The sequence below is a fragment of the Paenibacillus sp. 11B genome (assembly GCF_030487755.1).
In the GTDB taxonomy this organism is placed as follows: Bacteria; Bacillota; Bacilli; order Paenibacillales; family Paenibacillaceae; genus Paenibacillus; species Paenibacillus vandeheii.
This window is the reverse complement of the sequence record NZ_JAUKNS010000001.1, coordinates 1,672,300-1,787,642: the sequence shown is the minus strand read 5'-3', so window position 1 is coordinate 1,787,642 and position 115,343 is coordinate 1,672,300. Positions and strand designations below refer to the sequence as shown.

Below are 115,343 nucleotides of genomic sequence, written 5' to 3'. Positions count from 1 at the left end.
ATTGAAACTCGAAAATCGCCTGTAATTCTCCCTGGCTGATCTCGGGTTGATAAGGAGTATAGGCAGTATAAAACTCGGAACGGGAGATGACATGATTAATGACGGAAGGAACGTGGTGATCATAAATGCCTGCACCCAGGAAACTGGCGTGTGTCTCGAAGTTGGCATTGGCTCCCGCTTGCTTTGACATATGACGTGTGAGTGCATATTCATCCAGTTTGGAGGAAACAGGCAGTTCACCCTGATAGCGAATCTCCTGTGGAATGTCATGGAACAGATCCTCAATTGTTTCCACACCGATGGTTGCCAGCATGGCACTCTGATCCTGCTCGGTCATGGGAATATAGCGGTGCTTGCTCATGCTTGATCAGCTCCTTGAGTAGGTGTCTTTGGCGCACGTGTCCGTTTATGAAAAGGGGTCTTCACGACCTCGGCTTTCAGTTTCTTGTCACGAATCTCAATCTCCAGCGGGGTACCCAGTGCAGCATATTTGCTGTCAATCAAGGCCAGCCCCAGATTGCGTTTTAGCGTAGGGGATTGGGTGCCTGTGGTTACTTCACCAATCTGTACGCCTTCGGCGTATATCGGATAATGGGGGCGGGGAATACCACGCTCCAGCACTTCGATGCCGACCAGCTTGCGGGCAGGCCCATCATTTTTTTGCTGCAACAAGGCTTCATGTCCGATAAACGGCCCGGCATTCAGCTTCACAAACATGCCAACGCCAGCCTCCAGCGGCGAGATGGTTGCAGACAGCTCCTGTCCATACAGGGGAAGCTTGGCTTCAAAGCGCAGCGTATCCCGGGCACCCAGTCCGGTCGGAACGAGTCCGTAACCTTCTCCCGCCTGCATCAATCCGTTCCAGACCACAGCGGCCTGTTCGGCAGGAACATAGAGCTCAAATCCGTCTTCACCCGTATATCCGGTGCGGGATAACAGTAAAGTAACGCCACATACCTTTGCATTCGGTACAAAACGGAAAGGCTCAATCGAAGACACATCAGTGTCTGTCACCTTTGCGAGAATATCCACAGCAAGTGGGCCTTGCAGGGCAAGCAGCGCCGTTTGTTCGGAATCATTAGTCATCGTTACGCCTGGCGACATGTGCTGCTGCAGCCATGACCAGTCCTTGTCGATGTTGGAGGCATTAACCACCAGCAAATAATGCTGGTCTTTCAGTTTATAGATCAACAGATCATCGACCACGCCGCCATCCGGATAACACATTAACGTGTATTGAGCCTGACCGGGAACGAGTGTTGTTACATCATTGGTCGTCATGTGCTGTAAAAAAGCTTCCGCGTGTTCACCTTGTACGGTGAATTCACCCATGTGGGATACATCAAATAATCCGGCACGTTCTCGTACCGCTTCATGCTCTTTCTGAATTCCGCTGAATTGTACCGGGAGCTCCCAGCCACCAAAATCAATGCATCGTACGCCTTCATACTGCTGATAGAGTGGAAAGAGTGGGGTTCTAAGCAAATCGGACATCCAATCACCTCGTCATGGGCCGTCAACCGGCCGAGTGTCTAACCGTGGATCAATGAATCTGGCATCAACATTTAATTATAAAAGTAAGGTAAGGACGCTATAGGCAGCGCCGCTCTATAACCTGTTTTCGTTTTTTTGGGAAAAAGGAAAAGGACAGGCCAAAGAACCGGCATGCCAGAAGCACGCTGTATTCTTAGGCTCTGTCCTTGGTACCTGAGAGTTACCCCGCCGCATGATGCAGCAGGTTTCCCCTTGGGTGATCCTAACGCCCACACAGGGCGAATAGATGCTCTCCAGAGTTGCGTCCCGTAAAAGTCCTTTTGCCTGAGAGATTCACCTCCCGCTTGTCGGTGGTTTACTCCTTCGGCGTTACCGCATGTACACCCTGATTCGGGTGTCAAGGGTAATCTCTCCCTTTACATTCATCCGCGGGTAATGCATAGACCAACAAACATATTTACTACTCTCATTAAAGCCTGAATCGACTATTGATGTCAAGAACGATATCATAGAAATCAACAAAAAATCCGAATGATATTTCAATATGATTCTGTAATGTTCGTATATTTTTAAAGAGCACGCTTACTTTTCTAATATTCACCATTATATGTAGAGAGAGCCCAATGGAGTTACAGGCATATAAGGAAGAAAGTCAAATAAATTGTAAGGTATCTTGACATTTGAATCTAAAATATCATACGCTATGTTTTGGGAAAAAGGTTAAGGTCAAAGAAGCGCATGCACTCATTAATGAAAAGCGAGGCGGATATCGATGAGCGAATTAAAAAGTGATTTCCTGTACAGTGAAGAGCACGAATGGGTGCAGACCGTAGGGGAGGATACCGTACGTATTGGCATTACCGAATTCGCGCAGCATCAGCTGGGTGACATTGTGTTTGTAGAATTGCCTGACCTTGAATCGGATGTAAAGGCGGAAGACAGCATTGGAACAATTGAATCCGTCAAAACCGTTTCGGATTTGTTTTCTCCTGTAAGTGGAACAATTGTTGCTGTAAATGAGGCATTGCAGGATTCCCCGGAGCTAGTTAATAACTCTCCATATGAAGAAGGCTGGATGATCGAAATCCGTGTTGAGGGCGATTTGACAGCAGCACTGTCCACATTGATGAATGCGGATGCGTATCGTAAACATACGGAATAAAACTAGGGTTGCATTTTCCGCTGGAGACTGAATTTCAGCCTCAGGCCAAATGCCGTTTAACTTAAAAAGAATGAATCGATTGATTATAGATCCGGATGGTAATCCTGCTAATCCGGAGAATACTTAGGCGCAATTGTCTCACCTGTAACGGGCTGAGCAATTGCGCTTTTTGCCGTTGTTATTAGAGTATTTCAGATTATTTGAATGAAATGAATAACACCCTAACGTGTTTCATCATCAATCCTGAATGAGATAGAAACTGCTCATTAAAATTGAATAAATTTACAATTTTATTTGTCATTAAAATGGGGTAATTCGTGGGTATGATACAGGAAAGGGAATAACAGGTTCCATTCCTTATACAAGGTTCAAAATGGGACAATCCTTCAAATTTAAATCTTGTCATCAACGTTCATGACGGAAGTAGGTTTTCATTTCGTTGTAGAAGATACCGTTTTCATTTACGATATGGTTGTGAAATTAAGATTTATTACAGATTTGTACCTTCGTTCGTCTGGATCATCGTGTCAAAATTCAGTGGAATTAAGGTTTAATATGTTGAGGAGGTTTTTAGTATGAGTTCAGTGGACGCAAAGTCCGGAAAAAGCGGAGGAATACGGGTCGGCGTTCAGAAGTTTGGACGTTTCCTGAGTGGTATGGTTATGCCGAACATGGGTGCATTTATCGCCTGGGGTTTAATTACGGCATTGTTCATTCCAAAAGGATGGTTCCCTAACGCAGATTTTGCATTGTTGGTTGATCCAATGATCAAATATTTGCTGCCGTTACTTATCGGTTACACAGGCGGTACGATGGTACACGGCCAACGTGGTGGTGTAGTCGGTGCGATTATGACCATCGGGGTTATTGTCGGCAGTGACATCCCCATGTTTCTTGGTGCCATGATTGCGGGACCGTTGGGAGCCTGGGTCATTAAGAAATTTGACAAGGCTGTCGATGGCAAAATTAAATCCGGGTTTGAGATGCTCGTTAACAACTTCTCCGCTGGTATTATTGGTGGGATTTTGGCCCTTCTAGCGCTTAAAGGTATCGGGCCTTTCGTTGAAGCGATTAGCAAGGTGTTATCGGCTGGGGTAGAAACCTTGATGAATGCTGGTCTTCTCCCGCTGGTCAACTTGATCATTGAGCCAGGAAAAGTATTATTCCTGAACAATGCCATCAACCATGGGATTCTGACACCGATTGGTACGGATCAGGCAAGAGAACTGGGACAATCCGTATTATTCATGCTTGAATCCAATCCGGGACCTGGACTTGGCATTTTGCTGGCCTACTGCTTCTTTGGTCGGGGATCAGCTAAATCTTCCGCTCCAGGTGCTGTAATTATCCATTTCTTTGGCGGGATTCACGAGATTTATTTCCCTTACATTCTGATGAGACCGATACTGATTCTGGCTGCGATGGCTGGTGGTGTAGCGGGTACATTGACTTTTATGCTGACAGGAGCTGGTTTGGTTTCAGCACCGTCACCGGGTAGTATCATTGCTTACTCTTTGTTAACACCTAAGGGTGGATATCTTGGCATGTTTGCAGGGGTAGCCGTAGCTGCGATCATCTCCTTCCTTGTGGCATCTGTGCTGCTCAAAACAGGTAAACAGAAGGATGACGAAGATCTGGATACTGCATCCAGTCGTATGAAAGACATGAAAAATCAGGGCAAAACGGGTAACCTCACCGTTGATAAAGACAATCGGGAAGCTGACCGTGCGGCTGATATTGCTTCTGCGGCAGTAAAAACGGACATAAACAAAATTGTCTTCTCCTGTGATGCAGGAATGGGTTCGAGTGCCATGGGTGCATCGATTCTGCGGAAGAAAATGAAGGCAGCCGGTGTGGATGTCGCTGTAACGAACACGGCGATCAGTGAGATTCCGCAAGATGCCGACATCGTCATCACTCAGAAAACATTGACAGACCGGGCCAAATCCGTGGCTCCAAATGCAGAGCATATTTCCATCGATAACTTCCTGAAGAGTCCTGAATATGAGGCACTGGTGGAGCGCCTCAAATCGGACTCCTGATGAGTAATATTACAAGGAGACAGCGTGAGATCGTGGAGTTCCTGCTGGAGCATCCGCATGAGGTAACTGCTGGCGAAATAGCTGTTGCGGTCAAAGTAAGCACCCGTACTGTGCATCGGGAGCTGCAGATGATTGAACAATGGCTTGAGCCCCTTGGCATGAGATTGGAAAAAAAATCGGGAACCGGGGTTCGAATTGATCCCGGTTCCGATGATTTGGCTGTATTGCGCCAACAACTTGAGCTTAACGAATATGTAGAGTTTACGCCCGAAGAGCGTAAACTCTTCATGCTTTGTATTTTGCTGGATGAGTCCGAGCCTGTGAAGCTGCTTGCGCTGGCCTCAGATCTGAAGGTAACCGTGTCTACGGCGAGCAATGATCTGGACGATCTGGAGCCACGCATTCATCTGGCAGGCTTGAAGCTGGTTCGCAGACGCGGATATGGGGTCAAGATCAATGGAAGCGAGTGGGCTCATCGCATGGCTATTTCTGCGCTCGCTCTTGAATATCTGGATGAATCCGATTTGTTCGGTAGGCAAGCGGAGCAGGGCGTCTCCAAAGTAAACAGTAAACTATTGGAAATGATTGGGCATGAGGATGTACTTACGGTCGAAAATGCGTTGTGGCAGCCAGATATTGAGTGGTTGGAAAATATTCCGGAGCGTCAATACATGAAGCTGCTGATTCAAATGTCTGTAGCGGTTGTGCGTATCCGTAAGGGCTTTGGTATTGGTCTGGGCTCTCAACTGGATAAAAAAGACGTTGGAAATTCGCTGCAAGGCGACAAGGGGAAGGTACCAGAATATTTGGCTTCCCGTTTGTGCGGTGTTCTGTCTGCCCAGCTTGGAATTGATTTTGTGGACGAGGAGCAGGCTTATTTTCACAGACTGCTGATTGAAATCGAGCGATCGATTCATTCCTCACGTCTGCTGCCCATAGACGATCTGGTCTTACTCAATATGGTTCGTTCTCTCACAGATCGAATGCAGGAGAATACCCATTATTCGTTCCATGAGGATCGGCTGCTGCGTGAGGGTCTAATTGCTCACATGGAGCCGGTGCTGGAACGAATGGATGGACGGCAGCTCATCCGTAATCCATTGCTTCAGCAGATCCGCAAGGATTATGAATCATTATTTGAGGATGTAAAGAAAGCGGTGCGAGAGGCTTGGCCCAATACGGATGTGCCGGATGAGGAGATTGGATTTTTGGTGATGCACTTCGGTGCTTCCATTGAACGGCTGCGGGTGCTGAAGCGAGAAATCAGGGCTGTCGTCGTCTGTACCAGCGGAATCGGATCTTCACGAATGTTATCGAGCCGTCTGTCCAAGGAAATTCCCGAAATTCGGATTGTGGACAGCGTGTCATGGTATGAAGCCGCACGTATACCGAAGACGGAATATGATTTGGTTCTCTCTACCGTGGATCTGCCAATGGATAAACATCAATACTACAAGGTGAGCCCACTACTGACGGCAGAAGAAAGTGAACGTTTAAGGCACTTCATCAGGACAACAACGCTTCAACGGGAACATAGTCCCCCACCTGAAGCAGAGTCAAGGGCAACTGGACGATTTACCGATCCGGTTGGGCTTGAAGCCACCCTGATTGAAATTGTACAGATTATCGGCAAGTTTCAGGTGTTCCCACTGGATAATCAAGAGATCGGATTTTTCAAAACGGCCTACGCCATGTGCAGCGTTTTGCATCAATCTGGTGTGTTGAACAATCCAGAAGAGATTGCCAGGCTGCTGGAGGAGCGTGAAGAGGTTGGAAGCCAGAAAATTCCCGGGACTTCCCTCGCGCTGTTTCATACACGCAGTGATGGCATTCACAGTCCTTCAATCACGCTTTTCCAACTGACAGAGCCGCTTCTGCGCACGCCGGAAGACCCGGCAGGTGTCAGCCATGTGCTCTTGATGCTTGGACCGAGACAGTTATCGAAGGAAAGCTTGGAGGTACTGAGTGAGATCAGTGCGCTATTGTTGCAGGAAGAAATGATTGCATTACTTGAAAAAGGCAACCGGGATGACCTTATTCATTACTTGTCCCAAGAACTTGCGGGATTTTACCGCAGCAAAACCGAAATTGGAGGTATTCAAACATGAGTGTGTTAACTAAAGATAAAGTCATCATGAATGCAACGGCTCAGGACAAATACGAAGCGATTCGTATGGCAGGTCAGATTTTGAAAGACGCGGGACATATCACCGCAGAATACATTGACAAAATGCTGGAGCGTGAAGAGATTGTCTCCACGTATGTGGGCAACGGACTGGCGATTCCACACGGCACGAAGGAATCCAAATCATTCATCCTGTCCACAGGTATATCGGTTATTCAGTTCCCGCAAGGTGTTGATTTTGGGGAAGAAAAAGCGTATATGGTGATTGGTATCGCCGCTCAGGGCGGAGAACATATGGAGATCCTGACCAGCATCGCAGTCATCTGTGCTGAGGAAGAGAACATGGAAGCTCTGCGTCATGCTCAAACCGCTGAAGAAGTCATTACTATTTTGGAAAGTGAAATGGAACTATGAAGGCCCTTCACTTCGGAGCAGGGAATATTGGACGTGGTTTCATTGGTTTGATCCTGTCCCGTGCTGGCTACAATGTCGTTTTCTCGGACGTTAACCAGGAGCTGGTTAAGGCTCTAGAGCAGCGTGGAGAGTACACGGTTGAGCTGGCTAACGAGGCCAAGGACCTGGAGACCGTTACCGGTGTGAGTGCAATCGATGGAACGAATCTGGATACCGTCGCTCAAAACGTTGCAGAAGCGGAACTGATCACAACGGCCGTGGGTGTAGGCATTCTGAAACATATTGCTCCCGGTATTGCGAAAGGTCTTACAGCCAGACTGGGAACAGGTGATGTCTTCCAGCCCCTTCACATTATTGCCTGTGAAAATGCAATTGGAGCCAGCACTCAGCTGAAAGAACATGTATATGGTCTGCTTGATGAGCGTACTCGCCTGCTTGCGGATCAGTACGTGTATTTCCCGGATTCAGCCGTAGACCGTATTGTGCCGATTCAGCATCATGAGGATCCATTACATGTACAGGTAGAGCCTTTCTATGAATGGGTCGTTGACCGTTCACAAATGGCCCCTGCTTTCAAACCGGTTGAGGGTGTAATGTATGTGGATGATCTGGAGCCGTATATCGAACGGAAGCTGTTTACCGTAAATACCGGACACTGTATTGCCGCCTATATTGGATATGTAAACGGGTTTGATACAATTCAGAAGGCTATTGCCGATGAAAAAGTCAAATCTATTGTATATGGGGCCTTGCAGGAAACCGGGGCAGTATTGGTGAAGCGTTTTGGATTCAATGCGGATGACCATCAGCTGTACATTGCCAAAATATTGGAACGGTTCGTTAACCCACATCTGACGGATGAGGTAACTCGTGTAGGACGTTCTCCGCTGCGGAAGCTGTCCCCGAATGACCGTCTGGTTCGCCCGGCTCTCCAGGCTTACGAGTACGGAACGGAGACAACACATCTGGCGATGGGAATGGCGGCTGCCTGCAAGTTTAATATTTCCGAAGATCCGGAAGCAGTGGAGCTTCAGACTACGATCCAGCAAAAAGGGATTGAAGCAGCACTCAGCCAGTATACGTCCATGGACGAGAACCATCCTGTACTGAAGCAAGCGGTAGCGCATTATCAACAAATGCAGAAGTAACATTCTTCATTACAGTACAACGTAATATCGACAGAAGAAGAGCCTCACAGGGTTAACTGTGAGGCTCTTTATTTTGCTCTGCCTTCTTTTTATACTTATCCAGACATGCTTCGCATATACAAGACTTCCTGCGTTGTTCTGCCGGAATGGGGTCAAATACCCCTTCGGGGAACACGGCCTGGTTACACCAGCATGCTGAATGAGGGCGGCCTGCTGCATAGGAACAGCCATTGGCTTCACCACATAAAGGACATACAAGGACTTCTGCAGTCACCTTCTTTGTATCCTGCTCAACAGACATATGAGTCTTCCTTCCCCCGTTGAATTTCTTAACCACGAACGATCGATAGGTTTATTAAAGTATATCAACTCCACCCATGATATCAATCCTGTGGTTATTCTTCAGGAGGCAATTCAATCGTCAATCCTTCCACATGCTTGCGACCCATCAGTTTGCGCTTCTTCCGGTTTTCCTTGGTCTCCAGCACAATGTCGAGGTCATAGTCGTCGCCCGGATAAAGTTCCTGTGCAGATATATGCAAAGTCAGGCGTTTCTTGTGAATTTTGACTTTGCGTCCGCGCAGCATGACTCCGATATTCCCGCGACTGTCCTCCACATCGCAGACAATTCCTGACTGGTTCAGATAGGCTGCATAGACGCGATCCCCTTTTCGGAATGCTTTGGCAGGGGATGTGGGTTTTGATGCTCCAGTCCAATTGGACTGGTTTCTAAGGCCAGTTTGTACGGACGGGCTGACAGGTTCGTTGACAGGTTCCAACGTGTTCCTTGTTTTATTTGAATGCTTTTGTTCAGCCATGCTGCTTTTTGGTGATGGTGAAGAATTCACGTCGGGCACAGCTGATGTAAAGTTTGGAGAGACACGTTGCGAGACTCCCTGATCTGAAATGAGCTTGGAGCGCTCAATAATGCGCTGCGGCATCCCCAGCTTCAATGCAATGGAATAGGCATAGCTTTCCCCGGCTTCTCCAATCCGCAATCGATAGAGAGGCTGGAGCGAGACTGTATCAAATTCCATTCGTGCATTCTCAAATCCAGACGTGGCTGCCGCAAAATGTTTGATTTCCCCAAAATGGGTAGTGGCGACAACAGTAGCTCCGCGGCTGTGCAGCTCCTCCAGCATAGCGATCGAGAGTCCCACTCCTTCACCGGGATCGGTACCGGAGGCCATCTCATCAATAAGCACAAGCGTCGATGAATCGGCTTGAGCCAGGATGCCAATCATGTTGCGAATATGTGCAGAAAAGGTGCTGAGTGCTTGCTCCAGGCTCTGCCCATCACCGATATCGACGGCAACCTCATGATACACGGCCATCTCGCCCTCTTCAGCGACAGGGACAAGCAGACCGGATTGCATCATCAGGGTGAGCAGACCTAGTGTCTTGAGGGCAACCGTTTTGCCGCCTGTATTCGGTCCTGTAATGATCAGTGAGGAATACGTGTGACCAATTGCAAAATCAAGAGGTACCATGGATGCGCCCATTAATGGATGGCGTGCTCCTTGAAGCCGAACCCGTCCATTGGCATTGACGCGTACAGTTTGTCCGTCCATGGTCGCCGCATATTTCGCTTTGGCGAATAGAAAATCCAGAACCCCTACCGTTTCCGTATTTAGCGCAATTTCACGATGATAAGACTCTGCCATGGAGGTTAAGTCACCTAGGATTTTCATCTCTTCCCGTGATTCCTCCGCTTGCAGTGAAGCCATCTCCATTTGCAAACCTACTAATTCCGCTGGCTCAATGTATACGGTTTGGCCGCTGCCTGACTCATCCAGCACACTGCCTTTAACGTGTTTGCGGAATTCTTTCTTGATGGGCAGCACCGTTCTTCCACCACGTTGGCTAATGACATTCTCCTGCATAATGGAGCGGTGTTTGCTTATGAGAGAATCCAGCTTGCGCTTCATGCGCTCCTCATTCACCGTCATTTTTTTACGAATACGTATTAGCTCCTTGCTTGCCTGATCCTGAAGGCGACCATTATGGATGCATCGTTCAATCTCGCTCAGCAGGGACTCCATCCATATCATGGATGAAGCGTATCGGCTGACTGTAGGAGCAATCTCGGATTTACCCTCCATGTATTTCATAAGCTGTGCGCAGCTGCGTAGAAATTGGGTGAGATGGCTGAAATCCCGCTCCGTGAACAAATAACCGGTGCCGAGCAGATCCATGATGGTCTCCATGCCGTCCAGTGAAGGGATGGGTACACTTGCGCCGTAACGAATCAAAGCAGCAGCCTCAGCGGTCTCTTCCAGCCGCATTTGAATCAGAGGCGCGTCCACCATGGGCTTCATGTCTCTTGCATAACGTTTGCCCAGATAGGATAGGGCACAGGCTGCAACGTTTTTTTGAATTTGGGAATAACCCAGACTGTTTAGTGTGTTTTCATTCATGCTTGATCTCTCCTTGGTTATAAAATGGAATTTCGGTTTAAGCGATGGAACATATTCCCGGAAAACGCAAAAAGGGCGGAGAATGAACAAACGTCATTCTCCGCCCTTAACGTAGGGGAAAGCAGGGCCCGTTATAGGTCTATACAAAAAAATCCACGCTGAACACAGCGCGGAAATAGACCCGGACACGTACAATCCCGGAGGCGATTTATGATATCCGCTGTTCTTAACTAAGTACAGGGTAATGGCGCATCAAAAAATACACGTATGCCATAAGGCACAAGCGAATCGAAGGCCAAACTCCTGAATATGAAACTTGGTTAGTTAAGAACGCTCACCGACATCAAAATCTCTCCTTTGATTGAGGAATATGCAACCAATATAAACTGGAAATTGCCTTAAAGTCAACCTTCAATAATAAATAGTGGACTTGAATAACAATGGGTTTTAAAATAACAATAGTAAATTAATCCAATGAAAGCGATATTATACATACGTTTTGCATGAGATCGGGAAGTAATTCCGAAAGCGTTCTCGTTCAAATAACGCAAAATGAACACAAAGGAGGATGCTCTTTTTGCCTAAATATCTGCTGCGTTTGCTCTGTTTTACCATGATTCTTGGAGCCCTTCCGGTCATTGTTATTGGTTCAGTCTCCTATTCGATTGCTTCGCGTGACATTGAGCAGAAGGTACGTGAGAGTAATTTGCAGATTCTGCATCAGACCCAAATGCGGGTAGAGCAAGTGCTGCGCAGTCTGCAATTGTCGTCCATCCAATATGTGAATTCTCCATTGGTTTTACAAGCGATGAAAAAACCGTTGGACAGCAGCGAATTCCAGGACATTCGTGATCTGACCTCCGGATTTAATAATTTGCAATCGGTTACAAATATTGATCAGGCCTATCTCGTGAATCTGGATGAAGACTGGGTCGTTTCGATGAGATCCTTTGGAAAGTTGGATGATTTTAGTATTCGGGACCGGATTGGCTCCTATTTGAAATATACTAACAGCCTGTTCTGGGTGACGCAAAATGTGAGTTCAACCAAAGAAAGTAGTGTGCCAGTATCGGCCGGAGTGGGTGAAGCGGCACAAGAACCCGCGCCTACCCTTATTTCATCTGACAATGTGGTCAGCATGGTATTCAAGATTCCGATGATCCCAACGAATGTGAAACCCAAGGGATTTCTGGTTATAGACATAGCTGATACAGAGCTAAGTACATTTCTGAGTCGAAATTCAAATTCAGGAGATATGTACGTCCTTGATCGGGAGCAGAAATATTTTCTAAACGATACACAGCAAGACGGGAAATACGATGCGCTGAATCAGGAAATCCATGAAAAGGTACAAACGACGGGACTCTCGGAGGGCTTCTTCAGTGCAGAAGTAGAAGGAAGTCAGGTGGCGGTTAGCTACAGGCAATCCCCACTTAATGGCTGGTTGTATGTGTCCGTTGTATCGCTGGGTCAGATAACCGCTCAGTCGAAGAAAATTGCATTGGTTACGGGAGTGGCTACACTGGTCATGTTATGTGTGACAGGACTGGTAGCCATCTACGGCAGCCGCAAGATGTATTCTCCGATTTCCAGACTTCTGCAGTTTACGAAAGGACTGGATTCTCCAGTGGCTCCGTCGGGACGCCGTCAGGATGAATTTATATACATCGAAGAGCGATTATCAACCTTATTCAGCTCGGAGAAAACGATGCGTGAGCAGATGAAGGGTCAGCATGTTCATTTGCAGGAATTTTTTATGACCAAACTGCTTACAGGCAAAATATCGGAAGATGACTTCAGATATCAGGGACAGCTCTATGATTTTCCGACATCCTGGTCACGGCTAGGGGTACTCACGCTTCAGATCGATACCCTTGAAGGGACAAGGTATGAAGAGCAGGACCGGGACCTGCTGCTGTTCGCATTAAACAATATGGTCGGTGAGCTGCTGCCTTCGGATATTCGATTTGCCCCTGTCATGATTGATGACGCCCAGGTTACGGTGCTGGCCTCCGTGCTGGAGGATGAAGTACAGCTCAAAGAATGGATGCATTCCCAAGCCGAATTGATTCGTGAGCGGGTCGTAACCTATCTGAATCTGCCCGTAAGTATCGGTATCAGCCGCTCCTATTCTGCAATAGGTGATTCACCAAGAGCTTATCAGGAGAGTCGTGAGGCTCTGCAAGGCAGGGTAAGTCTGGGGAGCCGTATTATTTTGCATTATGAGGATATTCAGCCGCGCGGTCAGACGGAGGCAGCGTTATATACACAGCTCAGGATGATTGAAGACCAGCTGGCTTCTGCACTCAAGCAAGGAGACGAGGAGAAAACGGATGTGTACTTTAAGCGGTATCTCGGATTGCTTGCAGACAAGAAGCTGCACTTCAGCGAGTACCCCGTTATCATGGTTCAGCTGTTGTCCCGTGTGTACCAGCTTGTGCAGGAGCAGGGTGGTAATGTTGCGGAAGTGTTGGGTGAAAAAGCTTCCATGGCTCGATTGTTGAAGTTGTCCACATTGGATGAAATGACGAATTGGTTCCGCAAATGTTTATTCCAACCTGTCATTCGATTCTGGCGCGAACAGGAAGAGTCTCAATATCTGAATATAGCCCGCCGGATGATTCGACTGATTGAGGAGCGTTATGATCGCGATTTGTCACTGGAGGCTTGCGCAGAAGAACTGAATTTTCATCCAGTCTACCTGAGCCGTGTGTTCAAAAAGGAGGCTGGTGTGAATTTTACGGAATACCTGGCCGAATATCGGATGGAAAAAGCCAAAACCTGGCTGCAGACGACCAACCTGAAAATATCGGAGATTGCTGAGAAACTCAATTACACGAACCCCACCGCTTTTATCCGAACCTTTCGTAAAATTACTGGAACCACCCCCGGAAAATACCGGGAGCAGCAGCGATAATAGCCACCTGCTCTGCCTGCCATGGCAGGCAGGTTTTTCTTTGTTTCAGGGTCAGCCTTTTTACTGTGATTGGAGCAGAGTTAAGACAGGAATATCGGAGGTTAAATGGGGTTCATTGAGGGGAGCAGCCCAGGGATATAAACGTCCTAAACCCTTGATACATAAGGGAAAACAAGAAGCTAAAACGAGACGATAGCCAGTTACCCGTTTATCCTCCACAATGAAGACATGAATTCAGGAAGTGATATTTTGTAATCGTTTCCAATGTGGGGAGGAACACACTATGAAAGCCGAAACGGCGGCTCGGACACGGCCCGCTACCCGCAGTGACAAAAACCTGCTGTGGAGGGACATTATCAAAAACCGGTGGCTCTATATTATGTTGATACCGGGCGTGCTCTACTTTGTTATTTTCAAATATATACCCATGTACGGCATTACGATGGCTTTTCAGGATTACACGCCTTACAAGGGCATTCTGGGCAGCGACTGGGTAGGATTCAAGCACTTCCAGCGTTTCTTCGGGGAACCGCAGTTCTGGACCTTGTTCCGGAATACGTTTTTGCTAGCGATTTATAATATGGTGTTCTTCTTTCCACTGCCCATTGTATTGGCACTGATGATGAATGAAGTTCGCCGTGAACGGTTCAAACGATTTGTACAGACGCTGGTATATGTACCGCACTTTGTTTCCTGGGTTGTGGTGGTGGGTGTGTTCTACATGCTGTTCACAACCGAGGGCGGCGCCATTAACGAATTACTTTATAATCTGACGGGACAAAAAGTGGCTTTCCTGCTGGAGCCCGGCTGGTTTCGAACGATGATTGTTGGACAATCCATCTGGAAAGAGGTCGGTTGGGGCACGATTATTTTCCTGGCGGCACTGTCTGGTGTAGATACACAGCTCTATGAGGCTGCACGGATGGATGGTGCCAATCGCTGGCGACAGACGTGGCATATTACGCTGCCTGCCATCCGCAGCACGATTATTATTTTGCTCATTCTGCGTCTGGGCAACTTCCTGGATACAGGCTTTGAACAAATCTTCCTGATGCTGACGCCGACGAACCGGGATGTGGGTGAGGTATTCGATACTTATGTCTACACCAAAGGTCTCACACAGGCACAGTACAGTTATAGTGCTGCTGTCGGTTTGTTCAAGTCGGTGGTTGGACTTGCGCTTGTACTAGGTGCCAACACGATGGCCAAAAAATTCGGGGAGGAAGGCGTCTACTAACGCTTGGCAGCAGACGTTCTTCACCAGACAGGAGTGAACATTAAGATGCAACAGGATAAAACGTGGGGCAACCGGATCTTTGATATCCTCAATCATGGCTTTCTGCTATTAATCGGAATCGTGACCGTTATCCCGTTCATTTATATTTTGGCCGTCTCGTTTACCAGCCCGCATGAAGTGGCCAAAGGAGGATTCATTCTTTTTCCGAAAGAATTTTCCCTCGCCGCTTATCGCTACATCTTCTCTACAGACACATTGATTCGCAGTCTGGGCGTATCGATCTATATCACCGTAATCGGTACGCTGCTTAACCTGTTGTTTACGTCGCTTATGGCGTATCCGCTCTCCAGAAGATACTTGCGTGGCCGTCAGCCGATCTTGCTGGGTGTGCTGTTCACGATGCTGTTCAGCGGTGGGATGATCCCAACCTACTTTGTCGTAAAATCATTACACCTGACCGATACGTTATGGTCTCTGATGCTGCCTACCGCAATTAGTGCGTTCAACCTGATCGTACTTAAAAACTTCTTCCAGGCCATTCCGGACGAACTGGAGGATGCCGCCAAAATCGATGGATGTAACGATGTGGGTGTGTTGTTCCGAATTGTTCTGCCTTTGTCGATGCCGGCAATGGCTACATTCTCACTCTTTTACGCGGTGGCTCACTGGAACAGCTTCTTCAACGCTGTCATTTATATCAACGATAGTGAAAAGTGGCCCGTACAAGTGTGGCTGCGTGAGATTGTCATCCTGGCCCAGAGCCGGATCGGAGATACGAGTATCGAAGAGACCGAGATTCAGCCGCTTACCATTCGAATGGCCGTTATCGTGTTCTCCACGATTCCAATCATGCTGGTCTACCCGTTCCTGCAAAAGCATTTTGCCAAAGGAGTGATGCTGGGCTCGGTAAAAGGTTAAATTGGTATACGTTTGACTATCGGAACTGGATCATGACTGTATATAAAAAGGGGAGGTTTTCGTTTGATGAAAGCAACAATAAAGAAAGCCGCAGCTGTTTTGAGCACACTGGCACTGGTGACAGGTCTGTTGGCAGGGTGTGGATCGGATGAAGGTCAGGCTGCCGAGGGCGGCGTTCAGAACGTGTCCATTGCAATCGTACAGGTGGGAGATGTACCTAGCAAAGGGAATGAGGTCCAGCAAAAGATTGAGGCGTATACCAATACCAAGCTGGACATTCAGTGGATTCCGGCTTCGGCTTACAATGACAAAATTAATGTCATGATTGCATCCGGCGATATGCCCAAAATTTTGAAAGTACAGTATAACCCGACTGTGACGAGTGCAATGCGTAACGACGTATTCTGGGAAGTTGGACCATTGCTGAAGGATTATAAAAATCTGTCTGCACAAAACGAGCGTTTCTTTGACAATATCAAAGTGGAAGGCAAAATCTATGGGGTACCCGGATTCTCTGATATTGCCCGTGCAACGGTCATTTACCGTAAAGATTGGTTCGATAAACTGAATCTCAAGGTACCAACGACACCGGATGAATGGTATGAAACGATTAAGACGCTGGCAACCTCCGATCCGGATGGAGACGGTCTGAATAATACGTTTGGATTGATGCTTTTCAAAAAATATAACGAGGATCAATACTCCTTCACTACACGTCTTGGCGTGAGCTTTGGTGCTCCAAACAAGTGGAAAGTAGAGGATGACGGCAGCTTTACACCTGAATTCATGACACCAGAGTATATGCAGGTGCTGGATTTGCTGAAACGTTTGTACAGTGAGAAGCTGCTGAATCAGGACTTTGCCGTATTTGACTCCACAGAAGCGGAGAAGAAATTTGATACAGGCGTAGCTGGCATCCGTGTTGGTGTTGCCCAGAACGGGAAGAGCCAGCAAGAGCGTCTGTCCAAGAACGACCCGAATGCCGTGGTAGACATTGAAGGTCTGCTCGGTGTGAATGGTGACCGCGTTGCAGGGCAGACGGGTAACTCCGGCATTCTGGCTTTCCCGAAAGCAACGGTGAAATCGGAGGAAGAGCTGAAAAACCTGTTATCTTTCCTGGATAAACTGATGGACCCCGAGATGGCGACGCTGCTGATGCGTGGTATTGAAGATAAACATTACAAGAAGGTTGGCGAAGATCAGGTGGAGATGAGCGACTTCGACGCATTCCAGCGTGAAGTGAAGCCTTATCGTGACAACCTGCCTTACGTCGAAGGATATAATGTGCCGAAGTTGAAAGATACTGAACTGGGTGAGAAGGGTACGGAACTTGCCAAAGAGCTGGCAGAACATGCTGTGCCAAACCCTGCATTAACTTTGTATTCGGCTACGTATGGTGACCGTGGGGCAGATCTGGATCAGATGATTGCAGATGCGCAGACCAAATATATTATGGGCAAAATCGATGAAAATGGCTGGAAACAGGAAATTGAGAATTGGGGCAATGCGGGCGGTACCAAAATTCGTGAGGAATATGCCGAGGACTACAAAAAACAGGCTAAATAAAAAGCCGGAAGCGGAGGAACCCCATGAAAGAAACAATGCAATTCACACCAGTACGGATGGCTGAACAGTTCATGGAAAGTTATCGCAATCATGAGCTGTATCCGACCTGGCATTATGAAAATGGTTGTCTGCTGAAAGCGCTGGAAGAGCTGTATACCCATACCGGTGAACAAAAATATTTCGATTACATCCGTGAACTGATGGATAATTTTATTCAGGAAGATGGCTCAATTCGCTCCTATGCAGTCGAGGAGTATAACCTGGACCAGATTAACCAGGGAAAATCATTGTTCCTGTTGCTGAACAAAACCGGTGAAGAGAAGTACCGTAAAGCCGTAGATTTGCTCATGGTCCAGCTTAAGGGGCAGCCCCGTACGAGTGAAGGTGGATTCTGGCATAAGAAGGTCTATCCGTTCCAGATGTGGCTGGATGGGCTTTATATGGCCACTCCGTTCCTAACACAGTATGGTGCCGCTACAGGCGAAGAGAAGTGGTTTGACAAGGCGGCATTACAGCTGCTGCTGGTGGAGAAGCGTACACGGGATCCACGCAGCGGTCTGATGTACCATGCCTGGGATGAGAGCAAGGAACAGCGCTGGAGTTCGGGAGAAACCGGATGTTCTCCGCATGTATGGAGCCGGGCGATGGGCTGGTATGTGATGGCGGTAGTGGATACACTGGATCATCTGCCTGTAGATCATGAGCAGCGCGGCCAGATTGTGGGGATCTTCGAACGTGTAGCGAATGCGCTTGTACATGTACAGGACCAACAGTCCGGGCTATGGCCTCATCTGCTTGATCAGCCGGGGCGTGAGCGCAACTATCTGGAGGCTTCGGGATCCTCCATGTTTGTTTACGCACTGGCTAAGGGGGTACGGCAGGGTTACCTGAGTGGCAAGTTCAAAGCGATTGCAGAAAAGGGGTATCAGGGTCTGCTGCAGCATCTGCTGCAAACGGATCGCGAAGGCGTATTGTCCCTGACGCAGTGTAACGGAGGAGCAGGTCTGGGCGGTACCCCGTATCGTGACGGGTCATACGAGTATTATGTGACTGAATCCATTCGGATTAATGATCCGAAATCGGTTGCTCCGTTTATTTTGGCAGGAGTGGAGATGGAACTGGCGACACGCTAGTTCTTTTCTTCAGACTCATTTATGATAGCGCATTCATTGTGCGTACCCTGAACAATTTCGTTATCCAAAGGAGAGATGGTTCATGAGTCCAAAAGGTCAGATGTCCCGTTTAGGTGGATTAGTTGTGGTTGGTGCAATGTCCGCTGGACTGCTTGCAGGCTGTGGGGGAGAAAAAGCGCCTGCGGCAGGGGATGGCAAGCTTCCCATTTCGATTTCTTTGATGCAGGTAGGTGATGTGCCGGCCAAGGAGAATGGGATTGAACAAAAGATTGAGGAATATACCAACACGGATGTCAATGTACAGTGGATTCCGCAGTCTGCTTTTGATGATAAAGTGAACGTCATGGTAGCTTCGGGCGAGATGCCAACCATTATGCGGGTGAATTATGTACCCACAACATTTAATGCAGCCAAAACGGGGCTGTTCTGGGAAATTGGACCTTACCTGAAGGATTATAAAAACCTGTCAGCTCAAAACGAGGCTTATTTTGACAATATCAAGATCGAAGGCAAGATTTACGGAGTGCCCAACTTTCGCGATATCGGGCGTACAGCCATGGTGTACCGCAAGGACTGGTTTGACAAGCTGAAGCTGGATGTACCGAAAACGCTGGATGACTGGTACGAAGTGATGCGTTCCATTCGCAAGGATGATCCTGATGGTAACGGCAAGGAAGATACGTATGGAACGGTGCTGTTCAAAAAGTACAACGAAGGTGTATCCTCTCCGCTTACACGAATCGCCGTAAGTATCGGTGGGGTGAACAAATGGGGTGTGGACGACGCGGGCAAACTTACGCCCGAATTCCTGACCACAGAATATGTGGACACGATGAAGCTGTTCAAGCGTCTGTTCAGTGAGGGATTGATCAACAGTGACTTTCCTGCGCTGGACCCTTCCGATGCGGACAAAAAAATTGACTCCGGTCTGGTAGCCATGAAGCTGAACGGTGTTGCCCAGAACGGAAAGTCATTCCAGCAGCGGCTGACACCAAACGTGCCGGATGGCGAGATTGATGTGGCTCCGTTTCAGGGACCGGATGGTATTCGAATTGCCGGGGAACCGGGGAATTATGGCATGCTTGTCATTCCCAAAGCTTCCGTATCGGACGAAGAACAGTTAAAACAGGTGCTGACGTTCCTGGATCAACTGTTGGACGAACCCCTCAGTACGCTCCAGCTGCGGGGTCTTGAGGATGTACACTATACGAAGACTTCGGATGGCAAAACCGAGTTCAAGGACTTCGACGGGTATCAGCGCGAAGTGAAGCCGTATCGTGACAATTTGCTAAGCGTTGAAGGATATAACGTGGCTGAGCTTGTCGATGTACCGATCGGTATGAAGGGCACGAAGATGGCGCGGGAGAATGAGCAGTACGCCATTCCGAATCCGGCGCTGACCCTGTCCTCTGCCATCTATACGGAGCGCGGCCAGGAGCTGGATCAGATGATCTGGGATGCACAGACCAAGTACATTATGGGCAAAATTGATGATGCTGGATGGGAGCAGGAAGTGGAGAACTGGAGAAAATCCGGCGGAGACCAGCTGATTTCCGAATTTGAAGCGTCTTATGCTGAGCTAAACGGAAAGTAGTAATAGTAATTAAAAAAAGAGTGGTCAAATGGAATGGAATCGTTTATTCTATAAGAGTGATTTTTTTACAAAATTAAACAGTGATTACACCTTAAAGAATAAGGCTATGAATCTGCGGATTCGTGGCCTTTTTTTGTGCATTAAGAGGTGAATTAGTTCTTAGGGAGGAGGTTTGTCTTGAAAAAACAATACCTATCGCCTAGATTGACATGGTAGAATATTGATTATTATGACAAATTTAGGTTTTGGTTTGAAAAGAAATACGAGAGTACTGAACAAGCAGCATTAAGCAGAAGTTTGCCCCATATTAAGGTACATAGGAGGAAAGAAAATGAAAAAAGTAATATTAACAGGAGTGGCTGCACTAACTCTACTTTCCGCACAAGCATCTATCGGCCCACAACCCGTAATAGCTGCAATTACCGACGACATCAAGGTTGTACAAAAATTCAAAGACATTACTGGCCATTGGGCAGAGTCCAGTATACTTCAGGCTATTCAGCGAGGCTATGTCGATGGTTTCCCAGATGGGAAATTCCTGCCCAACAATATAGTTACCAGGGCAGAATTTGTGAAAATGACGGTATCTGCTTTAGATCTGGAGGTCGGTTCTATATCCGGGAGCTGGTATATCTCGTACGTCAACGCTGCCCAATCAGCAGGGATCTATAAAGCAGGCGACTTTTCAAATTCGGATTGGACAAAGCCAATGTCTCGGGAGGAAATGTCAAAAGTAGCTGTCCGAGCACTTGGGGTTACCGACGTAGAAGACAAACAATGGATGTACTTGGCCACCAAGAACGGTGTTATCACAGGCACGGCACCAGGTGAAATCTCGCCAGAGGGAACTACAACTCGCGCTCAAGCAATTGCTGTTATTGAACGGGTTTTGTCAATAAAGGATGGCAAGACATTGGTATCTGATAAGTATGCTGTCGCGGCTGCGGAACTGTACTGGCACAAGACCAATATTTTCACTGTTGCAGAAGAAATATTTAATGGTCCGAAAAACTCCAATCACAGATTTGGTATTGAATCATGGAAACAGTCCAACCTTACCGTTTCAGCCCCTAACGGCTCTGTTCAGGGTCGCGTAAACAGTCTGATTGCAATTGATTGGAATGACCCGAAAGACCCTAATCGAAAACTGCTTCCATCCAAAGATAAGTTCTTCTGGCTCTACGGGGGACAAGAAATGAAATTCGCTGACAATGCTGAGTGTTATATCTTGTTACTTGACTCCGAACTGACAGTTAATAAGAATCCACAAGGATATAGAACGAATAGACTTGCCCTTTCTGTTCGAGGATATAATGGAACATCAAGTAAAGAAAGACTTACCGAAGCAATGCCTATTCGCTCAAAGGATTCTAATAAGGAAATATACGGTTTAGTGATTCCAAAAGGTGGATTTTCCCATAATGGATTATTGGAAGTTGGAGTTGAAACAATTACTGCTGGATCTCCTGTCTATCAAAGTAGACTAGCAGTATCCAAGCTTTAATAGGTAAGGATGTGGTCCTTTGAAAACCAGAATTCTTCCCATAGTTTTGCTCTCAGTTTTCATTTTTCAACTTCTGCCACCAAGCTGTTTTCTTAATACCGCAATAGCTGCTGGAGAGGTTACTGAGATTATTGATTATAAGATGAATGGGAACGGATATGTATATGGCGGGCTTCTTTTCTCAGATAAGCCTTCACTATCGACAGAACCAATCATTATTCCTGAAAAAGCTGGAAAAATCATAAAGAAATTAGAGTGGTTGAGCAAGTCTGGCGACGTACTCCGTTCAGTTTCCATACCTTCTGGGAAAATTAAATTTACTGAAACTGATAAGTTAACTGACACATTAAATGGAACGAGGTATAAAGTAAGCTCTATAAATAATACAAATTATGGCGGTGTCTACTATTGGGACAGATGGACAGCTGGCGATTCAGGAAACTTTAACGGAAAATATTGGCGTGCTGGGGGAGGACGAGTATCAGTTACTACGAGTCAACCCAGCCAATACTGTCCAAGCGGAGTTCCAACGGAAAACAAAAACCCTAACACGGGCGTAAGTTTTGGTGCCGATCTACCGAAATTTCCAGGATGTACAGATCCTAACCTAGCAGCTGATATTCCACGTTCCAAGGGTTTTTATATTGTTGCTGATGGAAATTCACTCGATGGAATATGGGTTCAAGATGCTGGGATTTCCAAAATCGATGTAGTAGCATCTAAAATTACTATCGACAAAACGTCTCCAATAGATGATGTACATGGCTCTCAGGGCTACACTGATGCAAGTACCATTGCAGGTCAAGTCGTTGACGTACCAAACTTGAACTTGATTACGATCAGCTTTAAACAAACATTTAACAATGACACTTATAGGAAATACTGGGCGAATCCAGGAGCAAAACAAGTATGGTACTTTTCGAAATTCATAGCCGACTTTGATTCCTACACCTACGTATACAAGGATAAGAAATTGAAAGTTACGTATGCAGATGGAACATCCGGACTCGAGATCAGCGGTAACACTTGCGTAGCTCCAAACGGAACAACTCAGTTAACAGCAACTTTGACAAAGGTAGATGGAAGTGTTTGGCCCCTACAAAGCCATGCCAAGCTCACGTGGTCAAGTTCTAACACATCTACGATGACGGTTAATAGTTCTGGATTAGTAGCAGCGGTTGCCCCAACTGGCACAGCAACGATTACTGCACACTTTGTTGACGCTACCCAAGCGCTTGATGAAAAGGATAGCTTTGAGATGACAGTTGGCTCGGGTGCTTCATGCACCGACAGTGGCGGAGGAGGCAATCAACCCGAAATTCCTGAAGGTAATGGATCGGGACAATGCAGTTGGACGATTGGAAGTCCTTCTCCAGGGACAGTTATGAGGCAAAGTGACATGGACCCAGGTGCCAATGGAGTTATTCGGGCTGACGACAGGGATTCCGAAAAATTCGATGTTCTTAAAGGCATTCCAACAACTGAATCTCTTTATACCAACACGTTAGCTGATGAATATTTGTTCAAACAGGATTGGGGAAAAATGTCTGGAAAGACCACATATGACTGTACTGTTGAAGTTACGTATGCACGTCAATGGACAGTACCCGGTCCTCAAGTATGTACTGAAACTGGTTGTACTCCAGGACCTCCGGTGACAAAAACGGATACTCAGTCCAAAACATATACATTCCAATTATTCAGGGATTACTCGTACTGGCAAATTAATAATTTGGAAGTATACAAGATAAAGCAGGCTGAAATGAGTAACTATGCCTTGCCTGGTGGGAAGGTCACCATGACACCTTCAGGGTATACGCCACCATCACTTGATTCGAGTAATGATGCGGATGTTAATAGTCACGTTAGACCAGCTAATACATCATCAATCACTTTTTCTCCACCACTTCTAACAGGGGGATTGAACTCTCCACCATCTCTTCCGGATCACACATCCACGCTTAAAGGGATGGCTGAAAGCAATACGCCCCAAAGCAAAGTGAGTAATGATATGGTCAATTTTAATGGTCCAACGATCATGAGTTCTTCGGAAACGACGAAGGATGGGCCAATTCCGTCTAATATTCCTAATCCGACTACTATTAACGGTGATGTACTGTATAAGCCTAATAACATGATCAGCAATACGCTCATAAATAAGGCAAATACCACGAGTTCCGGCGAAATTTATTACGATTTGTTGCCGGGCAATGTAAATGGGGGAATCAACAAGGTTTTTCCAATCAACAGCATAAATACGGTCACGGTACATACACCTGTCGTGAACTACGCCTGGGTATCGGATGACCAGCCACATAACCAGAAGACGACTCCGAATATAAACCGGGCAGCGCTCATTCTGGAGCGTCCGTTTATCGTAAGAATCCCGACCTCGGGGCAGCATTTGGATGCTGCAAGTTACCCCGGCTACGGAAACCGGGACTACGCCAAGTATTTTCGTATCAAGCAGGTGCGGTTCCCGTTTGATGTCTATAACGAAGGTCGCAGCCAGTTCATCCCCGCCAAGACGTGGGTAGATATTCCAGTGAATCAGCTGGATACTCCCTTTTATCTTCCGGTTTGGGTGGATGAGGGGGACTATGAAGTCGAGTTCCGCAATATTGCCGAAAATGCACCAGCGAACTTCACTGAACAGCAGGATGCCAATACGAATCTGGCGCATCATGTAGCGTCAGACACGGTACCTGTGGAAGTCATCGGACGGTTGTATGATTTTCGCGTGACCGATATTTCCGACTATAACTGGGAGAATGTATTTCGTAAGCAGATGGGCAGTCCAGAGCCTACAGGAGTCGGCTACTGGACGGGCCTTTACGGTATAGATGGGGACCCCAGAGGGAATTTAGCTCCGTTCATTCTTCCGATTCGTCCAGGCAGTCATCCTGTGCAGGGGTTCAAAAATGTGGCAGTCAAAACAGGATACCATATCAAGTTTGACCTCAAAACAAAGGGTAATATGTGTGCGACTTGTTTTGCTATAACTGAGTAATCAGGAAACGCAAGGACATCCACGGATGTCTAACTTTCTATCCAAGTACAGGAATGAAGAATCCATGTTTTTCCGAAACTGTACCATTAATACTCCTACATGCGTTTTGTTCGGCAGGATACAACGTATGAAGCTAGGTGAAGTCGGCAGAAAGAAGCTATAGCCACCACCATAATGGAAGGTAAGCTTACCGATATGCCGGATGGCTGAAAAATTGTCTATGGTGAGGATATCCTCAAAGGATTGACGAATCTCTGAATGTAAGGATCTAAATGCCTACCTCATGGAAACATGTTGACCAACGAATGTTGGGGCAAGCGGCGCAAAGTACGATTACATGTTAGGAAATGCGCTATACCGAACTATGGCGGTATCCAACTTGCAGGTCCAAAGGAGACACCTAAGGGCAAAACGGATAGCTAGGATAGAAGGAACAAGGAAAGCAAGGGACGTCGCAATGAAGGACTGCCATCCCAGACGGTTGCTATAAGGTAACGAAATGCATCTATCCTTGTGAGAGTAAGGGTGTGACCTATGAAACTTCTGTAATGGAAGCGGAGGAATAGCCCTGAGTCTTGATACTTTGAATTAACAACTTTCCAAAAAGTGAACTGTATCGGTCAGGTAAGAATGTGGGGACAATCTCATACAGGAGGTTGCCACAATACAGGCTCTACGTTACTGGGATTACTACAACCTGACGGAAACCTTTACCGACTTGCACGCGAGAGCTAAACGAGGAGAGACATTTGATCGTCTCTATGAATTAATTACTTCAAGAGACAATATCCTTCTTGCCTACCGCACAATCAAATCGAACAAAGGCTCCAAAACAGCAGGAACAGACGGCAAAACAATTGAGAAACTTAAACCAATGACAGAGTTGGAACTTGTGAACCTGGTCAAAGCGAAACTTAATAATTACCAGCCCAAAAAGGTCAGACGCGTTTACATTCCTAAACCTAATGGAAAGAAAAGACCACTAGGAATTCCATGTATCATTGATCGTTTGATACAACAATGCTTCAAACAAATACTTGAACCTATTGCTGAAGCACATTTCTACAAACATAGTTACGGGTTTAGACCCTTACGATCTACACACCATGCTTTGGCAAGAGTTCAGTTCTTGGTTAACAAAAGCAAACTACACTTTATCGTAGATATCGATATCAAAGGTTTCTTTGATAACATTAACCACAGAATTTTGATAAAGCAATTATGGAATCTCGGAATACGCGACCGGAAAGTCTTACAAGTCATCAGCCGAATGCTAACAGCGGAGATAGAAGGGGAAGGTAAGCCCGAAAAGGGAACTCCACAAGGAGGAATTTTATCCCCTCTACTTTCTAATATTGCCCTGCACGACCTCGACATCTGGGTTTCTGGGCAATGGGAGAATTTCCCGACCAAACATGTATACACCCAAAGGAACAGATACAACGGTCTCAAAAAGACCAAACTTAAAGAAGGGTTCATCGTAAGGTACGCCGACGACTTCAAAATCCTTTGTCGTAACTGGGAAACCGCTAAGAAATGGTATCATGCTGTAAGACTCTATCTGAAAAACCGTTTGAAATTGGATATTTCCCCCGAGAAATCGAAAATTCAGAACCTGAGAAAGAAAAAATCTGAATTTCTTGGTTTCACCATAAAGGCTACATTGAAGGGGAAACAAGCTGTAGCACATACCGGGTTGATTGATAAGAAAAAACAAGACATCAAAGTGCAATACAAAAAACTTATTCAACGAATAAAACAATCACCCACGGCTGGTAATGTATATAGGTTCAATAGTTTTGTACTAGGGATTCACAATTACTTTAAGAAAGCCACACATGTTTTTATTGAGTTCTCACGAATTGCCTATGACCTGAAAAAGTTCACTTATAATCGTCTGAAACGCATTGGCAAATACGAACATCCAGATCATCCGTCCCTTACATATAGGCGATTTTACTCAACGAGGTACCGGACGTTTAAAGTTGACGGGGTTTATCTATATCCAATAGTGGACGTAAACACCTCAAACAACCTCAACTTCAGCCAAAAGATAACCCCCTTTACTGCTGAAGGACGGAAAAACATTACGAGTATGATGGATAGCTTCACAAAGTCTGAAACGACAAAGTTGATGAAGTCAGACAATCCAAAACGTAGTGTGGAGTATCTGGACAACAGAATCAGCCGATACAACATGGTGAAGGGCAAGTGCGAAATTACGGGGATATTTCTTTATGCTGACGAAGTACATTGTCATCATCATCTTCCGTCTCACATGGGCGGAATGGACAATTACAGCAATCTGAGAATCTTGCATAATGACGTCCATACACTCATCCATGCCACGAATCAAGAAACGATTATAAAACTCTTAGGAGTGCTTAATCTTACAGGAAGCATGATCCAGAAGGTAAACCAATACCGTAAAAAGAGTAACTTGGCACTGTTGTTCAAAAAGTAGCAAGATGGAACGCCGTGTGCGGTGAAAGTCGCATGCACGGTGTGGAGGTGGGGAAAAGGTGGAGAAAAAACTCAAAGCCTTACCTATACCGATTTGGCATGCAGGATGGTGTACGAATTACACCGAGTTTCCATTTTGTGAATCGGGATGGTTCTTCGCGCCAGGAAGTGGATCTGTACTATCACCGGGGCCAGGAGCGTCTCATTCGCATCGGATCGGCGCAGGATTTGGAGAAACGCTTTGTTGTTCTGAACGCGCGGCTGCGGAATGTACCCAGTACGGAGCTGGGGGATGCGGCTAGGTATCGCTATACCTACGAGCTGACACCGCAGGAGCAAAGCCAGAGCACCCTTGCAGAATACATGGTCCGTTTCGTGGATCAGACTTCTCACGAGAAAACATGGGTGGGCCGTTATGACTGGCTGCTCCTGTCCTCGCCTATCCGCACACTGATAGGACCAAAGACGGATATCCCACCTGGCGTCAATGTGGATCGGGCTAATGCAGCCATCCAGCGCTGGTATGGGGAGTACAGTCTGCCGGCCGATGTGTACGCTGTACAGAAGGGAGCCGATCTTGAAGCACTCGCCAGACAACATCCCCTCGATGAGAAGTCGGCGACCTTCCTGAAGGATGGGTATATCGTGGTCAACTTCAATATTGAGAGTTTGCGAGGTGGCAATACGGATGCCCCGCACTTGCAATATATTCATGCCCCATTGATGAATCAGTGGCAGATGGAGGGCTTTAACCGGAGTCCGGCAAACAGTCAAGGCAATAACTGGCCGCTGAAGGATGGTGATGTTGTGTTTTACCATGCGGATCAGTCCAGCCGGAACGATTTTCAGTCCCAGGTGCCGCATTAGAGAAAAAGGGCTAATCCCTCAACAAGCTGTGTTTTACGTGAAATGACGTGAAACATGGCTTGTTTTTTTTATGGTCTTTTTCATCCCCAAGATTATGGTTAAGTGACAGAAGGGGTATAAAAAGTAAGGAGCATTCGTTCCACATTTATTTTATTGTCATTGAAAGGGGAATACACAACATGATTGATGATCACCAGAAGCTAGAAGGATGGAATGTAGTGGATACATACCGGGGTAGAGATCTGGGTGTAACGATGGAACCACAAGCCTGTAGTTTCAAAGTGTGGACGCCTGTTGCAAAACAGGTGGATGTACTAATATATCCGCCTTCAACAGGGGGGACTCCCAATGAGCCGAAGAATCAGGCAATACAAAAAGAAATACCGATGCACGAACAGGATCAGGGTATCTGGTCCCTGAAGCTCGAAGGCGAGTGGCAAGGATATCGTTATATGTACCGCGTTACCTTTGAAGACGGACGTCAGGAGGTTGCGGTTGATCCTTATGCACGGGCTGTGACCATGAATGGAGAAATGGGGGTAATTGTCAGACTGGAACAGACCGATCCGAATGGATGGCATGAGGATATCCGTCCAGAACTGGTGAGCCCGGTAGATGCGGTCTTATATGAGCTGCATGTGCGCGATTTCTCGATCCATGAGTCATCCGGCATGAGACACAAAGGAAAGTACCTGGCTTTTACCGAGACGGGCCTACGCGATTCAAACGGGAATACGCTGGGGATCGATCATTTGGCTGAGCTGGGCATCACTCATGTACACCTGCTTCCGGTATTTGATTTTGCGACCGTAGATGAATCCAAGCCAGATGACAGGACTTCCGATGACTCACGCTATAACTGGGGATATGATCCACTTCATTACAATGCCCCAGAAGGTTCCTATGCTTCACGTGCAGATGAGCCCGAGACCAGAATTCGTGAGTTCAAATCGATGGTGCTTGCCCTTCATGAGAAGGGAATCGGAGTCATTATGGATGTGGTGTACAATCATACGTTTGACACCGCAGCCAGTTCATTTGAGAAGCTTGTCCCAAGGTATTACTACCGTCAGAATCCGGATGGCACGTACAGCAATGGATCGGGTACAGGCAATGAAGTGGCTACGGAGCGCCCTATGGTGAGGAAGTTTATCATCGACTCCGTACGGTACTGGGCAGAGGAGTACCATGTGGACGGGTTCCGTTTTGACCTGATGGGTCTGATTGACACGGCAACGATGAAAGAGCTCACAGCAGAACTGCATGCTGAGGTCTCACCGTCCATCCTCTTGTACGGCGAACCATGGGGAGCACTGGAATCACCACTTGGGGATCAAATGACCCTTAAGGGAGCACAGCGTGAAGCCGGATTTGCTGTATTTAACGATAACTTCCGTGGAACAATCAAAGGCGATAGCGACGGAACGGGAACCGGATTTGCTACAGGAGCGGAGGGAAAGGAAGATGGTATATGGACAGGCGTGCGGGGAGCTATTACCGATTTTACGTCCAGTCCATCGGAAACGATTAATTATGTAACTGTACATGATAATCTTAACCTGTGGGACAAAGTCGCACGGACACAAGGATTGCACGATACGCTGGGATTTATCACATATAGCGAGGATGGTCGTGTGAAAGGCAGCGACAGCGTGGAAGAGGCTGTAAAGCATGCGAAGCCCTACTTGCACGTTAACCCGGATTGCATACTGGAGAACGAGACGGTCCGGCGCTGTCTGCTTGCTAGTGGCATCGTGTTGACTTCCCAAGGGGTTCCATTGATTGCGGCTGGAGATGAATTTCTGCGTAGCAAGTATGGCGATGCCAACAGCCACAAGAGTGGGGATTCAATTAATGCCATTCGGTGGGAGCAAAAGCAAGCATTTAAGCCTGTTTATGATTATTATCGTGGCCTGATTCGTCTTCGGCACGAGCATCCTGCGTTTCGTCTTCGCACCCGGGGAGAGATTGAGGCGCATATCCGATTGCTTGAAAAAGGAGAAGGAATGTTGGCCTATGAACTGGCAGGAACGGCTGTCGGAGATTCACGGGGACGGATGATCATTATCTATAATGCTTCCAAAGAAACCCGTACAACCTCCGTCCCTTCAGGTATATGGAATGTGGTTGTAGAGCAGGGGCGAGTCGGCACCGATGTGCTGCGCACGGTCAAGGACGGTCAGGTCAGCGTTCCCGCGATATCCATGATGGTTATGTATTCAAACGAATGAACCTTTTCCCTTGGTCTAAAGCTGGCTCAGATTGACATCCGTGTTTCATGTCGGCTCCGCGAGAAGCTGCCCGTGCAAAATTATAATAGCGTGTCCTCGATTCGTTAGAATGGAATAAGGTTTCAAAGGGGTGTTCCCGTCATGCTGATGACTTGGGGACACCCCTTTTGGTGTGCTTTCTTCTTTTTTCATCAGGACAGGTACAAATGCTGTCAATCTATGGCACTTGTTTACATATGCTATATCTTGAAAGCGATTGCTATCAGGATTTGCATCGCTTTTACCATGCTAATTGAAAGCCTCTGTTCAACCGATAATGTTGAGTACAGACAACCCCGGGTTGACAAATGACGTCCTGCTCCGTAACATCGGGACAACACGAAATCAATGGATATAAAGGCGGTGGGAACGATGCCGGAATGGACAGCTTATCGATATGAAGGCAACGATCTTGGCTTAGCATATACTCGTGCGGCAAGCACATTCAAACTGTGGGCACCTACAGCACAGCAGGTTTCCCTACTCATTTTTGATGATGAGGGACGTTATGATGCAAGTGGAAAAGTAACCGAACATGATGATGGACAGAAGCGGTTGATGACCCGTGACCCGGACGGAATATGGAGTGTACAGCTTGAAGGGGATTGGGCCGGACATTATTATATGTATTCCATCACGCATGATGATCAGCATGTTGCCGTGGCACCCGATCCATACGCACGTGCTGTATCCGCGAACGGGCAGCGAACGGCCATAATTGACCTGGATACAACCGATCCAGTGGATTGGGAAGAGGATGTGAAGCCCGTATTTCTGCGTCCGGCAGATGCTGTTCTATATGAATTGCACGTGCGTGACTTCTCCTCCGACCCTCATGCCGATATTCCTTATAAGGGAAAATATTTGGCATTTACCGCCTCCGGGTTGACGGACAGAGGTGGCAACTCCATCGGCGTAGATCATCTTGTCGAACTTGGCATTACGCATGTGCATCTTCTGCCTGTAGCGGATTATCAGACGGTTGATGAACTGGCGGCAACAACGGAAGCCGGTTCGAATGCCAAGTTGCCATACAACTGGGGGTATGATCCTCAGCACTACAACGTGCCGGAAGGTTCCTATGCCACCGATCCTCGTGATCCTTCGGTTCGGATCCGGGAGTTCAAGGCGCTCATTCATTCCCTTCACCGACAAGGCATTCGTGTCGTGCTTGATGTGGTCTACAACCATACGTATAGCGTGGATGAGGGACCTTTTGAACGAATTGTACCGGGTTACTATTATCGTTATCGTGAGGACGGCACATTGAGCAATGGCTCGGGTGTAGGCAATGAACTGGCTACAGAGCGCCCCATGGTGCGAAAATACATTTTGGACTCTCTCCTGTACTGGGCAGAGGAATATCATGTGGACGGGTTTCGCTTCGACCTGATGGGTCTGATTGATACAGACACAATGAACGAATTGACCCGCGAGCTGAGAGAACAGATTGATCCTGCGTTTCTGATCTACGGGGAGCCGTGGACAGGCGGAGATTCGCCTCTGGAGCGGAAAACGTTAAAAGGAACACAGCGAGGTCAGGGATTTGCCGTATTTAACGATCATTTCCGCAGTGCCATCAAAGGGGACAGTGATGGCATCGGCAAAGGCTTTGTTACCGGAGCAGACGGTAAGGAGTACGAAATTGCCCAGGGTGTAGCCGGAGCGCTGGATGATTTTACGTCTTCACCTGTGGAATCCGTCAATTATGTGACAGCGCATGATAATCTCAATCTGTGGGACAAAATCGCCACAACGATGTACCTCAGACATGATCTCGGGTTTCCGGTATGGAGGGATGGTCAGCCTGTGGAAGGAGGCAGTGCGGAATCGGCGGTTAAGGCGGCAGACCCTTATCGGTATGTTAATGCAGATGATGTGCTTGACCATGAGATGGTCCGCCGTTCCTTGCTCTCGACGGGAATTTTGCTTACCTCACAGGGTATTCCATTCCTCCACGCAGGGGATGAGATATTGAGATCCAAAGCAGGAGATCACAACAGTTATCGCAGCGGGGACGCCGTGAATACGATCACTTGGGCGAACAAATCTCGCTTCAGACCTGTTTTTGACTATTATTGTGGCCTGATCCATCTGCGCCGCACACATCCGGCTTTTCGCATGATGAATGCCGAGCAGGTACGACATCATCTTCGCTTGATGCGTGCAGAAGGAAATGTGGTTGCATTTACACTGGAGGACGGAGCCAATCAGGATACCTGGAATCAGATCGTGGTGATCTACAACGGAACAGGTCAGCAGCAGCAAGTGAGTCTGCCGGAGGGTGACTGGCATATCGTGGTGAACGATCATCAGGCAGGTACAGACCTCATTGAGACAGTGAGCGGAACCGCAATGGTAGAACGGTGGTCATTGATGGTACTGTATGATACGGAGTATGGCGGCGGTGCTGAACCCGCTGTGATTGAGATTCATTCGCCGCGTCTTGTGTACAGTGTCGGAGAGATTGCTGGCTTACGTGCATCGGTCAGAGACCGTTTTGGTAATGTGGTGGAGAACGCATCGGTGACCTGGAGCTCTTCGAACCAGGACATTATTGCGATTCAATCCGATGGGACCATTCATACAGGGGAGACCGGTGACGCGACTATTAGCGTCCATTGTGGCACGATTACCGCAGAGTGTACGCTGCAGGTGGATCAACTCCATCCGGAACGAATTGAAATTGTAGGGGAGTCTGTGATGTATACGACACGTGTCAATCGATTCCGCGCCCTGGTTCTGGATCAATTCGGCCAGCCCTTACAAGGGATGAAGATACGGTGGAGCTCGTCGCACCCGGATCATGCAGCTGTCAGTACAGCAGGAATTGTGCGTGCTTTAACACCAGGTTCCACCCAGATAATCGCGGAGGCGGGAGGGATTCAGGCATCGCTGAATATCAAAATCCACAAATCCATCTCCCGAATTGTCACTCTCCGATATGAACGGGAAGATCAGTGTTATGAGGGATGGGATGTCTGGGTATGGGGCACAGGTATGGAGGATGGGGCTGTCCCGTTTGAGCGAGTGGGCAATACAGCAGAAGCCCGTTTTCGGGTCGCTCCAGGACTGCATCATCTGGGCCTAATCATTCGACTGAATGAATGGGAAGCCAAAGATACCTGCGGAGATCGTTATGTTGACATCGGTCCTGAAGACGGAGATGTGCAGATTATCGTTCACAGTGGGTCGGATCAGATGCAAGTTATCCGTGAAAGTGATGCAGAGGATGATCGTAACAGTGCATAATTTTGCTTAAGTACTAATAACATTCATACAACTAGTTGAGAAGTGTATGCTTAACAAGCGGTCGGAAGGTATTCCGGCTGCTTTTTTGTTTTATGGATGATTACCTACTTGATAACGATCTAAATACCATTAGCCTTTGCTTCCGACAAAGAACATTGCGATATGGAGAATAAAGTAATTTATATATAATTTTTCTTCCCCTCGGTATATTAAGATAAATAACCAGGGATGACATCAGTGGACGCTTCTAGCTGACCTTCTCTTATTTGGACAGTTAGATGAAAAAGCACTGACGCGGGGATATAACCTGTTTTCCCAATTCCTACATTGGAGGTAGAGTATGAAAAAGAAGTGGTTAGCCATGGCATTAAGCGCGAGTATCCTCACAACATGTATACCGTTTGGGGGCGTGGAAGCCGCTTCATCGGAAGCGCTTCCTGCATTCCCTGGAGCGGAAGGCGGCGGCAAATATGTGACGGGGGGGCGGGCCACAACTGTCTACGAAGTAACAACGCTTGACGACTACAGCAAAAAGGAGAAACCCATTAAAGGTTCCCTTCGGGATGCTGTAAGCGGAAGTAATCGAACGATTATTTTTCGTGTTGGGGGAACGGTACATTTGAAAGAAGCCCTCAAAATTACCGGTTCCAACCTGACTATTGCCGGTCAGACTGCTCCTGGGGATGGAATTACAGTAGCCGATTACACGACAAGCGTAGAAGCTGACAATATCATTATGCGGTACATGCGCTTCCGGCTGGGTGACCGTGTAGTGAGTGAAGACGATGCCTTTGGCTCCAGGTATCATAAAAATATTATCATTGACCATAGCTCATTCAGCTGGTCGGTGGATGAAGTGATCAGTTTGTATGATAACGAGAACACGACAGTTCAATGGTCAATTTCCGCTGAAAGCATGCTGATGACAACTCATCAAAAAGGTCGCCATGGATATGGCGGCATCTGGGGCGGAAAAAATGCCAGCTACCTCCACAATCTAATTGCTCACAGCACCAGCCGCAACCCTCGATTGCCTACAGTGACAAAGCTCGTCGATCTGACGGAAATGACGAATAATGTCATCTATAACTGGGGATTTGCTTCAACCTATGGAGGCGGAGCAGAAGATTATCGATATAATATTATAAATAATTATTACAAGTACGGTCCAAATACCTATAACAACGTAAAGTCGCAATTATTTGGTGAAGTTGCTCCGGAAACCAGATTGTTTATTGATGGGAATATCATGGATGGCAGCTCGGAAGTTACAGCGGATAACTGGGCTGGTGTACAAAAATACTCCAATATATCGAAGCTGACGGAGCCTGCCGATATGCCTAACCCGTATACGGCTGAATCCGCGGTGGATGCATATGGTAATGTACTGTCAGACGCTGGTGCTACTCTTCCCAGACGTGATGCTTACGATGCACGTATCATCCAGGATGTCAAAAACCGTACCGGGCAGCATATCAACTCTCCAATTGAGATTGGCGGATATCCTGATTATTCTCAGACGCTGTCCAGTGTGGTCGACAGAGATCATGACGGAATGGATGACGTATGGGAGTTAGCCAATGGCCTGTCTCCTTCGGACCCCAAAGATGGCAACGAAACAACGCTTTCCGAAGAAGGATATACAAATCTTGAAGTTTATCTAAACGACCTAATCGTTCAGGGCAAAGCAGAGGGAAGGCATACGGATAATCCTGAAACCGCTATCCATTATCCCTTTAATAATCAAATTTTTGAAAAAGGCAGTAATATCTGTGTTACCGCCTCTGCGAGCGATCGTGACGGTATTGCAAAGGTTGAATTTATTGTAAATGGTGAGAAACAGGGGGAAGCCACAACCAAGCCCTATCGTTTTCATTGGAAAAACGTCCAGGATGGTACACATTATCTCGTGATTCAAGCCACCGACAAAAAAGGATTAAAAACCCAGTCCGACAATGTGGCCATCCATGTTAATACGACCGGCTCCACTCTTCCATGGACTTCGGTAGACATTGGCAACCCGGGCATTCCGGGGCATACCACTGTACAGGAGCAGAACGGTACAATCACTGTCAAATCGGCTGGATTGATTGGAGCTACCGCGGAAAGCGAAAGCGAGGTGGATAATTTTCATTTTGCCTATCAGTCTCTAGAAGGAAATGGGGAGATTATCGCCCGAATTGAAACAGTAACACCAACTGACAACTATGCCAAAGCAGGTGTAATGATTCGTAACTCACTTGGGGATCGCTCTGAAATGGCTTTTCTATCCATACCCTATGTTAAATTTGGGAAGAAGGGTGTTCTGATTACCCGTTCATCTATAGGTGCAAAAGCGGTTAAGATAGAACCTGAAAACTTCATCAACACGCCATACTGGGTCAAATTGGTCCGAAACGGAAATGAAGTTACAGGGCTTATTTCTACGGATAAGGAGACATGGAGCAAGATCGGAACAGTGGACCTTGACCTAAATGATACCGTTTATTATGGTTTGGCAGCGGATGCCGCCAAAGTGGATAACGAGGTCAACCGTTATAATACGTCTGTCTTCAGCGGAGTGGAGCTGAACAAACTTGAAGAATAACTTCCGAATACTCCCCGAGGAATGGAGAGCGCGTACACACCTTAATATTGAATCAGTCTGAAATAGAACCATGATTGCTTAAGAAGCCGTTAACAGCGGCTTCTTTATTTTTAACTCAGGACTTAGATGCAGACAATAATCACAAAAAATCCGCAAAAACAAAGCAATAAACCGAACGAATGAAATATCATTTTATAGTATGATGAGCACATGTTAGATGAAGAGATCGTTTCTGCTAATCCTTTAGTGGACAATTATGAAAGCGGATACATTGTGTCGCAGTCTAACATAAAAAGCGATGCAATAATTTCAGGGAGGTTGATATGTGCAAGTCTCAACGTACACATCGAAATGTAAAGGAGAGATTTTAACATGATCAATTGGCGTACCATTATGATAAGTGTTTTAATTTCTGTTCCCTTGTTCAGCATCATTCCCACAGATGATGCATTGGCATCCACGCTCCTGGATCACAGCCATTTTAACTCTACTCCGTCTGACGCTATGCCCTCCGGTTTCACTATCTCAGAGGCTGGCGGTCAGGTCCGCGCGGCAGAGGTGCCGAGCCCCTCGAATCGAAGTGTTTTTCTTAACGATACAAGCATCACAGCCATTTCCAGTTTGAAAAAAACGATTACTGCTCAAACAGGTTACATAGACGCTGAATTCAAGTTTATGCAGCCTGCACTGGGAAACAACACGAAAATTTTTCGCCTGCTTAACGGTACAAAAGCAGCCGTTTCCATTGAAACGGTAGGCGGAAACATATCGTACCGAAACATGGATAACTCATACATCACACTTCAAAGTGGTTATGCAGCTAATACTTGGTACAGTATTCGGATTGTCGCCAACACCGCTACCAATACAGCTGACGTATATGTCAACGGCTTGCTGAAAACAAGTGGTGCTGGCTTTTATACAACGGTTAGTCACATTGACGGGTACGAATCTTTTACATCCAACTCCAGCGAAGGCGCCCACTATTTAGACGATATTCTTGTAAAGAATGCTACAGCAACGATTCCATCCGACGCACTCGTCGTTAGCAAGAGTGGCGAAAGCGGTGTGTTCACGACGATACAGGCAGCCGTAGATGCCATCCCTGTTAATCAGACCACCTCCCGGACGATCTATGTCAAGAACGGGGTATACAGAGAGAAGATCACGTTTCCCGCAAATAAACCGAATATATCACTTATCGGTGAAAGCGCGCTTGAAACGATTTTGACTTATGACGATACAGCCAGTTCTGCCGGCGGAACAACCAATAGTGCGAGCGTTTACGTGAAAGGGAAAAACTTCAAAGCAGAGAACGTTACCATTCGAAATACAGCCGGAGTTACAGCGGGTCAAGCCGTTGCGCTTTACGTATCCGGTGACAGGGCAACCTTTAACAATGTGCGCATCTTAGGGAATCAGGATACTTTGTATGCGCATAGTGGCAGGCAGTATTATCGCGATTCCTACATTGAAGGAACCGTTGACTTTATTTTTGGTTCAGCTACTGCTGTGTTTGAGAGCTGTGAGATAAAAAGTTTGAATAACGGTTTTATAACAGCGGCTTCAACAGATCAATCTGCAGCACATGGCTATGTATTTATTAATAGTAGTCTGACACAATCGGCATCAATGACTGGTACTGCCTTTTTAGGAAGTCCATGGCGCCCGTATGCCTCGGTAGTTTATGTGAACTCATATTTGGAATCGCATATTAACCCGACAGGTTGGGATTATTGGGGGAACGAAGCAAATAAGAGTACGGCACGTTATTCCGAATATGGCAACTCAGGTCCTGGTGCTTCTACGGAAAGTCGCGTAAGTTGGTCCCATTCATTGAGCCCTGCTCAGGCAGCCGTAATCAATACCCAATCCGTGCTTGCTGGAAGCGATCAATGGGACCCCATTAATTAAAGAAAGGAATGATATTAATGATCAAATCGATTTTCAGCCCAAAGTATTTATCAGTCGTACTTGGAGCAATATTCATTCTTCTCATATTCCCATGGTCTGCTCAAGCCTATACGCTCGGAGATGACACCCCTTACGGATATGGTGCTGGTACTACGGGCGGGGGGAGCGGAACCCCTTATTCGGTAACAGCCTATGATCAATTTATTACGCGAATAGCAGCAATCAAAGCAGATTCCTCCTTGTCAAGGGTCATCCGTATAGACTCAGATATCGTATGTACCCGAGGCACACGAACAAAAACAGACATGTCGGACAACAAGCCTTATACATTCAGCACTGCTGCCTTGATTAACCTGCCTTCTAATTTCACCTTATATAGCGAAGGCGGATATATGCTTCATCATTGCGGGCTTATGATAGATAAAGCGACGAATGTAATTGTTCGAAATATTGGCATTGGTGAGAGCTTTGTCAGTCAGACAGCATTTCCATATCCGGATACATTCACTTATACACTGCAAACCAATGCCAACGGTGCAGGAACTGCCGGAACGGTAGTCACGTTCAAGAAATCGGATGATATTAACACTCAATTAAAAGCAGCCAAATGGATTGATACGGATTCCACGAACCGATCTATGTCCGGTTTTTTGATTTATCAAGCACTGGTGGGTGATTTATATGGAACAGATGGAATTTTGATTCAAGATTCAACACAGGTTTGGATCGATCATTGTAAAATATGGAAAACAGAGGATGGAGGAATCGACGTTATTAATTCACCTAGCGTTACGATTTCAAACAATGAATTCAAGTACATCGACAAGGTGCTGAGCATTTTTTCGAAATCCACTTCAACACCATCAAGGGTTAGTTTGTATAATAACTATTTTCATTACAGCAATCAAAGAATCCCCAAGGTTGCAGATTCATCTATTGTGGACTCGTTCAATAATGTATACGACAATGTAGCGCAGGAGATCTCCCCTGCAGCAGTGACCAACAAAAATATCTATGAAATTTCGAATTGGCAGCGGGGGGGTTACGCCGTCAACGCGGCAGTAGGTTCGGATACCGGAACTGGCGGAATTATATATGCCACACAGAACGGATTCGGCCCTGGCGTACCTGCCAGTGAACGTTATATTTCCAATCCTGGTGGTTCGATAATGTTCGTAAGCAACTACCATAAGACTGGTCCTTCAACCATGGAGGCCATTGAAGATTATATCAAGGTCAACTCCGGCGTTACAATCAATCTTTACCCGGGTATGATTATAAGCTCCATGTCAGACATAGCGACCTACAATGAGATTATTAACAGAGCAGGGGCATGGAATGGAGCGCTTGCCTATTAAGCTTATACGTATAATGAATGGGTAACTCTACGGATAATTCACGTTTAGCAGGACTAACGACTGCTTTTTCGATAGTAGCTGGGGGTAACGCCTGTGATTTTTTTAAAGATAACATTGAAATTAGCTGCATGCTCATAACCAGTTTTCGCAGCAATAGTTGAAATCGGCTCCTTGCTCTCTCTGAGCAAACGCTTTGCTTCCCGTAGCCGGACGGTTTGCACATATTCTTTGAACTGAAATCCAGTTACTTTCTTGAAGGTCCGACTTAAATAGGAAGGACTTATATAGAATCGTTTTGAAATTTCCTGTAATGAAATATTGTCCTGAAAATGCTCGTTCAGATACGCGGAGATTTCAGTCATTTTCTGATGCATGGGATGGGTAGACACCATTTGCTTTAAACTTCCCTTGCTCCCAAGACGGTGCATGTGAATTAATAATTCAATAAGAAGCGCTCGGATACTGGTTTCGTAGGCGACCTGCTGTGTCTCGCACTCGCGCAGCATCTTTTGCAAAAGTTTCTCAACGATGGCTTGCATATCAACCGGAAAATGGAGCAATGGAGTATCGCAGCTCCCGATTAATAAAGGGACAGCACAACGCGATAGTTCTAAAGACAGGAACGATTCACTGAAATTAACCAAAATGCGCTCGCACTTTAATGCGTCAGAGCTGGTCGTGCGATGTATGTCGTTCGGGTAAACAAAAATCATGTCTCCTTTTTTTGCGGTATAAACGGTTCCATTAATGAAAAAGACACGTCCGCCATTCAAGACATAATACATTTCATAGGTTGGGTGGGCGTGTGGCTTAAACATAGAAACATGCCCGGTTTGATGTAGATACTGAATGGTAAATTCGTTATCTTCTGTAGCATATTTGGTTCCAAGTATCTCCTTCATCGTATTCATCCTTTACGGTATATGTAAATTAAAAAGACAATAATAACAAATTATAAAGCAGTTTTCAGCTTTAAAACAGAACTATTTTTGTTTTTATTGCCCTATAATGAGTTCATTCATATTTTTTAATCAATAGGGGGCATCAAAATGAGTACGTTTCGCAATCCCGTGATCCCGGGCTGTTATGCTGATCCTTCCGTCTGCAGAGTCGAAGAGGACTACTATCTAGTCACTTCCTCGTTTGAATATTTTCCCGGTGTTCCGATTTTTCATAGCAGGGATCTTGTCCATTGGCGGCAGCTCGGACATGTGTTGGATCGCCCGTCTCAACTCAACCTGAAAGGCACACCTTGCTCCAAAGGAATATACGCAGCAACGATCCGGCATCATAACGGCATTTTTTACGTGATTACCACTTTTGTTGAAAGCGCAACCGGTGCTCGCAATAACTTCTATGTAACGTCAACCGACCCTTCTGGCCCTTGGTCCGATCCGGTATGGCTTCAAGATGCTCCAGGTATCGACCCCTCGATATTTTTCGATGATGATGGAAGATGTTACATGATGGCAAACCGTCTTCCACCGGATGGACAGCAATATCCAAAGCACATGGAGATCTGGATGCAGGAGCTGGATGTAACTAAAGGTTGCCTGATTGGGCCCAAATTCAGTTTGTGGGATGGGGCTATGAAGTTTATTCACGCTCAGGAAGGACCGCATATGTATAAGCTGAACGGATACTATTATTTGATCATCGCGGAGGGCGGAACAGGCCATACCCATTCAGTAACTATCGCGCGCAGTACAGGCATCACAGGGCCATACGAAAACTGCAAACGTAACCCGATCCTTACTCATCGGCACTTGGGGCTTAATCACCCTGTTACGAACATTGGACATGCTGATATTGTGCAGACGCAAAACGGCGAGTGTTGGATGTTTTGTTTGGGTTCGCGCCCTTATGGAGGCTATTACAGAAACTTGGGTCGAGAAACCTTTCTTGTGCCATTGGTTTGGGAGGAGGGTTGGCCCGTTGTTAATCCTGGCAAAGGAATCGTTGAGCTTGAGCTGTCGCGGCCATGCCTTCCGGAACACCGATGGCCATCGCATCCGATATGCGACCATTTCGACGCTGAATGTCTTGCACCGGAATGGAATTTTATCAGAACTCCACTCGGGAACTTCATGTCCCTATCGGAACGCCCGGGACATTTGCGATTAAGACTTAAGCCTGAAAAAATGACTGATTGTGGCAATCCCAGCTTTGTTGGCAGGCGACAGCAGCATATTTGTTTTGCGGTAAGAACAGTACTTGAATTCGTTCCGCATTCTGCGAAGGAAACAGCAGGGCTGATTCTTCTACAGAATAACGACTTTCAATACCGTGTGGAATGCACAATCAACGATACGAATAAGACTGTTCGACTCATTCAGTGTGTTGAAGGAACCGATCAATTACTGGCCCAACATGATGTTGCACCTGCACAATCGATCGGGAGGCTATACCTCAAAGTGGAAGCGATAGGCCAAGACTTCAGCTTTTACTTTGGCACGCAGCCGGAAGAATGGAAGTCGTTAATTGAGCATGCCGATGGAACCATATTAAGCGTTGATGTTGCAGGGGGTTTTTCAGGAACCTATATTGGCTTGTTCGCAAGCAGCAATGGTGAAACCAGCGCGAACTATGCCGATTTCGATTACTTTGAATATGCGCCTTTGGATTACAAAGAATGAGAGGAGGATTTCAATGAAAATATCCATACAAGAGCAGCAAGTTTGGCTGGCCGACCTCGGAAACGGCAGGTACCAAAATCCGATTTTGCATACGGATTACGCAGATCCGGATGTCATTCGAGTTGAGAGTGATTTTTATATGGTTGCCTCGAGCTTTTGCAGCTCGCCTGGCATTCCAATTTTGCATTCTAAGGATTTGATTCATTGGACAATCATCAATTACGTTTATGACAGACTGCCCTACGAATACTATGATACGGTTCGTCCTTCCGAGGGCGCTTGGGCACCAAGCATTCGGTATCATGACGGACAGTTCTGGGTGTTTTTCAGCATGCCTGATCATGGCATTTTTATGAGCAGCGCCGTAGACCCAATGAAGAAGTGGTCCAAGCTTCATCTGGTTAAGGAGGTCAAGGGGTGGATTGACCCTTGTCCCTTTTGGGATGAGGATGGGCAAGCCTATCTGGTCATCGCTTTTGCCCAAAGCCGCTGTGGCTTGAAAAGCGTTCTGGGGCTTAGCCGAATGAAGCCCGACGGAACGGGGCTTCTGGATGATCCTGTTCATATTTTCGATGGAACGGTAAACCATCCGACGATTGAAGGGCCAAAACTTTATAAACGCGGGGAATTCTATTATATCTTTGCGCCTGCGGGAGGGGTCAGAAACGGGTGGCAGACCATCCTGCGGTCAAAGAACATCTATGGACCATACGAAGATAAAATCGTTTTGCACCAAGGTAACTCAAACGTTAATGGCCCCCATCAAGGAGGATGGATTGAACTGGAATCGGGCGAATCCTGGTTTCTTCATTTCCAGGACAAGGGCGCATATGGACGAATTATACATTTACAGCCTGTGGAGTGGGTAGATAATTGGCCTGTGATGGGGCATAACCATAATGAACAGGGGATCGGCGAACCTGTCCAGGAATGGGCAAAGCCTGACGTGGGTGGGACTTACCCAATTAACGTTCCTGTAGTGAGTGACCATTTTAATGATCCATCATTGCATTTGCAGTGGCAATGGGCAGCGAACGAAAAACCGGAATGGTATTCTTTATCTGCAAAAGCAGGGTTTCTAAGGCTGTATGCGGTAAAACCGCCCAATGGACCAGAAACACTTTTATATGATGTGCCCAATGTGCTCTGCCAGAAAATATCGTCTCCCTCTTATACGGTAACCGCTAAGCTTATGGCTTCCTCCATTGAGGAAAATGATCATGCAGGCGTGGTCATAACCGGAAGGGAATATGCAAGTGTTTCATTAACTCGATGTTCAGACGATCGGGAACGTTTAAAAATATCGTTGATCCTGGGTTTTCCATCAGAAGGCAGGGAAAATGAATATGAATATGCAAGAGTGGAAGCAGATAAACCCTTATATTTAAGAGTAAGCATTGCACCAAATGCTCTATGTATCTTTAGTTATAGTCTGGACAACGTACATTTTAAACAGCTTGGTCCAAAGTTTGAAGCACAACCCGACCATTGGGTTGGTTCGAAGATCGGATTATTTTGTATCAACAAAGGACAACAGGAGAATAACGGATATATTGATTTTGATTGGATCTCATTGGATAAAAATACGATCTAAACCATAAAAAGCTGTCATTTATTTTAATTTTATTGAAAGTCGCTATCTAGCGGCTTTTTTGTTCATCAGAAAGATACATTTCATCTGAAAAATAAAAAAACTGTACAAGTCAGTGTTTGAGATGGCCTTTCATTGGGGTAAATATAGATATGGCCCCAGATTCGGCCAAGCACGATCAAGGCCATTCTGGTCTAAGAGAGAAGCTTATGGCTTCCTAACAAATATGAAGTAAGGATCCCTTGAAGGAGGATGTTCAATCATGAAATCCAACGGAAAAATGGCTCAACTTACGGCAACACCAAGAACTGAAAAGAAAGGTGCAGCATTGCGCCTGTTAAGACAAGGCGGACGTGTTCCGGCAGTCGTTTATGGCCCGGGATTGGAAGGTGCCGCGATACATGTAGATGAAAAAGAAATGCTGAAAGTAGCACGTACAGGTCGCTCCGAGATGTTCAACCTCAATCTGGAGGGGGGCAAAACGGTTCCAGTGCTGATCAAGGACCAGCAGGAACGTAACGGACGTCTGCTGCATGTGGACTTCCTGCAGATTTCGAAGAACAAGCCGATCAGCGTTAGTGTATCGATCGATTTCCAAGGCACCGCAGCCGGCTCGAAGGCAGGCGGTGTGTTCCAGACGCAGGAAACTCAACTGGAGGTCGAAGGACTGCCAGCTGATCTGCCAACCTCCATTGAGGTGGATGTCAGCGGACTGGAAATTGGTGATCGTTTGACGGCTGCGGATATCAAGCTGGATAAAGGTCTGACACTGGTGACGGCAGCTGATTCCATCATCGCTTCCGTAATGCCGCCACAAGCGGCTGAGGCAGAGCCTACGGCTTCTGCGGATGAAGCGGAACCGGCAGCATCGGAAGAGCCAGCTAAAGAAGAATAAGGGATCAGAATATTCAATATTCTGACCTTAACCAAGCCCGGTCGTAATGACCGGGCTTTTTTTATATTGGAAAGGTTCTGTCCTAAGTTGGGTCACGGGAAAAGGTGCGGTATCGTATGCAGTTTTATTTATGAAAGATTGCCGCATAGTGGCGTTATTCGTTATGATGGTAAGGCCGAATGAGCCTCTCGTTCAAGTTGCGCAGTTAGGCAAATTGGCAAGCTATTTACCACGGAAAAGCAACTAATCGGAATAATTTGCACAAGAAGGCAGGTTTCGCATCATGTTTGATCCGACGATTTATGACAATTTGAAAGTAGGCTTTGAAAACCACCTGTATGATCTTGATAATTTGGATGAACTTATTTCCATAACGGACCGGAAGGATCAGCTGGAGATGGCGCGTATGTCCAGAGAGTTCGTGTTGCAATTCTGCCTGAGAGACTACCCTCACATAACAGGTGAAGTGGTCTTGAGCACATCGCTTGAGGAGCTCGCAGCTGAAATTCTGGAAACACCGGGTGGTCACTTCGGTTGCCGTTTGCGACTTCGGTTCAGGATGGTTATTAAGGAGCCTGAGACTCAATGTCCGGCGATTAGCTCCATAATACAGCAGAGCTGGCCGGAACAACGAAAGCAGCAGCATATTCATTATATTTTTGAAGATAAGCCAGCAACCTATGCTGTCACAGCTGAAGTACATTTTGATCGCAGTGTAAATGAAGATCAGATGGGAGATATTCCTGAACTGTGCGACCATATGGTCAATGTGTTGACTAAATTATTGCAATTGCACAAATAAACATGAAAAAGAGTCTTGTCTCTGGTCAAAGAGGCAAGATTTTTTTCGTTTTTTTTGAATGCCAAGTAGGCTATCTGGCGTAGGTATATGGACTTGAGGTTAAAATTTTACGCAAGCAAGTAAGAGATTGTATATTTAATAAGCCGAACAAGTGCGATTGGACTATACATATAAGGTGAAAGTGCGAAAACAAGTTTGGGACTAAAGATTTAGTACCGGACTAAAGGAACTAGTTTTCCTTGCCGATAAAATATCGAAGGGGAGAAACTACATGACAGAGAAATTAATTCGTCTTCTGCGTATACTTCAGGCTATACAAGCGAATCCCGGAATTTCCGCCAAAGAATTGGCGTTGAAATGTGGTACAACTGTGCGCACGATTTATCGCGATCTCCGAATTTTGGACAGGGTTGCCCCTATCATGAATGAAGGTTATGGCAAAGGGTATCGGTTCATTGGTGAATTTGCCATGTATCCTCTGGATTTTACCGAACAGGAAGCCATGGTATTCTCCATGCTTCCATCCGTGGTGGATACTTCGCAACTCCCGGCTGAATTTGATTCAGCTTTTGATAAGGTGATGACGGCCCATACCAAAATGAAATCGAGAAACAGTGACATTGTAGAAAATATTGCAGGTATTATTCGTATGGGCACACCTGCATACCGGGAAGAAGGGAAGTATCCCAATTTGCTTATTCCAGTCATTGAAGCCATTCTGGATCAACAAACGATTCGAACTCAATATCACACACTTACGAAAAATGAAATCACAGTCCGCGACATTGACCCCTATTACCTCATTCCGCGCGACCAGCGTTTTTATTTGATTGGTTATTGTCACTTGCTGAAGAAAGTTTGTTTGTTTCGGATCAGTCGCTTTCTGGACGTTATACAAACTAATACCCATTTTGTTATGGGGGATTTCAACATAACGCAGTTCATGAAAAACACGTGGTCCATTGATCGTGGGGATAAACTGATTCATTTTAAAGTAAGGTTCAGTAAAGAGGTGGCCCCCTACATAAAAGAAGAAGAGATGTTTGTTCGTCCACGAATGACGGATATGCCTGATGGCGGATTGTTATTTGAAGTAACGCTGAACAGTAGTCGTGAATTCCTGAAATGGTTATATCAATTTGGCCCCGAAGCGGAGGTAATTGAACCCCGTGAATATCGTAAAGAAATTCGTGAACAACTCATAGAGTGGATGAAGCATTATGAGGAAGATCAATAATTTCGACCCTTCTAAATTTAAAATAATGTGTAAAAGGAGCTTTTGTGATGAAAACCAAAATATTTGCCGCCATGTATGGAATGGAACATTATCATGGCGTAGAAGCTTTAAATGTGGGGGATACCTTATTTCTGGTCAAAGATCCCGACAATCGGGTAGATTCTCAAGCCATTAGGGTTGTCGTTCCTCCCATTGGGACGGTTGGATATATTGTTAATAACCCTCTGCTCGCTCCTCACGGCTGCTGGACAGGCTCAGGAATCTATGATGCTTTCCACCAACAGACCTGTGCTAAAGTGAGGTTTACCATGAAAGAGATGATAATTGTGGAATTAATTGAAATGATGTATGTCCCTGTTCCGCATATGGATAGCTTTATTGCAGACTGGCAGTCACGTGAAAAAGCATGACGGAAAGCGCGGCCTTAACCAGATCAATCACCGGATGAGCCTTGTATAAGCTGCTTCGAGATGCATGGCTGTCCTAGCCCAACTGAACTGTTCAACTGCACTTGCACGACCGGCTTCTCCGAGAGAACGGGCGAGAGAAGGATTGTCTGCCAGTTTATACAGGTATGCAGCGAAACTTCGGGGGTTGTGATACTGTCTCACAAGGTATCCATTATTCCCGGAGTCAATGATTTCACGAATGCCCCCATTGTCTGAAGCAATGACGGGTAGTCCCGAAGCCATAGCTTCAACATTCACCAGTCCGAAGGCTTCATGTTCTTGGGAAGGGCACACCAGGCAGTCCACAGCCCGGTACAAACGGTCAATGTGTTCATGGGCGATCTGACCTCGGAAGGCTGCATCAACCTTTAATTTGCGGGCAAGCTGTCGCAGTTTGCGGACGTAGACTTGAGGTCCTTTCCCTGCAATGATCAGTTGTACGGGTACCTGCTGCTGAAGAATAGCTACGGCACGAATCAGTACATCCACACCTTTGCCGGGAATAAGTCGGCCTACATACAGAATGGAGAAAGGCCCTGAAATACCGAACTGCTTGCGCAGAAGCTGCTGCTCTCCTTTTATTGCTGGCAAAAAGCGGCTTAGGTCCACGCCAAGCGGCACCACGCCCATCCGTCGTCTCAAGGATGGAAATCTGCGACCCAGCCTCTGTCTGAGGGATTGACTGTTGACGGCAATCCAATTCGCTTTTTTTAGCAGTGCTAATCTTGCTGGCCCAGGTTGTGCAAAGGTTAACGAGTGAAGATAGAGCACCACTGGGATCGAAGGGAAAGCACGTTTAATTGCAGCCATACTATGGGGTCTGTTGTCTACCTGAATAAGATCGAAGGGTTGAATTTTCAGAAAACGAATAACGGCCCTTGTGTACTCGTTGGGGCTGGATGCTGGCACACGTCGGATCGTAATGCCATCGATTTGCTCTGTGATGGCAAGGGCGGGCATCTGACGGCTTATGATCGTCACCTGGTGACGAAGCGCAAGTTCGCGAGCAATGCCCAGAATGCAGATTTCGACAGATCCGTTACCTGGGACTGGCAATTTTTCAGGTGCTATTAGGGCTATTTTCATCAACAGGATCCTCCTTGTCCATATTCGCAACAATCTTGGTCATATATCCTATGTGCTTCGGCTGGGTTTGGCTCCTGTGGAACTGCGCGTGAGGGTAAATTTCGTTTTTGTGATATACTGTACGGGTTGCAGTGAATTCATTGCGCGTATTTAGAAGCAGGAGGAAAAAAATGTTACATTCTACACTTGGTCGCTTTCGACTGCTGCTGTGGTTGCAGGGGCTTTCATATGTGCTATTGTTATTTGTTGCTTTTCCATTGCGAAATGCGGGGATCATGCCGCAGGCGGTCACATGGTTTGGGAACATTTATGGTTTTTTATTTCTGATGTATTTATTATTTATGGTGAGTATGTATACCACGCAAAAATGGCGCTTACGTCGTCCGATCGCTTTATTTTTTGTATCGTTTATCCCTTTGGGCAATTTCATCTATGATCTGCTGGTCTTTCGCAAGCTGGATCGCAGACTGTCAAATAAAGCTTGACTTTGCTTATCGTTATGAATATGATGAGAACAGGTTATTGAACCCGTTCCAACTAAAAACCGCATATTCCTTATGTTAAAGGGGAGTAGCTTTCACAGTAAAGTCGTCAGTTCGGGATTCCATCCCCGGCTTTATTGGCAGCAATTTTGTTGTTAGCGAGACCTTTACCAAGTTTTCATACTGGGTAAAGGTCTCTTTTTGTGAATAAAAAGGACCTTACCAGTAATGGTAAAGGTCCTTTTTTTTGTACATCATAAGGATACTAAGGAGGAGTCAATTTTGGAGTTGTCATTATTATTGGAGTATGGGTGGGTTCTCGCCGTATTAGTAGTCCTTGAGGGATTACTTGCAGCTGATAATGCATTGGTTCTCGCTATTATGGTTAAGCACCTGCCTGACGAAAAACGCAAAAAAGCGTTATTTTATGGTTTGTTGGGTGCATTCATTTTCCGATTGGGTTCGTTGTTCCTGATCTCGTTCCTGGTGGACGTATGGCAGGTTCAAGCGATTGGAGCCCTGTACCTCTTGTACATCTCCATTAATCACATTGTCAAAAAGGTTATGGGCAGCCGAAACAAAACAGATGAAGCGGCGGATTCCACACCCAAAAAACCAAAAAGACAATCTGGTTTCTGGATGACTGTATTTAAAGTGGAAGTGGCAGATATCGCGTTCGCGGTCGATTCGATTCTCGCAGCTGTGGCGTTGGCTGTTGCTTTGCCACCAAGTGGATTGCCTCCGATCGGCGGACTTGACGGTGGACAGTTTATCGTTATCTTCCTCGGCGGATTCATCGGTCTGGTAATTATGAGATTTGCGGCTTCCTTCTTCGTCAAGCTGCTCCATTCACGTCCAGGGCTTGAAGTTGCAGCCTTCGTTATCGTGGGATGGGTTGGGGTTAAATTGGCTGTTATTACACTGGCACACCCTTCGTTGGGCGTTCTGGATGAGCATTTCCCGGAAAATAAAATTTGGAAATTCGGGTTCTACATTGTACTGATTACGATTGCGGTATGCGGTTGGTTCTTGTCCTCTAAGGTTCCTGCAAAAGAAGATGAGAATCCGGTGGAAGAACTGGAACAACAAGCAGGGAAATGACGAAAACATGGTCAACCCTGTCAAAAATAATAATCAATATCTAATATCATGATATGCTTGAGTAAGCAGGGTCTGTTCCTTCAGACCCTGCTTTTTTTATAAAATTTATTAGTATGAAGTTCAATCTAACGCATATGCACAATGGGGATTTTCCAAGAAAAGGGTTGACACATTGAAACGAGTCCGCTTAATATAAACATAATATTTACGAAGGGAGGCCGAGAGACATGATGGTTGGTTATGATTTGAAACTCACAATGACACTACGAAGCACAGACACAATTGTATACCCAGTTCATCGTCTCTTTGGCCTCATACGGGCGACATAGGGGAAGATGCATATCGTTTATCATTGGAACGTTATTAATCGATATGCTACTCTCAGCTATAGCAATGGAGAACAGACGCGGCATGTTCATGCAGCTTTTGTTTTCTGTTATTGTCATGAAGGAGTCACGGGCGAACTGTCCGTGGCTTCTTTTTTTGTTTAACTGAATATGGATATGAATTAACAAAGAGTTAGCGTTCGATTTTTGAATTGAACTGAATTAGCTGAACGTACGGAAAGGAAAAAAACATTTATGAATACACAACCCAATTTATTTACAAGCCAAAACGAACTCACAGGTGGATACCGACATAAAGTCAAATTGCCTGCTGGGGACTTAACGGTATATGCGGCACAACAGCTGTTCTCCTCATTGGATTATAAGGTGTTCGAAATGGCGAACAACAATCTTCAAATCCCTGGTATTTCCTACATGAGTTACACGCCTGATGTGCATGTCGGTGTAGGTACCTGCATCGGCACAACAGCGGTATGGGATGCCAAGAGTGGATTTGTATCTCCATCCATCGTAGGCAGCGACATCGGCTGTGGCATGCGGGTGCATATGACCAATTTGCATAAGGACGACCTGAAAGACGTGAAGCTGCGCCGTAAACTTGTGAAAGCAATTGAGAAAATGCTGCCGATGGAGACAAATCAACGCGGTCATTACTCGGATATTCGCCTGGAGCATATCGTGCGCAAAGGCTTGCATGGCTTACCCAAGAAATATATTCCGGACAGCTACACACCGAAAAAATCTACTTCCATTACTCATGTCGAGAGCAGCAAGTTTGCCTTTGACGAGGAAGTGTTGAATATGGTACAAGATATGACATGGCATCGGGCTCATCGCCAGTTAGGGACTTTGGGTGGAGGTAATCATTTTGCCGAGATTCAAGCCATTGAGATTGCCGAGGAAAACCGGGAGATTGCGGAAGCCTGGGGCCTGTACGATGGCCAAATTGTTGTTATGATTCATTCCGGTTCCCGGGCATGGGGCGGGTATGTAAGCCAAACCAGTTCATCGGCGATTGCCAAAGTGATGCAGCGAAATGGTCTGGGAACAGCCGATCCAAGACTCGTTTTTGCTCCGCTTGATCATGCGGAAGGTCGCCATTACGTCAATTTGATGTACTCTGCATTAAATTATGCCGTAGTGAATCGCCATCTGATTGCTTATGCGATTCGCGAAGCTTTTCGGGATGTGTTTGGTCCGAAGTGCGAATTCCGCACCCTCTATGACCTGATGCACAACTATGCATGGGAGGAATCTCACGCGGATCAGGGTTCCGTCTTTGTGCACCGCAAAGGAGCTACACGTGCATTGCCTGCCGGTCATCCGGATAATCCAAAGCCATATCTGGCAACAGGTCATCCCGCGCTCATACCCGGTTCAATGGGGACTGCTTCATATATCATGGTAGGCCAACCCGGGGGGAAGGATAATTATTATTCAATCTGTCATGGGGCAGGACGCATTCGTTCGCGTACAGCAACGAAACGTCTGGTTACCGTGGAGGATTTTGCCTCGGCGCTGGGCGTAGGAACTGAAGATGAGATTGTGGTGAACCAGCGTTCGCTTGAAACCATTATAGATGAATCGCCGCAAGCGTATAAAAATGTCGATGAAATTATGGATAGTGTGACCGGCGCAGGTCTGGCTCAAGTTGTAGCCAAATGTAAACCACTTGCCGCTGTGAAGGGAGCTAAGTAATGACCGTAGAGAAAAAACAAATGAATCCTAATGGAGTTATTTATTCCTATGAGCAACAAGACAGTCAAATCCGAAACGAAGGCTATGCCATATATGCCCGCTTGATTCGCGGCATTATTGAAGCGCTAGGCAATCGATATGGTGTTCGTTATGAACTCTATGCCAGCGATGATCCAAACAGTGAATACTGGGATCTGCTTAAAGAAGATCTGCAAAGCAACAGTACCGAAGTGGAGCTGGTTGCCCGGATTTTCGAAGATCTGGAGCTGCGCACACTGCATTATGAAGACGATGGAGATGCGCCAACCTATGGTATACATTATTCGATTCGCAACAATGTATTTGCTTATCCCCACTGGGGCGTAGCACTTGTCCGCATTCCGTTCTTCCGGGAGAACGGGATCTACAATGAGGATTTTGTTTTTGCTACAGGAGAAGAGGAATTGAAGCAGTTTCTGGGCAGTGTAAGAGAACGGGAACGGCAGCAAAATATGAAAAAGGTTACGGTATACACGGATGCCCGCAATGGCAGTGACCGTCATGTCGAATCCATTACCCGCTCTGTGGGGAGAGACGAGGTCGTGCTATCTCCGCAAATTAAACAGGATATTTTTCGTTCTCTGGACCAGTTTTTCGAGGCGGATCGCTCCTTTTATCGAGATTACGATATCCCATATAAACGGGGGATTCTGCTCTATGGACACCCGGGGAACGGTAAGACGACCCTTGTGAAATCCATTGCCGGGAGCATTCCGGGTCCTGCTGCATATTGGCAAATTACCGAATACACCAATAGCGAATCGGTACGTGAAGTATTTGAAGCAGCCAAACGTCTGGCGCCGATGGTGCTGATTATTGAGGATATCGATTCTATGCCGGATGAAGTCCGTTCCTTTTTCCTAAATACACTGGATGGGGCAACATCCAAAGAGGGCATTTTCCTCATTGGCACAACGAATTATCCGGAGAAAATAGACCCGGGGCTCATGAACCGTGCCGGACGGTTTGATCGGGCGTATGAAATACCGCTGCCGGATGAAGGGCTCCGCCTGCAATATTTGAACCAGCGAGGCTTTGCTGTCTTCGCAGGGGAAGAGGGCACGCAGGAAGCTGCGCGACTGACGGATACCTTTTCACTTGCACAGCTGGGAGAGCTGTATGTCAGCGCAGCGCTGGAATGGCATCAGAATGGACAGACAGACATTGTGCAGATCATTCAATCGATGCGAGGAGAGCTGGACAAGAGCCATAAACACAACTGGCTGGCCCAGCCAGGCAAGGGGCGTGCAGGGTTTTATTAATTTCTAAATATTTTAACGGTCTTAAAAATTTTGGATAGATAAGGACAATCTAGTGGAGGGTACGAAATCGATTCTGAAGAAGCGAAGCCAAAAGATTTCTGTAAGAAAGCTACTTCGTAAGCATTATCTTGCCTTTATCAACGGATTTTCCCTACTATATAGGGAATGCAAAAAAATCCGGGGATAACAGCGATCGGAAGAACGATTCGTAACCGGAACGGCTTCCTTGCTGTACGCTAACTTTTTAAAATAGACCAAAAATATTCTCACCTCAATTGGTTATACTAAGGCGGTCTGATCTAACATACAATGACTTTCGGGAGGTACATAACGCAGTCTTGAACTGTGTAAGATGCCGGGAAGTGACGCGATCTGTTTTCAATCCTGTGTTAAGGGCTGTTTGGCAGAGAAGAGGGCATATGAACAAAAGGTAATATACAACAATTTTTATGCCAACTGTTTAAATGCTTCTGTAGCGGTTAATAGTAGACAGACAACAACAAAAACTTTAATTAGAGGTGATTGATATGGGTTGGTTATGGTCATTAATTATCGGTGGTATCATTGGTTGGTTGGCAGGTCTGATTGTTGGTCGTGACATTCCCGGCGGCGTTATCGGTAACATCATTGCCGGTTTTATCGGCGGATGGTTAGGCGGAGTGATTCTGGGAGATATGGGTCCTGAAATGGGCGGATTCTACATTGTGCCGGCATTAATCGGTGCTATCGTACTTGTAGCGATCGTAAGCTTGATCTTCCGTTCCATGGGTCGCAGCCGCGGGTAACGCGTTCAAGATCTCTTGAATATATTAAGTCGGCAATGAGCAATTTGAATGACGGTTAATACAAACAAATGATCTTAAGAGGTTGATGGAAGTCCACGAGGTGGCTTTCCATCAACCTCTTTTTGTTTTAAGATATAGATGTACAAAAGAAAGGGATGAATCTGAATGGAAAAAGCTACATTTGCCGGCGGATGCTTCTGGTGTATGGTTACACCATTTGAAGAACAGCCAGGCATTCATGGTATTGTATCCGGCTATACCGGCGGTCACGTCGATAATCCAACATATGAGCAGGTCAAAACCGGGGAGACCGGTCATGTCGAAGTCGTTGAAATTACCTTTGATCCAGAGATATTCCCGTACGAACGACTGTTGGAGCTCTATTGGCCTCAGATTGACCCAACCGATGATGGAGGGCAATTTCAGGATCGTGGTACTCAATACCGGACAGCGATCTTCGTCCATAATGAACGTCAACGTGAGCTCGCAGAGCAGTCCAAGCAAGAGTTGTCAGCAAGTGGACGATTCAACCAACCGGTTGTAACGGAGATTCGGGATGCAGTTATGTTCTATCCGGCAGAAGACTACCATCAGGATTACCACAAGAAAAATGAGAAGCATTACAAGGAAGACCGTGCGATATCTGGACGGGATGAATTTATTGAAGACAACTGGAAATAATTGATTTCAATACATCAGATGAGTTGCCCTCAGATCACATTGAAAAAGCCGGGAAACGTTCCAACAGGAACTTCCCGGGCTTTTTTTGATTGTTCAATGATGATGAAAATGATGCCTTAATGGCTATAGAGCTTATCTGCGCTTTCCCACCAGTATTTCTAAATCAATTGTAATCTGCGTCAAGGTCTCTTGAATGCTGGCTATGGCTGATTCTTTTCCATGCCAGGCGAGTGGCGTCATATGAATCAGCGAATCCATCATGACTTTCGTTACAGGCATAGTGTATGTTAGCGGAATACTGTCTATGAGATAATGATGCTCGGTAAATCGGTCCAGTACGTGCTCCCTGCCGTCTAGTTGATGAGATCGGCCCTCAAACAAAAGCTCTCTCATTTCCATTAGATATTGCTTACGGGGGATCACTTTGATGATCCAGCCATCCTTCTTCATCACTCGTCCGAACTCTTCATAATTCGAAGGGGAGAGGATATTCAGAATCACGTCCAATTGCCCCTCTGCAAACGGACTATGAGCAAGATCACCAACAAACCAGACTTGCTGGTCGAAAGTAGAAGAAGCCATGGCAATACCCTCTTTGGCGATGTCGATCCCCCATCCCACGGATGAAGTATTCTGTGTAATCTGCTGCAAAAGAGATCCCTCTCCTGCACCTGCGTCCAGAATATGCAAGGGCTGACTCTTGCTATTGGAGTAACCTTCGATCCAACGGCGAATGATTTCGGTCAGGGGCGTATAGATCGCAGTTTGAGATAAAATATTCCTTTTGGCCGAAAATAACCGTTTGTCATAATTGCCTTTGAAAAAACGTGTCATGAAATTGACATAACCTTGTCTTGCCAAATCAAAGGTATGCTTGGAACTACATTGAATATTGTCCCGACTAACCGTTGTCATGGTTTGATGACAGATGGGACATTTAAGCATATGGATGTATCTATAAATAAGCGCAGCACTACGTACTCTGCGATGGATTGACATGAAATAGCACCCCATTCATTCAGATATGGATAACTGAAGAAAAGGGCATAACAAATAAACCTCTATCGTACATCTTAAAAAAAGAGGTTATGTTATGCCCCAAGTTATCTGTATCGAATGAATTGAATAATCATGGGAAGGTTGCGCTCCTTTGCCAATCAAGAGTAGGGTGAAAAAGTTGACGATACTATTATAACAGTTTGAGCAGAGAGGATAAAAGGGAGGAGACTCTACATCGTTGTGTAAAATAACAGAGCGCTCTGTTAACCGTTAGTCGGTCAACCAGAGCGCTCCATTTATTATTTTGCTGAGGCTGTCTTCAACACATACTTGGATAATGCATCGTCATTGATCTGGTAGATGATATGATCGCTGTATGTTGAGTAACCATCGAGCACACCAGGAGTTGATGCGAATGCATATTCATGGACCGTTTCCAATGTTTGCGGATCAAGAATGTAGCCAGACTTGGCAAAATTCAATTTGTAATTTTCATCCTGTGTACGCTCAACGACCATTAACGGTTCCTGTTGATCTTTGAACGTACGCTCTGTGACTTTGCCTTTCATGGTGTACAGCTCCAGCTTCTGACCTGTAAATACGGTATATCCGCTGCCTGCAGTTTGAACATAGGCATTACCTGCAATGGCACGACCCCAGGCCATCTTGCCATCGGTGCCAAAGCCCATCAGTTTGTTGCCTGTGTTTGCAAAATTGGCACGCATGATCACAGAGCCATCGTCCAGAATGGCCAGCGATTCACCGCCACCGTCTCCCAGGGTGTTGGCATTGCTAGGGAACTGATATAACGAAAGACGATTCAGTGTGCGATCATAGATCTCCACTTTTGGATTAGCCGCTGCTTGCCAGTAGTTGCCGACTTTGGTTTGTTTGCTGGCGTCTACAACGATTCGATTACTGCCTGCCTTGAGTACAGCACCGTTAATGGTCTTTTCTGTAATCAGTTTGCCCTTTTTGTCATATAGCGAGATGGCCGAACGTACGGAACCGTTCGATTGGACACCCGCGCTTGAGGCAACCAGTAATGTATCGTTATCCAGAAGGTAGATGGATGATGAATTATTTACGGTTTTGACCCAGTTGGTTTTGCCGGATGTATTATACGAATATACTTTCTTGGTTCCATCGGAATATTCCATATAGACATAGGCTGTGCCGTAGCTGGAATAGAGGGAGTTGGAATAAGTCGTATAAGGGCCGCTTTTCTCATGGAAGATCACGTTCCACTTCAATTGTCCGGTTGTGGCATCCAGTGCCTGGAGCGAATCCAGCTGCCAATCCAGCTTGGTATTGCTGCTTGTTTTGATCACGGGTTGTGAAGAATGAACGTACACCAAGTTTTTGGAAGGCACAGCATTCAATTCCTTAATGATGACGTCCTTCTCCGTATTCACCTCAGTGAGTGCCAGGGATGATGAGGTCCACGCAGGCTTGGGCAGTGGGGCATTAGACTCTGCTGCGTAGCTTGGTGTATGCAGGCTGAAGAGGAGCATGCCACTGAGAATGAGTGCAGCCCATGTTTTGGACTTTCGTTTGTTGGATGTATGCAAGTTATAAACCACCTTTCTTCGATTCAAAATAGAACCGATTGTTGAATTCTACCATTTCATACATGTGAAATTCAACCTGAGTGTCTGTAACCTTTTATGATTGATATATAATATTATTGTTGTTTGGGGAAGTTCGAGGGTTACAGGGAATTCATCTTCTTTCTGTTAAGAGTGAAGTCTGCTATATTTAGTCGGGTGACGAGGGCTGATAAGGGTATGAGCCTGCCAGATTAGAGGAACGACAAGGAGAACAGCTATGAACTGGAATGAAAATATAACCACTGTGGGTATAGGCGTTATTGTCCTTTTACTGCTCATCGCCTGGATCATTCGTCGAGTCATTCGTCGAGGGCAGCGCATACGAAGTGAGGCCAATCCGCGTAAGATAACGATGAAGGATATTGATAAAATGCAGGATGGATCGGAATTTGAACTGTACCTGTATCATTTATTCCAACAGCTCGGTTATGCCGAAGTACATAAGACGACAAGCAGTCGTGATTTCGGAGCGGACCTTGTATTTGTGGATAGAGCAGGCAGACGGAATGTTATTCAGGCCAAGCGTTACGGAGCGAATCATCCGGTTGGGCTAAGCGCAGTACAAGAGATTTACACGTCCATGCGTTATTATGAGGCAGATCGATCTATCGTGCTCACCTCAGCCAGATATACGGAAGCATGTCGGACGCTGGCAGCAGTCAACGGGGTGAAGCTGCTGGATCGGGAAGATCTGATGGACTTGATCACGCTGTTTAAGTCCAGAAGAATGGAAGAAGCACTGGAATTGATTGAGGAAGACGATCAGGAGCCTGTGGAGACTTGGCAGTCGCGACGAAAAAGAGTTCCGCGTTAGTGGATAAACTGGAGTTGAATCCGCGTAGATCACCTTCACTTGTCTGCCTGCACATGATATATTGAGTGCATACCAATCAAGGGAGTGTGTTCATTCTATGGCACGTACGCAAACGCAAAAAACATTGCGCAAAGCAGAGCGGTCTGGACAATGGTGTCCGGAACAAGGTCGAAGAGTAAATGGAGATTATGGAGCATTATCCCAGCATGTTCGAATCATGCCCACGAAGCAGGAAAAATTGCAAAAGGTTAAACACAAGAAGCGGACCCAGGATGGTGGTGCTTCTTTTTATTTTGTCTATAATGTGCGGAGTGCTGCATAAGCATCCAATTGAAAAAAAAGCCTTTCCTTCGGTTGGAATGGTATCCCATGGACTGTTAAAATCAATATATCGCTTTTGAATTGGATTGCTATCGCTACATATCCTCCTATCTTCGAAGAAGGGAAGAATTCTACATATGACAACAGCGCTGCGCATGAATAAAAAAATCGTTCGGCGATTTTTGCTGCAAACGCAATCTTTATTGGGACGTTGGCCCGTCGCTTCCTCGCCTTCGGGTCCTGAACAGGTCATGCGCCTGATTCGCTCCCTTGGCTGTGTTCAGATTGATCCTGTCGCTGCCGTAACCGGAAACCAGCATTTGGTGCTGAGTGCTCGTGATTCTGGATATACCTCCGATGATTTACATACCTTGCTGAGTGATCACAGAGTGTTTGAATATTTTGCCAACGCTGCATGTGTTATTCCGATGGAAGACTATGCTCTGTTTGAACCCGTTCGTGCCCGATTACGGGATCGTTTGGCTCCTTCCCTACAAGGGCTGGAAAATACAGTGCAGCATGTGCTGAAGCGTTTGGAGGAAGAGGGGCCGTTACCCTCAAGAGCATTTCGTGCCATCGAACGAGTAAGCGGATATTGGGACAGTGCGGATGTACCGAAAACAAAGGATACCACGTTAGCGTTAAACTTGCTGCTGGATTCGGCCGCCATTCGTGTCGTGGCAAGGCAGGGGAATGAACGTTATTTTCATATTACGGAATCCGGGCTGCGGGAGCAGGGCCAATCCATGACATCGGATATCGATATGTTGACTCAAAAGCAGGCTCTGATGGACAAGTACATTCACGCATATCGGGTCGTGGACGCGAGAGATCCACGGTTGGGCTGGATGAAATCCACCGCTGCGGAACGTCGGAATGATATAGCTGCACGTGTCGCAGATGGGCGAATGATCCCGCTGGAGGTGGAGGACGTTGCGACGCCTTATTACATTCGCGCAGAAGATGAAGAGATGTTGCGTGAGATGGAAAGGGAAGAAACGCATTATGATCCATCAGGCCCGGTACGATTCCTGCCCCCGCTGGACAACCTGCTGTGGAGACGGGAACGGGTTGTGGATTTATTTGATTTTCATTATAAGTGGGAGATTTACACCCCAGAGGTGAAACGAACCTACGGATATTACGCGATGCCCATTCTTCACGGAGATCGGCTGATTGGACGCATGGACCCACGACTGGATCGCAAAACGGGCGTGCTAACGGTTCGGTTATTATCGATGGAAGAGACTGCTCCGCCTGTGGAGGAATGGATTGCCGATTTTCGAGAGGGGCTCCAATTATTTGCAACCATACATGGAGCACGATCCATTACGGTAGAGAAGGCCGTACCCAAGGGGCTAAAAAAGCAGCTCAAGTCGATTTTGTAGAATCGGTAGACACCAAAAAGGGGAGCAATAGCTCCCCAAAGGATGATCTGGACTTGTACTAAACCTGGTTACTACAGTCCCTCAGCAAGATTGGTTTTCAATTAACGCTGATGCAGTACTTCAACGTTCGGATCAACATCTGCTTCATAATCCACGCCGTCGGTTTCGAAACCAAACAGTTGGAAGAACTCCTTACGGTACCCTTCCAGATCGGACAGATCATAGATGTTTTCGGTGTTCAGCTCGTTCCAGAGCTTCGCTACTTCTTCCTGAACGTCCGCTCTCATCTCCCAATCATCGATACGGATGCGGCCTTTTGCGTCGGTCGGAACCTCTCCACCCGTATACAGACGGTCAGCAAACAAGCGTTGTAATTGCTCGATGCAGCCTTCGTGCAAGCCTTTTTCTTTCATGACTTTGTACAGTGCAGAGATATACAGCGGCACCACTGGAATTGCGGAGCTTGATTGGGTTACCAGCGCTTTGGCTACCGTGAGGTAAGCACGACCACCCTTTGCACTCAAACGATCATTCAGCTTGTGTGCTGTTGCTTCCAGATGATTCTTGGCCTGACCGATGGAACCATCACGATAGATCGCATGCGTAAGTTCAGGACCGATATAAGAAAAGGCAATGGTTGTTGCATTGTCGGCGAGTACACCACCTTGTTGCAAGGCATCCATCCACAGTTCCCAATCATCTCCGCCCATCACGGTCACGGTCTGGCGAATTTCTTCATCGGAAGCTGGATCGATCGTAACGGACGTTACTTCTCCCGTATGGAAATTGACTGTTTTGTTGGTGTACGATTGTCCAATCGGTTTGAGCACGGAGTTGAATACTTCACCTGTGTTTGGATCGGTACGGCGTGCCGAGGCTACGCTATAAACGACCAAGTCAACCTGACCGAGTTCACTGCGAATCAGTTCAACGGTTTTTTCTCTTGTTTCGTTGGCAAAGGCATCACCTGTGATGCTGTACGATTTCAGTCCTGCTTCTTCCGCAGCTTTCTCAAATGCAGCGGAGTTGTACCAGCCTGCTGAAGCCGTACGTTTTTCAGTGGAGCTGCTCGGGCGGTAAATGCCAATGGTATTGGCTCCGGCACCAAATGCGGATACGACGCGCGAAGCGAGTCCATATCCAGTGGAGGCTCCAATGACGAGGACGTTACGTGGTCCGTTCAATTGCGGTTTGGATTTTACATAATCAATTTGCTCCTGCACTTGTGCAGCACAGCCTACAGGATGGGAAGTTGTACAAATAAAACCACGTGTTCTTGGTTTGATAATCATTCATTTGCATCCTTTCATATTCAACTCTTGTTCATCATTAATGGATCATGCTCTTGTACATACCTTCTTATTGTAAAACAATTGCCTCCGAAACGGAAACCGTTTCGATGGATTTGGCTATAAGGCGGTATTTCGACTTCGCATACGGGGTGCTATTATATAATTTGAACTAAACATTTACACGATAACGGTGAGGACAGAACAAAACTGGAGAAGCGAAGGGTTCGCCTTTATCCTGAAAGGAAGACTAGCCATGCTGAAGGAACGGATTGAATTTCTGTGCAAAAGAAAGCATATCTCCCGCAAAGACCTCGTGGAAGGTCTGGTCACGCAGGCTCACTTTGCCAATATTCTGGCTGATCGTTATCCACTCCCTCAAGATCTGGCAGAGGTTGTTGCGTTACGTCTTGGCGTTACGTCTTCCTATCTGTTAAATGCTTCTGCACAGGATGAGGAAACACTGGCGCGGGCAGAGGCTATTTTTGAACAAATGTCAGTTCCAGCTTCAGTGATAGCAGAAGATATCGTGCACGCGCTGGAGGATCGGGATGATGCGCTGACAGTAGAGCTGACCACGGCCTTGATGAAGGCGGTCTACTATCAGCAACTAAATGATGCAGCAGCTCATGAATATATACATATGTCCTATCTGAATTTTTATTTGGAGAAGTACGGTCGCCCAGACGATGTAGATCTGCCGCATCCGCTGGCAAAGGCGTTATTATATTACAAAGTGCAATACTATCGTTCCAAGCTCGCCTATGTGGATGTGTTAACGCATGCAACAAGACTGAGTGAGTTGGCCCTTCCTGGAAGTGAATTCTGGCTGTCTGTGCAAAATATCAAGATGGAAGCCTACATTCAGGTCAAACAGTACGAAGAGGCCAAGCAGGTGTTCGATCTCACCATGAGACATGTCTATGATCAGCGGCTGTTTCATCGCTTGTCCGGTTTATATGTGGCGTACAGCGGATATTGCTTTGCGATGGGACTGGTACAGGAGGCACTCTCGGCATTGACCATGGCAGAGGCGAATCTGGTGTATGCCGGGAATCAGGGCGATCTGGTCACCGCCATTGCGAATAATCGGATTGTCATGCTAACGATGACGGGAGAGCTGGATCAGGCGCAGTCGGAGATTGAGCGATTCGAATCCCTGTTGCAGCAGGAACCCGAAGAAACCCAGCAGGCCATGAAGCCGTTAGTGAGTGTGTATCGGTGTGAAGTGGCTCTGGCACGAAAAAACTGGGGTTTACTTGCGCAGAATATAGATCAACTGCTCCAATGTGCATCGACTTCGGATCAGCAGATGAGTGCAACGTTCTACCAGAGCCAGCTGGCTCTTGCGCATGGAGATCGTGAAGTGTTCATGGAGCGTGCGCTCGCGTGCCTGCCGTATTTTGAGTCCGTACAGCATGTCATGCGACTTGAACCTTTATATGAGGGAATGGCTGTGGTATCCGAGGATCAGCGAAAATATAAGGAAGCCGCCATGTATTATCGGAAGCTGGTCTACCTATTACGCAAAAAATAGATCAAAAATCGGCTTGGAACAGCCGTTTTTTTGCCTGATTTTGTTCAATACCCGTGCTTTAGGCACAAAATATGCCTCCCAACCTTTTATTAAAGAGTCGTTTTACGGCTCTTTTTTTGCGTAATCAACCAAAAAGCGTGCTAAAGAAACGAAAATCCAGTGGTTTAAACGCCGGAAGTTTCGTTTCTTTTGTATGCAGTCTAAAGGGTATTCAAGGACAAGCCGTGCTGTTTATACTTTAACTATAACCAAAAACAAAAAAAACGAGGTGCTTATTATGGGATGGTTTGGTAAAAAGAACAAACAGGAAGATGCGATTGCCAAGGCGGATAAAATGATGAACAAAGGTCTTAGCGGCATGATGATGAAAGGTTTCGTATCTAAGGAGCATCGGGAGTTGATCAATCAGAGCCTCGATTCGGCGAAGCAGGCACAACTGGCAGAAAGCGGCTCCCTCCCGTTAACTGCAGCAGCCACGGTAATCACGATAACCGATACAGGCAAGTTGATCAATTTTGATCCAATTGTTGTGCTTGTTCTGGATGTGACAGAGACGAACGGCAATCAGTATCAGCGAACACTGGAAACATTGGTGTCCAAGATGCAGATTCCACGCGTGGGAGATCGGGTGGGTTTGGGCCAAAATCCGGCGAATCCATCCGAGCTGATCTACATGGGATTGTTGTCTGACTAGAAGGTTCTTGAGGGAAGAGAGAGTTCTATCATTTAGAAAATACAGTTAACAACGAAAAAAAGAGATATAGAGAGGGTGGGGCAGATGGTGGGATTTCTTAGATTGGTTGGTGTGCTGACTGTATTCGGGGTAGGGTTCTCCCCATTTCTGGCACAACAGTTGTGGAATGATCCTTTTATTATCATGCAGGCATGGTGGTATAAAGCGGCCATTTTTGCCGGATTCGGGCTGATCTTTATTCCCGCCATTTTGGGTAATATCTTCGGCGTGGGGCGGGTGAAGTCAGGATTACCGGCGGTTGGAGTCATTCAGAGCGTCCAGCAGACGGGAACGTATATTAATGAGCAGCCGGAAGTCCGATTGGGTCTGACCGTTTCGCGCAAAGGCCGTGAGAAATATGATACCGAGCTGAGAACCATTATCCCGTTGACATCCATGGCCCAGTTCCAGCCAGGCAGCTTCGTCCCCTTAGTGGTCTCCGTGAAGGATGAGCGCAAGGTAGGGCTTGATCTGAAAGGCCATCTGTCCCAGGAAGATATGCAGCAATTGCTGAATGAGAAGATGGTGCAGCAAGGTGTGGCACCTGAGATGATGGATATTGCAAGAACGGGCGAGAAAGCGATGGCCAAAATTTTGGATGTTACTCCGCTTGGAAGCGGAGGTCATAATAAAATCAAGCTTCAGCTCAAGCTCAGCATTACAAAGTCCAGTGGTGAAACCTTTAATGTGACCACGCACAAAGAAATCTTGCCGTCTGCACTGCCTCAGGTTCAGCAAGGCCATATTATTAACGTGATCTATTCGAAGCAGGACCCATCGAAATTGGTGCTGGCACTGAATGTTCAAGAGGGGCAATTAAGTGACCTGTTCTCCTCCTGATGTGATCAATGTATTTTCTTCGAGAGCGTCAGCTTCTCCTCCTCCTGCACAACCAATGCAATTCATGCGAAGAGCCGCCCTGCATAGGGCGGCTTCTTCGGGTCTTTAGCAGCGCTGATTCCCTGCTGGGCATGAATGAGAGAGCGAATCATTGCTGCCCGGGAAGCTGAAAATCATGTTGTTCCATATAATAGGTCATTACTTGATGAAGCCACTCCTCTTCTTCCGGTGTGAAGGGGGAAGGAGACAAACTTGTCAGTGCTTCCAGGCTATCATCCTCCATCTCGGCCAGCGGTGCGTAATCCGCAAGCGAAGCATTTCCGAGCATGTCCATATTCATCTGCAGCTGCATACGGATCAACTCCTGAACTTCAGGAAGCTCCACCGGGCATCCGGCCAATTTCTTCACTTCCTGGGTCAGTCGAATAAATTGTTGATCGAGTTCGGTTTGTGATTCAGTGGTCCGTTCAAACAGAGAATCAATGACGCTTGAGTCCAGCTGCTGATAAAGCCATTCTTTTTGCTCCTGCTCTGTTTGCATGCCGTGAATAAGACTTAGAAGCGCTGAGCGATCCACCTCCTGTTCCGAGGCAATCAGTTTCAATATGCGATCCATGGTATGCAGGGTAAGTTCGATTTCTTTTTGTTTCTGCTCCAGCATGTTTTTCTGCAACTGGAGGGTATCTGCCCAGTTAGAATCGAACGTTGGTTTACGAATCAGTTCCGAGATATGTTCAAGGCTATAGCCCAATGTCTTCAAACAGAGTATGTGCTGAAGACGCATCATCTCATTGTAGTCATAAAGCCGGTGTCCTGACTTGGGATCTTTATGTGGTGTTAGCAGTCCAATTTCATCGTAATAGCGGAGAGTTCGCACGGATACACCCGTTTTTTTGGAAAAAAGCCCGATGGTAAGTGGCACAATATCCTTGGACATCGCGTTTTGTCCTCCTTTGACGTGGTACCCTGCAGGGGATGAACTCATCATATCCCCTGACGTAACTGGAGGTGCAAGTGTTTTTTGGGCTATCGTCAAATGATCCCAAGGCGCATCCGATAAGAGAACAAAACTTCTCTTGATTCACCGGCAAATATGCGGGCAGCCAGCTGTCTGAACTCCTCTGCGATTGTGAGCAAATCAGTGGCTCCGAGTTTCACTGCCGTTTGCAAGCCGCCTTGGCTCAGGGCCAAATTGACATAACGATCCGCATCGAACGTTTCATGGTGATGAAACACAATTTCACGCGAATAACGGAATAAGCCGGACTGCTCTATCTGCTGCAAATGCCCGTCTTTACTCCATTTATGTGCCTGATTTTCCTGAGGGGCCAGACTTGCTGCCCGGTGATCTGCCTCCGTATTCAGATGCAGGTAGGCTTGTTCCAGTTGCCAATCGATCACTGGCGGCCAGTCACAGTCGTAGGCTGCAAATATGCCTCCTGGACGCAGTACACGTGCAAATTCATGCAGTGTGGATTGGGGCTCCATCCAGTGGAACGACTGTGAACAAGTCACGATATCGACACTGCCATCCGGTAGTCCCAGTTCGTGGGACAGGCCGGATACAAAGCGGAGATGGTCCGGCTTGCCCGCAGCTTCCCACTTGGACTGCGCCACAGCTCTCATGTCGTCGCTTGGTTCCACGCCAATAACACGTTCTGCTTCATTTAACCAAATCCACGAAGATAATCCGGTACCACAGCCAACATCCGCGACCATGCGAGGTTTGCTGCCCAAATAATTCGTCAGAATATCCACGACTTCAGTGGGCGCAGCAGGTCGGTTCTGGTCATATAACGTACCAAAACCTTTGAATCGTTCCACATTATTACGTCTAATGTCTTGCATGGACAAGCCTCCTTCAGGATATGAACGGATAGGAAAGCAAAAGATTCAAAGATCAAAAGCATAAAAGATTCAAAAGAATTAAAACGTAATCAGAGCTCCATTATATCATTCATTTTTCAACTCGTTGTTAACGACCTGCTGCAAATGTTCTACCGCTTTGATATGTCGTCTGAGCAATTCCTGTCCGATGTGAGGAGGTTTAACTACGGTCAGGTCTGAACCGAACGACATCAGGAAGGAATACAGCCATTCGCCTTCATTCAGTTCAAGAGCGACGCGAAGCCTGCCGTCAGGCTCTTTTTCAACGCGCGACGGCTCAAAAACATCATATATCCTGTACGAAATGGCACTGGAAAACAGCATTTCCACAGGAACCTGCTTGTTGGGCACAGGCTGATCGCTGTCTGTAGGTCCGGTGGTTGTATGCTGATCGAGTGGCCGTTGCAGCAGTGTAAGCTCGGAAACGCGCTTCATCTTAAAGGTCAGGGCTTCCGTCTGACCTGGTCTGTTCTGATCCTTTCCTTTGAAGTACCAGGTATTGTTTTTAAATATTAATTTGATGGGGGCGATCGTCTCAACGCTGGGTTCCCCGTTGGAGTCCACATAGTGAAACGTAATCCATTGATTCGTAAATATCGCCTGCTTCACCTGATTGAACAGTTCCCTTTCCTGCAACGGAATGCTGCCCCATGGGGAGAAATCAAACTCGATCCAATCCAGCTTATGATCAAACAGGGTGGTTAAACGTTTGAGCATATGGGCAGTGTTGAGGTGAGGGATGGCGCTGACGCTATATAATCCAAGCAAAATTTCATTCTGATCGTCTTCCGACAAGAGGGATTTGTCCATGACAAAGTTGTCCATCAGATGAATACCGCCATGTTTTCCCGTGGTTGTGTATACGGGGATACCTGCCGCACTCAGTCTGTCGATATCACGGTACACCGTGCGCACGGATATCTCGAACAAACGCGCGAGCTCGGGGGCGGTAGCTTTCTTTTTCTCCAATAACAGCAATAGCATTCTGAATAATCGGTTATTTTCCATGCCGACATTATACCATGACAATAGGTGTCAGGGTATGGGTGGTACACTGGATGTACAGTGTTACGAAGATGATAAGGAGGAATGGATGATGTCGATGAAAGACGGATTTTTCTGGGGTGGCGCAACGGCTGCCAATCAGTTTGAAGGTGGATGGGACAAGGGTGGCAAAGGCCCAAGTACTTCCGATATGATGACAGGTGGAACGCACACGACACCGCGGCGGATTACGCCTGTACTGGAAGAGGGAACCTATTACCCAAGCCACGAAGCGGTTGATTTTTATGGTCATTACCAAGAAGATATTGCCCTGATGGCCGAAATGGGCTTCAAAATGTTCCGCATGTCGATCAACTGGTCCCGCATCTACCCGAACGGTTATGATCTGGAGCCAAACGAAGAGGGATTGCAGTTCTATGACAACGTCTTTGCCGAGCTGAAAAAGTACAATATTGAGCCGCTTGTGACGATTTCCCACTACGAGACGCCGTTCGGTCTGACCAAGAAATATAATGGCTGGGCTTCCCGCGAAGTCATTGATTGTTATATCCGATATTGTACAACCCTCTTCAACCGATACAAGGATCAGGTAAAATACTGGCTGACCTTCAACGAGATCAACTGTTTGACGATGCCAATGGGGTCATATATGGCGGCAGGCATCCTGTTTGAAGGCAAAGAAACGCTGGTTGATGGCGTTGATGATCCACAGACCCGCTTCCAGGCACTGCATCACCAATTTGTAGCAAGTGCAAAAGCGGTGAAGCTGGGACATGAGATCAACCCTGATTTCCAAATCGGCTGTATGGTCGCTTTCATGACAACCTATCCGAACACATGTAATCCAGACGATATATTGCTGGCACAGAAGAAGGACCAAATTTCTAACATGATCTGCGGAGATGTACAAGTTAGAGGAGCGTATCCCGGCTTCGCCAAACGCTTCTTTGCGGAACAGGGCATCCAGATCGAGATGCAGCCGGAAGACGAGCAAACACTGCGTGAAGGATGCGTGGACTTCTACTCGTTCAGCTATTACATGTCGATGGTTGAAAGTGCTGATGATTCGTTGGAGAAAACAGAAGGAAACCTTCTTGGCGGCATCAAAAATCCGTATCTGGAGGCTTCTGATTGGGGCTGGCAGATCGATCCGAAAGGATTGCGTTACACCCTGAACCACCTGTATGACCGTTACCAGATTCCATTGATGGTCGTGGAGAACGGGCTGGGTGCAGTGGACGTGGTCGAGGAAGATGGCTCCATTCAGGATGACTATCGTATTGATTATTTGAAGGGTCACATTGAACAAATGAAAGAAGCCGTTGCCGATGGAGTAGATCTTATCGCTTACACGATGTGGGGATGTATCGATCTGGTTAGCGCATCCACGGGCGAGATGAAGAAGCGTTATGGCTTCATTCATGTGAACAAGGACAATGACGGTAATGGTGATCTGAGCAGAACACCGAAGAAGAGCTTCCATTGGTACAAAAAAGTCATTGAATCCAATGGCGAGGAGCTATAAGTTTTCACTTTAAAATGGATTTATGACTTGAAAGAACCTCACGGGTGCTGGGTGCACCCGTGAGGTTCTTTTTGCTTGATCCACTTCTGGTATGGGGCAGATCATGTGCATGAAAACAAAGAGAGTCTAAGCCAGGGGCTTAGACTGCAATAGGGAGACTCGCTCCAGGTATCGCTGATAAAACCATATGCATACGGCAAGCCAGCATCCACTCATAAAGTATCCTCCCACCACGTCACTGGGATAGTGGACCCCCAGATAAATTCGGCTCATTCCAATCATTAATATAAACATTGCACTTACGATAATCATCAGTACACGGCCAACTGCGGTGGGGATATGCTTCCAAATCAAGAAGGCCAGTCCACCATACAGGCTGAATGCTGCCATGGAATGTCCGCTCGGAAAGCTGTAACCACTCACTTCAATAATCCGGTGAATGGTTGGTCGGGCGCGGTGAAACATAAGCTTCAGCAGGGTATTCAATATCGCTGAGCCTGCAATGACGCAGCCCAGAAACAGAAGTTCACGTCGGTGTTTCAAAAAGACATACAATACGACCATTGAAAGGATCGTAATGATAACAACAGGTATACCGCTGCCAATCCAGGTGAACAGCTCCATCCAGTGGGTCATGCCTTGTGATTCCATGCCCTGTATCCACGTTATCAGGGAATCGTCAAATCGGTGTATTTGATTATCACTAATAGACAGGGCAATGATTGAAAACACAGCAAGGCTCAGTGCTGCGGAGAGTAGTGGGATGGAAATGTTCTTTTTCAAATTTTGCCTCAATAGTTATGTTCCTCCAGGGTGTCTGTTTTCTTATCGTTTTCTAATTTCCCTTTTAAGCTGCTCCCAGAAAAGAGGGCTATGATCAAAAACAGGTTTTTTAAATTGGGAAAAGGGGATGCTTATGTCTTTCATATTATTCGATTACGAACTTTTTCACTGGATTAACCAGCAAGCGGGTCAGCTCACATACTTGAATGGCATCATGATATTTTTAGCGAAGTTTTCACTTTTTATGTTCCCGGTGGGAATGATTGTGTATTGGATATCGAAGAGTCAAAGAAACCGCATGATGGTGCTCCAAGCCATTCTGGCAGCATGTTCCGGTACCGCCGTCAGTTTTATTACAGGTCACTTGCTATACAGAGATCGGCCATTTGTATCCCACTCGGTCATCCAATTAATCAGCCATACCGCAGATGCTTCCTTTCCAAGTGATCATGCGACGGTTGCCTTTGCATGTGCCACTGTCTTTTGGCTGGGTCACGTCAGGTACCGATGGGGGTGGGTTCTCGTTGCCGCTTGTATTGCATTTGCCCGAGTATGGTCTGGAGTACACTACCCTTCGGATGTAATTGCAGGCGCACTCGTTGGTGTGGCAAGCGCTTGGGGAATTGGACGGATCTTTATCCATATCCCGTTTCGATTCAAATTTTTTCAGGATGCACGTATACGGGAAGCAGAATAGTCACGGTGGTTCCTTCATCTTCCCGGCTATAGATGAATATCTTTCCGTTGTATCGTTTGATGAGACGTTCCGCGATGGAGAGTCCCAAGCCCGTACCGCCTTGCTCACGGGTACGGGCTTTATCCACACGGTAGAAGCGGTCAAAAACATACGGCAAATCTTCTACAGGAATACCCATGCCTTTATCAGATACCTGAATAGATACATCGTTGTCACGTCGCGTTCCACAGATCTGAATCTCTTTGGTCAGTGGTGAATATTTAACGGCGTTATCCACTAATATTCGCAGGACCTGCTCCAGATGTTGAGGAAGGATCTCCATTTCAATACCGGATAGGCGCTCCAGATCAATGTCAAAGGTAGCGTCCGGGTGTAGCTGCACCACGTTGGTGAGCGCATGCTGCACAGTCTGGCAAAGATCGACCGCAGCTTCTACTGTAATGTGACCGTACTCGGATTGGCTAAGCATTAACAGTTCATTCAGGATGTTTTTTAACCGTTTAAGTTCCTGGGCCGAGACATCAAGGGACTCATTCAAGATAGTCGGGTCATGCTTGCCCCAACGGTTTAACAGGGAAATATGCCCTTCAATGATGGCCACGGGTGTACGCAGCTCATGCGAAGCATCTTCGACAAACTGTTTTTGTTGCTGAAAAGAAAGCTCTAGTTCATCCATTAGGCGGTTGAACATCCGGGCAAGATTGGACAGTTCATCGTGTTGATCCGGCACATCAACCCGCTCATGAAGTCCTTTTTGCTGGATCTGGATCATCGTTGCATTCATAGTCATAATGGGCTTGACGAATTGGCGTGATAACAAAAATGCGCCCAGAAGGCTTAATCCCACAGCTGCAATCCCCCCGCCAAACATCACCAACACCAGCATATCGCTTAATTGATCCGTATTTTCGAGATTGTTCACGATTTCAATCGTCCCGCTGAAATGTGTGGTTATGAGGGGGGATCTCATGATTAGCAGGTGATCTTCGTAATGCCATGCAGTGATCAAAATGCGTTTTTGCACCCTTTGCGGCTCGACCCACTGTTTAGAAAGGCCATTGGTTACTTCAAGCAGCGCATTACCGTTCTGATCTAGAATGCGGATCATCTGGTTCTCCTGATTCAACTTGGTAATGAAAGAACGGTTAGATGCAATTTGCGCTGCGGATACTTCTTTCTCTTGGAGGTAACCTTCGATCTCATTCATGCTCTTCTCAATGTTTTGTTCTTCCTGAACCGTGAGCCATTCAATGATGACAAAGTACTGGACAATGTTATACACAATAAACAGTGTGCCCAGCAAGAGCGAGATCCAGATCGTGAGTTTCCAGCGAATAGAGCCACGGGTATGGGGGAGATATTTTCGAATCCAGCGCATCATTTCTGAATCCCGTAACCCAAACCTCGTATCGTCTGCACAAAGCTGGGGGAGCCTGGAGCATCGATTTTATTGCGCAAATAACTGATATACACATCGACCACATTGGTCTCCACATCAGCATCGTATCCCCACACAAGATCAAGCAGCACTTCCCGAGTCATGACACGACCAATATTTTGCATGAGGATGACAAGCAGATCGAATTCGCGTTTGGTTAATTCAACAATTTCTCCGTATTTTTGAAAAATTCGCGCCTCCAGGTCCAGCTGCAATCCTTGATATTCAAGCAAGGATTGCTTACTCTCCGCGTTGGAACGGCGGAATAAGGATCTCATCCGTGCCAGCAACTCTTCTATGGCAAAAGGCTTGGGAATATAATCATCGGCTCCGCTGTCGAGTCCCATGACCCGATCTATCACACCATCCCGTGCCGTAATCATGATGATGGGCGTTTGTTTGATATTACGTATTCTTCGGCACACCTCTACCCCGTTAATTCCCGGCAGCATGAGGTCAAGCAGGATCAGATCCCAATCCTTTTCGAGTGCTAGTTCTAATCCCTGTCTTCCATCGTAGGCTACACTGACCGTGTAGGTTTCATGCAGCAGTTCCAGTTCTATAAAGCGAGCCAGGTTTTTCTCATCTTCAATCAGTAATATGTTTTTCATTAGAAATCGATCCATTCCTTTAATTTGGAGAAGCTAGATTGAGCTTGTAGGTTAAGCTTACCAAGTCCAGTGTACAACATTCAAATTGGAAAAGATTAAAAAATGTAATCTGATTTTCTTATCAAATTTTAATGAAGAAGGTATAGACTGGGGATTACTTCAGAACGAGAGGGAAGTGATCATGATGAGCCAGTCGAATAGGGTCCAATCTATTCATGCAACAACATCTGCCAACACACCTAATAACAAAATCAAACCTGAGCCTGCCAAGAGTTCATCCAAAACTTCAACAAAGAAAAAATCATCGGGGATAAGGTGGTTTGTTGCCCTAATCTGTATTGGTGCTGCAGGGGCAGCAGTGTTTTTTCTGGTCCCTTCTGTCAAAAACACCGTATTACATGCTGTGGAGAATGTGGCTGGAATTCAAGCCACACCGCCTGTTGCATCTGCCAATCCAGTCAAACAAGCGCAATCACCATCATCTACAGTATCGTCGCAAGCACAGCAAACCGTTCAGTCACAAACCACAACTTCAGCGATTCCGGCTGTACAGTCAACAAATCATATTGCTGCAGCCAAGGATATTGCCAAGACTTACGCCAATATGCCTCCAAGCAAAGCTGCTGCAGCACTGGCTCAATTGAGCGATCTGGAGATTGTGTATGCCATGACCGAGATGTCCACAGAACAGAGAGCGCTAATTTGGAGCAAAATGGACCCGGACCGGGTTGCCGACCTTTCGGTGCAAATGAAGCCTCGCAATTCGGCTACCGATCATGAGCTTGCCCTTATTCAGCGTCAAATCAAAAAGCAAAACAGCAACATAGCCAATCAATCGGTCAAGGAACTGGTACATACCTTCTCCAAGATGTCTTCCCCAAGTGCAGCCCGTCTTATCCAAAAATTGTTCCAGACGGATTCTGCCAAAACGATAGAGGTGTTGAAGAAGATGGACGTGAATACAAGAGCGAGTATTTTAACGGTGATGTCCGGTGACTCAGTCATGATGGATACAGCGAAACAGATTTCCCAGTCTTTTCTGAAATAACAAAAGAACAGGACCACAACCCAAGCAATAGTTCGAAAAAGCATCCCATATCGGGCCTTTTTATTAGTATCGGAAATGTCCCGGAACACAAATAATGCCCTCTTGTTTCCTAATAGGAAGTAAGAGGGCTAAAAATATGCTCTTTCGTTTGTATGGAGCTTTGTTAACCTGTTGGAAATCAATTCAATTCATTTAGTTGCAGCATATATTCATACGCCGTAATACCGAATACCCGTTTAAAGTGTCTGTTCAGATGAGTCAGATCGACAAATCCACATTCGGCTACAGCAGAGTAGATATCCTTATGTTTCTCGATGGATTGACGTGCATGTTCTACCTTGCAGTTCAGGAAAAATTGGTAAGGGGATATGCCGGCATGTGATTTGAACTCACGAATGAACTGGAACTTGGACATGTTGAATTCAGCACACAGGTCGTCCAATTTCAGCACATCTTCAATGCTGCAAAACATCATTTCCTTGGCTTTTCGGACCAGATTGTCCTGAGGCCGCCATAGCTTGGTTTCCATTTCCGATTGGGAGAGCAACTGCACTAGGTCAAAGAACAGTTCACTGCACTTCGCTTCATCCTGTCCGTTCTGAACAGCCTCGTTCAGCATCAGAATGCTTCGTGCGAGCTGAGGATCATAGACGATGGGAGTGGTAAACCGCAATTCCTTCTTCCCGAGAATCTCTTCGACCAAATCCGGCTTCAGGTAAAGCATCACGTAGTCTATACCATCTTTGTCATATGAGCTTCCATCGTGGGACTGTTCCCGGTTGAATAACATCACGCCGTTTTTGTGGGAGGCCTGATAATGACCGTCCAGATGGTATTGCTGAATACCACGCAGGGTTACTCCAACCGCATATTCCTCGTGACAATGCTTTTTATAGGCGAAATCCGTAAAGCTGGCGGATAGAGCCAGTACATCCTGTGATTTTTTATAGTTGAAACATTCCACGCGCTGCGCACCTCCCATACCTTAAATGATTCCCGATACCATAATGGCTGAGTATAACAAAAAGAGGGCCATAAGGATACTCAGTACTTTTTGATGACGATTCAGCAGCGTTCTGAACATGGAGCCAAAGACGGCCCAACTAGAGTATGCCAGAAAACCGATGAGGGTAATGAGCAGCACGAATAGTGACGATGATAGCGAACTGTCGTAATAGGGCAGTACATAGCTGGGGATGACCGTAAACGTGAACAGAACCACTTTTGGATTCAGAAACTGCATGAGTAAACCGTTCCAAAATCCGGTAACATGCTTCGTTGCTGTTTCGGTAGAACCCATTTTGTAGACCTGATACGCCAGATACACCATATATAGACCGCCAACAATCTGCATCACACGGAGAATGCCAGGCAAAATGCCAGCAAGAACATGATTGAGAAAAGCTGAAGCAGCAAGCAGCAGCCCGAATGCAAGTGTGGCTCCCCACACATATTTCATCGTTTTCTTAGCACCAACCTGTTGCGCAGAAGAAAGAATCACAATATTGCTGGGGCCTGGTGTGAAGGTAACGACAATGCAATAGATCAAAAATGAAGTGAAATTCATGGTGAACGCCTCTTTTCTGACTCGTCTTATTCCATGAATGATACGATGTGAAGGGATGATCTTATAGTACATTATTGCAGCAGTTAACATTTGAGCAGGAAAAAAATGATGAATTCGGAATAGGTAAAACGGTTTCCTTTTTATATGATTGCGTTTACAATTTAAGCAGAATGTTATAGCTGACAGACGACTTGAGGAAGTGAACAGATGAAAAAACTGCTGCTGGTCTATATTTTGTTAATCTCAGCGTTTGTGTTGTATGTGTTTCGGTTTGAATACGCCGGTCAGGTGAATGGTACCTGGGAAGACCGGGGGCTGCGTGGAGATATTGGCGAAACTTACATGATGATTACTTTCCAGTCCGGACTGGAATATTGGAAGAGTCCCCTGAAAGGCTTCGAAGATGCCGGGGATGCGCTTGGTGTAACCGTGGAATACCGCGGAGCTACCCGGTATGATGCGAAGGAACAGACGACGGTTATCGAGCAGGCCATTGCTCGCAAGCCAGCAGGAATGGCCATATCGGCCATCGACCCGCAATCGCTGATTCCGGTGATTAGCAAAGCAATGGACGCGGGCATACCTGTCGTGTTGTTCGATGCCGATGCACCAGGAAGTCGGGCCTATTCTTTTCTCGGGACGGACAATTACAAGGCAGGCGTAACGGCTGCTGACAAAATGGCTGAACTGATGGCTCGGGAAGGGGAAGTTGCAGTGTTGACCCTTCCTGACCAGCAGAATCATGAAGAGCGAACAAAGGGATTTCGCGATACGATTCAGCAGCGTTATCCTTTGATGAAGATTGTTGAAGTCGCCGATGGACATGGAGACGCAATGGTATCAAGAGACGAAACGATCAGGCTGCTGAAGGCTCATCCGAAGCTGGCTGGCATTTTCGTGACCGAAGCGACCGGAGGAGCAGGTGCGGGTGAAGCGGTACAGAATTTGAAGGGGGCTCGTTCGCTCGCACTTATATCATTCGATACCAATAAAGCCACACTGGACATGATCAAGGGAGGCACGATTTCCGCAACCATCGCACAGGGAACCTGGAACATGGGATATTGGTCACTTCAATATTTGTTCCATCTGCATCACCAGTTGACGGTACCCGCTCCATCCTCTCTGGATGAGAATGCACCACTTCCGGTCACGGTGGATACCGGAATTTCCGTGGTGACCCGAACGAATGTGGATGATTATTATGCCAAATAACGCTGATCCACAGGAGAATTTCCGGGGCAGGGAAGCAAGACGCATTCGAATGATGGGGAGACTGCAACGTTTGCGTTTGCGCAATATGCCGCTGCGTTATCAGTTAATGCTGCTGTTTTTACTATTTGCCATCGTGCCTTCCGTAGGACTGGGCGTGCTGGTGAACTGGACCGTGGAACGGATTGTAGAGCGGCAGGTTGAGGGGCATACGATGCAGCTCATTGGCAAAGTGAATGAAGCGCTCGACAGCAAGATGGAGAACCTGCAAAACATGACGTATCTGATTGCGTTTGATCGGAACGTGGGTGCTTTTATGCAAGGAAAAACAGCATCGGATAAAGATACACGCACAGATTCATCCAGCCAGGAAGGAAATACGGAAGCGGAACAAGATCAGCTGTATGGGATCAAGCAAACCTTGCAGGGTTTTACGACGCTTTATCCGGAGATCGCCGGAATCGTTCTCGTCAATGGAAGCGGTGACTATATCAGCAATGAGATGTACCCCCGATCGAAGCAAAGCCTCACCCAGGAAAACTGGTATGTGAAGGCTTCTCAAAATCCAGGCATTTTTACGGTGCTGGGGCAGCCGCTGGATCGGAATATAACCACACATGTGAGGTACAAGGATAATGAGATTGTATCTGTTGCGCGTTCCATAACGGATGAAGCATCGGGACGTATACTTGGCGTTGTTATGATTGATCTCAAGCTTCGGTCTGTCTCTCAGGCTGCCAGAAATGTAACCCTGGGTAAATCCGGTTATGTGATGGTAACCGATGAGGAAGGGAGGAGCGTATATATGCCTGAACACCCTTTGGTAGAACAGATTCCGGCGGAATGGTTCCAATCCGGCGACAGCGGAACGTTCAATGCTGAGGCGGGTGGAAAGGAGCTTTTATTCATGTACCAGTCCTCTACGTTTACGGGCTGGAGAACGGTGGGTGTATTTCCTGCACGGGAATCGATCACGGAAGTGCGGCAGATTCAGTTTTATGTGGTCAGCTTTGTGTTCGTGGTATGTTTGTTCGGACTGAGCGCCTCCTCTTGGTTCTCGCGTTCCATCGCGCAGCCCATCTTTCGGCTGATGTCTTATATGCGCAGGGCGGAGACGGGAAATCTCAGGGCGGGCCGCTGGAGCGACAGGGCGGATGAAATTGGCATGCTGGGCAGAAGTTTTAACCGGATGCTTGCACAGATCCGTCAGCTTATCTCCCTGAATGAATTAAAGGAACGGCAGAAGCGTGAGGCTGAAATGCGCAGCTTGCAAGAGCATATCAAACCCCATTTTCTATACAATACACTGGATACAATTCATTGGATGGCCCGTAAGGAAGGAGCGGACGATGTATCGAACATGGTTGGCGCTCTTTCCAGACTGTTTCGCATCGGACTCAGCAAAGGGGATGATTTCATTCCTCTCCATTCCGAGCTTGAGCACATAACCAGTTATCTGCAAATTCAACAGACCCGGTACCGTGACCGACTGCAATACGAGCTAATCGTTCCGGACGATCTGCGTGATTTGTTCGTACTCAAGCTGCTGCTTCAGCCCCTTGTTGAAAATGCGATTTATCATGGCATCAAGGGAAGACGAGGGCCAGGCAAGATTCGGGTGGAGGCCAAAACAGAACAAGGAAGACTGCTGCTGCGGATTCAGGACGATGGAGCGGGCATGTCGAGTGAGCGGCTTGCAGAGATGGAAGGGCTGTTGGCAGCACCCTTGGAAAGTCTTGAAACGGCATCCTTGTCCGGAAAGGCTGGCAAAAGCTACGGCATGTTGAACGTACAGGCACGTATACAGTTGGTTTATGGTATCGAATATGGCATTGTGCTGGACAGCAGGGAAGGTGTGGGTACCTGTGTGCAGGTCATTCTTCCGCTGTTGAGAGAGCTTCCGGCAGGACAGTCATTTGATAGGGAAAGGGGGCAGGAGAGCGGATGAAGAAATTCATATCAACGACAACAAACACCGCAGAGGATAAAAGGTCGGCTCCGTTAACTGCGACGGAGGACAGGCTTGCGGAGAAGCTTTACCAGGTACTGATTGCCGATGACGAGCCGATCATTCGTGAGGGCATTCGGGATTCAATCGACTGGGTGGCCCTGGGCATGGAGGTTGCCGGAGAAGCAGAGGATGGGGAGGAAGCGCTGGAACTGGCTGCCAGCCTGAATGTGGATATCGTACTGGTTGATATGAATATGCCTTTTCTGAACGGAATCGAGCTGATTCGTCGTCTTCAGGACGATTGCCCGAATTGCCGCTGTCTCATCATATCCGGACATGATGAATTTGCTTATGCCCAAGAAGCCGTTCGGCTTGGGGTAGAGGATTATATATTGAAGCCTGTTCAGGCAGAACAGCTGTATGCTGCCCTTGCGCGACTGCGCCAGCATATGGATGAAGAACATATGCGAACCACGTATGTGCAACAGGCAGCCGACCAGATTGAACGGAATATCCCGCTGCTGCGCCAGCGTTTTTGCCTGGATTGGCTGGAAGGTTCAGTCAGGGGGACGGAGCTGACGGGGCAACTCGCGTTTTTGCGTCTGCCACCTGCGCCGCCTGTACAGATTGGAATCGTCCGCTGGCCTGCTGCAGAAGCACGTCAGACGGTGATGCATGAGAGTGACCGCCAATTGTTTCTTTTTGCAGCAGAGAATATTGTTGATGAATTGCTGGGACAGCTTCCACATGTCCTGTTCAGGGAAGTGAATGGATTGATTGGCATATGTCTATGGCAGAAGGCACCGGAAGGGATTGTATCCACAATGGAGCAGAAAATCAGTTCTTGCCTGAATATCGCTGTTCATGCCTATATGGAGCAACACACAGGGACATTGGAGGAGGCGCCGGACACATATCGACGATGCCGTGAGAAAGTATTTGGAGAAGCCCGGTTGTCTCCGCTGGTTCGCCGGGCACGTCAGCTCATTCAAGAGAATTATGCGGATCGGGAGCTGACATTGGAATCGCTCGCTGTCCGTCTGAATGTATCTGCGGTGTATTTGGGCCGGGTGCTCAAGAAAGAACTGAACGATTCCTTTGTTACTCTGGTTACACACGCCCGCATCCGCAAGGCGGTACAACTGCTCGACGCTACAGCATGGTCTATCTACGACATTGCTGAGCAGGTAGGGTACGATACGCAGCATTATTTCAGCACCGCATTCAAAAAAACGATGGGTATGTCGCCTGTACAATATCGCAAAAGCGGGGGAACAGGCAGCAGCAACGATACAGCTAATCAATCTTAGGAAAAGACAGAGAGATACAATTGGATCAAGAGGATATGTCCTACTTCCATGAAGGAGGGCATATCCTTTTTTTTGTTCACAGATGTCTTACAACAAACCAGGTTACCTGGGAGCTTTAATTGAGCATAATCAAGTTGAAATTTTATAAAAAAAGTTCAAATGCAGCAAAGACCATACTGTTCCCGAATGCTACGATGGGTTCAGACAGGATTTACAGCTTGGATGTACCCGACATATTGTAAGCGTTATCTTATGATTCATTCAAGTCTGTATGATTTGAGGAAAGGGGAACTTCATATGAAAAAAGGAGCACTGTTCATCTGGCTTCTGGTGATGACTTTGGTCCTCTCTGCCTGCAATCTGGCCGAGAGTGAGACAGGCAGCAAGGCCAAAGGGTATGTCGGCATTTCAATGCCAACCAAATCCTCCGAACGTTGGGTAGGGGACGGGGAAAACATGGTCCGCCTGTTCCAGGAACAGGGGTACAAGACCGATTTGCAGTACGCTGAGGACGTCGTCGAAAATCAAATCTCTCAGATTGAGAACATGATTACCAAGGGTGTGGATGTCATGGTGGTTGCTTCCGTGGACGGCAATACACTAACGGACGTGATCAAGAAGGCGCATGATCAGGGCATACAGATCATTTCGTACGATCGCCTGATTCGCAACACCCCTTACTTAACGTATTACGCCACGTTCGACAATTTCAAGGTGGGTGTGCTTCAAGCCTCTTACATTGAGCAGAAACTTGGGCTTAAAGAAGGCAAGGGACCTTACAACATTGAGCTGTTTGGCGGATCTCCCGATGACAATAACGCATATTTCTTCTTTGACGGAGCTATGTCTGTCCTGAAGCCATACATGGATTCCGGCAAGCTGGTCGTGCGAAGCAAGCAGATGACGATGGCCCAGATTGCGACGCTGCGTTGGGACGGAGCTTTGGCCCAATCACGAATGGATAATCTGCTCAGTGCCTATTACTCGGGAGACAATCTGGATGCGGTGTTATCCCCGTATGATGGGATCAGTATCGGGATCATCTCATCGTTAAAAGGCGTGGGATATGGTAAAGCGAACAAGCCGCTGCCGGTGATCACGGGTCAGGATGCCGAGCTGGCATCAATCAAATCGATTGTGGCGGGGGAACAGACCCAGACTGTATTCAAGGATACCCGCAAGCTGGCGGAACAGACGGTAGAGATGGCCAACAGCATTTTGCAAGGGAAACCGGCAGAAGTGAATGATGATAAATCATATAACAACGGAATTAAGATCATACCGGCTTATCTGCTTGATCCCATTTCAGTGGACCGAACCAATGTGGAGAAGGATATTGTGGGCAGTCAATATTACACCAAAGAAGAAATTGGACTGAAATAACCTAGTGAAAGGAGCGGGTCCCATGGCCGGAATTATTCTGGAGATGAAAGGAATCACCAAAACCTTCCCTGGCGTCAAAGCGCTGGAAAACGTCAATCTCAAGGTCAGAGAAGGCGAAATTCATTCGCTATGCGGTGAAAACGGTGCAGGCAAATCGACGCTGATGAAGGTGCTGAGCGGTGTATATCCGCATGGAACATACGACGGGGACATTTTGTTTGAGGGAAAGACATGTGAATTCAGGGACATTAAGCAGAGCGAGGAACTGGGAATTGTCATTATCCATCAGGAGTTGGCTCTTATTCCCTACCTCTCCATTGCGGAAAACATCTATCTGGGCAACGAACGTGCCAGCAAGGGTATCATTGACTGGAAGGAAACGTATGTGGGTACCCGAGAATTGCTGGGCAAGGTAGGGCTGACCGAAAATCCGAATACGCTTGTATCCAATATCGGTGTGGGCAAGCAGCAGCTGGTCGAAATAGCGAAAGCGCTCTCCAAAAAGGTGCGGCTGCTCATTCTGGATGAGCCCACCGCTGCCTTGAACGAGGATGACAGCGAGAATCTGCTTCAATTAATGCTGGAATTCAAGAAGCAGGGCATTGCCTGTATCCTGATTTCTCACAAGCTGAATGAGGTGTCGAAGGTGTCTGATTCAGTAACCATTTTGCGGGACGGCAAGACGATTGAGACGCTGGATATGAGTAAGGACAACGTAACTGAAGACCGGATTATTAGTGGAATGGTAGGCCGTGATCTCACCAGCCGTTATCCGGAGCGCCATGCGAACATCGGTGAAGTCATCCTGGAGGTGAAGGACTGGACGGTCTATCACGAGCATCATGCTGATCGCAAGGTGCTGAATCAGGTCAACATGAACATCAGACGAGGAGAGATCGTAGGCATTGCCGGTCTGATGGGGGCCGGACGCACAGAGCTGGCCATGAGTATTTTTGGCAAATCCTATGGACGCAACATCACGGGACAGCTCATCAAAGATGGCAAACCCATTCAGAACAACAGCGTAACAGAAGCCATTCAGAATGGCTTTGCCTACGTGACAGAGGATCGCAAGGAGTATGGCCTCATTTTAATGGATGATATCAAGCGCAATATTTCGCTGACGGGTCTTAACAAGCTGACTCGAGGCGTCGTTGTAAACGAGCGTGAAGAAGTAGTTGTTGCCGAAGAGATGAAAAAAAGCATGAATATCAAAGCGCCGAGCATTTTGCAGAAAACCGGCAATCTGAGCGGCGGTAACCAGCAGAAGGTAGTGCTCAGCAAATGGATATTTGCCGGGCCGGATATTCTTATTTTGGATGAACCAACGCGCGGCATCGATGTCGGCGCCAAATTCGAAATTTATACGATTATTCATCGGCTTGCTGCAGAGGGCAAGGGTGTCCTGGTGATTTCGTCCGAACTGCCGGAGGTATTGGGCCTGTGCGACCGAATTTACGTGATGAATGCCGGGCGAATTACGGGAGAGGTCAACCGGGAAGAAGCGTCGCAGGAAACGTTGATGAGATATATGACCAAGTCAGGAGGCGGGAAGCATGGAAATGTTAACTAGACTGTTCAAAAACAATATACGCCAGTATGGCATGATTATCGCGCTGGTTGTAATTATGCTGTTGTTCGAGGTGTTGACGGGCGGGCTGCTGCTCAAGCCGATCAACATTACCAATCTGATTTTGCAAAACAGCTACATTCTGGTACTGGCCATTGGGATGGTGCTGGTCATTATTACCGGACATATCGATCTGTCGGTAGGTTCGATTGCCGCCTTTGTCGGGGCGGTTGCCGCGATTATGATGGTTGATTGGCAGCTTCCGGCCTGGCTGGCGGTCATTGCCTCACTCGTGGTTGGGGCATTAATCGGGGCGTGGCAGGGTTTCTGGATCGCGTACGTGCGAATTCCGGCATTTATTGTAACCCTGGCGGGCATGCTGCTCTTCCGCGGTTTGACGATGATTGTGCTGGAAGGCCAGTCCATCTCACCATTTCCGGGCGGATTCCAGAAAATTAGCTCAGGCTTCCTGCCGGATATCCAATTTTCAGGCCTCAGTCTTGTTTCCATCATCGTCGGTCTTGTGCTTACGGTCTGGTATATTGTGAATGAATTGCGCGAACGACGTTCCCAGCGAAAATACGGTTTTGAGGTGGTGCCTCAGGGGCTGTTCCTGCTCAAGCTGGTGGTGGTGGCTGCGGTTACAAATCTGTTTACGTTTATGCTGGCGAGCTACGCAGGCATTCCGAATATTCTGATTCTGCTGTTTGTATTGATCATCGTTTATTCCTTTGTCATGAATCGTACTGTCATGGGTCGTCATGTTTACGCACTCGGAGGCAATGAGAAGGCTGCAGGCTTATCTGGGGTCAAAACGAAAAAAGTGACCTTCTGGGTATTTGTCAACATGGGCGTGATGGCCGCCATTTCCGGACTGATCTTTGCGGCCCGGCTGAATGCAGCGACGCCAAGAGCCGGTACCAACTTCGAGCTGGATGCCATTGCAGCCTGCTTTATTGGCGGCGCTTCCGCTTCTGGCGGCATCGGAACGGTATTTGGCGCCATTATCGGCGGGCTGGTCATGGGGGTTCTGAATAACGGAATGTCCCTCATTGGTCTGGGTATTGACTGGCAGCAAGGGATCAAGGGATTGGTACTTCTGCTGGCGGTGGCTTTTGACATTTATAACAAAAACAAAAGATCGGCATAATCCGGTGTTGTAATGCTGGATGGAGGCAGAGTTCTCCGTAATACATCCTTTGGATGCATCGGAAGGCTAGATGAATTGAACTAAACATTTACACGATAACGGAGAGGACAGAAATAACTTGAAGAAGCGGAGCGTTCGCCTTTATCCCCGGATTTTCCCCTTTGAAAAAGGGAATTCAAAAAAATCTGGGGATAACAGCGATCGGAAGGTTGTTCTGTCATCGGAGTGGCAAGTGTACATATTCTTTAGTTCAATTTATATAGATGAAAAGAATACTTTGAAACAACAAATGAAAAAGCAGAAACAGACCATCATCCGCAGGATTAGGTCTGTTTTCTGTTTTTTTCGATATTCACATCAAGGCATCCAGAAAACGGGTTGCGATGCCGAAATAGATAAACAACGACAAAATATCATTCAGTGTTGTAATTAATGGGCCGGAGGCGACCGCAGGGTCTACTTTGAAACGACTGAGCAGAAGGGGAATGCAAGTGCCGGTCAGTGTTCCGATGACGAGAGTGAAGAAGAGTGATACGCCGATAATCGCTCCAAGCAGCCAGTCACCTTGCCAGAAATAGGCGATGACCGTAATCATCAAGCCGCATACAAGTCCAATCATTAGGCCTACCTTAATCTCCCGGCCAATCAGCGCGAGCACTGTGGCCTTGTCCAGCTTGCGTCCAATCAGTCCACGCACAACGACAGCGAGAGATTGTGTCCCTGTATTCCCCGTCATGCCGGCTATCATGGGCATGAAGAACGCGAGGGCCACAACCTGATTCAGTGTGTCCTCGAAAAAATCCACAATGCTTCCCGAGATCAGTCCGATGAATAACAGTAAAATCAGCCAAGGAAGGCGACGTCTGACAGCAACCAGCGGTTTGGTATCAAAATCGATGTCTTTGCTGCCTCCACCCATTTTGGCGATGTCTTCACTGGCCTCGTCCATAATAATATCAATGACATCATCCATTTGGATCACGCCGCATAATCTGTGATTCTCATCCACGACAGGCAGAGCCATAAACTCATAACGCTGCAACAGCTGTGCGGCTTCTTCCTGGTCCATATCGACGGTTGCATGGATGACACGCCGCGTCATCAGCTCTTCCACTTTGGTCTTATCATCTGCCTCAGCAAGGGATTGATAACTCACGACTCCGACCAGTTTGCCTTCATCATCCGTGACATACAGGTAACTGGTCGCTGGAATGAGCAGCGATGCCTGTGATTCTCTTAGCGCTTCTTTTGCTGTTTCATGTGATAACAGGGTGCGGTAACGATCGGTCATGATTCGCCCTGCCGTCTCCGGTGGATAGTTCAACACGGCGCGGATAATCGAAGAGTGATCCAGGTTCATCGTAGACAAGAGTTCTTCCCTGCGTTTGAGAGGTAGATCATGCATGAAGCGAATCAGATCACTTTTGTCCATCTGCTGCATGACTTCAAGGGTGCGTTCCGGGCCTAATTGTTCGAATAGATGTACCTGTTCTTGAAGCGTGAGCGCTTCTGCCATATCGGCGAGAACGTCAGGCTTGAATAAAAGCAAGAAGCGTTTCGTCTCTTGTTCAGGGAACTTTTTATATATGAGAGAAAGGTCGTATGGATGCAGCTCTTTGGCCCATTTATAAAATTCGGTCAGGTTTTGGGTTTGCACAAATTGCACAAGGAGCTCCGTAATCTCTTCAACCGAAAAATCTTTTTTGAGATGGGATCGGTTCATATGTAGTCTCCTTTCTAGATGGGTTCAACTCCGTATTCTTAAACGAAATGGGATGGCAGTTAAACAGCGACCACGGGAAATGGATATTGTAATCTTGCTAATGCATTCGATATGGGCTTACAAATCAATGCTGCCGGGATATACTTGATGTAGAAAACCCGATGAGGAGGAGACATGTGGAAACGGTTGTAAGAACACAATTGTTATCTCTGGTCGAACCGGAATATCAGAAATTCTCGGCTGCGCTCATTCCGAATATCACGAATCTGTTGGGTGTGAGACTGCCTGAAATACACAAGATGGCGAAACAAATTGTCAAAGAGGACTGGCGAGCCTATCTAAAAACCGCTGATGATGATTATTTTGAAGAAGTCATGCTGCAAGCGATGGCCATCGGTCATGCTCAAGCAGATATTGAAGAATTGCTGCAACATATCGCCTGGTTTGTCCCCAAAATAGATAACTGGTCCGTATGCGACAGCTTCTGCGGTGGATTGAAATATACGAAGGCACATCTGGATCAGGTGTGGCAATTCTTGCAGCCCTATTTGGTATCCAATCAGGAGTATGACATTCGCTTCGGTGTTGTGATGCTGTTGAACTTTTATATGGAAGAAAAATATATCAGCGAAGTTCTTGTCTCATTAGATCGCATTCGTCACGATGGTTATTATGTGAAAATGGCAGTGGCCTGGGCTATCTCCATCGCTTATGTGAAACAACCTGAAGCCACGCTACGTTATTTGCAGGACAATACCTTGGACGACTTTACGTATAATAAGGCTCTTCAGAAAATAACGGAGTCCTATCGTGTTGATTCGGAGACCAAACAGATCATCCGCAGTATGAAACGAAAATCGAAGAAACCGGTTCGTGTGTAGTATGTGTGCATAACGTGAAAAGAAATCAGATATAAACCTACGAGGGAAAGGACGATAGACGTATGAGAAAGAGCATCATGTGGACAAAAATGGAACTGGACGGTCGTCCGTGGGTATTGCTTGGCACCGAAAAAGGGTTATGCCGGGTTATTATGCCCAATGAAACCCTGGAGGATTGGGGGAGCTGGATTGGTCGAATTGCACCTGGCGTGGAGCTCGAAGAGAATGAAGCAGCGTTGAAGCAGACAGGTATGATGGATTGGCTGCAAGCCTATTTTGCCGGAGATAGAGTGGCTTTCACCGATGAAATCCCGCTTGATCTGATCGGAACAACATTCCAACAACAGGTATGGACAGAGCTGGGTCGTGTTCCTTATGGTGAGACAAGAACCTATGGCGACATTGCTGCTGCGGTGGGAAGACCTTCTGCGGTGCGAGCTGTTGGGGCCGCCAATGGAGCCAACCCCATTCCGGTACTGCTGCCATGTCACCGCATCATCGGTGCCAACCGCAAGCTGACCGGTTTTCGCGGAGGACTGGAGATGAAGCGAAGACTGCTGGACATTGAACAGATTGAAGGCGTGACTGATGGCGGGCATGCGCGGTTTAATTTTTGATTAATTATATGAAAACGAAGCGGTAGACTCCTGCGGCCAAGGCTTCGCTTAGTTCTAACAATGTACAGGCACTCTATAGTGCCTGTTTTTACATTTTCTATTGATAGAAGAATGGAGGATAAACGGAAATAACGCGGAGGTTGGTCTTTTCCTTCTGGGTCACGACGCTAACGAATCTCCTACACCACCTTATTGTGAGGAATAGCGTGACATGTAAAACCTAACGAACCTCAGCCGTCTTATTCCAGTAAAAACCTGCAGAATGATGCGCAAAGACTCACAAAGCAATGGAATAAGGCGTCTACGCTTTGTTACGATGACTGATCCGTGGAATTTCACAAAATAGAGTGTGCTCGATTCGTTAAAATAATAACGATTGTCTGAGAGCTGTTCCGGTCACTTGCCCAAACGATCATAAGATGTTCGCATATACCACATTTTGGGTTATGATGTACGTGGATTACTAGGAAGGCGTATTCACGGTTCGTTTTATGAAATCGATGATCGAGGGATTGGAACTGCCTCAGGCATACCAACAAGGAAAGGGAAATCGAAGCGAAGAAATGAACAATAATAAAAATACAATTTATTTAAAAATGAGTAGTGTTTTAATCGTTGCTACCATAGGTTGTCTACTTGTTGCTGTCTACTTGCGTACCAAAACAAACACGAACATGTATCAATTTTTAGCGTGGGACATTTTCTTGGCATGGGTTCCATTTATCATTTCATCTACGATTCGTTATGTATGCCATAAAAAACTTACAAGAATGAGTATCGCATTGGTTGGAGTGATGTGTGCAGGCTGGCTGTTCTTTCTACCGAATTCAGCATATCTTTTCACAGAAATTTTGCATGCATTCAGATACTTTGACCCTCAAGGGGAAACTAAGTTTTGGGTTAATATTGATTTTTGGTATAGTCTCACCCTGACGTTTGTCGTAGCTATACTAGGTTTAGTTCTGTCCATTTGTTCGATACATCAAATCCACGGATTGTTAAATAAACGACTCAGCCAATTTAGCAGCATGGTCGTTGCAGGTGTTATTTTACTCCTGAGCAGTTTAGGGGTGTACATCGGCAGATTTAATCGGTGGAATAGTTGGGATGTCCTGAAGCAGCCTGGCCTCATTTTGAAGGATATCATGACTGACTTAAGTGCAGATAACAGCATTCTGGTTGAATTTGTGGCTATGGTATTTGTGATTCAAATTTTTGGATATATTACACTTCGTATGCTAATAGGGAAGTCCAACAATATCTAAACGATAATCGTATGGATTACCAACGTTTTAACTATTTTTGCTGAATGAAGTCCTATGGTACCATTGACCACATAGACCGAGTGGAAAGAGGGAGTGACCAGGTTGAAGCAGAAATATTGGTTAACCAACGTAGCATTGGAGCAAAGTTATGTAATGGAAGACGGGCAGGTAACTGGCACCCGGACAAGCCTTGGTCATCTGCGAATTGAAGATGGAGTCATTGCAGCTATTGTGAATGGGGAAACGGATTTAACAAGCGAGTTGCCGCAGGTTGATGGTAAAGGACTTCTGCTGCTGCCTTCGTTCGAGGAAGCCCATATTCATTTGGATAAGACGTATTACGATGCACCATGGAAAGCGGTTCGACGCATCTCCAGCATTTTCGAACGTATCGAAGAAGAGAAAGTATTGCTGCCCAAGCTATTACCCGATGCGAAGCGTCAAGCGGAAAGTATTCTGACCTTGATTCAGGGGTATGGGTCCACTCATGTGCGCACTCATTGCAATATTGAGCCGGTCAGCGGGTTGAAAAGGCTGGAAGCGACGAAGCAGGCATTGGAAACATTTTCGGGCAAAATCTCCTCTGAAATCGTCGCTTTCCCGCAGCATGGGCTGCTCCGCTCTAATTCGGTAGAACTGATGCGTCAAGCCATGGCAGAAGGGGCCACTCATGTAGGTGGACTTGATCCTCACGCCGTGGACGGGCATATTGAGAAATCGCTAAATGCAATGGTCGAACTGGCTGTTCAGTATAAGGCAGGCATCGATATTCATCTGCATGAAGCTGGAGAATCAGGTAAACAAATATTATTGCAATTGACTGATTTGACTGAAGAAGCGGGGCTTCAGGGCAAAGTTACCGTTAGTCATGCATTCTGGTTTGCTCATGCGGAGCAGCAGGAAGCGGAAGATATGGCCAAGCGAATGGCTTCCCTTGGTATGAGCGTTGCTTCGACCGTGCCTATCGGTAAAATGATGATGCCACTTCCGATGCTCCATCAACATGGGGTGAACGTGAAGCTGGCGACAGACAGTTTGACGGATCATTGGTCTCCTTTTGGTAATGGAGATCAACTGGAAAAAGCGGGCCGTTTCGCCGAACTGTACGGATATAGCGATGAACGGTCCTTGTCTCAATCGCTTGCATTTGTCACAAGTGGTATCACTCCACTGGATTCAGAGGGGCAACAGGTATGGCCGAAGGTAGGGGATACGGCTAGTTTTGTACTGGTAGAAGCCAGCTGCTCGGCAGAGGCAGTTGCCAGAAGGTCTGCGCGTCAAGCGGTATGGTTTGAAGGGAATCTGGTAAGTGGGCCGGTAGAATAGAGCATACTGGAATGGATGGACCACGGGAAACCGTGGTTTTTTGTTCTGGGTCTGTAAGGAAAGAACTGCTAATCAGCAGGTGAGAAAAGGAGGAAGGAACTGTACGCATATACCACTTTTTGGGTTATGATGGACGTAGTCAGCATTTGAGCGTGAGTTGGTTCTAGGACAATGGTGATAGCATATTAAGTTACGATTTAAGTTGAGGGGTGGAACATGATGATTAGAGAGGCCGAAGCAAGGGATGTCGAGGTTATTGAAAGGCTGTACAATGAATTATTACCGAACAATCTGAATACGAAGGTACTGGCTGAGCGGATTGAAGAAGTAAGGAATAATCCCAACAGCTTCTTATTTGTTTACGAAGTTGGTAATCAGGTGATCGGGACTGCGCATTTACATATTTGTCTGGATGCATTGGTGGAGAATAGACCGTTTGGTGTAGTTGAGCGGGTTATCATTACGGAGCATGTGCAGAGCAAGGGATATGGATCTGACCTTATGAAGTATATAGAGAATGTATGCATACAGAAACAATGTGTAAAGGTGTTTCTCACCAGTGGTTCATCCAGATACGAGGCACACGGCTTCTACACGAAATTAGGATACGATGGTGAATCCAGCAAGGCTTTTAAGAAATATTTATAAAACGATTTCAAACTTGATTGTATATTCGTATCCATATTTTAATGAATAGATGGGAGGATATATTGATGAAAGACATGAACTATTATGAAACTTTTATTGCAGTAGCAGAAGATTGTCCTGTTAAAGTGGCAGAGATCCCCAAAGCCAAAAACGGCGGCAAAACCGTTCCAGTTCTACAGTATGAAATGATTGCAAACCATCCTTATCAATACACGCAAGAGGATGTTATGTTTGAAGTATTTGCGCAGCGCAATGATATCTCAGATGAACAAAGATCACTAGAGAGAACAAAGTTTTTCTCCAAGGGACAACCCTGTCTTCGCACTTCTTCGTTGGGTAAACGTTATGGTTGGGGCCTTCATCATAATTCACAAGGAAAAGTAGCGATCTACGCTGTTGAATCGGAAGCATATAAAGAGTTCTTAAATGATAACAGTTTAAAACATGTAAAGGCGATGCGTTCGAGTCGTCAATAGCTCTATCATTTAACTACCAATGCCTAGAAGTGAGAAATTAAAAGACGATGTCAGAAAGTACATTCAGACATTTAGTACAAAGGAATAAAAACAAACATAGGTTAAGGAGAAAAAAATGAAAATTCGTTCTGTCTCGCTAGCTATTTTGAGGAAAGAAGATCGCATTTTGGTTCAGGAAATTAACTTCCCTGATATTTCAACTACTTTCTACAGACCTATTGGTGGAACGATAGAGTTCGGTGAGAACAGTAAGAAAACTCTGATCAGGGAGCTCAAAGAAGAGTTAGATCAAGAGATCGAAGAGCCCCGATTAATTTCCGTTATTGAAAATATTTTTGGAGTAGAAGCTGAATTAGGTCATGAAATTGATTTTATCTATGAAGCATCATTTATAGATAAATCTCAATACAATCAGGAAGAATTTGTTGGATTAGAAGGTTCCATCCCCTATAAGGCATGTTGGAAACCAATCACTTATTTTTCAATAACAATGGATGATGTAAAGCTAGTTCCTGATGGATTGCTGGATTTGTTATTGGAAAAAGAACAGGAAAATGGGGCTATGGTAAGGCATTTAAGAACTGACTAATGGTGAAAAGAACAGGGGGCAAGAGAAAGAGATGCACGCGTTAACCAAAGAAACAACAGATGAATTACTGGAAGCGATGGACACGTACAAAAGAATTGCACAAGAACTGATCGACAAATTGATCTCGGAAACCAGCCAGGCTGAAAAGGAAAAGGTCATCAATGGAGCATACTACTTGCTTTCTAACGAGGAAGTTGTAAACGGTGAAGAATATTTGAGTGGAAAATGGCATTTCGATGTTCATGGAGAGCATTGCATGTTCGAGAATGCAGAAACAGGGCAAACGTTGGAGGTTTCTCTCGGCAGTAAAGATGATGTGGGAAACATGGACCCTTATTTTTTTTATAACTTTTTGAAATCCACTACAAACTATGAACACCTGATTGCCTATTTCAAAAATCCCTTTGGGGATATGTTGGATTTTTTCGAAAAGTTGGCGGCCCAGAATGTGCTGATTCATGTTCATGGGGTCGAGTATAGAAAGCGTCTTTAACTACGTTAAACAGTATCCCGTTCATTCAAATGGGGTATATATTTTGAAGCCAAGAACGGGATTATTCTTTAATACATAAAGAAAGATTAGCGTTGTACGCGTATGACAATATCCTGGTCATGATTGCCGAACCCGGAACCATAGAGTGTTAATCCACCGACGTTAGCCCCCTCCTCGTCAACCGTGAAACGAAGCGTCCAGAATGGTTCCTCCAGTTTGAGATCCTCGATCGTCACGTCCGACATTCGTTCTCCATCCATATACGTACCCGAGTCATCAACACGAATCGTCTTTAATAATCCATATTGATTCACATTGCGATGCCACCATGTCGGCGTATATTTGCCACGAGCAGCCCTTCCGAAATCAGCGGGGCTTGTCCAGGTTCCAAGCGAAATTCCGTTAAACGTAAATAAGATATCCGATGGCCAATGATCTCTTAAACCCGGAGCTTCAGAAGCTATTTCCACTGAAATTTCAATGGTACTGGCAGTCTCATCAGGAAGCATATAGTTAGGCGTTTTGTATTCGACATACCCCCTTCCAAACCAGAGGATGGCAGCGTGAACCCGCTCAGGATCAAGAAAGTAGCGTGGGTCATCCCAAACACCGATTTCTTTCTCGTGTGTCCCAAGACCGCAGGTAGGATGGACCTCAAATGCAGTATAGTGACCCACTGAAATTGTCTGCTCTCTAACCCTTGCTGTTCGACTAGCGGATGGCAGTTCGATCTCGATGTTATTTTGTTTGAGGAAACATAATTTGTGCGTGCCTCCATTCAGGGGTATCCTGCGGCTATCGATCAGTCCGGCTTGCTCAAGCTTGCGGATGTGCATTGTAACGATGGAGGGGCTAAGTGCTAACGCAGCGGCTATATCCTTTACATTCATTTCGCTATCTGCAATCAAATCCATGATTCTCCATCTAACCTCGCTTGCCAGCGCTTCGTATAACGGTATGAATTTTGGATCTCCGTTCGCTTTGATCATCCTTAACAATCTCCTAACCGGATCTATTGAAATCATATATATATTAATTTAACTTTCGGTGCGTCCAAGCCTAGGTTGTGAAGTTTAGCAGGTGGAAATCTGCTTGGAAAGGCTAAAGCGAAGCCACCAATAGCGATTCTTGGACGGCTGGAAGTAATTTCAGACGTTAAGCGTAGACAGCCAGACAGTAGGCCTGAAAGTGATAGAGCCTCGAAAAGAGTAAACCGGAGAGGTCGACGTTGTCGAAAGTATGGAAGACCTCTGCGCTAAAGGCAAGTAGAGACGAGCTCTCCTGGAGTCGTAGACCAGGCCTCGCAGAGCGAATTGAAGAAGTGAGGAGTGATTCCAACATTCTCCTGCTTGTATATGAAGTTGATGATCAGATTATTGGGACCTGCGAATTTACATATGTGTCTGGATGCCTTGGTAGAAAAAAGACCGTTTGGCGTGGTAGAGCGGGTTATCATACAGATCAGGCACAGACACCGCTTTTATACGAAATTAGGATATGATGGGGAACAAAGCTTTTGAAAAATATGTATAAAACCAGTTCAACATTTATGGTGTGAAGCCAACTTACATTCAGATATATAAAACAGCTAGGTGTATTCGGGAGATGGCTATATTAAAATAAAAGGATATGAAAATAATTCAATATTTAGAAAAAATAACTTGATGGTGCCGTATAAGTGTATATAATGTGGTATAGAATCCTATGTGTTTGCTATATATATATTAAATACAGAGATCAGAGTTAGGAAACAAAATTGTGAGAGGAGAGAAAATGAAATGTCATATTCCACCGAAAAACTTCATACTAATCGAGCAAAACGCTGGATGATTACAATTGGAATATTTATAATTGTACAGTTGATCTTTATCGCCATTGATGGTACTTTGCTGGAGCCTAACATAAACGATAGTGACAACGCATTTGCAAGGATAGTAAGAGGGATGTTGGAATCTAGGTTACTTACAGAATGGATTGCCCCTTATTCTTTTCCGTTTTTTAATTTATTCCTGATCATTTTTGTTGTTGCAATACTGATTCAAGCAGTAAGAGACATGATATCAACCATGTTTGCAAAAAAATAAAGCAGAGAGATGGGCAGTACTGATAACGAGTTCTTGAAAAAAGTCATAATCTGTAAGCTGGTTTCAATACGAATTGGAGCCAGCTTGTTAAAATTTAATCAAATACGCTCGTGATTGTGTAATTATGGATAAAAGGCTTAATACGCATTCTTCTTCCCACTGAAACCTCCATATTCAAGGTATTCAACCTCTTCTTTTATGATCCCATTTTCCAACTCAAGTCGCTTCACACATCAATTGTATGTGTTTACAGATAGGATTTTACAATGCATGGTTCCCTTTTTTTGGATTTTATTTGATTATAATGGCAATTATGGTGGATTATCATTTTGAGTCATGATACAATAGTGTAAAATATATGAATTTATACTATTTTGTAGTTTTAACACATGATTGAATGATATAAACATAAAAGGGCTATAGTCGTACATATACATATACATATACAATTATATATATATATATATGTATATGTAATTCTGAATTATTCTAATAAAGAAAGTATATCGAGGGGAGCAGATCAGGGTTGGAAGATATACATATAAGTTCGAAAGAATTAAACGGTTTACAGCTTCACCTATATAACACGAATAAATTTAAGACAACTAGTATAATGTTGACGATGAAAGCCCCTCTTCGAGAGGATTTAGTCACTGCAAGAGCATTAATTCCTCATATTCTGATTGGAGGATCAACAAATTACCCGGATCGCAAGCTAATACAACAAAAACTTGATGGGATGTATGGAGCAACTCTTTTTTTGGATGTTCAAAAAAAGGGAGAAGATCATAACATTGTTTTTAGAATGGAGATTCCTTCGGATAAATTTCTTAATGATTCTGCTTCTTTACTGAAATCCTCTCTTGACTTATTGCATGAAATTGTTTATTGCCCATTTCTTGAAAATGGAACATTCCATTCTTTGATTGTTGAACAAGAGAAGCGCGCTCTAAAGCAACGGATTGATTCAATATTTAATGAAAAAATGCTATATGCCAATGTCCGATTGCTAGAAGAAATGTTTAAAGGTGAACCTTATCAAAATCCAGCATTCGGGAAAAAAGAGGATATCGATTCTCTCGATGCTGCGTCCATTTATCAAGTATATAAAGATTTACTTCAAAATGATCGCTTCGATTTATTTATCGTGGGTGCCTTTAACGAGAATGAAGTCAAACTAATGGTACAGGATATCTTTTGTGAAAAACATAACAATAAAATGATGAGAAGGTTTTCTTTAGATGAAACAGGTGTGAAAAATGTAAAAGTTATTCAAGATAGAATGGATGTACAGCAAGGAACGCTTCTCTTAGGTTATAGGATTTTCTCGACAATACAAGATGAGGATTATGAGGCTGCAAGAGTAGCGAATGCGATCTTTGGTAGGTTTCCATCTTCTAAGTTATTTATGAATATACGTGAAAAGGAAAGTCTAGCGTATTTTGCTCATTCACAAATTGAAAGCAATAAAGGGTTATTATTAACGATGGCAGGAATTGATTTTGATCATTATGAACGTGTCGTTAAAATTATAAGAGAACAAGAGTGTGCAATGAAAGAGGGTGATTTTACTGAGGATGAAGTTGAACAAGGTAAAGTAATGTTGATAAATTTATTACAAGAAGCATATGATTCGCCTCTTGGAATTATGGACATATTTATTCAATCTGTGGATAGTGGTCTGTCTTATGAAATAAATGATCAGATTAAAAAAATTAGTAAGGTGTCAAAAGATGATGTCATTTGTGCTGCTAATAAGTGGGAGCTAGATACCATATACTTCTTAAATAGAGAGGAGTAAATCATTTGAAGTCCATAATTTATGAAAAATTAGAAGAAAAAATATATCATGAAAAGCTCGCTAATGGACTCGAAGTTTACATCCTTCCTAGGGTAGGCTTTCACAAAACAGTTGCGACATTCACAACAAAATATGGTTCAGTAGATAAGGAATTTACTCCTTTAGGAAAAGATAGTTCCACTCAATTTCCAGATGGACTAGCTCATTTCTTAGAACATAAGATGTTCGAATGTGAGAAGTGGGATGTTTTTCATACATTTGCAAAGCAAGGAGCTTTTGTTAATGCATTTACAAGTTTTACTCGTACGTCATATACATTATCAGCTACATCTAACATAAGTGAAAATCTCATAACTCTTCTCGACTTTGTTCAAGAGCCATATTTTACAGATGAAACGGTAGAGAAGGAAAAAGGTGTAATTGAACAGGAAATAAAAATGTATGAGGATAATCCAGACTGGCGTGCTCGATTTGGAATCTTAGAAAATTTGTATAAAGTTCATCCAGTGAAAAATGATTTGGCAGGAACAATACCTTCTATAAATAAAATTACCAAAGAGGATTTATACGCTTGCTATAATACTTTCTATCACCCTAGCAATATGTTGTTTTTCGTTATTGGACCTGTAGTTCCTGAAGAAGTAATATTGCTTATTCGAAAGAATCAAGAACAGAAAAAATTTCCGGAACCTGAAGAGATTCACCGTATTTTCCCTGAAGAAGATTTCAAAGTGAATAAAAGCTCACGTGTATTGAAAATGCCAGTCCAAATACCTAAAGTTTTTGTCGGATATAAAGAAACTAACCTAACAAGACAAGGTAAAGAACTGCTAAAATATGGGCTGTCATTAAACGTTTTGCTTGAGTTGATGTTTGGGAAAAGCTCTGAGGCTTACGAGAAAATGTATGATAATGGCTATTTGGATAATTCATTTAATTATGAATATACAAGTGAAAAGAATTTTGGGTTTTCAATTATTGGTGGGAACAGTACTGCGCCTGAAGAAGTAATAAAAATTATAAGTGAAACGATTGATAGGTTAAAAATGAAATCAATAGATAAAGAAGATGCAGAACGTGTGATTAAAAAAGAAATTGGTAGTTTTTTAAGTGCCATCAACTCGCCTCAATTTATCGCTAACCAATTTACTCGTTATCAATTTAATGAGATGGACTTATTTGACGTATTGCCAACGCTTGAGAATTTAACAGAATCTGATCTTGATGATGTACTGCATTCACATTTTTCTGATGAATCAAGAACAACACTAATTGTAAAAGATAAATATTGATGCAGCTAGCCTGATCACCTCATGAGTACCATGTAGCCAGTTACATTTTTCTAAGATCTAAGGGGTTTCCGTAAACTAGCATTCCACGAAACTAATAGGAGTGAGAGAATGTCAAGTCTTTTAGAAATTAAAAATATTAGAAAATCATACGGTGGCAAGGTTGTTTTAAATGATGTCACATTCAATGTCCCATCTGGAGAAATTGTTGGTTTCATTGGTGATAACGGGGCAGGTAAATCAACAACATTTAAAATAGTACTAGGATTAATTTCTAAAGATGCGGGTACAGTAAAAATTTTTGGTGAAGAAAATATAAATAAACAACCTAAGATCAAGGAGAAGATTGGAGTCGTATTTGATGCCCCAAACTTACCTGCCCATCTTACAGTAAAGCAACTGAATAAAGTTTTTGACAACCTATTTGATTCTTGGGACCAAGACAACTTCCATCGCTTAATTAATTCTTTTTCTCTACCCATAGATAAAAAAGTAAATGAATTCTCACGTGGGATGTCAATGAAACTTTCTGTAGCTGTAGCTTTATCGCATAATGCGAAATTATTGATCCTAGATGAAGCGACTGGAGGGCTTGACTCCTCATCTAGGGAAGAAATGTTATATGAATTAAAAAACTTTGCAAGTAAAGGAAATGGAGGTATATTACTTTCCTCTCATATTATGAGTGACATTGAAAAGATAGCTAGCCATCTTGTCATTATAAAGGAGGGTGAAATTTTGCTGAACGAACAGAAAGATAAGGTTTTTGAAAGGTATGCTATTGTAGATATTGATGAAGAGAAATTAAACTTACTTAACCAAGATATAGTGGTGGCCAAAAGAGATTATGATTCTTATTACAGTGTACTTGTATCAGATAAACAACAATTACCAGAAGAAGTGGCGATTAAACCTATCTCGATGGATGAAATCAGTTTATTACTAACAAGGAGTAATGAATAAATGAAAGGTTTATTATTGACAAGTTATTACTTAGTTTATCGAAGTTCTTTTTTGTATACGGGACTAGCCATTCTATTGTCTGGAATCATTCTAAGTTTTGCAGATGCTTCAATGCACCGTTTAGTTGCAATGTTAAATATCTTGCTTATGGTGATGTCTGCACTTGACGTAATAAAGTTTGAGGGTAAGTCTGGTTATGATAAATATGTACTTACTTTGCCTGTTAGTAGAAGTAATATTGTACAAAGTCACTACCTTTTCTATTTCTTGGTCGTAATTTACGGGGTTCTATTATCATGTGGAATATTTTATCTATATGATTTAATTTCTGGCACACCAATAGACGGCATGCTCAACTCTATCTTTTTTGGGACTTTTGCAGTTCTTCTTACTGGTGCGATAAATTTTCCGCTCTACTATATTTTTGGCCCAGAAAAATCTGATTCCATAACATTGGGAAGTGTAGGTGGGGCGATAGTAATTACTATCGTTTCTCAGGACCTAGTTGGATACCTTGCAAAACATTTAACACTACCGAATTCGAATGATCCGGATCTCTACGCTCCGATCATATACTTAATAATTGGTGTTATCACTTATGCTCTATCATTATTTTTCGCTATTTTTATATACAGGAAGAAAGAATTTTAGAACAAAACTAATTCTAATGGTCTTTATTGACTACGAAGCTTCCGTTACCCACTCTCGCGGCTTTCAATTTCTTACCCTGCATTAACGTTGAAATAGGGTCAAGTTCTTTATTGGAAGGCTGCTTCATTATAAATATTCTTCTAACAACATAAATAGATTAGTGAACGTGTTTTGTGTGAATTCTTAAGCTCGTCGAATGGAGCCAAGAACCCAGATCCACTTTCTTGCTCTTAGTTAATACTTAACTTTACTACTGTATGAAATATGCAAAATGTAGTTGTAAGTTAACGCTAAATAGGAGGGTTATTATGGAAGGGAATATGCTTTACAATTTGTATTTGAAACCAAATTCTGAATACTATGGGAAAGTTGAAAGTGGCGAAAAAATGACGGGTATATACGAACTCGATGATATTCCTGATACATATGCTGTTATTTCAGAAGTGGACTCGGTGTGGAAGCACTATCATGTTAAAGGTTCAAAACTCCCAGATCAAGGATGGAAAATTCATGTTACAGCGTTATTTGATGAGTCACAAAGCTTACTAGATAAGGTTTCCAGAATATGCATAGATGAGAAGATTGAGTTCAAGCACCTTAAGGATAGACAAAGTTTTATCAAGGTCAATTCGAAGAACGCTAACCGTTCTTCTTCTGGTAAATTTATGACAATATACCCTGTGAATATCGAGGTCTTTATTAAATTGTTAGAAATGATATCTCTAGCAACCCTGGAGTTTAAAAAAGGCCCATATATACTTAGTGATAAAAGATGGAAAAAAAGCAATGTATTTTACAGATATGGAGGTTTTAAAAGTATTCTTAATGAGAATGGTGAACATTGTATTAAGGATGAACAAGGCAATTTAATTAAAGATGAAAGAACTCCCTTTTATCAGGTTCCTGACTTTGTGAAGGATTTCGACGATTATCTGAACACGTTAAATAATTCTAATGACTTAGAAAATAATGGGAATAGCAATTTAAATCGATATGAGATTGAAACCGCACTTAGCTATAGTAATGCTGGTGGGGTGTACCGTGCGACTAGAAAGAAAGATAATTTGAGAGTGATTATCAAGGAAGCTAGACCAAATGCTGGGTTGGATGGAGCAGCTCATGATGCCTTATCCAGACAAATAAAAGAATATGATGCCTTAGTAAAACTTAAAGATGTACAAGGTGTTGTGAGTTTAATTGAGTATTTTCAAGAATGGGAGCATCACTTTTTGGTAGAGGAATTTATTGAAGGTGGAGACTTAAGGCAATGGCTTGCTCAGAATTTTCCATTCTTTAGAGATGGTGAAAGCATGAGTAATCATGCTGAAAGTGTTAAAAAGATATTGTTACAACTTTTTACGTTGATAGATCAGATGCATAATAATGGAATTGCTATGGGTGACTTTCAACCTGCGAATATCATGGTGTCCGATGACTTAACCGTAAAGCTAATCGATTTTGAAACAGCTTTACCTGTAAACTCTCAAGAAAAGCCTAACATGATGACTATTGGATTTGCTTCGCAAGAAATGAAAGTGAGTGGTGCAAGAGATTGGTTTGGATTGAAGAAACTAATAAGGTATTTGGCGCTTCCAGTCCTATCTTCAGAAGTTTTAGACGACTGTCTACAATATAACCACTTTAGACGGATAAAAGAGATTTATGAAGATTCATTTTATCGTTTTATTGTAGATTTACAAGATAAATGCGACAACAGAATAAGAAGCTATCAAGAGTATCTCCCTGAAGAAATCAACCTTGCGGATAAAACAAGTGACTTTAACATATCTTCCATTACTAATAAGTTAATCAAAGGTATGAAGGAAAATTTAACAAATGATGAAAGATTCATTAATGGTGATATTCGTCAGTTTGAGATGAGCGGAGGAAAATTCAACTTTTTAACGGGAGGAAGCGGTGCTGCTTTTACACTTTCCAAAATTCAAACCACTACTGTAGAAGTTAATAAGTGGATCCAAGTTCATTTGCTGAAAAACTTATCTCGAATTGATGAAAATGGATTATTCACTGGAAAAACAGGGATGTTAGCTTTGCTATATGATACAGGCTATGAGGAAGTTGTTTCAAATGAACTGAAAAATTTAAGAGATAATATGAACGAAATTAACATTTCCTTACGCTCCGGCCTTTCAGGAATAGGTTTATTTGTAATTAGTTTATATCTAGAGACAGGAAATCATGAATATTTGCAATTCGCAAAAGAAATAGAAGAGTTAATTGAAATGAATCGAGATAACGACGGGCGGTTAAGCACGAATGACTGGATGGCGGTAGGCATAGGTTCAATTGACGGGCTATCAGGTGTATCTCTCTTTTATTCTGCAATTTACTCAGCAACTAATAATATACAGTATTTGAAAAAAGCCGAACGATTAATAAAGGAAGATTTAGAAAAGACAATATTTGATGAAGTAACCGGCTCACTACAAACATTGGATAATAGAAATCGGCAATTGCCATACCTCTCAGGAGGAACTATAGGAATCGCTATTTCAATATGGTTTTTAAACCATGTAAGTGGAAAAGATCTCTATAGAGAAGAAATGAATGCGATTTTAAAATTATCAAAGATCTGTTCCACTATTAGTGGCGGCTTATTCGATGGCGCAGGCAGCTTTCTATTGCTTCCTTCCTTGGTGAAACATGGTGAAGAACGTGAAGAAATTCTTGAAGATGTATTGAATTTACTTAATATTTTTTTAATTGATAAAAATGGATATTATGTATATCCAGGTCAGTTCTCTTATAGACTAGCCGATGATGTTTATACAGGTAGCTCAGGAATAATATTAGCATTAATGGGAATTGTCAAAGATAATCCACTCTACTGGTTACCTCTGGTTAATATAGATGAATTTACAGCAAGAACAAAAGCTAAGGATTTATTATTAACTAATTAACAAAAAAATGGACTGAAATTGCTTTCCTCACGATAGTAAGTAACTATTGCTAAAAAAATAATCTGGATTCAGGAAAGGAGGTGGAACAATGAACGCTGTATTGGAATTGCAAAAATTAGCGCATAACAAAGAGGGTAAAGGTCAAGCCGTGGAAGCAACAATAACAACATGGACCGTAACCGTTTTTCTATCAACAATTAGTAACAACTGCTAAAAAAATGATCTGGATTCAAGAAGGGAGGTGAAACAATGAATGCTGTATTGGAATTGCAAAAATTAGCGCATAACAAAGAGGGTAAAGGTCAAGCCGTGGAAGCAACAATAACAACAACATGGACGGTAACAACTTTTCTATCGACAATTAGTAACAACTGCTAAAAAAATGATCTGATTCAGGAAAGGAGGGGGAACAATGAACGCTGTATTGGAATTGCAAAAATTAGCGCATAACAAAGAGGGTAAAGGTCAAGCTGTGGATGCAACAATAACAACAACATGGACGGTAACAACTTTTTTATCAACAATTAGTAACAACTGCTAAGAGAAATCTATGAAAATTATAATTGTAAAAAAAAGTGAATAATACAACTTTAATTAAAATTAATAATCACTGGTTGCTTAGCTGATCTTCAGCTAAGCAACATACCATTATCAAATACACAAAAACTATAAAAAATCATTAGGAGGATGGGGAAAATGGATAAATTATTAGAAGTAGCAAAAATTCCAGAGCCATTTGAGGAAGGAACAATACAAATCTGGCTTGACTCGGATCGGGCTGACTTAGTTTTAAAAGCTCATTTTGATGAGAATATTCCTGGCGGTAGTAGAGATAGCGGCTTTATTGATGAGACCATTGGTTTTATTAGTGAAATCGCACCTTTAGAGAACTATAAAAAAGTTATTGATTTAGGTTGTGGCCCTGGCTTCTATTCTCAGAAGTTAGCAGTTAAGGGATATGATGTTGTTGGTGTGGATTTTAATAAAAAGTCAATTGAATATGCAGTTAATGAAGCTGAAAAAAAGAATTTATCAATTGATTACAGGAATGAAGATATCACCGACATTGAGATTGAAAATGAGTTTGATGTGGCTCTACTAATTTATCAAATATATAGTGTATTTAGTCCAGAGAATAGAAAAAAAATACTAAGTAACATCCATCGTGGTTTAAAATCTGGAGGATTAATTCTATTAGATGTGTTATCAGAGACTAGTTATGAAAAATTCGAGCAAAATTTTATGTGGGGATTATCTAGAAAAAATAATCCATTTTCGGATAAAAAACATTTATCCTTATACGCCTCAATTAAATATCCTGACAATGTTTCTTTGTCAAAAAATGTTATGGTTTTTGGTGATGGTGAGGTAGTTAACTATCATTACTGGAATCAACATTTTACGATTGAAAGTATGGAAAAAGAAGCGAATGATGCTGGATTTACACTCGAAAAGATTTACGCAGATGTTAATGGCGGAGATTACAAAGCCGATAGTGAATCTTTTGCGGCGGTTTTAAAGAAGAAATAAAGATAGTAGATTAATTAAAAATTAATGAGAACAAATTATATTGAGTCATCGGATGATCGCGAGCCGACTTGAATTTCACTCCTAAGGGTATATCGAAAATTTCCTGCTATCGACAATCGTAAACTACTCAATAATGATGCTTTGGTTTATCCGTTCCAAATTGCTATGGGAAAATATACATGAATATTACGGGTCTTGGAGCGATACACCATGATTGAAAGAATGATACTTTATAAAGTTTCAAATGTCGAAAAATCCTTCTTTGTGGTTGGTTCAGGTTTGGAATATCATAGGGGGAAGCACGGACCTATAACTCTCCGTTCAGTTGCATCATGGTGAGCATGGTAAATTCCCTTATTTGTTTGCCGTCTTCTCCCTAGTGAGATGCTAGGAGATATCCTGCTTCTTTACCGAATCTGGTCGAGCCAATAACACTTGATCGATATACTTCTTATACAGACAAAAATTTAACAACTTAACCACGTCAAACCATATCTTGTATTCCTGATCGGATTCCAGACTGTACACCCAGTACCTCCGTAGTATAGGGAATGAGTGCAGCCGAGAATTGCTGATATTCCAGCTCAGTCAGGCAAGTATATCTTGAATGGTTGAGCAAGACTTCAATCCCTTTTCCAAACCCCTGCAGATTAAGGTCTCCTCCACTTTTAGTAACCTCAGTACTCTTTTCTTCTTTCAAATTTGCCCTTGTTCCATACAGAAGGTAGGCGAGTAAAAAACGATGACTATGCAGATGCACCACTTTTTTGCCGAATCCGCCGTTTCGATAAGGTTCATCAATCCAGATCATATTCATGAAGGGAAGGTTGTCCTAAAAGTATAGATGAAATACTGTTTGCAAATACGTTCCTTACCGATCCGTATAGACAGGTCATTCGTTTGATGTATTTTTGCAGAACCAAAGATCATCAAGTGAATCTTTCAGAAGAACATAGTGAATACATATGGGAAACCAGATCTGAATTATATCATTACCTGCCCTGTGCTGTTACTTCAGATCTGGAGAAATATAATGTTTTTGAGAAAATAGAGTTAATCGATTAGATAACTATAAGGCAAAATTAACCCAGTACACGAATAACAATCTCCTGATCATGGTTACCGAAACCTGCACCATAGATCGTTAATCCGCCAACGTTGGGGCTTTCCTCGTCAACCGTGAAACGAAGTGTCCAGAACGGTTCCTCCAGTTTGATATCCTCGATCGTCACGTCTGACATTCGTTCTCCATCCATATACGTACCCGAGTCATCAACACGAATCGTCTTTAATAATCCATATTGATTCACATTTCGGTGCCACCATGTTGGCGTATATTTGCCACGAGCAGCTCGTCCGAAATCAGCGGGACTTGTCCAGGTTCCAAGCGAAATTCCGTTAAACGTAAATAAGATATCCGATGGCCAATGATCTCGTAAACCCGGAGCTTCAGAAGCCAGTTCCACTGAAATTTCAATGGCGCTGGCGGTCTCATCAGGAAGCATATAGTTAGGCGTTTTGTATTCGACATACCCCCTTCCAAACCAGAGGATGGCAGCGTGAACCCGCTCAGGATCGAGAAAGTAGCGTGGGTCGTCCCAAACACCGATTTCTTTCTCATGCGTTCCAAGACCGCAGGTAGGATGGACTTCAAATGCAGTATAGTGACCCACTGAAATTGTCTGCTCTCTAACCCTTGCTGTTCGACTAGCGGATGGCAGTTCGATCTCGATGTTATTTTGTTTGAGGAAACATAATTTGTGCGTGCCTCCATTCAGGCGTATCCTGCGGCTATCGATCAGTCCGGCTTGCTCAAGCTTGCGGATGTGCATTGTAACGATGGAGGGGCTAAGTTCTAACGCAGCGGCTATATCCTTTACATTCATTTCGCTAATTGTAATCAAATCCATGATTCTCCATCTAACCTCGCTTGCCAGCGCTTCGTATAACGGTATGAATTTTGGATCTCCGTTCGCTTTAATCATGTTGAACAATCTCCTAACCGGATCTATTGAAATCATATATATATTCATTTAATGAAATTAACTGGACTCTTCAACTCTAACGCATTGAAAGTATGTTTGCGATAGTGTTTAATTTTTTTATCTGCTTATGAAGCTGGATTCTTAAATATGTGAATTATAGAAAAAGAGGTGGCTCAAATGAAATACAATAATCCGGTCATTAAAGGGTTTTATCCAGATCCAAGCATCTGCAAGGTGGATGATACTTATTATCTGGTGTGTAGTTCCTTTCAATACTTTCCGGGTGTTCCGCTTTTTGAAAGCAAAGATTTATTGAACTGGACGCAAATCGGTCATTGTTTAACCCGAAAAAGCCAGATTCATCTGGAGACGGTGAGCAGCTCAGGTGGCGTCTTTGCCCCTACAATACGATACAACAACGGGCGATTCTATATGACCACAACCAACGATACCACGCGTCAGAATTTCTACATATGGACCGATGATATATACGGGGAGTGGTCAGAACCAATTATTGTGGATCAAGGGGGAATCGATCCGGATTTGTATTTTGAAGACGGGAAGGCCTTCTTTATGAGCAACGGGACCGACGATGAAGGGATTGGGGGGATCGTTCAGTGTGAGATTGACATTGAAACGGGTAACAAAAAGACCCCAAGTCGTTCAGTATGGCAGGGATCAGGCGGACGTTATCTGGAAAGCCCACATTTGTATAAAATGAATGGATACTATTACCTTATGGCATCTGAAGGCGGAACCGAATATGGCCATATGGTCACTTATGCACGTGGAGATTCTCCTTCCGGTCCTTTCGAGCCCTATGCTAATAATCCCGTTCTTACCAACCGCAATCTGGGTGGTTATGAACTGCAAGGGGTTGGGCATGGCGACCTGATTCAGGACGAGGAAGGCAATTGGTGGATCTTCCATTTGGGATTCCGTCAGAGTGGACAGTGGCTTACGTATCATCATCTTGGACGAGAAGTATTCCTGACGCCAGTTACCTTTGATGAGGAAGGCTGGTTTACGGCAGGGCAACAAGGTACCACACTTATGAGCTTTGAAACCGATCGTATTTCTGACACATTCATTCAACAAGAGAAAAAAAGCTATACGTTCGAGAACACAGATTGGAATCTGGACTGGTGTTATCTTCGTCATCCCAATACGGAAAATTATTTGTTAGAGCAAAGTAAGATAAAGTTAAAAGGAACCGAAGTGACACTGGATGTTCCAGCATCCCCGACATTCATTGGCCTACGTCAAAAAGACTTTGACGCGACCATCTCTGTTGATGTTAGTCTTACGAACGGAGAGGCAGGCATCACCATCTACATGGATGAACAGCACCATTATGACTTGGCCATTCGTAAAGAAGAGCAAAGTGGGTATAAGGTGATTGAGCGTCTGAATATTGGGGACATCAAATCCGTCGAAAATGAAATGGAACTAGGAAATGAGCATCAGGCCACATTGGTTATACAGGCAAGTCATGAACGTTACAGCTTCCTTATTCATGCAGATGGCAAGGACATCCTCTTAGGTACAGCTCAGACGAAATACCTTTCCTCGGAAATTGCCGGGGGATTTACAGGGGTGCTCATTGGTCTATACGCTAGTGGCGCAGGTTCCGAAGCTGAGTTTTCTAAATTTAAGTGCGATTATATTTGAAAAGGTAAGGGGAGGGACTTCTGTTCCTTCTCTTTTTTTTGGCATACCCACTAATTATAATAATAAGTCTAATTTTTAATTTTATTTGATAGAATTGTACATAGTTATAATGCTAGGAAGAGGTGTTTAAACGTGAAAATAAATTATGAAATGCCCGAATCTTTAGAACATATCGTCCGAATAGATAAAGAATTACGTGAACAACATGCTGGAACCTTCCAAGATTATGTGGGATTTTATATTAGTTTTAATAATGATGATGATAGATACTACTGTACTCCGGATGATGCCATCATATTTGGAAGAACTGGAGCAGATGGTGATCACTTTGCTTTTTTTACGTTTAACGGATCCATTAGTGATCTGGAAGAAGCTCCCGTTATCTTTATTCAGCCTATGGCATCTGGAAATCAAGTAACTTTAGTAGCCAGAAACCTTAAGGATTTTTTAGCTGTGTTCATTAATCTTAAAGAAATTTATGTATTGGAGCGATTTAAATTCTATCAGAATAAATTAGATTTTATTAATGATTATAATGAGAACTACTTAAAAGGTGTAAGGCTGAGAGAGAGTGATAGTAATTTTATCATTGATCTATTGAGGAAGAATATCGAAGGTATAGTAAATATAGATGATGTATACGAATATATTATTGAGATAAACAAACAGAATAAACTAGGCATAAATAATGGTGATTTTTAGATTTCGGATAACACCTTTATTGCCAATTAAATAATCTAAAAATGCAACAAAAGTATACAAGGCCTTGTTGTTAATCATATAGCTGGATTAGACGCCTAAGGGAGGACTATATGGAAGATCTATGGAGAATTGCATCATATGATCCTGCTTGGAGGCAAATGTTCCTCGAAACGGGGATGACACTAAGAGAAGCGTTGGGTGAAAAGGCTGTGCGGATTGACCATGTCGGATCAACTTCCATTGTGGGAATGGATGCCAAACATATCATAGATATACAAATTTCCGTATCTAATTATGATGATTTGCTAATTTACAAGCATGAAATCGAAGCGGTCGGCTTCGTATTCAGAGGAGAAAATCCGGATAAAACCAAGCGGTATTTTCGTGAAGTACCAGGAAGCAGGAGAACGCATGTACATGTAAGACAGGCAGGCAGTTTCTCTGAGCAGATGAACTTGCTTTTTAGAGATTATTTGAGGGAACACCAGGAAGATCGATTGAAATATGCGGAAGAGAAGCACAGGCTTATGTCATTATACAAAGACCAGCGGACCAAGTACGTGGAAGGCAAAGGACCGATGGTGTGGAACATATTAGAGAAGGCTCATATATGGTCCCAAGAAATCGGATGGCAACCGGCAAAATCTGATGCATAGGAATATTCCACGAATACAAGTAACCTAATGGGAGTGGTGAGATGAATATTGGAAGAAAGCTGCTGACGACCGTGTTAACCATCATTAGTTTTACTTTAATTGCAAGTATAATATCCATGAATGATTCCTACAGCTTTGATTTTTATATTATTGTTTATTTTGTATACGCGACTCCCCTGATCTTATTTATCGGGCTACCTTTATCCCTATTGCTGGATTATTTGTTGAGCCGAATTCAATTCGCCAATTATGTCTTGTATCTAACTACGAGGATACTTGGCTATGGATGTGCTGGAGTACTAGGGATGTATATCTATTATTTGCTCATGGGCGCTGGCGAAGAGGTTTTAAATTTTAGAGAGTCATTAAATTTGACCTTATTTGGCGTCATGGCTGCTATACTGTTTGTACTGGTCGATCTGGGTTTGGAAAGTTTGTTAAAGGTACGAAAACGGAAGACGTAGTTATATCAAGTGCTGGAGTAATATCATTTGTCAGGAGGAATATAAGGTGGCAACTCATTGTGCACTTCTTGTAATCGATGTTCAGGTAGCCATGTTCGATGAAGTAGATCCCGTATATCAAGGGGACTTATTGCTTCAGAGAATACAACACATTATTTCCAAGGCTCGGCAAAAAGGTCACTCCGTCATCTACATTCAGCATAGTGAAGGAGCTGGGAGTCCCCTTGAACGTGGAACGGCAGGTTGGGCGATTCACCCGTCCATTGCGCCGATCACTGGTGACCTTGTCATTGAAAAGCAGACACCGGATTCATTTCACGAAACAGATCTGAATCTGAAATTACAAGAAAACGGAGTGACGGATCTTATTCTGACGGGCATGCAGACGGAAATATGCGTGGATACGACTTGTCGCAGAGCAAGCAGCCTTGGCTATGAAATAACCTTGATTCGAGATGCTCACAGCACATGGAATTCCAACATTCTTCAAGCTGAGCAGATAATAGAACACCACAATTCGGTTCTAAGCATGTTTGCAAATGTGGTAGATAGCGAAAATGTCATGAATGGATGAGATGAATTGACGTTTAATAAAAGAATATTTAATCTTTCAGCCTGGCTTGCTGTATTAGCTGTGATCTTTATTCCAGGAACAGCCTACACGGAGGGGACTTTACGAACAGAGTATGGTTTTCCATTGCGATTCTTTACTGATTATCACTATAAGAAACCTGATGATACAATATGGTTCCTTTCTAATGTACATGTGAATGCTCTTCTGTATTTATTTAATGTCCTGTTTATTTACGCTGGAATTCATGTTTTACTCTATGTAAAGAAGAGAATGACGACGCCAAAAGAGTAGGGAGCTGCGACGATCGCGGCTCTTTTATTTTTACCATATCATGGGTTATGATAGACACGAATAGAGTGGAGTGATGATATGAAACAGATTCCAGCAGAATAGAATTCAGACCGACTTTTCATGTCCGATTTGAAAGAATCTGAGATTTTTGTTATTCATCCATTGTTGATACGAGTAAATACGTGCAGGAATGGGACGGACGAGATCCTGAGCCGGATTATGTGAGAACGTGCTTTGAGAAAGGCGATCTGCCTCCTGGGGGAAGGTTGGAAAACTACCGAATTCAGACCATTCGTACGATTCAGGAAAACGAAAGTATAGGTGTGCTGAGCCTGTACCATGGCTACCCTATGGCGGATTCTATTTACCTCGAATTTTTATATATCCATAGTGAGATCCAGAAGCAAGGTTATGGACAAGAAATGATGCATGCGTTGACCCAATTATTTTCTGAGCTTGGTTATTTGGAAATCCGAATCAACGTAGCACTCAAAAATTGGCCTGCATTACGATTTTGGACCAAATCGGGATTTGATCAGATTAGCGGGATTTACGGAGACCGTGAACATTCGGACAAGACTTTTGCCAATATGGAACTGATCAAAACACTCAAAGCGCAAGATATATAAATTGAACTAAACATTTACACGAGAACGGAGAGGACAGAAATAATCTGAAGAAGCGGAGCTACAAGCTTTCTGAAAGAAAGCTGCATCGGAAGCATACACCTCGCCTTTATCCCCGGATTTTCCCCGTTGTAAAAGGGAATCAAAAAAATCTGGGGATAACAGCGATCGGAAGGTTGTTCTGTCATCGGAGTGGCAAGTGTAAATTATTCTTTAGTTCAATTATGTGGAAAAGGAGAATGGCTAAATGGAATCTTTCTTTCGTTATAACTGGATCGTGCGTGAGCAGTGGTTTCAGTGGTGTGAGGATGTGCCGCTTGAAGAGCTGCTTCGGCCTCGGACGGGCGGAGTAGGCAATATATTGCAAACGTTTTTTCATATCATCGATGTAGAGTGGAGCTGGCTTCAATTATTGCAAGGCAAACCGGATGGTATGGAGAATTTTGATAATTATAAAACACTGGAGGCCGTACGACAATTCGATCGCAAGCTGCGACCTGATGTGGAAGCATTTGTTCTATCCTGGGACCCCAGCATGGAAAAGAGACCTTTCATCGATCCCGAATTGGATAGCGCCGTCGTCAAGGAATCGTGGGGAGAAGTGATGCGTCACGTGATTGCTCATGAAATTCACCATATGGGGCAATTATCGGTATGGTCCAGAGAATTGAACAAGAAGCCCGTATCTGCCAATTTCATTGGTAAAGGACTAATTTCACCTGACAACTAGAGTGAAAAGGAGATTATAGGATTCAAATTCTAATTTTACAGAGAAGGGTCGGACAAAATGAGGTTATTGCTGGAAAGTATCCGCTGGGTGGAGCTGAGCGAAGAAATTCGTTGCTTGCTTGAAAAACCATACAAGGTGCTTCCCCTGTCACCAGGACTGGAAGCGGACGTTGTGAAGATCGAATGTGCTGACCGCTCTTACGTGTTAAAGGTATGGAATAAGGACTCCAGACCCGATATTGGCAATCAGTATGAACTATTATCTAGACTATACGAGAGTGGAATACAAGTCTCCAAACCGTACGGTTGGGGCATGGATGTGGATTCTAATCAAGTTCTGTTAACGAGTTATGATGGAGAGCCTATAGCCAAGTTAAACAAAAACAAGCTGGAGCATTTGGCTAAAATGTTAGTTCAAATTCATGGTTATGATATACATACTATCAATAACGCGGAGGCAAATTTCATACCACAATATGATTTTGTTGGCTATTTCTTTCCCTCCATTGAACTTCATGAGGATATGCATCTGATTCTGACAAGCCTTCTTCAACGGATTAAGCTTAGACAGGATACGTTGATCCACGGTGATTATAACCTGGGGAATGTTCTGGAGGCAGGTGATCAATATACGATCATCGATTGGACAAACGGGCAGCGCGGTGATCCCAGATACGATATGGCGTGGTCCATTTTTTTGATGACGATCTATACGGGGGAACGAAACGGTAAGATGTACAGTGCTCTATTCAAGAGTCTGACGGAATACACACCAGACGATGCAGAGATGTTTGAAGCTATGGCTTGTTTGCGCTGGATTCTTTTGAAGCGAGTGGCATATGTCCCTGATGGACCAGGTGTAATGAAGCGAATTAGAACAATCCTTGGAAATAATCCCTATTTAAATGAAGCACTTTTATTTCATCAAGAGTCATTGAAATAAACCTCAAGGTCCTGTCCTAAATCGTCCTCATTAGCATACCTATGGTATAGAGGAGCGTGATAGGTATGGAACAGAAAGTGCAAACCTATTTTGAATTAAAGCAGCAGCAAAAAGAAATTGAACAACAGCTCTCTGTACTACGAGATGAAATTGTAGGGTATTGTGAGGAGCAGGGTGTCTATGAGACGAAGGTTGGGGGATACGCCGTCAAAACGGTGCTTCAGCACCGCAAGGAATATGATGATCAGAAGCTGTACGCTTCTCTTCCCGATCCTGATATCTGGCGACTGCTGTCCAAGGTGGACAGTCATAAGCTGAAAAGCCTGATCAAGCTGAACATATTGACAGAGGAGCAGATTAGTCCAGCTTGTACGGTGAAGCCGGTAACTATATTACAGGTGGACAAGTTGTAACTGGACAATTTCCCAGTGCGTTGACGCAAAAACTGGTCTTTATGTTCGATCAGCAGCTACAGCCCAAGGAGTCGTTTTGGCACATCATTATAAGCAGTATCAATCATAGACTACTACTTCATTTACACATATACACCAACGCTCCCCGAGGAGCTGATTGAATCGGTCACGAGATGGCCGGTTTTTTTGTTGTATACAAATGTTTTGCCGATTTCAGCCGTGCGCTTTAAAAACATATCTGAGCATAAACTTGATTCAGTGCCGGAAAGAAGATCCAGTCGAATGCTTTAAACCGTTATGCAAGTAGTTTATATGTTATAATCTGTAATTAATTCATGTACCATCTTCGATAAGGAGGGGAGAAAATGAAGATCAGGAAGAGACTGTATATCTTCAAAAGCTGTAGAACGATGAGTTGAGGAGATGGACTATGAAGAAAAAAATCATTTCGATCATACTTGCCATCTGGGTATTGATGATTGTGATCAGTGTGGTTCTACTATTTCTGCCCAGAACGATTCATCTTGATGGAGAGGCTGTAAAATATCGGTTGGGAGAAGACAACAAGGAACCAGAACAAAAAGTCCATATCAACATGAATGGCAAGCGTTATCTAACGACCTCGGGTGATTACATATTCAGAGGAACCATTGATATTGAGGGTGAACCTTTACCCGTACCTGAAGATCAAAAGAGGCTCGAAATTCGTTTTCATAAAGGATACGGATTGATGGAATACATCATTTCTGAAGATGAGAAAACGGATATCTTCGTATACGGAACACTATTCGTAGATCGTGCATTCACCAAACTCACCATCGCCATTTCGGAGGAGGATTCGAACGGAGAGCAGAACAGTAAAAGCTGGAGCTCCGAAGATGGTCTTATGCTATCCATGCCCGCAACGAATCGTTCCGAAGCCATTCAGCTCTCTAATGAACTGATGGAAAACTATCTCGGGGGCTATACATTAAAATGAAAAAATTAAATAAAACAGGCAAGTCTTTACCTTGGAGGTTGGATCGCTATCTCCTTGTGTAAATGACATGCCTGTTTTTTTATTTATGCAGCAAATCTCTAGTGATTTTGCATCCCGTCAGGATCTGAACGAGACCGCCGCTACCAGGAGTGGAATCAAAGCCTGTGCATTATTTTATCATTCTAGCGAGCAACAGGAGCGCTATCCATGATCTTTGGGATGTTCCCTTCGATGCTCTTCATTCATCATCTTCGTATGCTGGACCCTCAAAGCGGATTGTTCTGTTGTTCAGATTGTCTGGAGAGGGGAGCTAGTTTATAACAGCGCTGCGGGCCTTGCTGACCGGGAGAAAAACAGATCCATGGAGCAAAATGCATTATTCAGATATGCTTCCGTAACTAAACCGATTGTATCCACAGCTGCCATGGTGCTGATATCCCGAGGTAAATTAAAGCTTGATGATCTTGTGAGCCCGGGCCCCTGTGGAGATATTCGATTGTAACGGATATACTCGGATACCTTGATCCTTCGGCCTATCTCTCGGGTGGTGCGGGGATGATTGGAAGTGCAGGAGACTTCCTTGTGTTGCTTGAAACGCTGCGTCAAGGTGGAGGTTCGCTTCTTCCCAAAGCGCTGGTCACCGATATGACGACCAATCAGATTGGCGATCTTACGATGCCTTATTGGCCGGGCCGAGGATTTGGCCTGGGGTTCACGTTGCTGAAAGATCCGGTCGCCGCCAACACATCAGAGTCCCCCGGAACATGGCGCATGGGCGGAACCTATGGTCCCTCGTGGTTTGTTGATCCTGCAAAAGAACTGAGCGTTGTCGCGTTCACAAATACGGCTCTGGAGGGCATGTCGGGCAGGTTCACAACTGAACTATGCGAGGCTGTCTATGAGGGAATCGGTGGAAAGCAGTAAGTTGAACTCTGGATTAATATGGAAAAATATGATAAGGTAGAGCAGTAGGTTCAGTAGGTTACAGTGAGTCCTGAATTTGATTCCGAAATGAGATGAGAAAATGGATCGCGTCCGCAGTTACCTGTTTGTTATTGCAGGCAACTTTGCAGTTGCCTATATGATCTTTCCTGAAAGAACTATTGGAAAATCTATGATATTCGCTGCACTGATGCTGTTGCTGAGCATGGGGATGGATTTCATGAAAAGCAAAAATCAGCATTCGCTTGAGCAGCAGTGAGCCAGCTTGCCATTACATTTTGGTGCGAAGTACCTTGTCTATTTTAATGAATGAAACCGATTCTCGACAGAGGATCGGTTTTTTGTGTAATGTTGAAGCGTGGATGACACAAAGGATGGCCAAGTCTGAAGGAGAGGGAGTTTTTCATATGATTCGAAACCAATTTAATCAATGGGCCGTGCGTCAGGCGGAACGGTATGACGAGTCTGATTTTGATGAGATTTTGAGAGAATATTTCGAGGTGTTACAGTCCGGACTAAAAGCTTAATCGGCTTATGGGGGAAAGCCAGAGTCCTCCTTTATCCGGCTCCCGTTTACATCATGTCTATTGTTCATTACACTTGGTTTATAGCAACTACTAAAATCCAAACTCGGATTATCAGGGGGAATATATTCATGCATCAATCCGCACATATTCAGGAAGCCAGAGATTACATATTAAACCGGATTAACTCCAAACCTGTCGTGGGCATGATTCTGGGATCAGGGCTGGGAGCACTCGCGGACGAAATCGAGAATGCTACCGTCATTCCATACACGGACATTCCGTATTTCGCTCAATCCGAAGCTATCGGTCATGCCAACGAATTGGTTATCGGAGAACTGATGGGCAAGACCGTCGTTGCCATGAAAGGCCGCCTTCATTATTATGAAGGGTTTACGCTGGATGAAGTAACGTTCCCGGTTCGGTTTATGAAAGCACTGGGTGTGGAGCAGCTGATTATCACTAATGCGTGTGGAGCGATCAATACCAGCTTCGAACCGGGACAGCTTATGCTGATTACGGATCATATCAATCTGGTAGGCAACAATCCGCTGATGGGGCCGAATAACGCTGAGCTGGGTGTACGCTTCCCGGATGTATCACAAGTGTATAACCGCGAGCTGCGCAGCATTGCCTTGAAGGTGGCAGAGGAGCAGAATGTTAGTTTGCAGCAAGGAGTGTATGCATGGTGGAGCGGTCCGGCGTATGAGACTCCAGCGGAGATTCGCATGATTCGGACGATGGGCGCGGATGCTGTGGGCATGTCGACGGTACCTGAAGCGATTGTAGCCATTCATGGCGGCATGAAGGTACTGGGCATTTCCTGTTTGACCAATATGGCCTGCGGCATTCTGGACCAGCCCTTAAGTCATGATGAAGTGATTGAAGTCGCGGCAAAAGTGAAAACAACCTTCATCGGACTGGTCAAAGGTATTTTGAAAGAGATGTAACATGTAATCGAGAGGGTGCTTTACTTTCAAAGCAACCGTGTATGAAGCATTGTCCATAACGGAATATTTCCGTTGGGCAGTGCTTTTTTTACAATTGAACATGTGCAAAATATTCCTATATCGGTTAAAACGACCTATAATAATAGAGATTCAAGCAAAAGGATCGGCTATAGGCTGAAGAAGGAGACTGATAGAAATGGAAGAATTGGGCCCTCATGAACACGTCATTTTTGAAAGGATTCATGCAAACTGGTTAAGAGGTTTTGAAGGAGTAGGAGGAAAGCTTTTTCTAACTAATGAACGATTAGTTTTTATTCCTCATGCTCTGAATTTTCAGACGGAATGGGTTCAAATCGAGATCTGGGCTATGACTAAGATTGAGAAAAGTGCGACATGGGGACTAATCCCGAATGGAATTACTATTACATTAGACAGTGGACATGTCTTCAAGTTTGTTGTCTGGAATCGTTCTAAGATTATCAAGGA

General features: G+C 45.0%; 100 protein-coding genes, 1 pseudogene and 2 riboswitches (2 of these 103 only partly in view). Of the genes and pseudogenes, 80 read left to right on the top strand and 21 right to left on the bottom strand.

The genetic code is table 11. From position 1 onward, the window contains the following. Both gcvPA and gcvT read right to left on the bottom strand, forming a co-directional pair. A protein-coding gene (gene gcvPA / locus Q0V21_RS07835) for an aminomethyl-transferring glycine dehydrogenase subunit GcvPA (RefSeq protein ID WP_301878304.1) crosses the window boundary here: on the bottom strand, nucleotides 1–361 show its beginning. It extends 995 nt beyond the left edge of the window; the window shows 361 of its 1,356 coding nt (coding positions 1–361); it begins with the start codon at nucleotides 359–361; its stop codon lies off the left edge, out of view. Then, nucleotides 358–1,494, bottom strand: coding sequence for a glycine cleavage system aminomethyltransferase GcvT (gcvT, locus tag Q0V21_RS07830; RefSeq protein WP_301878303.1), 1,137 nt, complete (start codon nucleotides 1,492–1,494; stop codon nucleotides 358–360). Before gcvT ends, gcvPA begins: the two co-directional genes overlap by 4 nt. Before the next feature lie 198 nt (nucleotides 1,495–1,692). Next, nucleotides 1,693–1,793: riboswitch (glycine riboswitch) on the bottom strand. Nucleotides 1,794–1,796: 3 nt separating this feature from the next. After that, a riboswitch (glycine riboswitch) is annotated at nucleotides 1,797–1,920 on the bottom strand. A 346-nt stretch (nucleotides 1,921–2,266) separates the two neighbouring features. Between gcvT and gcvH the strand changes: the two genes are divergently transcribed. The 5 genes from gcvH (at nucleotide 2,267) to Q0V21_RS07805 (ending at nucleotide 8,385) form a co-directional block, all read left to right on the top strand. Continuing rightward, nucleotides 2,267–2,656 (top strand): glycine cleavage system protein GcvH, encoded by a 390-nt coding sequence (gcvH, locus tag Q0V21_RS07825; protein WP_024633107.1) that lies wholly within the window; start codon nucleotides 2,267–2,269, stop codon nucleotides 2,654–2,656. 575 nt (nucleotides 2,657–3,231) lie between these two features. After that, nucleotides 3,232–4,698: a PTS mannitol transporter subunit IIBC gene (locus Q0V21_RS07820; protein WP_024633108.1), complete on the top strand. Its 1,467-nt coding sequence runs from the start codon at nucleotides 3,232–3,234 to the stop codon at nucleotides 4,696–4,698. Beyond that, on the top strand, nucleotides 4,698–6,806 hold the full coding sequence (locus tag Q0V21_RS07815) for a BglG family transcription antiterminator (RefSeq protein WP_079350655.1): 2,109 nt from the start codon (nucleotides 4,698–4,700) through the stop codon (nucleotides 6,804–6,806). Before Q0V21_RS07820 ends, Q0V21_RS07815 begins: the two co-directional genes overlap by 1 nt. Next, the gene (locus tag Q0V21_RS07810) at nucleotides 6,803–7,237 is read left to right on the top strand and encodes a PTS mannitol transporter subunit IIA (RefSeq protein WP_024633110.1); all 435 of its coding nucleotides are present in this window, start codon (nucleotides 6,803–6,805) and stop codon (nucleotides 7,235–7,237) included. Before Q0V21_RS07815 ends, Q0V21_RS07810 begins: the two co-directional genes overlap by 4 nt. Continuing rightward, entirely contained in the window at nucleotides 7,234–8,385 is a 1,152-nt protein-coding gene (locus Q0V21_RS07805) for a mannitol-1-phosphate 5-dehydrogenase (protein ID WP_301878302.1), read from the top strand. The genes Q0V21_RS07810 and Q0V21_RS07805 overlap by 4 nt, the downstream gene beginning before the upstream one ends. 52 nt (nucleotides 8,386–8,437) lie before the next feature. On the opposite strand, the gene Q0V21_RS07800 is transcribed toward Q0V21_RS07805, so the two are convergent. Continuing rightward, nucleotides 8,438–8,686, bottom strand: coding sequence for a cysteine-rich CWC family protein (locus tag Q0V21_RS07800; protein ID WP_301878301.1), 249 nt, complete (start codon nucleotides 8,684–8,686; stop codon nucleotides 8,438–8,440). 94 nt (nucleotides 8,687–8,780) lie between these two features. Next, on the bottom strand, nucleotides 8,781–10,802 hold the full coding sequence (locus Q0V21_RS07795) for an endonuclease MutS2 (protein ID WP_301878299.1): 2,022 nt from the start codon (nucleotides 10,800–10,802) through the stop codon (nucleotides 8,781–8,783). A 577-nt stretch (nucleotides 10,803–11,379) separates the two neighbouring features. Here Q0V21_RS07795 and Q0V21_RS07790 point away from each other — a divergent pair. The 15 genes from Q0V21_RS07790 to Q0V21_RS07720 all read left to right on the top strand — a co-directional run bounded on the left by Q0V21_RS07790 (nucleotide 11,380) and on the right by Q0V21_RS07720 (nucleotide 39,392). Further along, on the top strand, nucleotides 11,380–13,719 hold the full coding sequence (locus Q0V21_RS07790) for a helix-turn-helix domain-containing protein (RefSeq protein WP_301878298.1): 2,340 nt from the start codon (nucleotides 11,380–11,382) through the stop codon (nucleotides 13,717–13,719). Nucleotides 13,720–14,002: 283 nt separating this feature from the next. Beyond that, the gene (locus Q0V21_RS07785; RefSeq protein ID WP_063566889.1) at nucleotides 14,003–14,956 is read left to right on the top strand and encodes an ABC transporter permease; all 954 of its coding nucleotides are present in this window, start codon (nucleotides 14,003–14,005) and stop codon (nucleotides 14,954–14,956) included. Between the two features lie 45 nt (nucleotides 14,957–15,001). Then, entirely contained in the window at nucleotides 15,002–15,874 is an 873-nt protein-coding gene (locus tag Q0V21_RS07780) for a carbohydrate ABC transporter permease (protein WP_024633116.1), read from the top strand. 66 nt (nucleotides 15,875–15,940) lie between these two features. Continuing rightward, entirely contained in the window at nucleotides 15,941–17,440 is a 1,500-nt protein-coding gene (locus tag Q0V21_RS07775) for an extracellular solute-binding protein (protein WP_301878296.1), read from the top strand. 23 nt (nucleotides 17,441–17,463) lie between these two features. Continuing rightward, entirely contained in the window at nucleotides 17,464–18,573 is a 1,110-nt protein-coding gene (locus Q0V21_RS07770; RefSeq protein ID WP_301878295.1) for a glycoside hydrolase family 88/105 protein, read from the top strand. An 82-nt stretch (nucleotides 18,574–18,655) separates the two neighbouring features. After that, nucleotides 18,656–20,167, top strand: coding sequence for an extracellular solute-binding protein (locus Q0V21_RS07765; protein ID WP_301878293.1), 1,512 nt, complete (start codon nucleotides 18,656–18,658; stop codon nucleotides 20,165–20,167). A gap of 331 nt (nucleotides 20,168–20,498) precedes the next feature. Further along, a complete protein-coding gene (locus Q0V21_RS07760) occupies nucleotides 20,499–21,671 on the top strand; it encodes an S-layer homology domain-containing protein (RefSeq protein ID WP_301878291.1) in 1,173 nt (390 codons plus the stop codon). A 19-nt stretch (nucleotides 21,672–21,690) separates the two neighbouring features. Further along, the gene (locus tag Q0V21_RS07755; RefSeq protein ID WP_301878290.1) at nucleotides 21,691–24,681 is read left to right on the top strand and encodes a DUF5704 domain-containing protein; all 2,991 of its coding nucleotides are present in this window, start codon (nucleotides 21,691–21,693) and stop codon (nucleotides 24,679–24,681) included. 664 nt (nucleotides 24,682–25,345) lie between these two features. Beyond that, nucleotides 25,346–27,145 carry a group II intron reverse transcriptase/maturase gene (gene ltrA, locus Q0V21_RS07750; protein WP_301878453.1) on the top strand — a complete coding sequence of 600 codons (1,800 nt, stop codon included), beginning with the start codon at nucleotides 25,346–25,348 and terminating at the stop codon, nucleotides 27,143–27,145. 32 nt (nucleotides 27,146–27,177) lie between these two features. Then, the gene (locus Q0V21_RS07745) at nucleotides 27,178–28,011 is read left to right on the top strand and encodes a hypothetical protein (RefSeq protein WP_367620509.1); all 834 of its coding nucleotides are present in this window, start codon (nucleotides 27,178–27,180) and stop codon (nucleotides 28,009–28,011) included. A gap of 179 nt (nucleotides 28,012–28,190) precedes the next feature. Beyond that, a complete protein-coding gene (gene pulA, locus Q0V21_RS07740; RefSeq protein WP_301878289.1) occupies nucleotides 28,191–30,242 on the top strand; it encodes a type I pullulanase in 2,052 nt (683 codons plus the stop codon). A 411-nt stretch (nucleotides 30,243–30,653) separates the two neighbouring features. After that, a complete protein-coding gene (gene pulA, locus Q0V21_RS07735) occupies nucleotides 30,654–33,533 on the top strand; it encodes a type I pullulanase (protein WP_301878288.1) in 2,880 nt (959 codons plus the stop codon). Nucleotides 33,534–33,873: 340 nt separating this feature from the next. Beyond that, nucleotides 33,874–36,120 carry an Ig-like domain-containing protein gene (locus Q0V21_RS07730; protein ID WP_301878287.1) on the top strand — a complete coding sequence of 749 codons (2,247 nt, stop codon included), beginning with the start codon at nucleotides 33,874–33,876 and terminating at the stop codon, nucleotides 36,118–36,120. A gap of 372 nt (nucleotides 36,121–36,492) precedes the next feature. Next, nucleotides 36,493–38,034, top strand: coding sequence for a pectinesterase family protein (locus Q0V21_RS07725; protein ID WP_301878285.1), 1,542 nt, complete (start codon nucleotides 36,493–36,495; stop codon nucleotides 38,032–38,034). 17 nt (nucleotides 38,035–38,051) lie between these two features. Next, nucleotides 38,052–39,392 (top strand): pectate lyase family protein, encoded by a 1,341-nt coding sequence (locus tag Q0V21_RS07720; RefSeq protein WP_301878284.1) that lies wholly within the window; start codon nucleotides 38,052–38,054, stop codon nucleotides 39,390–39,392. Nucleotides 39,393–39,445: 53 nt separating this feature from the next. On the opposite strand, the gene Q0V21_RS07715 is transcribed toward Q0V21_RS07720, so the two are convergent. Further along, a complete protein-coding gene (locus Q0V21_RS07715) occupies nucleotides 39,446–40,294 on the bottom strand; it encodes an AraC family transcriptional regulator (RefSeq protein ID WP_301878283.1) in 849 nt (282 codons plus the stop codon). A 147-nt stretch (nucleotides 40,295–40,441) separates the two neighbouring features. Here Q0V21_RS07715 and Q0V21_RS07710 point away from each other — a divergent pair, with 147 nt between their 5' ends. The 6 genes from Q0V21_RS07710 to Q0V21_RS07685 all read left to right on the top strand — a co-directional run bounded on the left by Q0V21_RS07710 (nucleotide 40,442) and on the right by Q0V21_RS07685 (nucleotide 46,963). Then, nucleotides 40,442–42,028 carry a glycoside hydrolase family 43 protein gene (locus Q0V21_RS07710; RefSeq protein ID WP_301878282.1) on the top strand — a complete coding sequence of 529 codons (1,587 nt, stop codon included), beginning with the start codon at nucleotides 40,442–40,444 and terminating at the stop codon, nucleotides 42,026–42,028. A 13-nt stretch (nucleotides 42,029–42,041) separates the two neighbouring features. After that, nucleotides 42,042–43,622: a glycoside hydrolase family 43 protein gene (locus Q0V21_RS07705; protein ID WP_301878281.1), complete on the top strand. Its 1,581-nt coding sequence runs from the start codon at nucleotides 42,042–42,044 to the stop codon at nucleotides 43,620–43,622. A gap of 259 nt (nucleotides 43,623–43,881) precedes the next feature. Then, on the top strand, nucleotides 43,882–44,514 hold the full coding sequence (locus tag Q0V21_RS07700) for a 50S ribosomal protein L25 (RefSeq protein ID WP_024633122.1): 633 nt from the start codon (nucleotides 43,882–43,884) through the stop codon (nucleotides 44,512–44,514). Between the two features lie 283 nt (nucleotides 44,515–44,797). Continuing rightward, entirely contained in the window at nucleotides 44,798–45,316 is a 519-nt protein-coding gene (locus Q0V21_RS07695) for a hypothetical protein (protein WP_301878280.1), read from the top strand. A gap of 271 nt (nucleotides 45,317–45,587) precedes the next feature. Further along, complete coding sequence (locus Q0V21_RS07690; protein WP_079350638.1) at nucleotides 45,588–46,553, top strand: helix-turn-helix transcriptional regulator; 966 nt, start codon at nucleotides 45,588–45,590, stop codon at nucleotides 46,551–46,553. A gap of 47 nt (nucleotides 46,554–46,600) precedes the next feature. Beyond that, complete coding sequence (locus Q0V21_RS07685) at nucleotides 46,601–46,963, top strand: HIRAN domain-containing protein (RefSeq protein ID WP_301878279.1); 363 nt, start codon at nucleotides 46,601–46,603, stop codon at nucleotides 46,961–46,963. A 27-nt stretch (nucleotides 46,964–46,990) separates the two neighbouring features. On the opposite strand, the gene Q0V21_RS07680 is transcribed toward Q0V21_RS07685, so the two are convergent. After that, nucleotides 46,991–48,088 (bottom strand): glycosyltransferase family 4 protein, encoded by a 1,098-nt coding sequence (locus tag Q0V21_RS07680; protein ID WP_301878278.1) that lies wholly within the window; start codon nucleotides 48,086–48,088, stop codon nucleotides 46,991–46,993. Nucleotides 48,089–48,258: 170 nt separating this feature from the next. Between Q0V21_RS07680 and Q0V21_RS07675 the strand changes: the two genes are divergently transcribed. From Q0V21_RS07675 to msrA, 6 genes are all read left to right on the top strand, one after another. Next, nucleotides 48,259–48,573, top strand: a complete 315-nt coding sequence (locus tag Q0V21_RS07675; protein WP_079350635.1) for a DUF3817 domain-containing protein — start codon at nucleotides 48,259–48,261, stop codon at nucleotides 48,571–48,573. Between the two features lie 279 nt (nucleotides 48,574–48,852). After that, nucleotides 48,853–49,671: a TerC family protein gene (locus tag Q0V21_RS07670; protein ID WP_024633128.1), complete on the top strand. Its 819-nt coding sequence runs from the start codon at nucleotides 48,853–48,855 to the stop codon at nucleotides 49,669–49,671. A 581-nt stretch (nucleotides 49,672–50,252) separates the two neighbouring features. Further along, nucleotides 50,253–51,716: an RtcB family protein gene (locus Q0V21_RS07665; protein ID WP_301878277.1), complete on the top strand. Its 1,464-nt coding sequence runs from the start codon at nucleotides 50,253–50,255 to the stop codon at nucleotides 51,714–51,716. Then, nucleotides 51,716–53,017, top strand: a complete 1,302-nt coding sequence (locus Q0V21_RS07660; RefSeq protein ID WP_483311935.1) for an ATP-binding protein — start codon at nucleotides 51,716–51,718, stop codon at nucleotides 53,015–53,017. Before Q0V21_RS07665 ends, Q0V21_RS07660 begins: the two co-directional genes overlap by 1 nt. A 527-nt stretch (nucleotides 53,018–53,544) precedes the next feature. Further along, nucleotides 53,545–53,802: a GlsB/YeaQ/YmgE family stress response membrane protein gene (locus tag Q0V21_RS07655; protein WP_017686880.1), complete on the top strand. Its 258-nt coding sequence runs from the start codon at nucleotides 53,545–53,547 to the stop codon at nucleotides 53,800–53,802. A gap of 165 nt (nucleotides 53,803–53,967) precedes the next feature. Further along, a complete protein-coding gene (msrA, locus tag Q0V21_RS07650) occupies nucleotides 53,968–54,483 on the top strand; it encodes a peptide-methionine (S)-S-oxide reductase MsrA (RefSeq protein WP_301878274.1) in 516 nt (171 codons plus the stop codon). Between the two features lie 132 nt (nucleotides 54,484–54,615). Here msrA and Q0V21_RS07645 read toward each other — a convergent pair whose 3' ends face one another. Further along, complete coding sequence (locus Q0V21_RS07645; protein ID WP_301878273.1) at nucleotides 54,616–55,482, bottom strand: putative RNA methyltransferase; 867 nt, start codon at nucleotides 55,480–55,482, stop codon at nucleotides 54,616–54,618. A 299-nt stretch (nucleotides 55,483–55,781) separates the two neighbouring features. Then, entirely contained in the window at nucleotides 55,782–57,053 is a 1,272-nt protein-coding gene (locus tag Q0V21_RS07640; protein WP_301878272.1) for a hypothetical protein, read from the bottom strand. Between the two features lie 256 nt (nucleotides 57,054–57,309). Here Q0V21_RS07640 and Q0V21_RS07635 point away from each other — a divergent pair, with 256 nt between their 5' ends. The 3 genes from Q0V21_RS07635 to Q0V21_RS07625 all read left to right on the top strand — a co-directional run bounded on the left by Q0V21_RS07635 (nucleotide 57,310) and on the right by Q0V21_RS07625 (nucleotide 59,615). Continuing rightward, complete coding sequence (locus Q0V21_RS07635; protein WP_079350631.1) at nucleotides 57,310–57,906, top strand: restriction endonuclease; 597 nt, start codon at nucleotides 57,310–57,312, stop codon at nucleotides 57,904–57,906. 97 nt (nucleotides 57,907–58,003) lie between these two features. Continuing rightward, nucleotides 58,004–58,228, top strand: a complete 225-nt coding sequence (locus Q0V21_RS07630) for a hypothetical protein (protein WP_079350630.1) — start codon at nucleotides 58,004–58,006, stop codon at nucleotides 58,226–58,228. A 136-nt stretch (nucleotides 58,229–58,364) separates the two neighbouring features. Then, nucleotides 58,365–59,615, top strand: coding sequence for a DNA glycosylase AlkZ-like family protein (locus tag Q0V21_RS07625; RefSeq protein ID WP_079350629.1), 1,251 nt, complete (start codon nucleotides 58,365–58,367; stop codon nucleotides 59,613–59,615). A gap of 101 nt (nucleotides 59,616–59,716) precedes the next feature. On the opposite strand, the gene fabV is transcribed toward Q0V21_RS07625, so the two are convergent. Beyond that, complete coding sequence (gene fabV / locus Q0V21_RS07620) at nucleotides 59,717–60,907, bottom strand: enoyl-ACP reductase FabV (protein WP_079350628.1); 1,191 nt, start codon at nucleotides 60,905–60,907, stop codon at nucleotides 59,717–59,719. A gap of 253 nt (nucleotides 60,908–61,160) precedes the next feature. Here fabV and Q0V21_RS07615 point away from each other — a divergent pair, with 253 nt between their 5' ends. From Q0V21_RS07615 to Q0V21_RS07605, 3 genes are all read left to right on the top strand, one after another. Next, complete coding sequence (locus Q0V21_RS07615; RefSeq protein ID WP_301878267.1) at nucleotides 61,161–62,441, top strand: XRE family transcriptional regulator; 1,281 nt, start codon at nucleotides 61,161–61,163, stop codon at nucleotides 62,439–62,441. A gap of 274 nt (nucleotides 62,442–62,715) precedes the next feature. After that, nucleotides 62,716–63,135, top strand: coding sequence for a hypothetical protein (locus Q0V21_RS07610; protein ID WP_367620518.1), 420 nt, complete (start codon nucleotides 62,716–62,718; stop codon nucleotides 63,133–63,135). Nucleotides 63,136–63,219: 84 nt separating this feature from the next. Beyond that, the gene (locus Q0V21_RS07605) at nucleotides 63,220–64,014 is read left to right on the top strand and encodes a hypothetical protein (RefSeq protein ID WP_301878262.1); all 795 of its coding nucleotides are present in this window, start codon (nucleotides 63,220–63,222) and stop codon (nucleotides 64,012–64,014) included. A 148-nt stretch (nucleotides 64,015–64,162) separates the two neighbouring features. Here the strand turns inward: Q0V21_RS07605 and Q0V21_RS07600 are convergent, their stop codons facing one another. From Q0V21_RS07600 to Q0V21_RS07590, 3 genes are all read right to left on the bottom strand, one after another. Continuing rightward, nucleotides 64,163–64,951: a MerR family transcriptional regulator gene (locus Q0V21_RS07600; protein WP_301878260.1), complete on the bottom strand. Its 789-nt coding sequence runs from the start codon at nucleotides 64,949–64,951 to the stop codon at nucleotides 64,163–64,165. 95 nt (nucleotides 64,952–65,046) lie between these two features. After that, a complete protein-coding gene (locus Q0V21_RS07595; RefSeq protein WP_301878258.1) occupies nucleotides 65,047–65,862 on the bottom strand; it encodes a class I SAM-dependent methyltransferase in 816 nt (271 codons plus the stop codon). A 105-nt stretch (nucleotides 65,863–65,967) separates the two neighbouring features. Next, nucleotides 65,968–66,909: a helix-turn-helix transcriptional regulator gene (locus tag Q0V21_RS07590; RefSeq protein ID WP_301878257.1), complete on the bottom strand. Its 942-nt coding sequence runs from the start codon at nucleotides 66,907–66,909 to the stop codon at nucleotides 65,968–65,970. An 88-nt stretch (nucleotides 66,910–66,997) separates the two neighbouring features. On the opposite strand from Q0V21_RS07590, the gene Q0V21_RS07585 reads away from it, so the two are divergent. Beyond that, nucleotides 66,998–68,431, top strand: a complete 1,434-nt coding sequence (locus tag Q0V21_RS07585) for a glycoside hydrolase family 1 protein (protein WP_443146360.1) — start codon at nucleotides 66,998–67,000, stop codon at nucleotides 68,429–68,431. 126 nt (nucleotides 68,432–68,557) lie between these two features. On the opposite strand, the gene Q0V21_RS07580 is transcribed toward Q0V21_RS07585, so the two are convergent. After that, complete coding sequence (locus Q0V21_RS07580; RefSeq protein WP_301878256.1) at nucleotides 68,558–69,214, bottom strand: phosphatase PAP2 family protein; 657 nt, start codon at nucleotides 69,212–69,214, stop codon at nucleotides 68,558–68,560. Between the two features lie 133 nt (nucleotides 69,215–69,347). On the opposite strand from Q0V21_RS07580, the gene Q0V21_RS07575 reads away from it, so the two are divergent. Then, nucleotides 69,348–69,911 (top strand): undecaprenyl-diphosphatase, encoded by a 564-nt coding sequence (locus Q0V21_RS07575; protein ID WP_301878253.1) that lies wholly within the window; start codon nucleotides 69,348–69,350, stop codon nucleotides 69,909–69,911. Here Q0V21_RS07575 and Q0V21_RS07570 read toward each other — a convergent pair. Both Q0V21_RS07570 and Q0V21_RS07565 read right to left on the bottom strand, forming a co-directional pair. Continuing rightward, on the bottom strand, nucleotides 69,871–71,292 hold the full coding sequence (locus tag Q0V21_RS07570) for a HAMP domain-containing sensor histidine kinase (RefSeq protein WP_301878252.1): 1,422 nt from the start codon (nucleotides 71,290–71,292) through the stop codon (nucleotides 69,871–69,873). The two genes, Q0V21_RS07575 and Q0V21_RS07570, sit on opposite strands and share 41 nt — an antisense overlap. Next, on the bottom strand, nucleotides 71,289–71,960 hold the full coding sequence (locus Q0V21_RS07565) for a response regulator transcription factor (RefSeq protein WP_301878251.1): 672 nt from the start codon (nucleotides 71,958–71,960) through the stop codon (nucleotides 71,289–71,291). Before Q0V21_RS07565 ends, Q0V21_RS07570 begins: the two co-directional genes overlap by 4 nt. Nucleotides 71,961–72,141: 181 nt before the next feature. On the opposite strand from Q0V21_RS07565, the gene Q0V21_RS07560 reads away from it, so the two are divergent. Beyond that, nucleotides 72,142–73,008: a MotE family protein gene (locus tag Q0V21_RS07560; RefSeq protein ID WP_301878250.1), complete on the top strand. Its 867-nt coding sequence runs from the start codon at nucleotides 72,142–72,144 to the stop codon at nucleotides 73,006–73,008. A 178-nt stretch (nucleotides 73,009–73,186) separates the two neighbouring features. Here the strand turns inward: Q0V21_RS07560 and Q0V21_RS07555 are convergent, their stop codons facing one another. Together Q0V21_RS07555 and Q0V21_RS07550 are read right to left on the bottom strand one after the other, a co-directional pair. Next, nucleotides 73,187–73,972 (bottom strand): AraC family transcriptional regulator, encoded by a 786-nt coding sequence (locus Q0V21_RS07555; RefSeq protein WP_301878248.1) that lies wholly within the window; start codon nucleotides 73,970–73,972, stop codon nucleotides 73,187–73,189. Between the two features lie 21 nt (nucleotides 73,973–73,993). Then, entirely contained in the window at nucleotides 73,994–74,575 is a 582-nt protein-coding gene (locus Q0V21_RS07550; protein ID WP_079350617.1) for a LysE family translocator, read from the bottom strand. A 207-nt stretch (nucleotides 74,576–74,782) separates the two neighbouring features. On the opposite strand from Q0V21_RS07550, the gene Q0V21_RS07545 reads away from it, so the two are divergent. From Q0V21_RS07545 to mmsB, 6 genes are all read left to right on the top strand, one after another. Continuing rightward, on the top strand, nucleotides 74,783–75,790 hold the full coding sequence (locus tag Q0V21_RS07545) for a substrate-binding domain-containing protein (RefSeq protein WP_301878247.1): 1,008 nt from the start codon (nucleotides 74,783–74,785) through the stop codon (nucleotides 75,788–75,790). Between the two features lie 52 nt (nucleotides 75,791–75,842). Next, nucleotides 75,843–77,735: a cache domain-containing sensor histidine kinase gene (locus tag Q0V21_RS07540; protein WP_443146361.1), complete on the top strand. Its 1,893-nt coding sequence runs from the start codon at nucleotides 75,843–75,845 to the stop codon at nucleotides 77,733–77,735. After that, nucleotides 77,732–79,048, top strand: coding sequence for a response regulator transcription factor (locus tag Q0V21_RS07535; RefSeq protein WP_301878246.1), 1,317 nt, complete (start codon nucleotides 77,732–77,734; stop codon nucleotides 79,046–79,048). The genes Q0V21_RS07540 and Q0V21_RS07535 overlap by 4 nt, the downstream gene beginning before the upstream one ends. A gap of 297 nt (nucleotides 79,049–79,345) precedes the next feature. Then, nucleotides 79,346–80,431 carry a multiple monosaccharide ABC transporter substrate-binding protein gene (chvE, locus tag Q0V21_RS07530; protein WP_079350613.1) on the top strand — a complete coding sequence of 362 codons (1,086 nt, stop codon included), beginning with the start codon at nucleotides 79,346–79,348 and terminating at the stop codon, nucleotides 80,429–80,431. A gap of 22 nt (nucleotides 80,432–80,453) precedes the next feature. Continuing rightward, a complete protein-coding gene (gene mmsA, locus Q0V21_RS07525) occupies nucleotides 80,454–82,004 on the top strand; it encodes a multiple monosaccharide ABC transporter ATP-binding protein (RefSeq protein WP_301878245.1) in 1,551 nt (516 codons plus the stop codon). Next, nucleotides 81,988–83,151: a multiple monosaccharide ABC transporter permease gene (mmsB, locus tag Q0V21_RS07520; protein WP_079350611.1), complete on the top strand. Its 1,164-nt coding sequence runs from the start codon at nucleotides 81,988–81,990 to the stop codon at nucleotides 83,149–83,151. Before mmsA ends, mmsB begins: the two co-directional genes overlap by 17 nt. A 352-nt stretch (nucleotides 83,152–83,503) precedes the next feature. On the opposite strand, the gene mgtE is transcribed toward mmsB, so the two are convergent. Then, nucleotides 83,504–84,874 carry a magnesium transporter gene (gene mgtE, locus Q0V21_RS07515; RefSeq protein WP_301878244.1) on the bottom strand — a complete coding sequence of 457 codons (1,371 nt, stop codon included), beginning with the start codon at nucleotides 84,872–84,874 and terminating at the stop codon, nucleotides 83,504–83,506. Between the two features lie 176 nt (nucleotides 84,875–85,050). Between mgtE and Q0V21_RS07510 the strand changes: the two genes are divergently transcribed. From Q0V21_RS07510 to Q0V21_RS07475, 8 genes are all read left to right on the top strand, one after another. After that, nucleotides 85,051–85,755, top strand: coding sequence for a DNA alkylation repair protein (locus tag Q0V21_RS07510; RefSeq protein WP_301878243.1), 705 nt, complete (start codon nucleotides 85,051–85,053; stop codon nucleotides 85,753–85,755). Between the two features lie 77 nt (nucleotides 85,756–85,832). Next, on the top strand, nucleotides 85,833–86,372 hold the full coding sequence (locus Q0V21_RS07505; RefSeq protein ID WP_301878241.1) for a methylated-DNA--[protein]-cysteine S-methyltransferase: 540 nt from the start codon (nucleotides 85,833–85,835) through the stop codon (nucleotides 86,370–86,372). A 491-nt stretch (nucleotides 86,373–86,863) separates the two neighbouring features. Then, entirely contained in the window at nucleotides 86,864–87,637 is a 774-nt protein-coding gene (locus Q0V21_RS07500) for a DUF1361 domain-containing protein (RefSeq protein ID WP_301878240.1), read from the top strand. Nucleotides 87,638–87,739: 102 nt separating this feature from the next. After that, on the top strand, nucleotides 87,740–88,963 hold the full coding sequence (locus Q0V21_RS07495; protein ID WP_301878239.1) for an amidohydrolase: 1,224 nt from the start codon (nucleotides 87,740–87,742) through the stop codon (nucleotides 88,961–88,963). Nucleotides 88,964–89,179: 216 nt separating this feature from the next. Then, complete coding sequence (locus Q0V21_RS07490) at nucleotides 89,180–89,611, top strand: GNAT family N-acetyltransferase (RefSeq protein WP_301878238.1); 432 nt, start codon at nucleotides 89,180–89,182, stop codon at nucleotides 89,609–89,611. Nucleotides 89,612–89,676: 65 nt separating this feature from the next. Continuing rightward, nucleotides 89,677–90,087 carry a DUF6157 family protein gene (locus Q0V21_RS07485; protein WP_079350604.1) on the top strand — a complete coding sequence of 137 codons (411 nt, stop codon included), beginning with the start codon at nucleotides 89,677–89,679 and terminating at the stop codon, nucleotides 90,085–90,087. Between the two features lie 115 nt (nucleotides 90,088–90,202). Next, on the top strand, nucleotides 90,203–90,676 hold the full coding sequence (locus tag Q0V21_RS07480; RefSeq protein WP_079350603.1) for an NUDIX hydrolase: 474 nt from the start codon (nucleotides 90,203–90,205) through the stop codon (nucleotides 90,674–90,676). Nucleotides 90,677–90,707: 31 nt separating this feature from the next. Continuing rightward, nucleotides 90,708–91,169 (top strand): DUF6896 domain-containing protein, encoded by a 462-nt coding sequence (locus Q0V21_RS07475; protein ID WP_079350602.1) that lies wholly within the window; start codon nucleotides 90,708–90,710, stop codon nucleotides 91,167–91,169. An 86-nt stretch (nucleotides 91,170–91,255) separates the two neighbouring features. Here Q0V21_RS07475 and Q0V21_RS07470 read toward each other — a convergent pair whose 3' ends face one another. Continuing rightward, nucleotides 91,256–92,158, bottom strand: a complete 903-nt coding sequence (locus Q0V21_RS07470) for an ArsR/SmtB family transcription factor (protein ID WP_301878237.1) — start codon at nucleotides 92,156–92,158, stop codon at nucleotides 91,256–91,258. A 789-nt stretch (nucleotides 92,159–92,947) separates the two neighbouring features. On the opposite strand from Q0V21_RS07470, the gene Q0V21_RS07465 reads away from it, so the two are divergent. The 10 genes from Q0V21_RS07465 to Q0V21_RS07420 all read left to right on the top strand — a co-directional run bounded on the left by Q0V21_RS07465 (nucleotide 92,948) and on the right by Q0V21_RS07420 (nucleotide 102,408). Continuing rightward, nucleotides 92,948–93,253, top strand: a complete 306-nt coding sequence (locus tag Q0V21_RS07465; RefSeq protein WP_079350601.1) for a YfzA family protein — start codon at nucleotides 92,948–92,950, stop codon at nucleotides 93,251–93,253. 526 nt (nucleotides 93,254–93,779) lie between these two features. After that, nucleotides 93,780–95,054, top strand: a complete 1,275-nt coding sequence (yfmF, locus tag Q0V21_RS07460) for an EF-P 5-aminopentanol modification-associated protein YfmF (RefSeq protein ID WP_301878236.1) — start codon at nucleotides 93,780–93,782, stop codon at nucleotides 95,052–95,054. 5 nt (nucleotides 95,055–95,059) lie between these two features. Next, the gene (gene yfmH / locus Q0V21_RS07455) at nucleotides 95,060–96,346 is read left to right on the top strand and encodes an EF-P 5-aminopentanol modification-associated protein YfmH (protein WP_079350599.1); all 1,287 of its coding nucleotides are present in this window, start codon (nucleotides 95,060–95,062) and stop codon (nucleotides 96,344–96,346) included. A gap of 108 nt (nucleotides 96,347–96,454) precedes the next feature. Beyond that, a complete protein-coding gene (locus Q0V21_RS07450) occupies nucleotides 96,455–97,306 on the top strand; it encodes an ABC transporter ATP-binding protein (protein WP_079350598.1) in 852 nt (283 codons plus the stop codon). Next, nucleotides 97,307–97,957 carry an ABC-2 transporter permease gene (locus Q0V21_RS07445; protein ID WP_079350597.1) on the top strand — a complete coding sequence of 217 codons (651 nt, stop codon included), beginning with the start codon at nucleotides 97,307–97,309 and terminating at the stop codon, nucleotides 97,955–97,957. It abuts the gene before it with no gap. Nucleotides 97,958–98,265: 308 nt separating this feature from the next. After that, the gene (gene lanKC, locus Q0V21_RS07440; protein WP_301878235.1) at nucleotides 98,266–100,878 is read left to right on the top strand and encodes a class III lanthionine synthetase LanKC; all 2,613 of its coding nucleotides are present in this window, start codon (nucleotides 98,266–98,268) and stop codon (nucleotides 100,876–100,878) included. A gap of 88 nt (nucleotides 100,879–100,966) precedes the next feature. Next, a complete protein-coding gene (locus tag Q0V21_RS07435; protein WP_218672001.1) occupies nucleotides 100,967–101,092 on the top strand; it encodes a class III lanthipeptide in 126 nt (41 codons plus the stop codon). A gap of 35 nt (nucleotides 101,093–101,127) precedes the next feature. Further along, nucleotides 101,128–101,256, top strand: a complete 129-nt coding sequence (locus Q0V21_RS07430; protein WP_218672000.1) for a class III lanthipeptide — start codon at nucleotides 101,128–101,130, stop codon at nucleotides 101,254–101,256. 34 nt (nucleotides 101,257–101,290) lie between these two features. Beyond that, nucleotides 101,291–101,419, top strand: a complete 129-nt coding sequence (locus tag Q0V21_RS07425; protein WP_218671999.1) for a class III lanthipeptide — start codon at nucleotides 101,291–101,293, stop codon at nucleotides 101,417–101,419. 155 nt (nucleotides 101,420–101,574) lie between these two features. Then, complete coding sequence (locus Q0V21_RS07420; RefSeq protein ID WP_301878234.1) at nucleotides 101,575–102,408, top strand: class I SAM-dependent methyltransferase; 834 nt, start codon at nucleotides 101,575–101,577, stop codon at nucleotides 102,406–102,408. A 754-nt stretch (nucleotides 102,409–103,162) separates the two neighbouring features. Here Q0V21_RS07420 and Q0V21_RS32975 read toward each other — a convergent pair. Continuing rightward, nucleotides 103,163–103,240 (bottom strand): annotated as a pseudogene (locus Q0V21_RS32975) (GNAT family N-acetyltransferase); the annotation flags it as partial. Between the two features lie 250 nt (nucleotides 103,241–103,490). Beyond that, nucleotides 103,491–104,393 (bottom strand): ArsR/SmtB family transcription factor, encoded by a 903-nt coding sequence (locus Q0V21_RS07410; RefSeq protein ID WP_079350594.1) that lies wholly within the window; start codon nucleotides 104,391–104,393, stop codon nucleotides 103,491–103,493. A gap of 177 nt (nucleotides 104,394–104,570) precedes the next feature. Between Q0V21_RS07410 and Q0V21_RS07405 the strand changes: the two genes are divergently transcribed. From Q0V21_RS07405 to Q0V21_RS07335, 15 genes are all read left to right on the top strand, one after another. Next, nucleotides 104,571–106,064 (top strand): glycoside hydrolase family 43 protein, encoded by a 1,494-nt coding sequence (locus tag Q0V21_RS07405; protein WP_301878232.1) that lies wholly within the window; start codon nucleotides 104,571–104,573, stop codon nucleotides 106,062–106,064. Nucleotides 106,065–106,196: 132 nt separating this feature from the next. After that, nucleotides 106,197–106,766, top strand: a complete 570-nt coding sequence (locus Q0V21_RS07400) for a hypothetical protein (protein WP_301878230.1) — start codon at nucleotides 106,197–106,199, stop codon at nucleotides 106,764–106,766. Nucleotides 106,767–106,876: 110 nt separating this feature from the next. After that, nucleotides 106,877–107,422: a GrpB family protein gene (locus tag Q0V21_RS07395; RefSeq protein WP_301878229.1), complete on the top strand. Its 546-nt coding sequence runs from the start codon at nucleotides 106,877–106,879 to the stop codon at nucleotides 107,420–107,422. A 41-nt stretch (nucleotides 107,423–107,463) separates the two neighbouring features. Beyond that, on the top strand, nucleotides 107,464–107,886 hold the full coding sequence (locus Q0V21_RS07390; protein WP_301878228.1) for a hypothetical protein: 423 nt from the start codon (nucleotides 107,464–107,466) through the stop codon (nucleotides 107,884–107,886). A 46-nt stretch (nucleotides 107,887–107,932) separates the two neighbouring features. Further along, a complete protein-coding gene (locus Q0V21_RS07385) occupies nucleotides 107,933–108,460 on the top strand; it encodes a cysteine hydrolase family protein (RefSeq protein WP_301878226.1) in 528 nt (175 codons plus the stop codon). Nucleotides 108,461–108,933: 473 nt separating this feature from the next. After that, nucleotides 108,934–109,380 (top strand): GNAT family N-acetyltransferase, encoded by a 447-nt coding sequence (locus tag Q0V21_RS07380; protein ID WP_301878225.1) that lies wholly within the window; start codon nucleotides 108,934–108,936, stop codon nucleotides 109,378–109,380. Nucleotides 109,381–109,624: 244 nt separating this feature from the next. Next, on the top strand, nucleotides 109,625–110,107 hold the full coding sequence (locus Q0V21_RS07375; protein WP_079350586.1) for a DinB family protein: 483 nt from the start codon (nucleotides 109,625–109,627) through the stop codon (nucleotides 110,105–110,107). Between the two features lie 57 nt (nucleotides 110,108–110,164). Next, complete coding sequence (locus tag Q0V21_RS07370) at nucleotides 110,165–111,049, top strand: phosphotransferase (protein ID WP_079350585.1); 885 nt, start codon at nucleotides 110,165–110,167, stop codon at nucleotides 111,047–111,049. A gap of 65 nt (nucleotides 111,050–111,114) precedes the next feature. Continuing rightward, nucleotides 111,115–111,462, top strand: a complete 348-nt coding sequence (locus Q0V21_RS07365; RefSeq protein WP_079350584.1) for a hypothetical protein — start codon at nucleotides 111,115–111,117, stop codon at nucleotides 111,460–111,462. A gap of 430 nt (nucleotides 111,463–111,892) precedes the next feature. Then, nucleotides 111,893–112,441 (top strand): hypothetical protein, encoded by a 549-nt coding sequence (locus tag Q0V21_RS07360; protein WP_079350583.1) that lies wholly within the window; start codon nucleotides 111,893–111,895, stop codon nucleotides 112,439–112,441. A 214-nt stretch (nucleotides 112,442–112,655) separates the two neighbouring features. Continuing rightward, a complete protein-coding gene (locus Q0V21_RS07355) occupies nucleotides 112,656–112,943 on the top strand; it encodes a serine hydrolase (protein ID WP_301878222.1) in 288 nt (95 codons plus the stop codon). Nucleotides 112,944–112,996: 53 nt separating this feature from the next. Continuing rightward, entirely contained in the window at nucleotides 112,997–113,365 is a 369-nt protein-coding gene (locus Q0V21_RS07350; protein WP_301878220.1) for a serine hydrolase, read from the top strand. A 100-nt stretch (nucleotides 113,366–113,465) separates the two neighbouring features. Continuing rightward, a complete protein-coding gene (locus Q0V21_RS07345) occupies nucleotides 113,466–113,642 on the top strand; it encodes a hypothetical protein (protein WP_179132922.1) in 177 nt (58 codons plus the stop codon). Nucleotides 113,643–114,038: 396 nt separating this feature from the next. Continuing rightward, nucleotides 114,039–114,857: a purine-nucleoside phosphorylase gene (locus Q0V21_RS07340; RefSeq protein ID WP_079350582.1), complete on the top strand. Its 819-nt coding sequence runs from the start codon at nucleotides 114,039–114,041 to the stop codon at nucleotides 114,855–114,857. 196 nt (nucleotides 114,858–115,053) lie between these two features. Next, nucleotides 115,054–115,343, top strand: partial view of a GRAM domain-containing protein gene (locus Q0V21_RS07335; protein WP_079350581.1) — the 5' portion only. The gene runs 40 nt beyond the window's last position; the window shows 290 of its 330 coding nt (coding positions 1–290); it begins with the start codon at nucleotides 115,054–115,056; its stop codon lies off the right edge, out of view.

Bases quoted from the DNA above. Each gene is read 5' to 3' on its own strand.
- Q0V21_RS07465 (WP_079350601.1), top strand. From the start codon at position 92,948: ATGTCATATTCCACCGAAAAACTTCATACTAATCGAGCAAAACGCTGG.
- Q0V21_RS07685 (WP_301878279.1), top strand. From the start codon at position 46,601: ATGAAAACCAAAATATTTGCCGCCATGTATGGAATGGAACATTATCAT.
- Q0V21_RS07565 (WP_301878251.1), bottom strand. From the start codon at position 71,960: ATGAAAAACATATTACTGATTGAAGATGAGAAAAACCTGGCTCGCTTT.
- Q0V21_RS07700 (WP_024633122.1), top strand. From the start codon at position 43,882: ATGAAATCCAACGGAAAAATGGCTCAACTTACGGCAACACCAAGAACT.
- Q0V21_RS07815 (WP_079350655.1), top strand. From the start codon at position 4,698: ATGAGTAATATTACAAGGAGACAGCGTGAGATCGTGGAGTTCCTGCTG.
- Q0V21_RS07425 (WP_218671999.1), top strand. From the start codon at position 101,291: ATGAACGCTGTATTGGAATTGCAAAAATTAGCGCATAACAAAGAGGGT.
- Q0V21_RS07655 (WP_017686880.1), top strand. From the start codon at position 53,545: ATGGGTTGGTTATGGTCATTAATTATCGGTGGTATCATTGGTTGGTTG.
- Q0V21_RS07360 (WP_079350583.1), top strand. From the start codon at position 111,893: ATGAAGAAAAAAATCATTTCGATCATACTTGCCATCTGGGTATTGATG.
- lanKC (WP_301878235.1), top strand. From the start codon at position 98,266: ATGGAAGGGAATATGCTTTACAATTTGTATTTGAAACCAAATTCTGAA.
- Q0V21_RS07820 (WP_024633108.1), top strand. From the start codon at position 3,232: ATGAGTTCAGTGGACGCAAAGTCCGGAAAAAGCGGAGGAATACGGGTC.
- Q0V21_RS07635 (WP_079350631.1), top strand. From the start codon at position 57,310: ATGAACTGGAATGAAAATATAACCACTGTGGGTATAGGCGTTATTGTC.
- Q0V21_RS07675 (WP_079350635.1), top strand. From the start codon at position 48,259: ATGTTACATTCTACACTTGGTCGCTTTCGACTGCTGCTGTGGTTGCAG.
- Q0V21_RS07645 (WP_301878273.1), bottom strand. From the start codon at position 55,482: ATGTCAATCCATCGCAGAGTACGTAGTGCTGCGCTTATTTATAGATAC.
- Q0V21_RS07690 (WP_079350638.1), top strand. From the start codon at position 45,588: ATGACAGAGAAATTAATTCGTCTTCTGCGTATACTTCAGGCTATACAA.
- Q0V21_RS07445 (WP_079350597.1), top strand. From the start codon at position 97,307: ATGAAAGGTTTATTATTGACAAGTTATTACTTAGTTTATCGAAGTTCT.
- Q0V21_RS07710 (WP_301878282.1), top strand. From the start codon at position 40,442: ATGAGTACGTTTCGCAATCCCGTGATCCCGGGCTGTTATGCTGATCCT.
- Q0V21_RS07705 (WP_301878281.1), top strand. From the start codon at position 42,042: ATGAAAATATCCATACAAGAGCAGCAAGTTTGGCTGGCCGACCTCGGA.
- Q0V21_RS07760 (WP_301878291.1), top strand. From the start codon at position 20,499: ATGAAAAAAGTAATATTAACAGGAGTGGCTGCACTAACTCTACTTTCC.
- Q0V21_RS07450 (WP_079350598.1), top strand. From the start codon at position 96,455: ATGTCAAGTCTTTTAGAAATTAAAAATATTAGAAAATCATACGGTGGC.
- fabV (WP_079350628.1), bottom strand. From the start codon at position 60,907: ATGATTATCAAACCAAGAACACGTGGTTTTATTTGTACAACTTCCCAT.
- Q0V21_RS07410 (WP_079350594.1), bottom strand. From the start codon at position 104,393: ATGATTAAAGCGAACGGAGATCCAAAATTCATACCGTTATACGAAGCG.
- Q0V21_RS07420 (WP_301878234.1), top strand. From the start codon at position 101,575: ATGGATAAATTATTAGAAGTAGCAAAAATTCCAGAGCCATTTGAGGAA.
- msrA (WP_301878274.1), top strand. From the start codon at position 53,968: ATGGAAAAAGCTACATTTGCCGGCGGATGCTTCTGGTGTATGGTTACA.
- Q0V21_RS07390 (WP_301878228.1), top strand. From the start codon at position 107,464: ATGAATATTGGAAGAAAGCTGCTGACGACCGTGTTAACCATCATTAGT.
- Q0V21_RS07480 (WP_079350603.1), top strand. From the start codon at position 90,203: ATGAAAATTCGTTCTGTCTCGCTAGCTATTTTGAGGAAAGAAGATCGC.
- Q0V21_RS07535 (WP_301878246.1), top strand. From the start codon at position 77,732: ATGAAGAAATTCATATCAACGACAACAAACACCGCAGAGGATAAAAGG.
- Q0V21_RS07370 (WP_079350585.1), top strand. From the start codon at position 110,165: ATGAGGTTATTGCTGGAAAGTATCCGCTGGGTGGAGCTGAGCGAAGAA.
- Q0V21_RS07540 (WP_443146361.1), top strand. From the start codon at position 75,843: ATGGGGAGACTGCAACGTTTGCGTTTGCGCAATATGCCGCTGCGTTAT.
- mmsA (WP_301878245.1), top strand. From the start codon at position 80,454: ATGGCCGGAATTATTCTGGAGATGAAAGGAATCACCAAAACCTTCCCT.
- Q0V21_RS07545 (WP_301878247.1), top strand. From the start codon at position 74,783: ATGAAAAAACTGCTGCTGGTCTATATTTTGTTAATCTCAGCGTTTGTG.
- pulA (WP_301878289.1), top strand. From the start codon at position 28,191: ATGATTGATGATCACCAGAAGCTAGAAGGATGGAATGTAGTGGATACA.
- Q0V21_RS07590 (WP_301878257.1), bottom strand. From the start codon at position 66,909: ATGGAAAATAACCGATTATTCAGAATGCTATTGCTGTTATTGGAGAAA.
- Q0V21_RS07795 (WP_301878299.1), bottom strand. From the start codon at position 10,802: ATGAATGAAAACACACTAAACAGTCTGGGTTATTCCCAAATTCAAAAA.
- mgtE (WP_301878244.1), bottom strand. From the start codon at position 84,874: ATGAACCGATCCCATCTCAAAAAAGATTTTTCGGTTGAAGAGATTACG.
- Q0V21_RS07405 (WP_301878232.1), top strand. From the start codon at position 104,571: ATGAAATACAATAATCCGGTCATTAAAGGGTTTTATCCAGATCCAAGC.
- Q0V21_RS07775 (WP_301878296.1), top strand. From the start codon at position 15,941: ATGAAAGCAACAATAAAGAAAGCCGCAGCTGTTTTGAGCACACTGGCA.
- Q0V21_RS07340 (WP_079350582.1), top strand. From the start codon at position 114,039: ATGCATCAATCCGCACATATTCAGGAAGCCAGAGATTACATATTAAAC.
- Q0V21_RS07600 (WP_301878260.1), bottom strand. From the start codon at position 64,951: ATGTCCAAGGATATTGTGCCACTTACCATCGGGCTTTTTTCCAAAAAA.
- Q0V21_RS07805 (WP_301878302.1), top strand. From the start codon at position 7,234: ATGAAGGCCCTTCACTTCGGAGCAGGGAATATTGGACGTGGTTTCATT.
- Q0V21_RS07505 (WP_301878241.1), top strand. From the start codon at position 85,833: ATGTGGACAAAAATGGAACTGGACGGTCGTCCGTGGGTATTGCTTGGC.
- Q0V21_RS07615 (WP_301878267.1), top strand. From the start codon at position 61,161: ATGCTGAAGGAACGGATTGAATTTCTGTGCAAAAGAAAGCATATCTCC.
- Q0V21_RS07765 (WP_301878293.1), top strand. From the start codon at position 18,656: ATGAGTCCAAAAGGTCAGATGTCCCGTTTAGGTGGATTAGTTGTGGTT.
- Q0V21_RS07810 (WP_024633110.1), top strand. From the start codon at position 6,803: ATGAGTGTGTTAACTAAAGATAAAGTCATCATGAATGCAACGGCTCAG.
- Q0V21_RS07605 (WP_301878262.1), top strand. From the start codon at position 63,220: ATGGTGGGATTTCTTAGATTGGTTGGTGTGCTGACTGTATTCGGGGTA.
- Q0V21_RS07500 (WP_301878240.1), top strand. From the start codon at position 86,864: ATGAAATCGATGATCGAGGGATTGGAACTGCCTCAGGCATACCAACAA.
- Q0V21_RS07630 (WP_079350630.1), top strand. From the start codon at position 58,004: ATGGCACGTACGCAAACGCAAAAAACATTGCGCAAAGCAGAGCGGTCT.
- Q0V21_RS07715 (WP_301878283.1), bottom strand. From the start codon at position 40,294: ATGAAGGAGATACTTGGAACCAAATATGCTACAGAAGATAACGAATTT.
- Q0V21_RS07785 (WP_063566889.1), top strand. From the start codon at position 14,003: ATGAAAGCCGAAACGGCGGCTCGGACACGGCCCGCTACCCGCAGTGAC.
- Q0V21_RS07475 (WP_079350602.1), top strand. From the start codon at position 90,708: ATGCACGCGTTAACCAAAGAAACAACAGATGAATTACTGGAAGCGATG.
- Q0V21_RS07770 (WP_301878295.1), top strand. From the start codon at position 17,464: ATGAAAGAAACAATGCAATTCACACCAGTACGGATGGCTGAACAGTTC.
- Q0V21_RS07550 (WP_079350617.1), bottom strand. From the start codon at position 74,575: ATGAATTTCACTTCATTTTTGATCTATTGCATTGTCGTTACCTTCACA.
- Q0V21_RS07375 (WP_079350586.1), top strand. From the start codon at position 109,625: ATGGAATCTTTCTTTCGTTATAACTGGATCGTGCGTGAGCAGTGGTTT.
- Q0V21_RS07365 (WP_079350584.1), top strand. From the start codon at position 111,115: ATGGAACAGAAAGTGCAAACCTATTTTGAATTAAAGCAGCAGCAAAAA.
- Q0V21_RS07625 (WP_079350629.1), top strand. From the start codon at position 58,365: ATGACAACAGCGCTGCGCATGAATAAAAAAATCGTTCGGCGATTTTTG.
- Q0V21_RS07585 (WP_443146360.1), top strand. From the start codon at position 66,998: ATGTCGATGAAAGACGGATTTTTCTGGGGTGGCGCAACGGCTGCCAAT.
- Q0V21_RS07575 (WP_301878253.1), top strand. From the start codon at position 69,348: ATGTCTTTCATATTATTCGATTACGAACTTTTTCACTGGATTAACCAG.
- Q0V21_RS07345 (WP_179132922.1), top strand. From the start codon at position 113,466: ATGGATCGCGTCCGCAGTTACCTGTTTGTTATTGCAGGCAACTTTGCA.
- Q0V21_RS07680 (WP_301878278.1), bottom strand. From the start codon at position 48,088: ATGAAAATAGCCCTAATAGCACCTGAAAAATTGCCAGTCCCAGGTAAC.
- Q0V21_RS07695 (WP_301878280.1), top strand. From the start codon at position 44,798: ATGTTTGATCCGACGATTTATGACAATTTGAAAGTAGGCTTTGAAAAC.
- Q0V21_RS07595 (WP_301878258.1), bottom strand. From the start codon at position 65,862: ATGCAAGACATTAGACGTAATAATGTGGAACGATTCAAAGGTTTTGGT.
- pulA (WP_301878288.1), top strand. From the start codon at position 30,654: ATGCCGGAATGGACAGCTTATCGATATGAAGGCAACGATCTTGGCTTA.
- Q0V21_RS07720 (WP_301878284.1), top strand. From the start codon at position 38,052: ATGATCAAATCGATTTTCAGCCCAAAGTATTTATCAGTCGTACTTGGA.
- chvE (WP_079350613.1), top strand. From the start codon at position 79,346: ATGAAAAAAGGAGCACTGTTCATCTGGCTTCTGGTGATGACTTTGGTC.
- Q0V21_RS07560 (WP_301878250.1), top strand. From the start codon at position 72,142: ATGATGAGCCAGTCGAATAGGGTCCAATCTATTCATGCAACAACATCT.
- Q0V21_RS07470 (WP_301878237.1), bottom strand. From the start codon at position 92,158: ATGATCAAAGCGAACGGAGATCCAAAATTCATACCGTTATACGAAGCG.
- Q0V21_RS07435 (WP_218672001.1), top strand. From the start codon at position 100,967: ATGAACGCTGTATTGGAATTGCAAAAATTAGCGCATAACAAAGAGGGT.
- Q0V21_RS07745 (WP_367620509.1), top strand. From the start codon at position 27,178: ATGCACGGTGTGGAGGTGGGGAAAAGGTGGAGAAAAAACTCAAAGCCT.
- Q0V21_RS07430 (WP_218672000.1), top strand. From the start codon at position 101,128: ATGAATGCTGTATTGGAATTGCAAAAATTAGCGCATAACAAAGAGGGT.
- Q0V21_RS07780 (WP_024633116.1), top strand. From the start codon at position 15,002: ATGCAACAGGATAAAACGTGGGGCAACCGGATCTTTGATATCCTCAAT.
- Q0V21_RS07485 (WP_079350604.1), top strand. From the start codon at position 89,677: ATGAAAGACATGAACTATTATGAAACTTTTATTGCAGTAGCAGAAGAT.
- Q0V21_RS07490 (WP_301878238.1), top strand. From the start codon at position 89,180: ATGATGATTAGAGAGGCCGAAGCAAGGGATGTCGAGGTTATTGAAAGG.
- gcvH (WP_024633107.1), top strand. From the start codon at position 2,267: ATGAGCGAATTAAAAAGTGATTTCCTGTACAGTGAAGAGCACGAATGG.
- Q0V21_RS07800 (WP_301878301.1), bottom strand. From the start codon at position 8,686: ATGTCTGTTGAGCAGGATACAAAGAAGGTGACTGCAGAAGTCCTTGTA.
- Q0V21_RS07660 (WP_483311935.1), top strand. From the start codon at position 51,716: ATGACCGTAGAGAAAAAACAAATGAATCCTAATGGAGTTATTTATTCC.
- Q0V21_RS07665 (WP_301878277.1), top strand. From the start codon at position 50,253: ATGAATACACAACCCAATTTATTTACAAGCCAAAACGAACTCACAGGT.
- Q0V21_RS07395 (WP_301878229.1), top strand. From the start codon at position 106,877: ATGGAAGATCTATGGAGAATTGCATCATATGATCCTGCTTGGAGGCAA.
- Q0V21_RS07725 (WP_301878285.1), top strand. From the start codon at position 36,493: ATGATCAATTGGCGTACCATTATGATAAGTGTTTTAATTTCTGTTCCC.
- gcvT (WP_301878303.1), bottom strand. From the start codon at position 1,494: ATGTCCGATTTGCTTAGAACCCCACTCTTTCCACTCTATCAGCAGTAT.
- Q0V21_RS07730 (WP_301878287.1), top strand. From the start codon at position 33,874: ATGAAAAAGAAGTGGTTAGCCATGGCATTAAGCGCGAGTATCCTCACA.
- Q0V21_RS07350 (WP_301878220.1), top strand. From the start codon at position 112,997: ATGATTGGAAGTGCAGGAGACTTCCTTGTGTTGCTTGAAACGCTGCGT.
- mmsB (WP_079350611.1), top strand. From the start codon at position 81,988: ATGGAAATGTTAACTAGACTGTTCAAAAACAATATACGCCAGTATGGC.
- Q0V21_RS07570 (WP_301878252.1), bottom strand. From the start codon at position 71,292: ATGATGCGCTGGATTCGAAAATATCTCCCCCATACCCGTGGCTCTATT.